Origin of the sequence: Pseudomonas sp. C2B4 (assembly GCF_013359695.1) — a bacterium.
Classification (GTDB): domain Bacteria; phylum Pseudomonadota; class Gammaproteobacteria; order Pseudomonadales; family Pseudomonadaceae; genus Aquipseudomonas.
Window position 1 is genome coordinate 1 of the sequence record NZ_JABFMU010000020.1, and the last position, 95,489, is coordinate 95,489.

General features: G+C 60.3%; 93 protein-coding genes, 4 tRNA genes and 3 pseudogenes. 70 read left to right on the forward strand and 30 right to left on the reverse strand.

Annotation, left to right across the window (positions count from 1 at the left end; translation table 11 throughout):
* A pseudogene (locus HNQ83_RS14855) lies at window positions 1–106 on the reverse strand (two-component sensor histidine kinase); the annotation flags it as partial.
* Complete coding sequence (locus HNQ83_RS14860) at window positions 106–864, reverse strand: response regulator (protein ID WP_175389662.1); 759 nt, start codon at window positions 862–864, stop codon at window positions 106–108. The gene HNQ83_RS14860 and the pseudogene HNQ83_RS14855, both read right to left, overlap by 1 nt.
* 293 nt (window positions 865–1,157) lie before the next feature.
* On the opposite strand from HNQ83_RS14860, the gene pyrF reads away from it, so the two are divergent.
* A complete protein-coding gene (gene pyrF / locus HNQ83_RS14865; RefSeq protein ID WP_175389663.1) occupies window positions 1,158–1,856 on the forward strand; it encodes an orotidine-5'-phosphate decarboxylase in 699 nt (232 codons plus the stop codon).
* Between the two features lie 138 nt (window positions 1,857–1,994).
* Here pyrF and HNQ83_RS14870 read toward each other — a convergent pair whose 3' ends face one another.
* The gene (locus tag HNQ83_RS14870; protein ID WP_175389664.1) at window positions 1,995–2,999 is read right to left on the reverse strand and encodes an NADP-dependent oxidoreductase; all 1,005 of its coding nucleotides are present in this window, start codon (window positions 2,997–2,999) and stop codon (window positions 1,995–1,997) included.
* Window positions 3,000–3,236: 237 nt separating this feature from the next.
* Between HNQ83_RS14870 and HNQ83_RS14875 the strand changes: the two genes are divergently transcribed.
* The 4 genes and pseudogenes from HNQ83_RS14875 (at window position 3,237) to HNQ83_RS31640 (ending at window position 7,656) form a co-directional block, all read left to right on the forward strand.
* Complete coding sequence (locus HNQ83_RS14875) at window positions 3,237–3,998, forward strand: SDR family oxidoreductase (RefSeq protein ID WP_175389665.1); 762 nt, start codon at window positions 3,237–3,239, stop codon at window positions 3,996–3,998.
* 235 nt (window positions 3,999–4,233) lie between these two features.
* Window positions 4,234–5,583, forward strand: a complete 1,350-nt coding sequence (locus HNQ83_RS14880; protein WP_175389666.1) for a PLP-dependent aminotransferase family protein — start codon at window positions 4,234–4,236, stop codon at window positions 5,581–5,583.
* Between the two features lie 987 nt (window positions 5,584–6,570).
* A pseudogene (locus HNQ83_RS31635) lies at window positions 6,571–6,795 on the forward strand (HAMP domain-containing protein); the annotation flags it as partial.
* Window positions 6,793–7,656 (forward strand): methyl-accepting chemotaxis protein, encoded by an 864-nt coding sequence (locus HNQ83_RS31640; protein WP_372241905.1) that lies wholly within the window; start codon window positions 6,793–6,795, stop codon window positions 7,654–7,656. The pseudogene HNQ83_RS31635 and the gene HNQ83_RS31640, both read left to right, overlap by 3 nt.
* A gap of 136 nt (window positions 7,657–7,792) precedes the next feature.
* Here the strand turns inward: HNQ83_RS31640 and HNQ83_RS14890 are convergent, their stop codons facing one another.
* Window positions 7,793–8,551, reverse strand: a complete 759-nt coding sequence (locus tag HNQ83_RS14890; RefSeq protein ID WP_175389668.1) for a hypothetical protein — start codon at window positions 8,549–8,551, stop codon at window positions 7,793–7,795.
* A 386-nt stretch (window positions 8,552–8,937) separates the two neighbouring features.
* Here HNQ83_RS14890 and HNQ83_RS14895 point away from each other — a divergent pair.
* From HNQ83_RS14895 to HNQ83_RS14910, 4 genes are all read left to right on the forward strand, one after another.
* Window positions 8,938–9,013: transfer RNA gene (locus HNQ83_RS14895), tRNA-Glu, on the forward strand.
* A gap of 2 nt (window positions 9,014–9,015) precedes the next feature.
* Window positions 9,016–9,091: transfer RNA gene (locus tag HNQ83_RS14900), tRNA-Gly, on the forward strand.
* A 104-nt stretch (window positions 9,092–9,195) separates the two neighbouring features.
* Window positions 9,196–9,271: transfer RNA gene (locus HNQ83_RS14905), tRNA-Glu, on the forward strand.
* Between the two features lie 3 nt (window positions 9,272–9,274).
* Window positions 9,275–9,350 (forward strand) — tRNA-Gly (locus tag HNQ83_RS14910).
* A 116-nt stretch (window positions 9,351–9,466) separates the two neighbouring features.
* Here HNQ83_RS14910 and HNQ83_RS14915 read toward each other — a convergent pair.
* The 3 genes from HNQ83_RS14915 to HNQ83_RS14925 form a co-directional block, all read right to left on the reverse strand.
* Complete coding sequence (locus tag HNQ83_RS14915) at window positions 9,467–10,108, reverse strand: LysE family translocator (RefSeq protein WP_175389669.1); 642 nt, start codon at window positions 10,106–10,108, stop codon at window positions 9,467–9,469.
* Between the two features lies 1 nt (window position 10,109).
* Window positions 10,110–10,880: a 2OG-Fe(II) oxygenase gene (locus HNQ83_RS14920; RefSeq protein WP_175389670.1), complete on the reverse strand. Its 771-nt coding sequence runs from the start codon at window positions 10,878–10,880 to the stop codon at window positions 10,110–10,112.
* A gap of 93 nt (window positions 10,881–10,973) precedes the next feature.
* Window positions 10,974–11,600: an alanyl-tRNA editing protein gene (locus HNQ83_RS14925; protein WP_175389671.1), complete on the reverse strand. Its 627-nt coding sequence runs from the start codon at window positions 11,598–11,600 to the stop codon at window positions 10,974–10,976.
* Window positions 11,601–11,691: 91 nt separating this feature from the next.
* Here HNQ83_RS14925 and HNQ83_RS14930 point away from each other — a divergent pair, with 91 nt between their 5' ends.
* A complete protein-coding gene (locus tag HNQ83_RS14930) occupies window positions 11,692–12,690 on the forward strand; it encodes a LysR substrate-binding domain-containing protein (protein ID WP_175389672.1) in 999 nt (332 codons plus the stop codon).
* A 57-nt stretch (window positions 12,691–12,747) separates the two neighbouring features.
* On the opposite strand, the gene HNQ83_RS14935 is transcribed toward HNQ83_RS14930, so the two are convergent.
* Complete coding sequence (locus tag HNQ83_RS14935) at window positions 12,748–13,155, reverse strand: PA2817 family protein (RefSeq protein ID WP_077047009.1); 408 nt, start codon at window positions 13,153–13,155, stop codon at window positions 12,748–12,750.
* 83 nt (window positions 13,156–13,238) lie between these two features.
* Complete coding sequence (locus HNQ83_RS14940) at window positions 13,239–15,686, reverse strand: acyl-CoA dehydrogenase (RefSeq protein WP_175389673.1); 2,448 nt, start codon at window positions 15,684–15,686, stop codon at window positions 13,239–13,241.
* 264 nt (window positions 15,687–15,950) lie between these two features.
* Between HNQ83_RS14940 and HNQ83_RS14945 the strand changes: the two genes are divergently transcribed.
* The 4 genes from HNQ83_RS14945 to HNQ83_RS14960 all read left to right on the forward strand — a co-directional run bounded on the left by HNQ83_RS14945 (window position 15,951) and on the right by HNQ83_RS14960 (window position 19,119).
* Window positions 15,951–16,610 (forward strand): transglutaminase family protein, encoded by a 660-nt coding sequence (locus tag HNQ83_RS14945; protein WP_175389674.1) that lies wholly within the window; start codon window positions 15,951–15,953, stop codon window positions 16,608–16,610.
* A 43-nt stretch (window positions 16,611–16,653) separates the two neighbouring features.
* The gene (locus tag HNQ83_RS14950; RefSeq protein WP_175389675.1) at window positions 16,654–17,277 is read left to right on the forward strand and encodes a glutathione S-transferase family protein; all 624 of its coding nucleotides are present in this window, start codon (window positions 16,654–16,656) and stop codon (window positions 17,275–17,277) included.
* A 133-nt stretch (window positions 17,278–17,410) separates the two neighbouring features.
* Window positions 17,411–18,343, forward strand: coding sequence for an ABC transporter ATP-binding protein (locus HNQ83_RS14955; protein ID WP_175389676.1), 933 nt, complete (start codon window positions 17,411–17,413; stop codon window positions 18,341–18,343).
* Window positions 18,340–19,119, forward strand: a complete 780-nt coding sequence (locus HNQ83_RS14960; protein WP_175389677.1) for an ABC transporter permease — start codon at window positions 18,340–18,342, stop codon at window positions 19,117–19,119. Before HNQ83_RS14955 ends, HNQ83_RS14960 begins: the two co-directional genes overlap by 4 nt.
* Window positions 19,120–19,255: 136 nt before the next feature.
* Here HNQ83_RS14960 and HNQ83_RS14965 read toward each other — a convergent pair whose 3' ends face one another.
* On the reverse strand, window positions 19,256–19,771 hold the full coding sequence (locus HNQ83_RS14965) for a DUF2062 domain-containing protein (protein ID WP_175389678.1): 516 nt from the start codon (window positions 19,769–19,771) through the stop codon (window positions 19,256–19,258).
* A gap of 136 nt (window positions 19,772–19,907) precedes the next feature.
* Between HNQ83_RS14965 and HNQ83_RS14970 the strand changes: the two genes are divergently transcribed.
* From HNQ83_RS14970 to HNQ83_RS15025, 12 genes are all read left to right on the forward strand, one after another.
* Complete coding sequence (locus HNQ83_RS14970; RefSeq protein WP_175389679.1) at window positions 19,908–22,130, forward strand: DNA internalization-related competence protein ComEC/Rec2; 2,223 nt, start codon at window positions 19,908–19,910, stop codon at window positions 22,128–22,130.
* Between the two features lie 98 nt (window positions 22,131–22,228).
* Window positions 22,229–22,864: a MotA/TolQ/ExbB proton channel family protein gene (locus tag HNQ83_RS14975; RefSeq protein ID WP_034149975.1), complete on the forward strand. Its 636-nt coding sequence runs from the start codon at window positions 22,229–22,231 to the stop codon at window positions 22,862–22,864.
* Entirely contained in the window at window positions 22,861–23,289 is a 429-nt protein-coding gene (locus HNQ83_RS14980; protein ID WP_175389680.1) for a biopolymer transporter ExbD, read from the forward strand. Before HNQ83_RS14975 ends, HNQ83_RS14980 begins: the two co-directional genes overlap by 4 nt.
* Window positions 23,289–24,299, forward strand: coding sequence for a tetraacyldisaccharide 4'-kinase (gene lpxK / locus HNQ83_RS14985; RefSeq protein ID WP_175389681.1), 1,011 nt, complete (start codon window positions 23,289–23,291; stop codon window positions 24,297–24,299). Before HNQ83_RS14980 ends, lpxK begins: the two co-directional genes overlap by 1 nt.
* A 25-nt stretch (window positions 24,300–24,324) precedes the next feature.
* The gene (locus HNQ83_RS14990; protein WP_003179363.1) at window positions 24,325–24,510 is read left to right on the forward strand and encodes a Trm112 family protein; all 186 of its coding nucleotides are present in this window, start codon (window positions 24,325–24,327) and stop codon (window positions 24,508–24,510) included.
* Window positions 24,507–25,271, forward strand: a complete 765-nt coding sequence (gene kdsB, locus HNQ83_RS14995; RefSeq protein WP_175389682.1) for a 3-deoxy-manno-octulosonate cytidylyltransferase — start codon at window positions 24,507–24,509, stop codon at window positions 25,269–25,271. Before HNQ83_RS14990 ends, kdsB begins: the two co-directional genes overlap by 4 nt.
* Window positions 25,271–25,735, forward strand: coding sequence for a low molecular weight protein-tyrosine-phosphatase (locus HNQ83_RS15000; protein WP_175389683.1), 465 nt, complete (start codon window positions 25,271–25,273; stop codon window positions 25,733–25,735). Before kdsB ends, HNQ83_RS15000 begins: the two co-directional genes overlap by 1 nt.
* Complete coding sequence (gene murB / locus HNQ83_RS15005) at window positions 25,732–26,751, forward strand: UDP-N-acetylmuramate dehydrogenase (RefSeq protein WP_175389684.1); 1,020 nt, start codon at window positions 25,732–25,734, stop codon at window positions 26,749–26,751. The genes HNQ83_RS15000 and murB overlap by 4 nt, the downstream gene beginning before the upstream one ends.
* Before the next feature lie 243 nt (window positions 26,752–26,994).
* On the forward strand, window positions 26,995–27,465 hold the full coding sequence (locus HNQ83_RS15010; RefSeq protein ID WP_175389685.1) for a (2Fe-2S)-binding protein: 471 nt from the start codon (window positions 26,995–26,997) through the stop codon (window positions 27,463–27,465).
* Entirely contained in the window at window positions 27,462–29,783 is a 2,322-nt protein-coding gene (locus HNQ83_RS15015) for a xanthine dehydrogenase family protein molybdopterin-binding subunit (protein WP_175389686.1), read from the forward strand. Before HNQ83_RS15010 ends, HNQ83_RS15015 begins: the two co-directional genes overlap by 4 nt.
* The gene (locus tag HNQ83_RS15020) at window positions 29,783–30,766 is read left to right on the forward strand and encodes an XdhC family protein (protein WP_175389687.1); all 984 of its coding nucleotides are present in this window, start codon (window positions 29,783–29,785) and stop codon (window positions 30,764–30,766) included. Before HNQ83_RS15015 ends, HNQ83_RS15020 begins: the two co-directional genes overlap by 1 nt.
* Window positions 30,763–31,359: an NTP transferase domain-containing protein gene (locus HNQ83_RS15025; protein WP_175389688.1), complete on the forward strand. Its 597-nt coding sequence runs from the start codon at window positions 30,763–30,765 to the stop codon at window positions 31,357–31,359. The genes HNQ83_RS15020 and HNQ83_RS15025 overlap by 4 nt, the downstream gene beginning before the upstream one ends.
* A gap of 176 nt (window positions 31,360–31,535) precedes the next feature.
* Here HNQ83_RS15025 and rne read toward each other — a convergent pair whose 3' ends face one another.
* Window positions 31,536–34,721 carry a ribonuclease E gene (gene rne / locus HNQ83_RS15030; protein WP_175389689.1) on the reverse strand — a complete coding sequence of 1,062 codons (3,186 nt, stop codon included), beginning with the start codon at window positions 34,719–34,721 and terminating at the stop codon, window positions 31,536–31,538.
* Window positions 34,722–35,422: 701 nt separating this feature from the next.
* Here rne and rluC point away from each other — a divergent pair.
* The 3 genes from rluC to HNQ83_RS15045 are packed head-to-tail and all read left to right on the forward strand — an operon-like array spanning window position 35,423 to window position 38,049.
* Complete coding sequence (gene rluC / locus HNQ83_RS15035; protein WP_175389690.1) at window positions 35,423–36,385, forward strand: 23S rRNA pseudouridine(955/2504/2580) synthase RluC; 963 nt, start codon at window positions 35,423–35,425, stop codon at window positions 36,383–36,385.
* Window positions 36,372–37,034 carry an HAD-IA family hydrolase gene (locus HNQ83_RS15040; protein WP_175389691.1) on the forward strand — a complete coding sequence of 221 codons (663 nt, stop codon included), beginning with the start codon at window positions 36,372–36,374 and terminating at the stop codon, window positions 37,032–37,034. Before rluC ends, HNQ83_RS15040 begins: the two co-directional genes overlap by 14 nt.
* A gap of 25 nt (window positions 37,035–37,059) precedes the next feature.
* Window positions 37,060–38,049 carry a S49 family peptidase gene (locus HNQ83_RS15045; protein ID WP_175389692.1) on the forward strand — a complete coding sequence of 330 codons (990 nt, stop codon included), beginning with the start codon at window positions 37,060–37,062 and terminating at the stop codon, window positions 38,047–38,049.
* A gap of 50 nt (window positions 38,050–38,099) precedes the next feature.
* Here HNQ83_RS15045 and HNQ83_RS15050 read toward each other — a convergent pair whose 3' ends face one another.
* Entirely contained in the window at window positions 38,100–38,678 is a 579-nt protein-coding gene (locus tag HNQ83_RS15050; protein ID WP_175389693.1) for a nucleoside triphosphate pyrophosphatase, read from the reverse strand.
* A 106-nt stretch (window positions 38,679–38,784) separates the two neighbouring features.
* Between HNQ83_RS15050 and HNQ83_RS15055 the strand changes: the two genes are divergently transcribed.
* The 27 genes from HNQ83_RS15055 to HNQ83_RS15185 all read left to right on the forward strand — a co-directional run bounded on the left by HNQ83_RS15055 (window position 38,785) and on the right by HNQ83_RS15185 (window position 64,040).
* Window positions 38,785–39,312 carry a YceD family protein gene (locus HNQ83_RS15055; RefSeq protein WP_007942001.1) on the forward strand — a complete coding sequence of 176 codons (528 nt, stop codon included), beginning with the start codon at window positions 38,785–38,787 and terminating at the stop codon, window positions 39,310–39,312.
* Between the two features lie 13 nt (window positions 39,313–39,325).
* The gene (rpmF, locus tag HNQ83_RS15060) at window positions 39,326–39,508 is read left to right on the forward strand and encodes a 50S ribosomal protein L32 (protein WP_003179396.1); all 183 of its coding nucleotides are present in this window, start codon (window positions 39,326–39,328) and stop codon (window positions 39,506–39,508) included.
* Between the two features lie 4 nt (window positions 39,509–39,512).
* Window positions 39,513–40,523 (forward strand): phosphate acyltransferase PlsX, encoded by a 1,011-nt coding sequence (plsX, locus tag HNQ83_RS15065; RefSeq protein ID WP_175389694.1) that lies wholly within the window; start codon window positions 39,513–39,515, stop codon window positions 40,521–40,523.
* A gap of 126 nt (window positions 40,524–40,649) precedes the next feature.
* A complete protein-coding gene (fabD, locus tag HNQ83_RS15070) occupies window positions 40,650–41,588 on the forward strand; it encodes an ACP S-malonyltransferase (RefSeq protein WP_175389695.1) in 939 nt (312 codons plus the stop codon).
* Between the two features lie 16 nt (window positions 41,589–41,604).
* The gene (fabG, locus tag HNQ83_RS15075) at window positions 41,605–42,345 is read left to right on the forward strand and encodes a 3-oxoacyl-ACP reductase FabG (protein WP_175389696.1); all 741 of its coding nucleotides are present in this window, start codon (window positions 41,605–41,607) and stop codon (window positions 42,343–42,345) included.
* Window positions 42,346–42,541: 196 nt separating this feature from the next.
* Window positions 42,542–42,778, forward strand: a complete 237-nt coding sequence (gene acpP, locus HNQ83_RS15080; RefSeq protein ID WP_003175607.1) for an acyl carrier protein — start codon at window positions 42,542–42,544, stop codon at window positions 42,776–42,778.
* Window positions 42,779–42,886: 108 nt separating this feature from the next.
* Entirely contained in the window at window positions 42,887–44,131 is a 1,245-nt protein-coding gene (gene fabF / locus HNQ83_RS15085) for a beta-ketoacyl-ACP synthase II (RefSeq protein WP_175389697.1), read from the forward strand.
* Window positions 44,131–44,946 (forward strand): aminodeoxychorismate lyase, encoded by an 816-nt coding sequence (gene pabC / locus HNQ83_RS15090; protein ID WP_175389698.1) that lies wholly within the window; start codon window positions 44,131–44,133, stop codon window positions 44,944–44,946. The genes fabF and pabC overlap by 1 nt, the downstream gene beginning before the upstream one ends.
* A gap of 3 nt (window positions 44,947–44,949) precedes the next feature.
* Complete coding sequence (gene mltG, locus HNQ83_RS15095) at window positions 44,950–46,230, forward strand: endolytic transglycosylase MltG (protein ID WP_175389699.1); 1,281 nt, start codon at window positions 44,950–44,952, stop codon at window positions 46,228–46,230.
* Between the two features lie 19 nt (window positions 46,231–46,249).
* Window positions 46,250–46,882: a dTMP kinase gene (gene tmk / locus HNQ83_RS15100; RefSeq protein ID WP_175389700.1), complete on the forward strand. Its 633-nt coding sequence runs from the start codon at window positions 46,250–46,252 to the stop codon at window positions 46,880–46,882.
* Window positions 46,875–47,861, forward strand: a complete 987-nt coding sequence (locus HNQ83_RS15105) for a DNA polymerase III subunit delta' (RefSeq protein ID WP_175389701.1) — start codon at window positions 46,875–46,877, stop codon at window positions 47,859–47,861. The genes tmk and HNQ83_RS15105 overlap by 8 nt, the downstream gene beginning before the upstream one ends.
* A gap of 42 nt (window positions 47,862–47,903) precedes the next feature.
* Window positions 47,904–48,260 carry a PilZ domain-containing protein gene (locus tag HNQ83_RS15110; RefSeq protein ID WP_175389702.1) on the forward strand — a complete coding sequence of 119 codons (357 nt, stop codon included), beginning with the start codon at window positions 47,904–47,906 and terminating at the stop codon, window positions 48,258–48,260.
* Between the two features lie 14 nt (window positions 48,261–48,274).
* Window positions 48,275–49,060 carry a TatD family hydrolase gene (locus HNQ83_RS15115; protein WP_175389703.1) on the forward strand — a complete coding sequence of 262 codons (786 nt, stop codon included), beginning with the start codon at window positions 48,275–48,277 and terminating at the stop codon, window positions 49,058–49,060.
* A gap of 342 nt (window positions 49,061–49,402) precedes the next feature.
* Entirely contained in the window at window positions 49,403–50,041 is a 639-nt protein-coding gene (locus tag HNQ83_RS15120; RefSeq protein WP_034149949.1) for a TetR/AcrR family transcriptional regulator, read from the forward strand.
* Between the two features lie 138 nt (window positions 50,042–50,179).
* Window positions 50,180–51,148 carry a GTP 3',8-cyclase MoaA gene (locus HNQ83_RS15125; RefSeq protein ID WP_175389704.1) on the forward strand — a complete coding sequence of 323 codons (969 nt, stop codon included), beginning with the start codon at window positions 50,180–50,182 and terminating at the stop codon, window positions 51,146–51,148.
* Window positions 51,149–51,330: 182 nt separating this feature from the next.
* Window positions 51,331–51,939, forward strand: a complete 609-nt coding sequence (locus HNQ83_RS15130; protein WP_175389705.1) for a DUF4823 domain-containing protein — start codon at window positions 51,331–51,333, stop codon at window positions 51,937–51,939.
* A 15-nt stretch (window positions 51,940–51,954) separates the two neighbouring features.
* On the forward strand, window positions 51,955–52,515 hold the full coding sequence (locus HNQ83_RS15135; protein WP_175389706.1) for a DUF1285 domain-containing protein: 561 nt from the start codon (window positions 51,955–51,957) through the stop codon (window positions 52,513–52,515).
* 191 nt (window positions 52,516–52,706) lie between these two features.
* Window positions 52,707–53,423 (forward strand): FadR/GntR family transcriptional regulator, encoded by a 717-nt coding sequence (locus HNQ83_RS15140; protein WP_175389707.1) that lies wholly within the window; start codon window positions 52,707–52,709, stop codon window positions 53,421–53,423.
* Between the two features lie 132 nt (window positions 53,424–53,555).
* A complete protein-coding gene (locus tag HNQ83_RS15145; RefSeq protein WP_175389708.1) occupies window positions 53,556–54,431 on the forward strand; it encodes an SMP-30/gluconolactonase/LRE family protein in 876 nt (291 codons plus the stop codon).
* A gap of 283 nt (window positions 54,432–54,714) precedes the next feature.
* Window positions 54,715–55,533, forward strand: a complete 819-nt coding sequence (locus tag HNQ83_RS15150; RefSeq protein ID WP_175389709.1) for an SDR family oxidoreductase — start codon at window positions 54,715–54,717, stop codon at window positions 55,531–55,533.
* 132 nt (window positions 55,534–55,665) lie between these two features.
* Window positions 55,666–56,670 (forward strand): substrate-binding domain-containing protein, encoded by a 1,005-nt coding sequence (locus HNQ83_RS15155; protein WP_175389710.1) that lies wholly within the window; start codon window positions 55,666–55,668, stop codon window positions 56,668–56,670.
* Window positions 56,671–56,734: 64 nt separating this feature from the next.
* Window positions 56,735–58,294 carry an L-arabinose ABC transporter ATP-binding protein AraG gene (araG, locus tag HNQ83_RS15160; RefSeq protein WP_175389711.1) on the forward strand — a complete coding sequence of 520 codons (1,560 nt, stop codon included), beginning with the start codon at window positions 56,735–56,737 and terminating at the stop codon, window positions 58,292–58,294.
* A gap of 12 nt (window positions 58,295–58,306) precedes the next feature.
* The gene (araH, locus tag HNQ83_RS15165; RefSeq protein ID WP_175389741.1) at window positions 58,307–59,275 is read left to right on the forward strand and encodes an L-arabinose ABC transporter permease AraH; all 969 of its coding nucleotides are present in this window, start codon (window positions 58,307–58,309) and stop codon (window positions 59,273–59,275) included.
* A gap of 453 nt (window positions 59,276–59,728) precedes the next feature.
* Complete coding sequence (locus tag HNQ83_RS15170; RefSeq protein ID WP_175389712.1) at window positions 59,729–60,442, forward strand: GntR family transcriptional regulator; 714 nt, start codon at window positions 59,729–59,731, stop codon at window positions 60,440–60,442.
* On the forward strand, window positions 60,439–61,437 hold the full coding sequence (locus HNQ83_RS15175) for an ADP-ribosylglycohydrolase family protein (RefSeq protein ID WP_175389713.1): 999 nt from the start codon (window positions 60,439–60,441) through the stop codon (window positions 61,435–61,437). Before HNQ83_RS15170 ends, HNQ83_RS15175 begins: the two co-directional genes overlap by 4 nt.
* A 214-nt stretch (window positions 61,438–61,651) precedes the next feature.
* Window positions 61,652–63,118, forward strand: a complete 1,467-nt coding sequence (locus HNQ83_RS15180; RefSeq protein ID WP_175389714.1) for a cytosine permease — start codon at window positions 61,652–61,654, stop codon at window positions 63,116–63,118.
* Window positions 63,111–64,040, forward strand: coding sequence for a PfkB family carbohydrate kinase (locus tag HNQ83_RS15185; protein ID WP_175389715.1), 930 nt, complete (start codon window positions 63,111–63,113; stop codon window positions 64,038–64,040). Before HNQ83_RS15180 ends, HNQ83_RS15185 begins: the two co-directional genes overlap by 8 nt.
* 132 nt (window positions 64,041–64,172) lie before the next feature.
* On the opposite strand, the gene HNQ83_RS15190 is transcribed toward HNQ83_RS15185, so the two are convergent.
* From HNQ83_RS15190 to HNQ83_RS15200, 3 genes are all read right to left on the reverse strand, one after another.
* Window positions 64,173–64,427 (reverse strand): hypothetical protein, encoded by a 255-nt coding sequence (locus HNQ83_RS15190; RefSeq protein WP_175389716.1) that lies wholly within the window; start codon window positions 64,425–64,427, stop codon window positions 64,173–64,175.
* 39 nt (window positions 64,428–64,466) lie between these two features.
* Entirely contained in the window at window positions 64,467–64,805 is a 339-nt protein-coding gene (locus tag HNQ83_RS15195) for a hypothetical protein (protein ID WP_175389717.1), read from the reverse strand.
* An 84-nt stretch (window positions 64,806–64,889) separates the two neighbouring features.
* Window positions 64,890–66,095 (reverse strand): MFS transporter, encoded by a 1,206-nt coding sequence (locus tag HNQ83_RS15200; protein ID WP_175389718.1) that lies wholly within the window; start codon window positions 66,093–66,095, stop codon window positions 64,890–64,892.
* 293 nt (window positions 66,096–66,388) lie between these two features.
* On the opposite strand from HNQ83_RS15200, the gene HNQ83_RS15205 reads away from it, so the two are divergent.
* The 6 genes from HNQ83_RS15205 to HNQ83_RS15230 all read left to right on the forward strand — a co-directional run bounded on the left by HNQ83_RS15205 (window position 66,389) and on the right by HNQ83_RS15230 (window position 72,242).
* Entirely contained in the window at window positions 66,389–66,871 is a 483-nt protein-coding gene (locus HNQ83_RS15205; RefSeq protein WP_175389719.1) for a GNAT family N-acetyltransferase, read from the forward strand.
* Between the two features lie 193 nt (window positions 66,872–67,064).
* Window positions 67,065–68,063, forward strand: a complete 999-nt coding sequence (locus HNQ83_RS15210) for a 2-dehydro-3-deoxygalactonokinase (RefSeq protein ID WP_175389720.1) — start codon at window positions 67,065–67,067, stop codon at window positions 68,061–68,063.
* A 13-nt stretch (window positions 68,064–68,076) separates the two neighbouring features.
* Window positions 68,077–68,697: a 2-dehydro-3-deoxy-6-phosphogalactonate aldolase gene (locus HNQ83_RS15215; protein ID WP_175389721.1), complete on the forward strand. Its 621-nt coding sequence runs from the start codon at window positions 68,077–68,079 to the stop codon at window positions 68,695–68,697.
* Window positions 68,698–68,744: 47 nt separating this feature from the next.
* Window positions 68,745–69,893, forward strand: a complete 1,149-nt coding sequence (gene dgoD, locus HNQ83_RS15220; protein ID WP_007908327.1) for a galactonate dehydratase — start codon at window positions 68,745–68,747, stop codon at window positions 69,891–69,893.
* Window positions 69,894–70,067: 174 nt separating this feature from the next.
* Entirely contained in the window at window positions 70,068–71,378 is a 1,311-nt protein-coding gene (locus HNQ83_RS15225) for an MFS transporter (RefSeq protein WP_175389722.1), read from the forward strand.
* Between the two features lie 60 nt (window positions 71,379–71,438).
* A complete protein-coding gene (locus HNQ83_RS15230; protein WP_175389723.1) occupies window positions 71,439–72,242 on the forward strand; it encodes an IclR family transcriptional regulator in 804 nt (267 codons plus the stop codon).
* Window positions 72,243–72,328: 86 nt separating this feature from the next.
* Here the strand turns inward: HNQ83_RS15230 and HNQ83_RS15235 are convergent, their stop codons facing one another.
* A complete protein-coding gene (locus tag HNQ83_RS15235; protein WP_175389724.1) occupies window positions 72,329–72,604 on the reverse strand; it encodes a hypothetical protein in 276 nt (91 codons plus the stop codon).
* Window positions 72,605–72,835: 231 nt separating this feature from the next.
* On the reverse strand, window positions 72,836–73,570 hold the full coding sequence (locus HNQ83_RS15240; RefSeq protein WP_175389725.1) for a thioredoxin family protein: 735 nt from the start codon (window positions 73,568–73,570) through the stop codon (window positions 72,836–72,838).
* Between the two features lie 179 nt (window positions 73,571–73,749).
* Between HNQ83_RS15240 and HNQ83_RS15245 the strand changes: the two genes are divergently transcribed.
* Complete coding sequence (locus HNQ83_RS15245; protein ID WP_175389726.1) at window positions 73,750–74,139, forward strand: transcriptional regulator; 390 nt, start codon at window positions 73,750–73,752, stop codon at window positions 74,137–74,139.
* Between the two features lie 125 nt (window positions 74,140–74,264).
* Here the strand turns inward: HNQ83_RS15245 and HNQ83_RS15250 are convergent, their stop codons facing one another.
* Window positions 74,265–75,134: a DUF6279 family lipoprotein gene (locus tag HNQ83_RS15250; protein ID WP_175389727.1), complete on the reverse strand. Its 870-nt coding sequence runs from the start codon at window positions 75,132–75,134 to the stop codon at window positions 74,265–74,267.
* 247 nt (window positions 75,135–75,381) lie between these two features.
* Window positions 75,382–75,570, reverse strand: a complete 189-nt coding sequence (locus tag HNQ83_RS15255; RefSeq protein WP_015096330.1) for a hypothetical protein — start codon at window positions 75,568–75,570, stop codon at window positions 75,382–75,384.
* Between the two features lie 349 nt (window positions 75,571–75,919).
* Between HNQ83_RS15255 and HNQ83_RS15260 the strand changes: the two genes are divergently transcribed.
* Window positions 75,920–76,756: a S1 RNA-binding domain-containing protein gene (locus HNQ83_RS15260; protein ID WP_175389728.1), complete on the forward strand. Its 837-nt coding sequence runs from the start codon at window positions 75,920–75,922 to the stop codon at window positions 76,754–76,756.
* A gap of 126 nt (window positions 76,757–76,882) precedes the next feature.
* Window positions 76,883–77,815: an EamA family transporter gene (locus HNQ83_RS15265; protein ID WP_175389729.1), complete on the forward strand. Its 933-nt coding sequence runs from the start codon at window positions 76,883–76,885 to the stop codon at window positions 77,813–77,815.
* On the opposite strand, the gene HNQ83_RS15270 is transcribed toward HNQ83_RS15265, so the two are convergent.
* Complete coding sequence (locus HNQ83_RS15270) at window positions 77,760–78,941, reverse strand: MFS transporter (RefSeq protein WP_175389730.1); 1,182 nt, start codon at window positions 78,939–78,941, stop codon at window positions 77,760–77,762. The genes HNQ83_RS15265 and HNQ83_RS15270 overlap by 56 nt on opposite strands.
* Before the next feature lie 103 nt (window positions 78,942–79,044).
* Here HNQ83_RS15270 and HNQ83_RS15275 point away from each other — a divergent pair, with 103 nt between their 5' ends.
* Complete coding sequence (locus tag HNQ83_RS15275; protein WP_175389731.1) at window positions 79,045–79,938, forward strand: LysR substrate-binding domain-containing protein; 894 nt, start codon at window positions 79,045–79,047, stop codon at window positions 79,936–79,938.
* A gap of 139 nt (window positions 79,939–80,077) precedes the next feature.
* Entirely contained in the window at window positions 80,078–80,206 is a 129-nt protein-coding gene (locus HNQ83_RS31205) for a PA1414 family protein (RefSeq protein ID WP_007914492.1), read from the forward strand.
* Between the two features lie 223 nt (window positions 80,207–80,429).
* Here the strand turns inward: HNQ83_RS31205 and HNQ83_RS15280 are convergent, their stop codons facing one another.
* The 6 genes from HNQ83_RS15280 to speB all read right to left on the reverse strand — a co-directional run bounded on the left by HNQ83_RS15280 (window position 80,430) and on the right by speB (window position 86,067).
* Window positions 80,430–80,681 (reverse strand): acyl carrier protein, encoded by a 252-nt coding sequence (locus tag HNQ83_RS15280; RefSeq protein ID WP_175389732.1) that lies wholly within the window; start codon window positions 80,679–80,681, stop codon window positions 80,430–80,432.
* A 55-nt stretch (window positions 80,682–80,736) separates the two neighbouring features.
* Window positions 80,737–81,462 (reverse strand): MBL fold metallo-hydrolase, encoded by a 726-nt coding sequence (locus tag HNQ83_RS15285; protein ID WP_175389733.1) that lies wholly within the window; start codon window positions 81,460–81,462, stop codon window positions 80,737–80,739.
* A gap of 85 nt (window positions 81,463–81,547) precedes the next feature.
* Window positions 81,548–82,927, reverse strand: a complete 1,380-nt coding sequence (locus HNQ83_RS15290) for a sodium:solute symporter (RefSeq protein WP_175389734.1) — start codon at window positions 82,925–82,927, stop codon at window positions 81,548–81,550.
* Between the two features lie 190 nt (window positions 82,928–83,117).
* Window positions 83,118–84,629, reverse strand: coding sequence for a cytosine permease (locus HNQ83_RS15295; protein WP_175389735.1), 1,512 nt, complete (start codon window positions 84,627–84,629; stop codon window positions 83,118–83,120).
* A 55-nt stretch (window positions 84,630–84,684) separates the two neighbouring features.
* Entirely contained in the window at window positions 84,685–85,107 is a 423-nt protein-coding gene (locus tag HNQ83_RS15300) for a nuclear transport factor 2 family protein (protein WP_096512884.1), read from the reverse strand.
* A gap of 9 nt (window positions 85,108–85,116) precedes the next feature.
* Entirely contained in the window at window positions 85,117–86,067 is a 951-nt protein-coding gene (gene speB, locus HNQ83_RS15305) for an agmatinase (RefSeq protein WP_150770002.1), read from the reverse strand.
* Window positions 86,068–86,453: 386 nt separating this feature from the next.
* Between speB and HNQ83_RS15310 the strand changes: the two genes are divergently transcribed.
* Window positions 86,454–87,347 (forward strand): LysR family transcriptional regulator, encoded by an 894-nt coding sequence (locus HNQ83_RS15310; protein ID WP_150770003.1) that lies wholly within the window; start codon window positions 86,454–86,456, stop codon window positions 87,345–87,347.
* A 4-nt stretch (window positions 87,348–87,351) separates the two neighbouring features.
* A complete protein-coding gene (locus HNQ83_RS15315) occupies window positions 87,352–87,948 on the forward strand; it encodes a tRNA-uridine aminocarboxypropyltransferase (protein ID WP_175389736.1) in 597 nt (198 codons plus the stop codon).
* A gap of 138 nt (window positions 87,949–88,086) precedes the next feature.
* On the opposite strand, the gene HNQ83_RS15320 is transcribed toward HNQ83_RS15315, so the two are convergent.
* The 4 genes and pseudogenes from HNQ83_RS15320 to HNQ83_RS15330 form a co-directional block, all read right to left on the reverse strand.
* The gene (locus HNQ83_RS15320) at window positions 88,087–89,454 is read right to left on the reverse strand and encodes an HlyD family type I secretion periplasmic adaptor subunit (RefSeq protein WP_175389737.1); all 1,368 of its coding nucleotides are present in this window, start codon (window positions 89,452–89,454) and stop codon (window positions 88,087–88,089) included.
* Between the two features lie 9 nt (window positions 89,455–89,463).
* Entirely contained in the window at window positions 89,464–91,623 is a 2,160-nt protein-coding gene (locus HNQ83_RS15325; RefSeq protein ID WP_175389738.1) for a type I secretion system permease/ATPase, read from the reverse strand.
* Between the two features lie 20 nt (window positions 91,624–91,643).
* Window positions 91,644–91,733 (reverse strand): annotated as a pseudogene (locus HNQ83_RS31210) (outer membrane lipoprotein carrier protein LolA); the annotation flags it as partial.
* Between the two features lie 20 nt (window positions 91,734–91,753).
* A complete protein-coding gene (locus HNQ83_RS15330) occupies window positions 91,754–93,112 on the reverse strand; it encodes a TolC family outer membrane protein (protein WP_175389739.1) in 1,359 nt (452 codons plus the stop codon).
* A gap of 597 nt (window positions 93,113–93,709) precedes the next feature.
* On the opposite strand from HNQ83_RS15330, the gene HNQ83_RS15335 reads away from it, so the two are divergent.
* A partial coding sequence (locus HNQ83_RS15335; protein WP_175389740.1) for a retention module-containing protein occupies window positions 93,710–95,489 on the forward strand: 1,780 nt, incomplete at its 3' end.

Genomic DNA, 95,489 nt, shown 5'->3' on the forward strand with positions numbered 1-95,489 from the left:
GGCCGTAATAGTGAAACCAGGCAAAGGCCAGCAGGTGCGCCAGGATAATCGCGATCAGCAACACGCCAAACAGGCGGCCGAACAGCGTATCGAAGCGCCCGTGCATCAGCCGATGTCCCGGGCGTCGAACAGGTAGCCTTCACCGCGCACGGTTTTGATCAGCTGCGGTGCTTTCGGGTCATCGCCGAGTTTCTGCCGAAGGCGCGATACCAACAGGTCGATGCTGCGATCAAAGGCTTCGATCGAGCGACCTCGGGCGGCGTCCAGCAATTGCTCTCGGCTCAGCACCCGGCGCGGACGTTCGATGAACACCCAGAGCAGGCGGAATTCGGCGTTGGACAACGGCACCACCAGGCCATCGGCGGCGATCAACTGGCGCAGCACGCTGTTCAGTCGCCAGTTGTCGAAGCGAATGTTTGCCCGCTGTTCGGTGCGGTCGTCGCGCACCCGGCGCAGGATGGTCTGGATGCGGGCCACCAGCTCACGGGGTTCGAACGGCTTGGCCATGTAATCGTCGGCGCCCAGTTCCAGGCCAATGATCCGGTCGGTGGGTTCGCAGCGGGCGGTGAGCATCAGGATCGGGATGTCCGACTCGGCGCGCAGCCAGCGGCACAGCGACAAACCGTCTTCGCCGGGCAGCATCAGGTCCAGCACCACCACGTCGAAATGCTCTGCCTGCATGGCCTGGCGCATGGCGGTGCCATCGGTGACGCCGCTGGCGTGGATGTTGAACCGGGCCAGGTAATCGATCATCAATTCGCGGATCGGGACGTCATCGTCGACGATCAGGGCGCGTATGCTCCAGCGTTTGTCGTCGCCGGACGCTTTTTGATCGTCGTTCACAGGTGCGTGGGTCGTGTGCATGCGTGGGTTCATCTGCCAGGTAGGCTGCCAACCACAAAGTTAGGCGGCGAGGTTGTGGCTTCAGCATAGGCGTCCGGCCCGGAGGCGGGAAGTGCTGTAAGGACGTGTTGCGGCAGGCGAGGGTAGGGGACACGGGTGTTGGGGTCGTGTCAGGTATGTACCGAACTCGACACAATAGCCACAAAGACTAGTCTTGCCTGAGCGTTCTCGACGATTTACCGATCATCGGGTCCCGCAGCGGCGCTGGTTCCGCTACAATGCGCGCCGATTTCGTCCTGCCTGAGAGCCCACTCATGTCCGCCTGCCAGACTCCTATCATCGTCGCCCTGGATTTCCCCACCCGTGACGCCGCACTGAAGCTGGCCGATCAGTTGGACCCGAAACTGTGCCGGGTCAAAGTCGGCAAGGAATTGTTCACCAGCTGCGCGTCGGAAATCGTCGGCACCCTGCGTGACAAAGGGTTCGAAGTGTTCCTGGACCTCAAGTTCCACGATATCCCCAATACCACTGCCATGGCTGTTAAAGCCGCCGCGGAAATGGGCGTGTGGATGGTCAACGTGCACTGCTCCGGTGGCCTGCGCATGATGGCGGCGTGCCGTGAGGTGCTGGACAAGCGCAGCGGTCCGCAGCCGCTGCTGATTGGCGTGACCGTGCTGACCAGCATGGAGCGTGAGGATCTGGCCGGTATTGGTCTGGACATCGAGCCGCAGGAACAAGTGCTGCGCCTGGCTGCCCTGGCGGAAAAAGCCGGGATGGACGGCCTGGTGTGCTCGGCCCTGGAAGCCCAGGCCCTGAAGTCCGCACACCCGTCGCTGCAACTGGTGACCCCGGGGATTCGTCCGGCGGGCAGCGCCCAGGACGACCAGCGCCGCATTCTGACCCCGCGTCAGGCCCTGGAGGCCGGTTCCGATTATCTGGTGATCGGCCGTCCGATCAGCCAGGCGGCAGATCCGGCCAAAGCATTGGCCGATGTAGTGGCCGAGCTCGCCTGACCAAACACCGACGATCAAATGTGGGAGCGAGCCTGCTCGCGAAGAGGGTGTGTCAGCCGACATCAATGTTGGCTGATAGACCGCTTTCGCGAGCAGGCTCGCTCCCACAGTTGTTTTATGGTGAGTTTGGGATCCGGGTTAAACCTTCAGAACCAACTTCCCGAAATTCTCCCCGCTGAACAACTTCATCAGCGTCTCCGGGAATGTCTCCAGTCCTTCGACAATGTCTTCCTTGCTCTTGAGCTGCCCCTTGGCCATCCAGCCCGCCATTTCCTGCCCGGCGGCGGCGAACTGCGCGGCGTAGTCCATTACCACAAAGCCTTCCATCCGGGCGCGGTTGACCAGCAGTGACAGGTAGTTGGCCGGACCCTTGACCGCTTCCTTGTTGTTGTACTGGCTGATGGCGCCGCAGATCACCACCCGTGCCTTCATGTTCAGGCGGTTCAGCACCGCGTCGAGAATGTCGCCGCCAACGTTATCGAAATACACGTCGACGCCTTTCGGGCATTCACGCTTGAGGCCGGCGATGACGTCTTCGTTCTTGTAGTCGATCACGCCGTCAAAGCCCAGTTCATCGATGAGGAATTTGCACTTGTCCGCGCCGCCGGCGATGCCGACCACCCGGCATCCTTTGATCTTGGCGATCTGCCCGGCAATGCTGCCTACCGCACCGGCGGCGCCCGACAACACCACGGTCTCGCCCGCCTTGGGTGCACCGACGTCGAGCAGGGCAAAATAAGCCGTCATGCCGGTCATGCCCAGCGCAGACAAGTAACGTGGCAACGGTGCGAGTTTTGGGTCGACCTTGTAGAAACCCCGCGGCTCGCCCAGGAAATAATCCTGCACGCCCAGCGCCCCGTTGACGTAGTCCCCAACCGCAAACCCGGGGTTGTTCGAAGCCACGACCTGGCCGACACCCAGGGCTCGCATCACTTCACCAAGCCCCACTGGAGGAATGTAGGACTTGCCCTCGTTCATCCAGCCACGCATGGCCGGGTCCAGGGAAAGGTATTCGTTCTTGACCAGGATCTGACCCGCAGCCGGCTCGCCGACCGGTACTTCTTGATAGGTGAATGTCTCGCGGGTTGCCGCGCCGACAGGACGTTTGGCGAGCAGGAACTGGCGATTGGTCTGGGTAGTCATGACAGGCACTCAAGATGAATGAAGTCTTGTTGATAGACCTTCATGCACGATGCCGCAAGTTTGGCTGATGCGGCGAATGCAGGCTGATCCAGTGCAGTGATAGTTGGTACGGCAGTTCCATCACTGCAACTCATGGAGGCTTAACCGGGCTTCTGATAGTGCTGCCGCGTGAGGCGACGCTGTGGCTAGACTGGAAAAAACGCGATCCCCCGCAATCGACTCTTCGAGGACATAACAATGAGCATGACGTTTTCCGGCCAGGTTGCCGTAGTCACGGGCGCCGCCAACGGTATTGGTCGCGCGACGGCCCTGGCATTCGCCGCCGAGGGCTTGAAGGTGGTGGTGGCCGACATGGATACGGCGGGCGGCGAGGGGACAGTGGCGCTGATTCGTACGGCCGGGGGCGAAGCGACCTTCGTGCGCTGCAACGTCACCGTGGAAAGCGATGTAAAAAATCTGATGGATGAAGTGGTGAAGACCTACGGACGTCTCGACTATGCCTTCAACAATGCCGGCATCGAGATCGAGAAGGGCAAGCTGGCCGAAGGCACCGTCGACGAGTTCGACGCGATCATGGGCGTCAACGTCAAAGGCGTCTGGTTGTGCATGAAGTACCAGTTGCCGTTGTTGCTGGCCCAGGGTGGCGGCGCCATCGTCAACACGGCTTCGGTGGCCGGTCTCGGTGCTGCGCCGAAGATGAGCATCTACGCCGCCTCCAAGCACGCGGTGATCGGCCTGACCAAATCGGCGGCCATCGAATACGCCAAGAAAAAGATCCGGGTCAATGCGGTGTGCCCGGCAGTGATCGACACCGATATGTTCCGTCGCGCTTATGAAGCCGACCCGAAGAAAGGCGAGTTTGCCAACGCCATGCATCCGGTGGGCCGCATCGGCAAGGTCGAGGAAATCGCCAGCGCGGTGCTGTACCTGTGCAGCGACGGCGCCGCGTTTACCACTGGGCATTCGCTGGCGGTGGATGGTGGCGTTACAGCGTTCTAATACCCGCTGATGGGTAGTCAACCCTGAACCTGTGGGAGCGAGCCCGCTCGCGAAGAGGGAGTGTCAGGCGACATTTATGTTGCTGATATACCTCTTTCGCGAGCAGGCTCGCTCCCACAGGTTTTTTGTATGTTGCAAAGGGTTAAAAGCAAAGGATTTAGCGGCGTTGTCGCACATCCCGGCGAACACTCCTGTGATTAACTGGTTTTCGCAAACCAACAGGAGTTGCTTGCTCATGGAGTTGAGAATCGATCGACGGGCCCTGGTGCCGGTCGTGCAGCAAATCGTCGACGCGTTAACCTGCTGGATCCGTTGCCACGACCCAGCCCCAGGCACGCGTTTGCTTTCTGTGCGAAAAATCGCGCACATCAATTTGCTCAGTCAGTCCTGTGTCTTCGAAGCCTGTGAGCGCCTGGTCGCGCAAGGGGTGCTGGCGTCGCGTCATGCCGGCGGTTACGTCGTGGCTACGCCGGCGTCGAACTCTGCGGAACAACAGGACGCTTCCTTTTGCCAGTTGCCATTGGGCGGTGGTGGCTTACCCGAAAGCTGGCGCGAGTCGGACGATCTGGCGTATGCGATCCGGGAGGTCAGTCGCACCGACATGGCGGGGCTGTTCAACTACAGTTCGCCCTTGGGTTTGCCCGCCCTGCGCCAGCAGATTCTGAAGGGCCTGAAGCCGCTGGACATCAACGTCGAGGACAGTCAGATCCTGACAACCGCAGGAGCCAGTCAGGGGTTGGACCTGATTGTCCGCACGTTGCTCAAGCCGGGCGATTGCGTGGTCGTTGAGAGTCCCGGTTATCCGATGTTGTTCGATCTGCTCAGATTGCACGGTGTCAGCATGCTCGAGGTTGCTCGCACCCCGAGCGGGCCGGACATCGCAGCGCTGGAAGCGTTGCTGCGCAGATGGCGGCCTCGAGGAATGTTCATCAATAGTTTCCATCACAACCCGACCGGCTCCAGCCTGGCGCCGGCGGTGGCGCAGCGGGTGCTGCAACTGGCCAGGGAGCATGGCGTGCAGGTGATCGAAGACGACGTCTACGCGGACTTGAACTGCGGCCCTGGCAAGCGCCTCGCTGCACTGGATGACAGCGTGATCTACGTCGGCAGTTACTCCAAGACCCTCAGCAGTTCCTTGCGGATCGGCTTTGTGGCAGCCAGTTCCGAGGTGATTGCGAGACTGGCCAGGGTCAAGATGATATGCAGTATGGGCACGTCAGGATTCTGCGAGTCGGTGCTGGCCCGTTTGTTGGCCAATGGAGCCTATCGCAAGTTGGTGCAGCGTCAGCAACAACGCTTGAACCGCGATCGGCAGGCGGTTTTGCAGCTGCTTGAAGACGCCGATTGGGAGGTGTTCGCCAAGCCTGCCAGCGGTTTGTTTATCTGGGCGCGATCGCGAGTGGCGGACTATGACCAAGTGCACAGGCAGGCCCGGCGCTTCGGTGTTTTGCTGTCATCAACCACGGCCTTCGGTCCTTCTGGTCCTGTCGATGAATGGCAGCGCATCAATGTGGCTTGTGCCTGCGATCCGCGAGCCCGGGCGTTTTTTCAGGCCACCGCTCCGGATCGACCTCAAGCGTTCTGAAAACGACGCAGGCGTAGCTTTTTGCCATTATTCCGACGCCAGAGACTTGTGTTGCCACAGGCCCGTTGCGAATCTGCGTCTACAGATAATGGCAGGGGACTGAGTGCAATGATTTCGGGCGTGCAAGGACGTTTTGCCAACCTCGGTATGGCAAAAAAACTGGGTATCGGGTTTGTGCTGGTGCTGTTGTTGACCGCCCTGGTGGCGGCCATCGGCGTCTGGTCCCTGCAAACCATCAGCCATCGCTTCGACGGGCTCAAGCAGATGTCATCGCTCAACAGCGGGTTGCTGAAGGTCCGCCTGCTGGAGCAGGAATATGCCTTGCACGGCAACCCGAAAACCGCCGATGCCCTGCACGAAGGCGTAGAGGGTTTGATCACCCTGGCCAACCAACTCAAGACTGAGTCGGCAGCCAACGTGCCGGTCATGAATGATGTCGAGCAGTCTCTGGGTGCCTATCGCAAGGCGTTCGACGAGTTCGTCTCGCTCAGCCAGGCCAAGGATCTGGCGCTGGAGATGGCCAGTTGGTCGGTCTCCAGCGTGGCCAACAACCTCGACGTGCTGCAGTCCGGGCTTGCCGATGACGGCACCTACACGCTGAAGGATTCCGAAGGCAAGGACGGCGCGCAATTCATCGAGCAGGCTAATCAGGTCAGCCAGGTTTCGCGGTTGATGTTGCAGGCCATGAACGAAGCGCGCGTGCGCCTGGACCAGAGTCGCAAGGGCGACGACAGTGCGGGGCAAGGCAAGATCGAACAGGCCAGCCAGGCATTGACCCAGGCCGAACAGCTGAAAACCACGGTCAAGGATGAGGGTTACCAGACCGTTCTCAATGAAGTGATCGGCCATATCGCCAGTTTCAGCGAAAAACTTGCCGAGTACACCGGTCTGCTGGAACAGGAGAAGACGGTCTATCAGCAACTGCATCAACGCGCGGCCCAGGTGATGGAACGGGTAGACCAGGCCTATGTCGCCGAAGACCAGTCGATGCAGGTCGAGCTGAAAAAGAATTCGCTGCTGATCATTGGTTCGTCCGCACTGGCGTTGCTGGTCGGGTTGATTGCTGCCTGGGTGATTACCCGGTTGATCGTGGGGCCGCTGCGCAGTGTGATTCGCGTGGCGCAACAGATTGCTTCGGGGGATTTGAGCGGGACGGTCGAAGTGACCCGCAGGGATGAGATTGGACAGTTGATGCAAGCCATGCAACAGATGGGGGCGGGGCTGAGCCATATCGTCAGCGGTTTGCAGGCGGGTATCGAGCAACTGGCGACTTCAGCGCAATCGCTGTCTGCGGTGACTGAGCAGACCAACCTTGAGGTCAGCAGTCAGAAGGAGGAAACCGAGCAGGTCGCCACGGCGATGAACCAGATGACCGCCACTGTGCACGATGTCGCGCGAAACGCGGAAGAGGCCGCCGTGGCAGCGCAAACGGCGGACGGCAAGGTTGAAAGCGGTCAGCTCGTGGTGCGTCAAAGCATGGCGCGGATCGAGCAACTGGCGGATTCGGCGACGTCGGCCAGTTCGAGCATCGAGAGCCTGAGCGCGGAAATCCAGAACATCGGCACAGTGCTCAGTGTCATTAAGAGCGTGGCCGAACAGACCAACCTGCTGGCGCTCAATGCGGCCATTGAAGCCGCACGGGCTGGCGAGCAGGGCAGGGGCTTTGCGGTGGTCGCCGATGAGGTGCGTGCACTGGCCAAGCGGACCCAGCAGTCGACCGAGGAGATCGAACGGCTGGTCAGCGCCTTGCGTTCGGCGGCGCAGACATCGGTGCAGCAGATTCAGAGCAGCGGCGACCTGGTGAAACTGGCGGTCAGCGATGCACTGCAAACCGAAAGTGCCCTGGGGAGCATCGCGGCGGCGGTGTCGTTGATACAGCAGATGAACCAGCAGATCGCTGCCGCTGCCGAGGAACAGAGTTCAGTGGCCGAGGAGATCAATCGCAGTGTCACGAGCATTCGTGCCAGCGCCGATCAGTCTTCACTGGCGATGCAGGGGAACGCGGCGTCGAGCATCGAGCTGGCGCAGTTGGGCGTTGAGTTGAAGGGGATGGTGGGGCATTTCAGGCTTTGAACCTTGCACCGCGTAACCTGTGGGAGCGAGCCTGCTCGCGAAGGCGGCCTGACAGTCGCCCGGGGTTTGCGGGTACAGCCGGTCTCCAGTAGGGCAAAAAAAAGCCACCTCTCGGTGGCTTTTCTGTCTTCGATGATCAGTCGTAAATCACTTTCTTCTTCCAGTCCGCATCAGCCTCGACGTCTTTGAGGCCTTCGGTCAGCTGGTTGACTTCGCCTTCTACCGGGGCGATGCGGTCCATGACCTGTGCGTTGGCGCGGGCCAGGAGTTTTTCCAGGTATTCCAGCTGTTCTGCATAGACCTGTGGTTCCTGCTGCTTGCGCAGGTATTGCACGCCGCGTTCGAACGCCAGGCGCGCCTGGCCGGGCTGGTTCTGTTGCAGGGAATGCTGACCGAGATTGTTGAAGAACTCGATGTGCAGCAGCACCAGAATATGCCGGACTTCGCGGATCCAGCGCTTGGCTTCGTTGGGCGGCAGGAAGCCGTCCTGTGCGGCGCGGGTGATCTGTCCATGCATGGCTTCGAGCAGGAAGCGCACGTCCTTGGCCTTGGCTTCGGTCTGGATCGGCGCCGGAGGGTTGTTGACCGGGATCGATTCGCCTTGGGCAACCAGGGTTTCCAGCTCGGCGATCCGCGCCTTGAGATTGCTGCTGGTTTTTTCCAGGTTCAGCAGGCGCTGGCAGACGTTCAACTCCAGGCGAGTCAGCAGCAGCTTGAGCGCCGGTGTCATCAATTGGCCGGGGAAGGTCTCGGTGATTTCTCCGCAGCGACGCAGGCGATCGTTGAGTTCAACCTTGGTTCGGGCCCTTTCCAGCTTATTGTTTTCCACCACATGGTTGATGTAGCCAATGGCGATCAATAATGCGATCCCGGCTACGACGAGCAGGGTGATCATGAGTGGTGTCACCGGTAAGACCTCTTATAAAGGGTTCGCGTGCGAGTGTAGTGGCTCGTTATTTAAGCGCCTAGCGCCGCTCGACGAGTTGGTTCGACAAGGCACAACCTATATCGGCCACAGCCCTGCTTTATAAATGCTGGCACCAATAAAGCAAATCGCCATCATTTAAGATATGGACTATAGCGTTTTGAGGGGTGTCAGAATATAGGCGTCAAACACCGGGCGGCGGAAAATCCGGATGGGGGCGAAAAGCGGGGCCAAGTCATTGATTTAAAAAAATTTATAACAGGGGGTTGACGACCTCTCAAACCATCCATAGAATGCGCGCCACTTGCAGCGTAAAGCACACAGCGAAACGAAGCAGGGAGTGAATGTTGTAGCGTGTCCCCTTCGTCTAGTGGCCTAGGACACCGCCCTTTCACGGCGGTAACAGGGGTTCGAGTCCCCTAGGGGACGCCAATGCGGGAATAGCTCAGTTGGTAGAGCACGACCTTGCCAAGGTCGGGGTCGCGAGTTCGAGTCTCGTTTCCCGCTCCAATTTTAAACAGCGTTGCTTTCGGGCAGGGCTGAGTGAAACCAGAACCAAGTCTTCGGATGCGGATCTGGACACCGAAACACACACCATGTGTTCCGGGTAGCGTGTCCCCTTCGTCTAGTGGCCTAGGACACCGCCCTTTCACGGCGGTAACAGGGGTTCGAGTCCCCTAGGGGACGCCATTTGCGGGAATAGCTCAGTTGGTAGAGCACGACCTTGCCAAGGTCGGGGTCGCGAGTTCGAGTCTCGTTTCCCGCTCCATATTTAACGAAAACGCCGCTCAATCGAGCGGCGTTTTTGTTTGCGTGTGATTTGTACTCGATGTAAAAAAAAAGGCCCGCCAGACTTGCTGAGCGGGCCTTTTTGCGTGGGTTGTTTTACATCGACAGCATCAATCGGCCGGCAAACAGAATCAGGATCACGCCCATGGTGCGTTCGAACCAGTGCCCCATGTGCAGGAACAGCAAACGCACTTTATTGCTAGAAAAGAAGAGTGCCACGATCACAAACCACAGGGCGTTCACGCCGCACATCCACACGCCGTACAGCGCCTGTATCTCGAGAGGTGTGGTGGCGCTGATGAGCGTGGTGAAAATCGCCAGAAAGAACAGGGTGGCCTTGGGGTTGGTGGCGTTGGTCAGAAAACCTGTGGTGAACGCCTTCAGCAAGGTTTGTTCCTCACTCGATTCGTCCACATCCTTTTCGCCTTCAAGCACTGACTTGGGTTTGCTGCGCAATAGACTGATGCCGAGATACAGAATGTAGGCACCACCGATCACCTTGGCCACGGTCAGTAGCCAAGGCGTTGTATGCATCAGCGCACCGACGCCGAGCAGGGTGTACAGCACATGTACGGAAATCCCGGCGCCGATGCCCAGCGCCGTACAGATGCCCACCCACCGGCCAAAGCGAACGCTCTGGCGGATTGTCACGGCAAAGTCTGGTCCAGGGGCGACCACGGCTAGAGAATGGATCGTCGCCAGCGCCAGGAACTCGCCCAGATAATTGGAAAATTGCATTTCAACTCCAGAACGTCAGGGGGGCCGCGTTGCCGCGATAGCCGACAAAAAATGAAAGACTCAAGCGTGGGTCGGACACACCCGGTGTCACTGCGTGCATTCGGCGTGAATTGAACATGATGAAGTCGCCCGGTTCCGGGCGAACCTCCAGGCTTGGCGTGCCGAGCAGGGCTGGATCGATGCCGTAGCTGTCACCGCGCATTTCATCGAACCGTTCCGGGGAAATATCGTGGTCCCACATCTGCAATGCACCGCCTTCGCTGGGCATGTTCAGGTAAACATTGCAGGCAAATTGCGCTTCCAGACTTCGGGCCTGAAAACTGTCCGGGGCATCCTTGGCGAATATGTCGTGATGGGCGAGAAAACACACACCGGGTTTCACCACCCGGGAAAGCCCGACATACATCTTGCGACCGTAGAGGGTTTCCAGGTGCGCGCCTGCCGGCCAGGACTCGTCGAGCATGCAGCGCAAGGTGTCGACCGGGGACGAGTAGGGCGCGCAGCGGTTGCGCAATTCGGCGATGTTGCGAGTGGCGCGTGCGAAATAGTCCTCGATCAGCAGTGGCTGGTTTTCCGCTTCGTAAAACGCCATGCCGATGCGACCGATGCTCGGCGCGTTGATATAGCCTTCAAAACCTGGTTCGAGGATCTTTTCGCCAATCTTCATCGCCAATGGCGGGGCTAGCCAGCCCTTGATGCGGATGGCGAGAACTTCTTCATTGGCCAGCTTTTTTATGCACGTCTCATCGAGACATTCGACGTCAAGCATCATGTCCTGGGTCCATCCGACAAAGTGTCAACGAAGCCTGCGAACGCAGGCTCATCCGGTGTCAGGCGATGCCGGCAAATGGCATCGTCCTGCAACTCAGTCCACGTGATAGTGGACGGACAGGATCCCTTTCTTCTGCGAAAGGGATTCGATCGTGACCGTGCCCAAATCCTTCAGGCTACGTACGTGGGTGCCGCCGCAACCGTAGGCGGGCAGCTCGCCGAAACCGATTTCCCGGGTGCCTTCACGCGACGAGGTCAGGCGTGGCAGGTCATGGGCGATCCACTGTGCGAGGCCGTCCTGCAGCGTCTGCACATCAACGTCCTGTGCGCAGTCCGCCGGTTTGAACTGCACTTTTGCTTCGCCCGGCCAGTGATGAGCCTTGATCGGCATCCAGCCCATGGCCTGGACGAAGTGGCCGATCAGGTGGCCGGCGGAATGCATGCGTGTATTAAATCGACGACGTTGCTCATCGACCTGGATTCGGGTCATACCGGGATTTACCGGTTGGTCGACGAAATGAATGATCCGGTCAGGATCCTGCACCACGCGCAGCACCTGGCTTTCACCGATCCATCCCGTGTCACAAGGTTGTCCGCCGCCTTGGGGGTGAAACAGTGTTGCGCGCAGCACCACGGCAAATTCGTTCTCGTGGGGCACACATTCCAGGACTTCCACGTTGGCCTTGAGGTCATCACTATGGAAAAAGAGGCGAAGCGTCATATCCCTTGCTCGTATGAATGTTTCCATTTTTCATTATATGGAGCGTGCAATTGCGTGATAATCCGTTCAAACATCAAAGGACTGTTGCGTTGTGAGCATAAATCTTCCGCTGCCCCTGCTGGGTGAAATGGCGATATTCGTCAAGGTTGTCGAGACCGGCAGTTTCTCCGAGGCGGCCCGCCAGTTGGGCTCTTCACCCTCGGCAGTGAGTCGCAGCATTTCGCGGCTCGAGAAAGCCCTCGCGATACGTTTGCTGCAACGGACTACCCGTAAGTTGCGTTTGAGTGACGGTGGCGAGGAGGTGTTCAAGCGTTGTCAGGACATGGTCAGTGCTGCCCGGTCGGTGATGGAAATCAGTGGGCAATTCACCGAGGAACCCGAGGGAGTGGTGCGTATCAGCGTTCCGAAAGCGGTTGGCCGAATCGTAATTCACCCGCATATGCCGGAGTTTCTGCGCCGCTACCCCAAAGTGGATGTGGAGCTGTTGCTGGAGGATCGTCAGGTGGATCTGATAGACGATCACGTCGACCTGGCGATTCGTATCACCGATCGGCCGCCAGCGGGGTTGGTGGGACGACAATTGCTCACCATTGACCATTTGCTCTGCGCGACACCGCAGTATCTGGCCGAGCACGGAACGCCGACACATCCTCATGACTTGCTCAACCACAGCTGCATCTACCTGGGTGAAACGCCGAGCGATGCGCGCTGGAAGTTCAAGAAAGGCAGCAAATCTGTCACTGTTGGTGTGCGTGGGCGATATGCCGCCAATCATACGGGCGTACGTTTCGGTGCCGTATTGCAGCACATCGGCATTGGCAGCCTGCCGTATTTCACGGCGCGCCGTGCCTTGGAGAAGGGGTTGATGGTGCAAGTGCTACCGGACTGGACCTTTCTGGCGTCCTACCACGGAGGCGCCTGGTTGCTGCATTCGCCAACTCGCTACCTGCCACCCAAGCTTCGGGTGTTGATCGATTACCTGGTGGAGTGTCTGGAGAAGGAGCCGACATTGGGCCGGCCAGGCAAGTCGAGTCCTTCGAATATTGCCGTTTCGGAGTATGAGTTGCCCGAGAGCGACGGCTTGTTTTGAGGCAAAAAAAGGCCCGCATGGATAACCGTGCGGGCCTTTTGTCTTTCTGATCGTGGATCAGTGCTTGCTGTCCTGATTCGACAGCGCCAGCAACTGCTTTTCCTGGTTCCAGTCGAACGGTTCGTCGTTCTGTTCGGCTTCGAAGCGACGCTCTTCCAGTGCCTGGTACAGGTCGATTTCATCATCGGGCATGTAGTGCAGGCAGTCACCGGCGAAGTACCACAGCAAGTCACGCGGGACCAGGTGGGCGATTTGCGGGTAGCGGGTGATCACCTGGCACAGAATGTCCTGGCCCAGGTATTGGCTTTCGATCGGATCGACCGGCAGCAGGGCACGCAGTTCGTCAAAGCGCTCCAGGAACAAGGCATGGCTTTCTTCGGGAACCTGGTCGGCCTCACCTACGGCGACCAGGATGCTGCGCAGGTGGTCGAGCAAAACGAGATGATCGGCAACGATGTTGGACACGAGATAAGTCCTCAAGAGCAAAACGGGCGCGGGAGTATAAAGCTCCTGCGCCCTTTTTTACATGCTACACAGGATTAGCTGGATCAGCGGACCTGCCCATCGGTCAGTGCTATCTCGTCCTTGGCGAAGTCATCGACATCGATCACCTTGCGCCGCGCCGCTTCGGCCTCACGCAGGGTTTGTGCTTCCACAGGCTGCAACACGCCGGCTTCCAGGGCGGCATCGATGACATGTTCGCCAGCGACCGGTTTGACCTGACCGCTCTTGAGCGCCACATGAAGCTTTTTCTGTAGCGGTTGCGCTGTGCTCAAGAGGTCACAGGCGTGCTGCAGGACACCCACCGGATCCTCGTTCGATTGCGGCCGGTAGCAGCCCTGGAGCAATTCTTCGAGGGCAGGATCACCCTTGGCGCGACCGATCACCGCCGCGACCGCGGCACCGAGCTTGTCCGACGGCCCTTTGTGGCGACGGCCGAACGGGAACACGATCACCCGCAACACGCACGCCAGCACTTTGTTCGGGAAATTGTTGAGCAGTTCATCCATGGCCCGCTCAGCCTGCCCGAGGCTTTCCTCCATGGCCCAGGCCAACAGCGGTTCCATGTACTGCGGTGCATCGAGGTCGTTGTAACGTTTAAGCGCGGCGCTGGCCAGGTACATGTTGCTCAACACATCGCCCAACCTCGCCGACAGGCGTTCGCGGCGTTTCAGTTCCCCGCCCAGCAACATCATGCTGAGGTCGGCCAGCAGTGCGAACGCGGCAGCCTGACGGTTAAGCGCGCGGAAATACCCCTGACTGAGTTTGTCGCCCGGCACGTGTTCCAGATGACCGAAGCCGAGATTCAACACCAGCGTGCTGGCCGCGTTGCCCACGGCAAAACCGATGTGCTTGAGCAACAGGCCGTCGAACTCGGTCAGTGCCTGATCCTTGTCCTCACGGGTGGCCAGCGCCATTTCCTTGAGCACGAAGGGATGGCAGCGAATCGCGCCCTGTCCGAAGATCATCAGGTTGCGCGAGAGTATGTTCGCGCCTTCCACGGTGATGCAGATAGGCGCGCCTTGCCACATGCGTCCGAGATAGTTTTTCGGGCCCATGATGATCGCCTTGCCGCCATGCACATCCATCGCATGGCTGATGCACTCGCGGCCGCGTTCGGTGAGCTGATACTTGAGAATGGCCGACAGCACCGACGGTTTCTCGCCCAGGTCCACCGCGTTGGCGGTGAGCATCCGCGCGGCGTCCATCATCCAGGCGTTGCCGCCGATACGGGCCATGGCTTCCTGAATGCCTTCGAAAGCCCCAATTGGCACATTGAACTGCTCGCGGATCTGCGCGTACTGGCCAGTCACCAGGCTGGTGAACTTGGCCATGCCGGTGCCCACCGCGGGCAGGGAGATCGAGCGACCGACCGACAGGCAATTCATCAGCATCATCCAGCCCTTGCCGAGCATGTCCTGTCCGCCGATCAAGAACTCCAGCGGTATGAACACATCCTTGCCGGAGTTCGGGCCGTTCATGAAAGCCGCACCCAAAGGCAGGTGGCGGCGACCGATTTCCACGCCGGCGGTGTCGGTTGGAACCAGTGCCAGGCTGATGCCCAGGTCTTCTTTCTCACCCAGCAGGTGGTCCGGGTCATAGGCCTTGAATGCCAGTCCGAGCAATGTGGCTACCGGACCCAGGGTGATGTAGCGCTTTTCCCAGTTCAGGCGCAGGCCGAGGGTTTCCTTGCCTTCCCATTCACCTTTGCAGATCACCCCGGTGTCGGGCATGCCGCCGGCGTCGGAGCCGGCCAGTGGCCCGGTCAGGGCGAAACACGGAACATCGTCGCCGCGCGCCAGGCGGGGCAGGTAATGATTGCGTTGTTCGTCGGTGCCGTAATGCAGCAGCAGTTCGGCCGGGCCGAGGGAGTTGGGCACCATCACGGTGGAGGCGAGGTCGCCGCTGTGGCTCGCCAGTTTCATCGCCACTTGTGAGTGGGCGTAGGCCGAAAAACCCTTGCCGCCATATTCCTTGGGAATGATCAGGGCGAAGAAACCGTTGTCCTTGATGAACGTCCAGGCCTTGGCCGGCAGATCCATGGTTTGCCCCAGCTGCCAGTCGCTGACCATGGCGCAGAGCTCTTCGGTCGGGCCGTCGATGAATGCCCGCTCTTCTTCGTTCAATTGCGCGATGGGATAGGACAGCAGTTTGTTCCAGTCCGGACGACCGCTGAACAGTTCGCCGTCCCACCATACGGTGCCGGCTTCTATGGCGTCGCGTTCGGTTTGCGACATGGGTGGCAGGGTTTTCTGGAACCAGTTGAACATGGGCGCGCTGAAGAATTTGCGACGCAGATCAGGCAATAGCAGCGGTGCCGCCACGGCGGCGACCAACACCCAGAAGATCAGCAGCAACCAACCCGGTGCGCGACTGAAGGCGCCCATTGCCAGCAGGTAGACAGCCACAATGCCCAGGGCGGGCAGTGGCGCGATGCGACGGTGGGCTAAATAAGCTATCCCGACAACCAGAACCAGTATCCACAACAGCAGCATATTTAATCCTCCGTGAAACCAGGGCGAACCAACCCACAGAGCTTAGACGGCATCCGCGAAACAGGGTGGTCACAGCGAGGTGATTGAAAACGTGGGAAACCCTGGATGATTTTGTAGGCCCCGCAAACGAGAGACCCGTGAAAAATCGTTCATTGAGCGGGCGACAAAGCGTCCATGTTTGGCCGAAACGTCGTTATCTCTGTGCTGAACCTCTCGCTAGACTCGAGGCTTGCCCTGGACGTTACCAGCATGGAGATCGCCCGTATGCACGAGTACCTAAGCGCCGGCCGCTTCATCGATAGTGACCACCCCTCGGTGGTGGAGTTCGCTGAAAAGCATCGTGGCAGCCGTCGCGAGCCGATCGAGCAGGCGATCCACCTTTATTACGCCGTTCGTGAGGCGGTGCGCTACAACCCCTACACCTTCAGCCTCGATCCGCAGACCCTGCGCGGCAGTTATGCGCTGGCTGCCGGGGAGAGCTATTGCGTCCCTAAATCCACGCTGTTGGCCGGGGCGGCACGGCATTGCGGGATCCCTGCGCGGATCGGCCTGGCGGACGTGCGCAATCATTTGTCGACGCCGCGCTTGCTTGAATTGCTCAAAAGCGATGTGTTCGCCATGCACGGTTATACCGAACTGTATCTGAACGATCGCTGGGTGAAGGCCACGCCGGCGTTCAATCAAGGCTTGTGCGATTTGTTCAATGTCGCGCCGCTGGAGTTCGACGGGATCAGCGACAGTGTTTTCCATCCTTTCAATCGCGACGGCGAGAAACTGATGGAGTACCTGGTCGATCACGGTCAGTTCACCGATGTGCCGGAAGCGTTCTTCTTCGAGCATCTGCACAAGTGCTACCCGCACCTGTTCGGTGAGCAACTGCAACCGTTGCTGGGGGACATGCAGAGCGATTTGAGTCGCGCCTGATCCGGCGTATGCTGCCTGCGCATTCATCAATCGAGAGGCGGTCATGCTGAAGATCTGGGGTCGGAAGAATTCATCGAATGTCAGGAAACCGTTGTGGGCCGCCGAGGAACTCGGCCTGGCCTATGAAGCCATCGATGCGGGCGGTGCTTTTGGTGTGGTCGACACGCCCGAGTACCGCGCCATGAACCCCAATGGCCGTGTTCCGGTGATCGAAGACGACGGTTTCGTGTTGTGGGAATCCAACGCGATTGTCCGTTACCTGCTGGCCAAACATGCTGCGAATACGGCGTGGTATCCGTCGGATCTGCAGGCGCGGGCCATCGCTGACAAGTGGATGGACTGGGCCACCTCCAGTTTCGCAGGGCCGTTCCGCACCGTGTTCTGGGGCGTTTTGCGCACCCCGGCAGAGCAACAGGACTGGCCCGCCATCAAGGCTGCGATCAAGGAGTGCGACGCGCTGCTGGCAATGGCCGATCAGGCGTTGGCGACCAGGCCGTATCTGTCGGGTGAGCAGATCGGCATGGGCGACATTCCCCTGGGCAGTTTTATTTATGCCTGGTTCGAGATGCCGATCGAGCGCGCGCCACAGCCGCATCTTGAGGCCTGGTACGCGCGGTTGAAGCAGCGTCCGGCGTATCGCAAGGCGGTCATGACTGCGTTGACTTAATACTCACTATCGACACACTTGACTGTACTTGTGTGGCGGCGACAAGCACCATTGTGCCAATGCGCCGCGATTGCATAGATCGCCGCCCGCGCTTACTGATCCCTTTCTTTCCTTCTTGGTGCGTAAATCCGATATGAGTTCCGCTCTGTCCATCCGGCAGCTAACCAAAACCTACGGCAACGGTTTCCAGGCCCTGAGTGGTATCGATCTGGACGTTGCCGAAGGTGACTTCTTCGCCTTGCTCGGCCCGAATGGCGCCGGCAAATCCACGACCATCGGCATTCTCTCGACCCTGGTGAACAAGACCAGCGGCACGGTGAATATCTTCGGTCACGACCTGGACAAGAACCCGGCGGCGCTCAAGCGCTCCATCGGCGTGGTGCCCCAGGAGTTCAACTTCAATCAGTTTGAAAAGACCTTCGATATCGTCGTGACCCAGGCCGGCTACTACGGCATCCCGGCGAAAATCGCCAAGGAGCGCGCCGAGCAATACCTGACCCAGCTCGGTCTGTGGGACAAGCGCGATGTACCTTCACGTTCGCTGTCCGGCGGCATGAAGCGCCGGCTGATGATCGCCCGTGCACTGGTTCACGAGCCGCGCCTGTTGATCCTCGACGAACCGACTGCCGGTGTGGACATCGAACTGCGTCGCTCGATGTGGACCTTCCTCACCGAGCTGAACAAGAAAGGCATCACCATCATCCTCACCACGCACTATCTGGAAGAGGCTGAGCAGCTGTGCCGCAACATTGGCATCATCGACCACGGCACCATCGTCGAAAACACCAGCATGAAACAGTTGCTCGGTCAGTTGCATGTCGAGACCTTCCTGCTGGATTTGAAGAACAGTCTGAGCGCGCCACCGCAACTGATCGGCTATCCATCACGGTTGCTCGATGCTCACACCCTGGAAGTCCAGGTGGACAAAAGCATGGGCATCACCGCGCTCTTCACCCAGTTGGCGCAACAAAGCATCGAAGTGCTGAGCCTGCGTAACAAAACCAATCGCCTTGAGGAGTTGTTCGTGTCCCTGGTGGAGAAAAATCTGTCGAAGGTGGCGGTATGAGTTCCGAGCTGCGCCCAAACCTCGTTGCCCTCAATACCATCGTTTACCGTGAAGTCCGGCGCTTTACCCGGATCTGGCCGCAGACCCTGCTGCCGCCGGCCATCACCATGGTTCTGTACTTCGTGATCTTCGGTAATCTGATCGGCCGGCAGATTGGCGATATGGGTGGCTTCACCTATATGGAGTACATCGTGCCGGGGCTGATCATGATGTCGGTCATCACCAACTCCTATGGCAACGTGGTGTCGAGTTTCTTCGGCAGCAAGTTTCAGCGTTCCATTGAAGAACTGATGGTGTCGCCGGTCTCGCCGCACACCATCCTGATCGGTTACACCCTGGGCGGCGTGCTGCGCGGGTTGATGGTCGGAATCATCGTCACGCTGCTGTCGCTGTTCTTCACCCATTTGCAGGTGCACCACCTGGGCGTGACCATTCTGGTCGTGGTCCTGACGGCAACGATCTTCTCGCTGTTGGGTTTCATCAACGCAGTCTTTGCACGCAACTTCGATGACATCTCGATCATCCCGACCTTCGTGCTGACGCCGCTGACGTACCTGGGCGGGGTGTTCTACTCGATCTCGCTGCTGCCGCCGTTCTGGCAGACAGTGTCTCTAGCCAACCCAGTGCTGCATATGGTCAACGCGTTCCGTTACGGGATCCTGGGGGTTTCGGATATCCGCATCAGCATTGCGATTACGTTCATGCTGGTGGCGACGGTGGTGCTGTACATCGGTTGTGCGCGTTTGCTGGTGAGTGGGCGGGGGATGCGTACCTAAGTAGTACTGTGTTGCCTTCTTCGCGGGTAAGCCTCGCTCCTACAGGCATCCGTGTGTGGGAGCGAGCCTGCTCGCGAAGGCGTCATTCCAGACACCACAAAAAAACGGCCTCCCATTCGGAGGCCGTTTTGCCATCTCACATCCTGCTCTGCTTGCGCCGCCTCCACTGCCGCGCAACCCACCAGCGCCAATACATCATCACCAGGCAATACGCCACGGCTCCCAGCACCAGCCCAGTCACCACCGAACCCAGCAAGAAAGGCTGCCACAGGGTCGAGAGCTCACCGCTGATCCATTCCCAGGTCAATGCATCCGGCAGCTGACGAGCGGGAACGTCCATCAGCCAGGCGCCAGTCTGATAGGTGCAGAAGAAGACGGCGGGCATGGTGATCGGGTTGGTCAGCCAGACCAGGCTGACGGCAATCGGCATGTTGCCGCGCACGACAATGGCGAGGACGGCGGCGACCAGCATCTGCAACGGAATCGGCAAAAACGCCGCGAACAGGCCGACGGCCATGGCCCGGGCGACGGAGTGACGGTTGAGGTGCCAGAGGTTTGGGTCATGCAGCAGGGTGCCGAGAAAGCGTAAGGATTTGTGTTCCCTGATGCTGGTCGGATCTGGCATGTAACGTTTGAATAAGCGCCGGGGCATAAGGCTTCTCGGTCGGTTAAGGCGGCAAGTATGTCTGGATTCTATGAACCGCCCATTCAGACTTTGTGACAATTGATAACGGTGGTCGTGCATTTAACTGGCTATGCCTAGGGACGGGACTCTCAAGGACGGGCGTATGCGCACAGGGATGGTGGCGTTGGCGCTGGGTTTGCTGGCCCTGCGTTTTTTACCGGCATTGCCGTCGGTCGGGTTGTTGCTGTTGATGCCGGTGGTGGGTTTGATGTTGCTGCCGTTCAGGACGTACCCCGTTGCGTTTTTCCTGTTCGGTTTGAGTTGGTCTTGCGTGCAGGCGCAGTGGGCGCTGGATGATCGGTTGGCACCGAAACTGGATGGCGAAACACGCTGGATCGAAGGGCGGGTAGCGGGACTGCCCCAACACGGCGAAGGCGTCGTACGATTCGAACTGGTCGACACCCGGTCACGGCACGGAAAAATGCCGCGGCTCATGCGTCTGGCCTGGTATGACGGACCGCCGGTTAACAGTGGCGAGCGCTGGCGACTGGCGGTCAAGTTGAAGCGCCCCGCAGGATTGCTCAATCCCCATGCTTTCGATTACGAGGCCTGGTTACTGGCGCGTGGTATCGGCGCTACCGGGACGGTCAAGGACGGTGAACGACTCGTCGAGGCGCGAGGGGCCTGGCGTGACGGCATTCGTCAGAAGTTACAGTCAGTGGACGCACAGGGTCGATCGGGTGCACTGGCGGCGCTGGTGCTCGGGGACGGTGCCGGGCTCAGTCGCGAAGACTGGAAGGTGTTGCAGGACACCAGCACCGTGCATTTGTTGGTGATTTCCGGACAGCACATCGGATTACTGGCGGGGTTGGTGTATCTGCTGATCGCCGGCCTTGCCCGATATGGTTTCTGGCCAAACCGTCTGCCGTGGCTGCCCTGGGCCTGCGGTCTGGCATTCGCCGCCGCCCTTGGTTACGGGCTGTTGGCCGGTTTCGAGGTTCCGGTGAGGCGCGCCTGCCTGATGATCGGCCTGGTGCTGCTATGGCGCCTGCGATTTCGCCACCTCGGCGGCTGGTGGCCGCTGCTGTTGGCGCTCAATGGCGTTCTAATACTGGACCCGCTGGCCAGCCTGCAACCCGGGTTTTGGTTGTCGTTTGGTGCGGTAGCGGTGCTGATCTTTACCTTCGGGGGGCGCCTGGGTCCCTGGCGATGGTGGCAAACCTGGACTCGTGCGCAATGGTTGATCGCCATAGGCCTGGGACCGTTATTGCTGGTATTGGGGCTGCCGATCAGTCTCAGCGGGCCGTTGGTCAATCTGCTGGCGGTGCCCTGGATCAGTATGCTGGTGCTGCCACTTGCCTTGCTCGGGACCCTGCTGCTGCCCGTGCCCTATGTGGGGGAGGGCTTGCTGTGGCTGGCGGGTGGCCTGGTCGACGGGCTTTTCAAGGGCCTGGCGTTCATGGCCGGGCAGATTCCCGCCTGGATACCTGAGGCGGTTCCCTGGTGGGCATGGTGCATGGGGGCACTCGGTGCATTCCTGCTCTTGTTACCACGAGGCGTACCGCTGCGGCCATTGGGTTGGCCTTTGCTGCTGTTGCTGGTTTTTCCGCCCCGACCCACCGTGCCTGAAGGCATGGCCGAAATCTGGCAGCTGGATGTGGGGCAGGGGCTGGCCATCCTGGTGCGTACCCGTCATCACGCGCTGCTCTATGACGCCGGACCGCGCTTCGGCGATAACGACCTGGGCGAGCGCGTCGTTCTGCCGACATTGCGCAAACTGGGCGTGGACGGCCTTGACCTGATGCTGATCAGTCACGCCCACGTCGACCATGCCGGCGGGGCGCGGGCAGTTGCGAAGGGGCTGTCGGTCAAGCGCGTGATCAGTGGCGAACCCGGGGTGTTGCCGGAGCAACTGCTGGCCGGAGAATGCGAGAACGGTCGGCAATGGACCTGGGACGGCGTGAACTTTGAGCTGTGGCAATGGGCGGATGCCCGGGAAAGCAACCCAAAATCCTGTGTGCTGCAGGTTGAGGCCAATGGCGAACGAATACTGCTGACCGGTGATATCGACATGGCGGCCGAACGGGCCCTGCTCGACAGTCCCCTGGCGGTGACGACCGATTGGCTGCAGGCGCCGCACCACGGCAGCCGCAGTTCGTCTTCGATGGCGCTGCTTGCCGCGTTGCAACCCAAGGCAGCGCTGATCTCCCGAGGCCAGGGCAACTCCTTCGGCCATCCCCATCCCTCCGTCATTGCGCGTTATCGGGCCCGGGGCGTGACGATCCATGACAGCGCCGAACAGGGCGCCATCCGTCTGCAACTGGGGCACTTCAAACCGCCGTGGTCGATGCGCCAGCAACCGCGATTCTGGCGCTCCGCGCAATGACCGCAGATCATGAAAGCCCGACCGGATGTGACATCACGGTCTTCGGTGCGCCCACCCCCTATGTTAGAGTGGCGCACTTTTTCGAGGGGACATTCACTGTGTGGGAATTGGTCAAATCCGGCGGCTGGATGATGCTGCCGATCATTCTGAGTTCCATCGCGGCCATGGCGATCGTCGCCGAGCGCCTGTGGACCCTGCGAGCCAGCCGCGTGACCCCGGAGCACTTGCTCGGGCAGGTCTGGGTCTGGATCAAGGACAAGCAACTCAATAAAGAAAAGCTCAAGGAACTGCGCGCCAATTCGCCACTGGGCGAGATCCTGGCGGCGGGCCTGGCCAACTCCAAACATGGTCGCGAGATCATGAAGGAGTGCATCGAAGAGGCCGCAGCCAGGGTCATCCACGAACTGGAACGCTACATCAACGCCCTCGGCACCATCGCCGCGATGGCGCCTTTGCTGGGTCTGCTGGGTACGGTGCTGGGCATGATCGACATTTTCAGCGCGTTCATGGGCTCGGGCATGACCACCAACGCCGCCGTGCTGGCCGGTGGTATCTCCAAGGCGCTGATCACCACAGCTGCGGGCCTGATGGTCGGTATTCCGTCGGTCTTCTTCCACCGTTTCCTGCAACGTCGGATCGATGAACTGGTCGTGGGCATGGAGCAGGAAGCCATCAAGCTGGTCGAAGTCGTTCAGGGCGATCGAGACGTGGACCTGGCTGGGGGCAAAGCGTGAAATTTCGCCGCAAGCAACGGGAGAACGTGGACATCAACCTCGCGTCGCTGATCGACGTGGTGTTTATCCTGCTGTTGTTTTTCGTGGTGACCACCACCTTTACCCGTGAAACGCAGCTACGGGTCGACCTGCCGGAAGCGGTCAGCGGTTCACCTGCCGAGGACCAGTCCAAACAGCTGGATATCGCGATCAGTGCCGACGGCGTGTTCTCTGTGAACAACCAGATTCTGCCGAAAAGCGATCTGACAACGCTGATGGAAGCGCTGCAGAAAGAATCCAATGGCGACACCAATCGACCGCTGTCCATCAGTGCCGATGGCAAGTCCCAGCACCAGTCGGTGATCACCGCCATGGACGCCGCCGGCAAGCTTGGCTTCAGCCACTTGCGCATGACGACCGTCGAGGCGGCGCCGACCGCGCCCTGATGACCATGTCCGATCGCCTGCTCGCCGCGTGGTACCAAGGTCATCCAGCGCTGAAGTTGTTGCAGCCGCTGGAGTGGTTGTACCGGCGCGTGGTCAACAACAAGCGCAAGCGCTTTCTGGCGGGCGAGGGTGACATCTATCAGCCCCCCGTGCCGCTGATCGTCGTTGGAAACATTACGGTCGGCGGCACCGGCAAGACGCCGTTGATCCTGTGGATGATCCAGCATTGCCAGCGCAGCGGTTTGCGGGTCGGTGTGGTCAGCCGTGGTTACGGCGCCAAGCCGCCGCATTTGCCGTGGCGGGTCGAGGCGGATCAGAACGCCGACATCGCCGGCGACGAACCGCTGTTGATCGTCCAGCGCACGGGTGTGCCGTTAATGATCGACCCCGATCGCAGCCGCGCCGTCAAAGCCTTGCTGGCGAGCGAGCCGCTGGACCTGATCCTGTCCGATGACGGCATGCAGCACTACCGGTTGGCCCGCGACCTGGAACTGGTGCTGATCGACAATGCCCGTGGCCTGGGCAATCGCCGTTGCTTGCCGGCCGGTCCGTTGCGCGAGCCGGTCGAGCGTCTGCAAAGCGTTGATGCGGTGCTCTACAACGGCGCCGAAGCTGATCGCGACGGTGGCTTTGCCTTCCAGTTGCAACCCACCGCCTTGATCAATTTGCGCAGCGGCCAACGGTGTTCCCTCGAGCACTTCGCCCCTGGTCAGGCGCTGCACGCCGTGGCTGGCATCGGCAATCCGCAGCGTTTCTTCAAGACCCTCGAAACGCTACACTGGCAGCCAGTCCCGCACGCATTCGCCGACCACGCCGAATACAGCGTGCAGGCTTTGAATTTTACCCCGTCATTGCCATTGGTAATGACCGAAAAGGACGCGGTGAAGTGCCGTGCCTTCGCCGCTGCCGATTGGTGGTACCTGGCGGTCGATGCTGTGCCGTCGCCGGCTTTCGTGGCCTGGTTCGACACGCAGTTGATGCGCCTGTTGCCGGCACGTCTGTTGCCATAAATCCGTTTTTATCCAGGGAATGCTCATGGACACCAAATTGCTCGATATCCTCGCTTGCCCGGTCTGCAAAGGCCCGCTCAAGCTCAGCGCCGACAAGACCGAGCTGATCAGCAAGGGCGCCGGTCTGGCGTACCCGATTCGCGACGGTATCCCGGTGATGCTTGAATCCGAAGCCCGTACCCTGACCACCGACGAGCGTCTGGATAAATGACCACCGCCTTTACCGTTGTCATTCCATCGCGCTACGCCTCCACCCGTTTGCCGGGCAAACCGCTGCTGCTGATCGCCGGCAAGCCAATGATTCAGCACGTCTGGGAACAGGCGAGCAAAAGCAGCGCCCAGCGCGTCGTGGTCGCGACTGACGATAAGCGCATCCGTGAGGCCTGCATCGAGTTTGGCGCCGAAGTGGTGATGACCCGCGAGGATCACAACTCCGGCACCGATCGCCTGGCGGAAGTCGCGACGAAACTGGGCCTGGCGCCAGACGCCATCGTGGTGAACGTCCAGGGTGACGAACCGTTGATCCCGCCGAGCGTGATCGATCAGGTCGCCGCCAACCTGGCAGCCCACACCGAAGCCCGCATGGCCACCCTGGGCGAGCCGATCGAAGACGTGCAAAGCCTGTTCAACCCCAACGTGGTCAAGGTCGTCAGCGACATCAATGGCCTGGCACTGACTTTCAGTCGCGCCACGCTGCCTTGGGCGCGAGATGCCTTTGCCCAGAATCGCGATCAGCTTCCGGAAGGCGTGCCCTATCGTCGCCACATTGGCATCTATGCCTATCGCGCCGGTTTCCTGCATGACTTCGTCAGCTGGGGCCCGTGCTGGCTGGAAAACACCGAATGCCTGGAGCAGCTGCGGGCGCTTTGGCACGGCGTGCGGATTCACGTCGCCGACGCGCTGATCGCCCCACCGGCCGGTGTCGATACGGTTGAAGACCTTGAGCGCGTTCGTCGCCTGCTGGAGGCCTGATGCGGGTTTTGTTTGTCTGCCTGGGCAACATCTGCCGTTCACCCACGGCCGAAGGCGTATTGCGGCACAAACTGCGGGAGGCGGGGTTGGCCGACCAAGTCGAAGTCGCCTCCGCCGGTACCGGGGACTGGCACGTCGGCAAGGCGCCGGACAAGCGCAGCCAGGCCGCGGCAAAGTCGCGCGGATATGACCTGTCCGCCCAGCGCGCCCAGCAAGTCACCCGCGCCGACTTCGCCACGTACGACCTGATCCTGGCGATGGACAACAGCAACCTGCGCAACCTGAAGGCCTTGCAACCGGCCAAGGGCAAGGCTGAGCTGGATCTGTTCCTGCGCCGCTATGAGTCTGAAGTCGATGAGGTCCCGGACCCGTATTACGACGGGGATCAGGGTTTCGAGCAGGTGCTGGACTTGATCGAGCGTGCCAGCGATCGGCTGGTGGTCGAACTGAAGGGACGCTTATGAGTTTGCAGGTTCGATCACAGGTTTCGCTCAAGCCGTACAACAGTTTTGGCGTGGACGTTCAGGCCCGCCTGTTTGCCGAAGCCCACAGCGACGCCGATGTGCGAGAAGCCCTGGCTTATGCGCAGGCGCACGATGTGCCGTTGCTGGTGATTGGCGGCGGCAGCAACTTGCTGCTCACGGCTGATATCCCGGCACTGGTGCTGCGCATGGCCACACGCGGGATTCGCGTGGTGAGCGATGACGGCAGCAAAGTGATGATCGAAGCCGAGGCGGGCGAGCCGTGGCACCCGTTTGTGCAACACACGCTGGTGCACGGACTGTCGGGTCTGGAAAACCTCAGCCTGATTCCCGGCACCGTGGGTGCGGCCCCGATGCAGAACATTGGCGCCTATGGCGTGGAGATCAAGGACGTGTTTGCCGGCCTGACCGCACTCGATCGCCAAAGTGGCGAATTGCGTGAGTTCACTCTGGACGAATGCGACTTCGCCTACCGTGACAGCCTGTTCAAACAGCAGCCGGGGCGCTGGTTGATCCTGCGCGTGCGATTCACCCTCGACCGTACCGCGCATTTGCATCTGGAATACGGTCCGGTGCGTCAGCGCCTGACGGAGCAAGGTATCGAGCATCCGACCGCCACCGATGTCAGCCAGGCCATTTGCAACATTCGCAACGAAAAACTCCCGGACCCAGCGGTGCTCGGCAATGCCGGAAGTTTCTTCAAGAACCCTTTGGTGTCGGCAGCGCTGGTCACGCAACTCAAGGGCGAATACCCGGATCTGGTGGCCTATGCGCAACCCGACGGTCAGATGAAACTGGCCGCCGGCTGGTTGATTGAGCGGGCCGGCTGGAAAGGTTTCCGCGAGGCGGATGCGGGCGTGCATAAATTGCAGGCGCTGGTGCTGGTCAACTACGGCAGCGCGACCGGCCTGCAGTTGCTCGACCTGGCACAGCGTATCCAGAAAGACATTTCAGAACGTTTCCATGTCGACCTGGAAATGGAGCCGAACCGGTATTGAAGCTAAGCTTTCAAGGTTCAAATCCAAAGCCCTGCACTGATGAAAGTGCAGGGCTTTTTTGTTAATGCTGCGTTAACTTAGCGAGCTAACGATGCAATGCGTTTGTTTCATCAAAGGCCCGGTGCAGACGTCTCCGTCGGCATAAGAGAGCCTCATTAGCCTGAGCCGATCTGCGTGTGCCAACCGCCGATTTCCGGCGGCAGATTGCTCGACCCCATAACCCAATACTATGCGGGCGTGCCCATGATTACCTTGAAGCTCAATGGTCAAGACCATCAACTCGACGTCACCGAAGATATGCCGCTGCTCTGGGCAATCCGTGACGTGGCCGGTTACAACGGCACCAAATTCGGCTGTGGCATGGGCCTGTGCGGTGCCTGCACCATTCATATCGGGGGTGCCCCGGCGCGGAGCTGCATCACGCCGATCGGTTCGGTTGTCGGGCAAAACATCACCACCATCGACAACCTGCACGCCGACCCGGTCGGCAAAGTCGTGCAGCAGGCCTGGCTCGATACCGCGGTGGCCCAATGCGGTTACTGCCAGGGCGGGCAAATCATGTCCGCCACCGCGCTGCTCAAGACTAATCCCAACCCCAGCGACGAACAGATTGAAGAAGCGATGGTCGGCAACATCTGCCGTTGCGGCACCTACAACCGCATCAAGACCGCTATTCGCACGGCATCCACTCACCTGAAGGAGGCCAAGGCATGAGCCGGTTACCGAATGATTTCGCCCTGAGCAACCTCAGTCGGCGTGGTTTTCTCAAGGGGGTGGGGGCCACCGGAGCGCTGGTGGTGGCCGCGAGCTGGGGTTGGCAAGACGTTTTTGCCGAAGAGAAAGAGAAGAAGTTCGGCGCCGACGGCATGCCCCATGGCTGGGTCGACGATCCCAAGGTGTATGTCAGCATCGCCACTGACGGCACGGTGACAGTAGTTTGCAACCGTTCGGAAATGGGCCAGGGCGTACGCACCAGCCTGACCATGGTGGTGGCCGATGAGCTGGAAGCGGACTGGGCGCGAGTCAGAGTGAAGCAGGCGCCCGGTGACGAAGTACGCTTCGGCAACCAGGACACCGACGGTTCACGCAGCATGCGCCACTGGTACGAGCCGATGCGCCGTTGTGGTGCCGCTGCGCGGACCATGCTGGAACAGGCCGCTGCCGACCAGTGGAAGGTTCCGGTCGGTGAATGCCACGCGCAATTGCACAAAGTCATCCACAAGCCGTCCGGTCGCGAGCTGGAATATGGCGCCCTGGCCGCTGCTGCCGGCGCTCTGGCCGTACCGGCGCGTGACAGCCTGCGGCTCAAGCAGCCGTCGGAATTCCGCTATATCGGCAAGGAAGGCACCAAGGCCATCGACGGTGAAGACATCGTCAACGGTCGTGCCGTGTATGGCGCCGACGTGCATTTCGACGGCATGCTGTTCGCAACCATCGCCCGGCCGGCGGTGTATGGCGGCAAGGTCAAGAGTTTCGATGGCGCGGCGGCCATGAAAGTCCCCGGCGTGGTCAAGGTTGTGCAGATTGAAAGCCGGCCATTGCCATCGGAGTTTCAACCGTTGGGCGGCATTGCCGTGGTGGCGAACAATACCTGGGCGGCGATCAAGGGCCGCGAGGCGCTGAAAATCGAATGGGATGACGGGCCCAACGCCAGTTACGACTCGATCGCTTACCGCAAGGAACTGGAAGCCGCTTCCCTTAAGCCCGGCAAAGTCGTGCGCAACACCGGCAATATCGACGAAGCCATGAAAAGCGCTGACAGCACGCTGGAAGCGTCCTACTACCTGCCGCACTTGTCGCAGTCACCGATGGAGCCCATGGTCGCCATCGCCCGCTTCAAGGATGGCTTGTGCGAAGCCTGGGGCCCGAGCCAGGCGCCACAGGTTACCCGCGAGCGGATTGGCGAGCGCCTGGGCGTGCCGTTCGACAACGTCACCTTCAATGTCACCTTGCTCGGCGGCGGTTTCGGTCGCAAGTCCAAGCCTGACTTCATCATCGAAGCAGCCATCCTGGCCAAGGAATTCCCCGGCAAAGCGGTGCGGGTGCAATGGACCCGTGAAGACGACATTCATTGCTCCTATTTCCACACGGTGTCGGTCGAACACCTCAAGGCCAGCCTCAACAAGGATGGCCTACCGTCCGGCTGGTTGCACCGTACAGTGGCACCGAGCATCACCGCACTGTTTGCGCCGGGGATGAACCACGAGGCGGCTTTCGAGTTGGGCATGGGCTTTACCAACATGGCCTACGCCATTCCCAACATCCGCCTGGAAAACCCCGAAGCCACTGTTCACACCCGCGTGGGCTGGTACCGCTCGGTGTCGAACATCCCCCACGGCTTTGCGATTCAAAGTTTCATCGACGAGTTGGCGCACAAGGCCAAGGAGGATCCGCTCAAGTACCAGATCAAACTGCTTGGCCCGGACCGGCAGATCGATCCGCGCACGTTGAGTGAAGAGTGGAACTACGGCGAATCACCCGAGCGTTATCCCATCGACACCGCGCGATTGCGCACGGTGCTGGAAACCGCTGCCAAGGCCGCCGGATGGGGGCGCGAGTTGCCGAAGGGCCGAGGTTTGGGGCTGGCGGTGCACTACAGTTTCGTGACCTATGTGGCATCGGTGATTGAGGTCGAGGTCAAAGAGGATGGCACCTTGATCGTGCACAAGGCTGACATCGCTGTGGACTGTGGTCCGCAGATCAACCCTGAGCGGATTCGCGCGCAGTTCGAAGGCGCATGCGTCATGGGCCTGGGCAATGCCGTGCTGGGTGAAATCAGCTTCAAGGATGGCAAGGTGCAGCAGGACAACTTCCACATGTACGAAGTGGCACGCATGTCACTGGCGCCGAAGGAAGTTGCCGTACATCTGGTCACGCCACCAGGCACTGTGCCGCTGGGTGGCGTCGGTGAACCGGGTGTACCGCCCATCGCCCCGGCGCTGTGCAACGCCATCTTCGCCGCCACCGGCAAGCGTATCCGCGACCTGCCGGTCCGTTACCAGCTGCAGGGCTGGAATAAGGTGGGGGCCTGATGGACAGCGCCGATCTGAACGTCCTGCGCACTGTGCTGGAGTGGCATCGCGCAGGCCGGGGGGTGGTGTTGTACAGCGTGGTCCAGACCTGGGGCACCGCGCCCCGGGCGCCGGGTGCGATGCTCGCGTTGCGCGAAGACGGTGTGGTGATTGGCTCGGTGTCTGGCGGCTGCGTCGAGGATGACCTGATTGCGCGGTTGCATGACGGTCGTATCCCGGCGGATGGGCCGCCAGTGCAACTCATCACCTACGGCGTGACCCGTGAGGAGGCGGCGCGTTTCGGTTTGCCGTGCGGCGGCACCTTGCGTTTGACCGAGGAGCGTATTCGTCATGCTGATTGGGTTGCACAATTGCTGGCTCATTGTGAAGCGCATGAAATCATCGCGCGCGAGCTGAATCTTGAAACCGGTGAGGTGACGTTGACGCCGGCCAGCAAGTCGGACGTGTTGACGTTTGATGGGCTGACGTTGCGCGCGATCTACGGTCCAAGGTGGCGTTTGTTGCTGATTGGAGCGGGGCAACTGTCCCGTTATGTTGCCGAGATGGCCCGGCTGCTGGATTTCGAAGTGCTGATCTGCGATCCGCGCAGCGAGTTCGTCTACGGCTGGGAGGAGCAACATGGTCGATTTGTCTCGGGTATGCCCGACGAGGCAGTGCTGGATATCCAGGCCGATGAACGTACGGCCATCGTCGCCCTGACGCACGATCCGCGTCTGGATGACATGGCCTTGCTCACGGCGCTTGATTCCAGGGCTTTCTATGTCGGTGCGCTGGGTTCGCGGGTCAACAGTCAGAAGCGTCGGGACAATCTGGCTCAACTGGGCTTGTCACAGCAGGCCATCGACCGGTTGCACGGCCCGATCGGCTTGCACATCGGCAGCCATAACCCGGCGGAAATTGCCTTGTCACTGATGGCGGAAATTGTGGCGATCAAGAATGGCGTGGAGCTGAAACAGAAAAAGCCACTGCGGGAGGGTGTATGAGTGAGCCTATCGGTGTCGTCATTCTGGCGGCGGGGCAGGGCAGTCGGTTTCGGCAAGTTGCGGGTGAAGAAAAGGACAAATTGCTGGCGGACTGTGCCGGGCGTGATGGCGCTGTCCGTTCGGTGATCGAACAGGTGCTGGTGAATGTGCCGGCCGAACTGAGCAAACGCGTCCTTGTGACCACTGCGGATCGTCCACAAGTCATCCGCATGGCCAAGGCTTATGGCTGCGAGATCGTGTTGGTCGAGTCGACGGGAATGGGTGACAGCATTGCGGCGGGGGTGGCGGCGTGTTCGCAACTCAGTGGTTGGCTGATGGTGCTGGGGGATATGCCGTTTACCCTGCCGTCGAGCATTGAACAAGTCATGGCGCAGGTGGCGGATGATTGCATCAGTGTGCCGGTTCAGAAAGGCGAATTCGGACATCCAGTGGGGTTCGGTCGCAGCTTTGGTCCGGGATTGATGGCGTTGTTCGGTGACCGCGGGGCCAAGGTGTTGTTTGCGCAGGGGATAGTGGTTGAAGTGGCTGTGGATGATCCTGGTGTGTTGTGGGATGTGGATGTGCCGGAAAAGCTGGTCTTCAAGTCGGCATAAAGCCCTGTGGGAGCGAGCCTGCTCGCGAAAGCGGTTGATCAGTCGATACATTTGTTGAATGTGAGGCCGATTTCGCGAGCAGGCTCGCTCCCACAAGGGGGCCAATTGTTTAGCCTGTAGGCATAAAAAAGCCCCGCCTGGGTTCACCAGGCGGGGCTTTTTAGTGGCCGACGGAATCAGACGAGAGGTTTAGGCTCGTGCTCTTTTTCCTGGGCCTGTTCATGTTGCTCTACCGCATCCTGAACGGAGCGTGGTGCTTCGTGGATTACGGATTCAGCGGGTTCGGCAGCGACTTCAGCAATCGGGGCAGGTGCTGCCTCAACGACATCAGCGACAACCGCTTCAGCTGGAGCAGCAGCGGCAGCCAATTCGGCCTCCTTCTGCAGACGCTCGGCTTCACGCTTGCGACGACGCACTTCACGCGGGTCGTTCGGCGCACGGCCGCTTGGTGTCAGGGCGCTGACAGGGGCAGTTTCCACCACCGGAGCAGGCGCTTGATCAACAACCGGTGCTTCGACCACTGGTACCGGTTCAGCAGCGACAACCACTGGCTCGGAGACCATTGCTTCAGCCACTTCGGTTTCAGCGACGGGGGCCGGTGTTTCAACAACGGCTGGCTCCGCAACCCAGTTGAAAGCGGTTTGCTCCTCGCGAACTTCACGAACGGCTTCCGTCACGGCTTCCACCACCGGCTCTGCAACCTCGGCAGGCGCTTCGGCGACGATGGCTGGCTCGGCGGCAGCTTCAACCACAGGCTGTGCCTCAGGCGCTGGAGCCAGTTCGATTTCCGGCGAAGCGGAGACTTCGACCGGAGTCGTCGCTTCAACGACTGGCGCTTCGACTGGAGCGGTTTCCAGGGTGGCGGCAGTGGCGCGTTCGGCTTGCTCGTTGGCCTGTGCTTCGGCCGGAGCGCTGATCACGGAGCTGGCAACGGCTGCAGTCACAGCCAGGCCTGCGGCCAGATCAGCAGCGCTTGGCGCTTCGCTGCCTTCACCAGACTCGGACTCTTCCGAGCCTTCGATCACGTTGCCATTGGCATCACGTTGACGCTCACGACGGTTGCTGCGACGACGCTGGCCACGGGAGCGGCGGCGTGGGCGATCGCCTTCGACGCCGTCCTGACCTTCTTCCTGCAGTTGCTCTTCGTTGGTTGGCAGTTCTTCTTCGGCAACGGCAGCAGCGGCTTGCTCGGCACGTGGTTGACGTTCTTCACGCGGTGGGCGTGGAGCACGTTCTTCGCGTGGTTGACGAGCTGGACGTTCTTCGGTGGTAGCTGCGGCGGCCGGAGCGGCATCAAGAGGCTCACGCAATTCACGTACACGTTCCTCACGCTCGCCACGTGGCTTGCGATCTTCACGTGGCGCGCGCGGAGCGCGTTCTTCACGCGGAGCACGTGGCGCGCGCTCTTCGCGAGCTACCGCTGGCGTTTCCTCGCGGACTTCGCGGACTTCGCGTGGCTGACGTTCTTCGCGTGGTTCACGTGGTGCGCGCTCTTCACGCGGTGCACGTTCCTCGCGAGGCTTGCGATCTTCATCGCGGCGACCGTTACGGTTGCGGCTCTGTTGACGACCGCTGCGGCGCTCTTCATTACGGGCCGGACGCTCGGCAGCCGGTTTTTCAACCACGACCGGAGCAGCAGGCTCTTCCTTGGAGGCGAACAGGCTGACCAGCGATTTCACCAGGCCTTTGAACAGGCTTGGCTCTGGCGCGGCGACCGGTGCGGCAACCGGAGCGACCACTTCGGTCGGAACCGGAGCATTGGCGCGGGCCGGTGCTGTCTTGACCGCGGCTTCCTGGCGAACCAGGGTGCGGGTCGCAGCGGCTGGCTGGACTTCTTCCACTTCGGCAGCGGCAGCAGCGATTTCGTAGCTGGACTGGTTGGTGGCAGCTTCCGGGCTGTCATCGCGCAGGCGCTGAACTTCGAAGTGCGGCGTTTCGAGGTGATCGTTCGGCAGAATGACGATGCGGGCACGGGTGCGCAGTTCGATCTTGGTGATCGAGTTGCGTTTTTCGTTGAGCAGGAACGCCGCCACCGGGATCGGCACCTGGGCGCGAACTTCGGCAGTGCGGTCTTTCAGGGCTTCTTCTTCGATCAGGCGCAGGATCGCCAGCGACAGCGATTCAACATCACGGATGATGCCGGTGCCGCTGCAGCGTGGGCAAACGATGCCGCTGCTTTCACCCAGGGATGGGCGCAGACGCTGACGGGACATCTCCAGCAGGCCGAAGCGCGAGATGCGACCGACTTGCACGCGAGCACGGTCGGCTTCCAGGCATTCGCGGACTTTTTCTTCCACGGCGCGCTGGTTCTTGGCAGGGGTCATGTCGATGAAGTCGATGACGATCAGGCCGCCGATGTCGCGCAGGCGCAACTGACGGGCGATTTCTTCGGCGGCTTCAAGGTTGGTCTGCAGGGCGGTTTCTTCGATGTCGCTGCCTTTGGTGGCGCGCGCCGAGTTGATGTCGATGGACACCAGGGCTTCGGTCGGATCGATCACGATGGAGCCGCCGGAAGGCAGTTCGACAACGCGCTGGAAGGCGGTTTCGATCTGGCTTTCGATCTGGAAACGGTTGAACAGCGGCACGCTGTCTTCGTACAGCTTGATCTTGCTGGCGTACTGCGGCATCACCTGGCGGATGAAGGTCAGGGCTTCGTCCTGGGCTTCAACGCTGTCGATCAGCACTTCGCCGATGTCCTGGCGCAGGTAATCGCGGATGGCGCGGATGATCACGTTGCTTTCCTGGTAGATCAGGAAAGGCGCGGAGCGATCCAGCGAGGCTTCTTTGATGGCGGTCCAGAGTTGCAGCAGGTAATCGAGGTCCCACTGCATTTCTTCGCTGCTGCGGCCCAGGCCGGCAGTGCGCACGATCAGGCCCATGTCGGCCGGTGCAACCAGGCCGTTCAGCGCTTCACGCAGTTCATTGCGCTCTTCGCCTTCGATGCGACGGGAGATACCGCCGGCACGCGGGTTGTTCGGCATCAGGACCAGGTAACGACCGGCCAGGCTGATGAAGGTGGTCAGGGCTGCGCCCTTGTTGCCACGTTCTTCTTTTTCGACCTGAACGATGACTTCCTGGCCTTCGCTCAGGACGTCCTTGATGTTGACGCGGCCTTCGGGGGCTTTCTTGAAGTATTCGCGGGAGATTTCTTTGAGTGGCAGGAAGCCGTGGCGCTCAGAGCCGAAATCGACAAAGGCAGCTTCGAGGCTTGGTTCGATGCGAGTGATCCGGCCTTTATAGATATTGGCTTTCTTCTGCTCGCGTGCACCGGATTCGATGTCCAGGTCGTAGAGGCGCTGGCCATCTACCAGTGCAACACGCAACTCTTCGGGTTGAGTTGCGTTAATCAGCATTCTTTTCATGTAGTACCGTCGGTTTCCGGGCTGCCGGAAACGGCGTTCGGCACACACGACTTCTCACGGTCGGTGTCAGGTGCGTCGGGAGTGGTTGGCCATTCCCGTGTCCAGCGATGTCCGGCCAATGTGGGCCTGCATCGCGACGTACGCGTCCTGCTTGCTGTGGCTACTTAAGCACTCAGTCAGGAGGAGGAATCAACCGGCGGCTGTGGACGAGATGAAGCGTCTTGATAAAGCCTATTGCTACACAGTCCAGCGGTTGTGCATCTCCACCCTACACGTATCCCTGATAATTCGGGTGCTGCCGCGCGCAGAATCCGCAGCGGGTTGGCATTTACCGTGAGCTCCGAAAGGGGAGGTCACGCATCATGGCTAATTTAGGCGTTGTTTCCGAAGTGTTCGCTCGGGGTCATTCGCAGCTGACTGCACTTTGTGAACTGGCCGTGAATATGGGCTCGCGTGGCGAGTGAAAACTCTGCTTTGCGGCGTGATTCAGGCCTCATGTCACCTGCGCTCGTTACACCTGCAAACTCCACCGTTACGTAGCGAAAGCCCCGTAGGACGGCCTCGCGTCCTGGTGAATTGCGTTGGTCAGGGCCGGTTTTCAACCGTTGGTCCGCTGTCCAGGCCGCTTTTGGCGGCGTTCGCGACTATAGCAGTAATGATTAAGTGCTTCAATTCCATAAAAAATTGATATCATCCGCGCCATGACGACTACTGCCCCCCCGACCCCAGGCGTACAACTGCTTGAGGTCTCGCCGGAATATGCCGGCCAACGTATTGATAACTTCCTTCTCGCTCGGCTCAAAGGCGTGCCCAAGACCTTGATTTACCGCATTTTGCGCAAAGGCGAAGTGCGGGTGAACAAAGGTCGGATCAAGCCCGAATACAAGCTGCAGGCGGGCGATATCGTGCGCGTACCGCCGGTTCGCGTGCCTGAGCGTGACGAGCCGGTGCCACTTGCCCAAGGACTGCTGCAACGCCTCGAAGCCGCGATTGTCTACGAGGACAAGGCGCTAATCGTGGTCAACAAGCCTTGCGGGATTGCCGTACACGGCGGCAGTGGCTTGAGTTTCGGGGTGATCGAAGCTTTTCGCCAGTTGCGCCCGGATTGCAAGGAACTTGAGCTGGTTCACCGTCTCGATCGTGACACCTCCGGCCTGCTGATGATTGCCAAAAAACGTAGCATGCTGCGTCACTTGCATACCGCGCTGCGCGGCGATGGTGTCGACAAGCGCTACATGGCGCTGGTTCGCGGTAATTGGGCGTCTTCGATCAAGCAGGTCCGTGCGCCGCTGGGCAAGAGCAATCTGCGCTCCGGTGAGCGTATGGTCGAGGTCGACGAGGATGAGGGCAAGGAGTCCGTGACCGTGTTCAAGGTCCTGCGTCGCTTCGGTGACTTTGCCACCATGATCGAGGCAAAACCGATCACCGGTCGAACCCACCAGATTCGCGTCCATACACTGCATGCCGGGCATTGCATCGCCGGCGACACCAAGTACGGCGATGACGATTTCAGCAAGGAAATCCGTGATTTGGGCGGCAAGCGTCTGTTCCTGCACGCCTACATGCTGACCGTGCCGCTGCCCGATGGTGGCGAGCTGAAGCTTCAGGCGCCTGTCGATGAGATGTGGGCCAAGACTGTGGAGCGCCTGAGTGCACCCCTCTGATTACAAGCTGCTGATTTTCGATTGGGATGGCACGTTGGCCGATTCCATTGGTCGGATTGTCGAAGCGATGCATGTGGCATCCGAGCGGTCCGGTTTTGCGCTGCGCGATGATGTCGCCGTAAAGGGCATCATCGGCCTGGGGCTGCCGGAGGCGATCCGCACGCTGTATCCCGACATCGGTGATGCCGAGCTGGTGGCATTTCGTCAGCACTATGCGGATCACTACATCGCTTCGGAGGCTGTGCCTTCGCCGTTGTTCGAGGGGGTGGTCGAATCGCTCGAGGCGTTTCGGGCCGAGGGTTATCACCTGGCTGTCGCGACCGGCAAGGCGCGCCGCGGGTTGGATCGGGTGCTGAAATCCCATGGTTGGGAAGGTTACTTTGATATCACGCGGGCGGCCGACGAAACCGCCAGCAAGCCGCATCCGTTGATGCTTGAACAGATTCTCGCCCACTGCGAAGTTCGTCCGGAGCAGGCGCTGATGGTCGGCGACTCCTCCTTTGACTTGCAGATGGCGCGCAACGCGGGCATGGAATCGGTGGCTGTCAGCTATGGTGCCCAGTCGATCGAGGCGTTGAAGCTGTTTGAGCCGCGCCTGGCCATTGATCGCTTTTCAGAATTGCATGCCTGGCTGAGTCAGCAGGCTTAATACGTTTTTTGCTGGGGTATGTGGCATGGCCGACGAATGGAAAGCGCCCGCCAAGGCGAGCGCGGAGAGCGGTGACGAAAAAAGCTGGAAGCTGCTGGAAAAGACGCTTTTGGCGAGTGTGCAGGAGCAGCGCCGGTCCCGTCGCTGGGGGATTTTCTTCAAGCTGCTGACTTTCGTGTATCTGTTTATTGCGCTGGCGCTGTTCTCGCCGCTGATGGATATGGAAAAAGCGGCTACCCGCAGTGGCAACTACACGGCTCTGATCGATGTGAACGGGATGATCGCCGACAAGGAGCCGGCCAGTGCCGACAACATCGTCGGCAGCCTGCGTGCCGCTTTTGATGACGATAAGGTCAAGGGCGTTATCCTGCGCATCAATAGTCCGGGCGGCAGTCCGGTGCAGTCGGGATATGTCTATGACGAAATCCGCCGTCTGCGTGGGCTTCACCCGGATACCAAGCTGTACGCAGTGATTTCCGATCTCGGTGCTTCGGGCGCCTATTACATCGCCAGTGCTGCCGATCAGATCTACGCCGACAAGGCGAGCCTGGTGGGGTCTATCGGCGTGACCGCGGCCGGCTATGGCTTTGTGGGTACCATGGAGAAGCTGGGTGTTGAGCGTCGCACCTACAACTCGGGTGAGCACAAATCGTTCCTGGATCCGTTCCAGCCGCAGAAACCCGAGGAAACCGCTTTCTGGCAGGGTGTGCTCGACACCACGCACAAGCAGTTCATCAATAGCGTCAAGCAAGGTCGTGGCGATCGCCTGAAGGACAAGGAGCATCCGGAGTTGTTCTCCGGGTTGGTCTGGTCTGGTGAGCAGGCGCTGCCGCTGGGGCTTATCGATGGTCTGGGCAATGCCAGTTACGTGGCTCGGGATGTGATCGGCGAAAAAGAGCTGGTGGACTTTACCGTTCAGGAGTCGCCGTTCGATCGCTTCTCGAAAAAGCTTGGCGCCAGCGTGGCTGAGCACTTGGCGATGTGGATGGGCTTCCAGGGGCCGTCGTTGCGATAAGTGCCATCGCTGCAAACAAAAAACCGGCCTGTTGGCCGGTTTTTGTTTATTCAGGGGATTTGCACGCCTTCGGCCATCAGCATGTCCACCAGGCGAATCAGCGGCAAGCCGACGAGGCTGGTGGCGTCAGGGCCTTCGGTGCCCTGAAACAGGCTGACGCCCAGGCCTTCGGCCTTGAAGCTGCCGGCGCAATCGTAGGGTTGTTCTGCATGCAGGTAGCGTTCGATACGAGCGGTGTCGAGCGTGCGCATGTGTACGGTGAAGGGTACCCAGTCGACCTGGCAATGGCCGGTTTGGCTATTGAGCAGGGCCAGGCCGGTGAGGAAGGTCACGCTGGCGCCGCTCGCGGCCAGCAGTTGTTCACGGGCCTTTTCGAAGGTATGGGGCTTGCCGATGATTCTGTCACCGAGCACGGCGACCTGGTCGGAGCCGATGATCAAGTGCGCGCCATGGCTGCCGGCCAGTGCCCGTGCTTTTTCCTCGGCGAGGCGCTTGACCAGATCAACGGCAGGCTCGTCAGGACGATGGCTTTCGTCGATGTCGGGTGAGCTGCAGGTGAACGGCAGCCGCAGGCGGGCCAGCAATTCCCGGCGATAGACCGAGCCGGAAGCGAGTAATAAAGGCAGCATGTGCATCTCCAGAAGGCAGGTGCCGATTCTAGCGGAGGCTTGCAAGTGACGGACAGGGCTGAATTTCCTTTGACATGGGCGGGTGCATCCCTATAATGCTGCGCCTATGTTGAATGACCCGATTCCACCTCACGTTGACCCGCGCAAATTGGCTGACCGTGGCACCACCCTTCAAGGTGAAATGCTGCTGGCCGATTTGGAGAGACTCTGCGACCCGCTTTCCGACAATGTCGGTACGGTGCAGGCTAAATTCGTTTTTGAACGAGATGAACGTAAATCTGTGGTAATCCACAGCTTTATCGACACTGAAGTCAAAATGGTTTGCCAGCGTTGTCTTGAGCTGGTCACCCTGCCGATCCATAGCGAATGCAGTTATGCTGTGGTGAAGGAGGGTGCGAATACCCAGTCGTTGCCGAAAGGTTATGACGTGCTGGAACTGGGCGAAGATCCTTTGGATCTGCAGTCACTGATCGAGGAGGAGCTTCTGCTCGCCTTGCCCATTGTGCCTGCTCATCATCCGGAAGAATGCCAGCAGCCGGCGGGAGCAGATGAGCCCGAACCGAGCGAGGACGAGGTAACGCGGTCCAACCCGTTCAGTGTATTGGCGCAGTTAAAGCGTGACCCAAACGTTTAGGAGTTAATCAATTATGGCTGTTCAGCAGAACAAAAAATCCCGCTCTGCCCGTGACATGCGCCGTTCGCACGACGCTCTCGAGGCTAGCACCCTGTCTGTAGAAAAAACCACTGGTGAAGTTCACCTGCGTCACCACGTATCGCCAGAAGGCGTATACCGTGGCCGTAAAGTGATCGACAAGGGCGCTGACGAGTAATCACTTGTCCGCTCAAGTCATCGCGATTGACGCAATGGGCGGGGACTTCGGTCCCCGCAGCATTGTTCAGGCCAGCCTTGCTTGCCTGTCTGCAACCCCCTCGCTGCACCTGACCCTCGTTGGTCAACCCTCCCTCCTTGAAGAATTGATCGCTGGCCAGTCGGCTGTGGATCGCGCACGCCTGTCGATTGCTCCGGCGTCCGAAGTCATCACCATGGATGAAAAGCCTGCCCAGGCCCTGCGCGGCAAGCCTGATTCGTCGATGCGCGTGGCACTTGAGTTGTTGCGCGATGGCAAGGTCCAGGCGTGTGTCAGTGCCGGTAATACCGGTGCGCTGATGGCGTTGTCGCGATTCGTGCTCAAGACCTTACCAGGTATCGATCGGCCGGCCATGGTCGCGGCGATCCCCACGCAGAAGGGCTATTGCCAGTTGCTGGATTTGGGCGCCAATGTCGATTGCAGTGCCGAGCATCTGTTGCAGTTTGCAGTGATGGGGTCGGTGGCAGCTGAAACCCTGGGCATCGTTCGTCCGCGGGTGGCCTTGCTGAACATCGGCACCGAAGACATCAAGGGCAACCAGCAGGTTAAGCTGGCCGCCACCCTGTTGCAGGGCGCTCGAGGTATCAACTACATCGGTTTTGTCGAGGGTGACGGCTTGTACCGCGGCGAGGCGGATGTAGTGGTGTGTGACGGTTTTGTCGGCAACATTCTGCTCAAGTCTAGCGAGGGGCTGGCGACCATGATTGCCGGGCGCATCGAAGCGCTGTTCAAGAAAAGCCTGCCATCGCGCATGGTCGGTGCGTTGGCCCTGCCGTTGATGAAGCGTCTGCAAGCCGATCTGGCGCCGGCGCGGCACAACGGAGCGAGCTTTCTTGGTCTGCAGGGCATTGTGGTGAAAAGTCACGGTTCTGCCGGAGTGCAGGGGTTTCAGAGTGCAATTTCGCGTGCCCTGATCGAGATTCAGGAAAACCTGCCGGAACGGATTCACGGTCGTCTGGAGGATTTGTTGCTTTAGGCGTTTTCGTCGGACAATGCTTAAATGTGACCGCTCAGTTCATTTGGCCATCCAACTGTCAGTTTCTTGCGTCCCCCAAAGCGGGACGTCAATTCTCCGACGACAAGATCATTAGGGGCTTGTTACATGTCTGCTTCCCTCGCATTCGTCTTTCCGGGACAAGGTTCGCAGTCCCTCGGCATGCTGGCCGAGTTGGGCGCGCAACATCCGGTTGTCCTCGAAACATTCAAAGAAGCTTCCGATGCTTTGGGCTATGACCTGTGGGCACTGACCCAGCAAGGGCCGGAAGAGCAACTCAATCAAACCGATAAAACCCAACCGGCCATCCTGACCGCCTCGATCGCTTTGTGGCGCCTGTGGCTGGCGGAAGGTGGCGCGCGTCCGGCTTATGTTGCCGGTCACAGCCTGGGTGAATACAGCGCGTTGGTCGCGGCAGGCGGCCTGAGCCTGGGCGATGCGGTGAAACTCGTTGAGCGTCGCGGTCAGCTGATGCAGGAAGCTGTTCCAGCCGGGCAGGGCGGCATGGCCGCCATCCTGGGCCTGGACGATGCCGACGTGCTGGCAGCCTGTGCCGAAGCGGCGCAAGGTGACGTGGTCAGTGCCGTCAACTTCAACTCCCCGGGTCAGGTGGTGATCGCCGGTGCCAAGGCGGCGGTCGAGCGCGCCATCGAAGGCTGCAAGGCTCGCGGCGCCAAGCGCGCGATGCCGTTGCCGGTCAGCGTGCCGTCCCACTGCGAACTGATGCGTCCGGCCGCCGAGCGTTTTGCCGAATCGATCGCTGCGATCGACTGGCAGGCGCCGCAGATTCCTGTGGTGCAGAACGTCAGTGCCGATGTGCCTGCCGATCTCGAAACCCTCAAGCGCGATCTGCTTGAGCAGCTTTACAAGCCTGTACGCTGGGTCGAATCGGTCCAGGCGCTGGCAGCCAAGGGCGCGACCAATCTGGTCGAGTGCGGCCCTGGCAAAGTGCTGGCCGGTCTGAACAAACGCTGCGCCGATGGCGTATCGACTTCCAACCTCAATACCCCAGATGCTTTCGCTGCCGCCCGTGCAGCGTTGGCTTGAATCAGGAGAAGCTTGCATGAGTCTGCAAGGTAAAGTTGCACTGGTTACCGGTGCGAGCCGCGGTATCGGCCAGGCTATCGCCCTGGAACTGGGTCGTCAGGGCGCCATCGTTGTTGGCACCGCGACCTCCGCCTCTGGGGCCGAGCGCATCGCCGCCACCCTGAAGGAAAACGGCATTCAAGGCACTGGCCTTGAGCTCAATGTCACCAGCGACGAGTCCGTATCGGCCGTGCTGGCGAGCATTCAGGAGCAGTTCGGAGCCCCGACGATCCTGGTGAATAATGCCGGCATCACCCGGGATAACCTGATGATGCGCATGAAAGACGACGAGTGGTATGACGTTGTCGATACCAATCTGAACAGTCTGTATCGCCTGTCCAAGGGCGTTTTGCGCGGTATGACCAAGGCCCGTTGGGGACGAATTATCAGTATTGGCTCGGTTGTGGGTGCCATGGGCAACGCAGGCCAAGTAAACTATGCCGCCGCCAAGGCCGGTCTGGAAGGTTTCAGCCGCGCGCTGGCGCGTGAAGTCGGTTCGCGTTCGATTACGGTCAACTCGGTGACCCCAGGGTTCATCGACACCGATATGACCCGCGAATTGCCGGAAGCGCAGCGTGAAGCCTTGCAGACGCAGATTCCGCTGGGTCGTCTGGGGCAAGCTCAAGAGATCGCGTCCGTGGTCGCTTTTCTTGCGTCCGACGGTGCAGCCTACGTGACCGGGGCTACAATCCCGGTGAACGGCGGGATGTACATGTAAGTTAAATGTGACGGATTGCTTCAAAAAAATGTCATACGAGCTGTCTAAAATCCGTTATAAAGCTGCAATCTATTTATAGGCAGAGGGTCGCCGGGTTTGAGGAGTGAAGCTTTCAGTTGAAAAGCTGAAAAGTCTTTCTATACACTTACCCACCGGCCAGCTGCCTGAATTTGTCCATTAGGAGTGAAAACAAGGTATGAGCACCATCGAAGAGCGCGTCAAGAAAATCGTTGCCGAGCAACTGGGCGTTAAAGAAGAAGAAGTGGTCAACACTGCTTCCTTCGTTGAAGACCTGGGTGCTGACTCCCTTGACACCGTTGAGCTGGTGATGGCTCTGGAAGAGGAATTCGAGACCGAAATCCCTGACGAAGAAGCTGAGAAGATCACTACTGTACAAGCTGCTATCGATTACGTTACTAGCCACCAGGCGTAACAGTTTGTAATCGTTGCTCGCTGTCATGGAAAAACCGCACTGCCGCATGGCGTGCGGTTTTTTCTTTAGGCCTGATGCAAAGTCGTCATTTGAAAAAAGGAGAGTGCTGTGTCGCGTAGACGCGTCGTAGTCACCGGTATGGGTATGTTGTCGCCACTGGGCACGGATGTGCCAAGCAGCTGGCAGGGCATTCTGGCTGGCCGCAGTGGCATTGGTCTGATCGAACACACCGACCTTTCTGCCTATTCCACCCGTTTTGGCGGCTCGGTAAAGGGCTTCAATGTCGAGGAGTACCTGTCGGTCAAGGAAGCCCGCAAACTCGACCTGTTCATTCAGTACGGCCTGGCCGCAGGCTTTCAGGCAGTGCGCAACGCCGGTCTGGAAGTCACCGACGCCAACCGTGAGCGCATCGGTGTTGCCATGGGCTCGGGTATTGGCGGTCTGACCAATATCGAAGAAACCAGTCGCACCCTGCATGAGACCGGCCCGCGTCGGATTTCTCCGTTTTTCGTGCCAGGCTCGATCATCAATATGATTTCCGGTTTCCTGTCCATCCATCTGGGGGCACAGGGACCTAACTACGCTATCGCCACGGCATGTACCACCGGTACGCACTGCATCGGCATGGCGGCTCGCAATATCATGTACGACGAAGCCGACGTGATGATTGCCGGCGGTGCCGAGATGGCGGCCTGCGGTCTGGGCATGGGCGGCTTCGGTGCTTCCCGCGCGCTGTCGACCCGCAACGACGAGCCGACTCGCGCGAGCCGTCCATGGGACAAGGGCCGTGATGGCTTCGTGCTTTCCGACGGTGCCGGTGCGCTGGTGCTCGAAGAGCTGGAGCACGCCAAGGCCCGCGGCGCGACCATCTATGCCGAGCTGATCGGTTTCGGCACCAGTGGCGACGCCTACCACATGACGTCGCCGCCAGCCGATGGCGCGGGCGCTGCCCGTTGCATCACCAACGCCTTGCGCGATGCGAAGATCAACGGCGATCAGGTGAATTACATCAACGCCCACGGCACTTCGACCCCGGCCGGTGACCTCGCTGAGGCCCAGGCGATCAAGACCGTGTTCGGCGATCATGCCTACAAGCTGGCCGTCAGTTCGACCAAGTCCATGACCGGTCACCTGCTGGGTGCGGCGGGCGCGGTCGAGGCAATCTTCAGCGTGCTGGCAATCAACAGTCAGGTAGCGCCACCGACCATCAACCTCGATGAGCCGGATGAAGGCTGCGACCTCGATTTCGTGCCGCACACCGCGCGCAACATGGATATTGACGTGGTTCTGTCCAACTCCTTCGGTTTTGGTGGTACCAACGGATCGCTGGTGTTCCGCCGGTTCGCAGGTTGATGGACACCTGGGTCGATGGTCAGCCGGCTGACGCACTGTCGCTGAAAGATCGCGGCCTGGCGTACGGCGATGGGCTGTTCGAGACCATTGCCGTGCATGATGGCTTCCCAGTTCTGCTGGATCGTCATCTGGTGCGGCTGGCCAAAGGCTGCCGGCGCCTGGCAATCAATCTGGATCAGGCTGCCGTGGTCGCGGAATTGCTGACCTATGCCGAGCAATTGAAAGAAGGTGTACTCAAGCTGATCGTTACCCGTGGCGACGGCCAGCGGGGGTACGCTTTCGATCCTTCGGCCCAGGCCCGTCGAATCCTGTCGGGTAATTCTCCAGCGGTTTACCCGGCCGCCCATGCGGAGCAGGGCATTCGGCTGTTCCCGTGCACCACACGACTTTCCCTTCAGCCCCTTCTCGCAGGTCTCAAGCACTTGAACCGTCTTGAGCAGGTGATGGCGCGCGCCGAATGGCAGGACGCCGAACATGCCGAAGGCTTGATGCTCGATCAGGCCGGTCGCGTGATCGAGGGTGTGTTCAGCAACCTGTTCCTGGTGCGTGACGGTGTGTTGATCACAGCGGATTTGAGCTACTGCGGCGTAGAAGGTGTGATGCGTGCCGAGTTATTGTCTCAGGCCGAAGCTTTGGCCATCCCGATCCAAATCACCGATATCACGCTTGAGCAGCTGCAAGGCGCTGACGAAGTCTTTGTCTGCAACAGCGTATATGGCGTTTGGCCGGTGCGTGCCTATGCCGCTCTGAGCTGGCCGGTTGGGCCGCTCACCCGTAAACTCCAAACCATTGCCCGCGCGCTACTGGATGCTTGATACGTGAGACGTAAATTCTTGCTGCTGCTGGAAACCGGACTGGTTCTGGCGGGGCTGATGTTGGGCGCTTCCGCCTGGAAAATTCATTCGGCGCTGGTGCAGCCGTTGAATATCACTCAGGAAGAACTGCTGGAGGTGCCCAAAGGCACCACACCGAACCGCACCTTCCTGCGACTTGAAGCCGATGGCCTCATCAAGGACGCGTTCTGGTTGCGCGTGTATTGGCGCTTCAATTTGCCTAAACAACCGCTGCACAGTGGCGAATACCGCATGCTTCCCGGCATGACCGTCGAAGGTCTGATCGATCTGTGGAAGCGTGGGGAAATGGTGCAGTACAGCGTGACACTGGTCGAAGGCTGGAACTTCCATCAGGTCCGAGCGGCGTTGGCCAAGGAAGAGAAACTTGAGCATACCCTGGAGGGTTTGAGCGACAGCCAGGTCATGGACAAGCTCGGCCATTCGGGGATTTTCCCTGAAGGGCGATTCTTCCCCGACACTTATCGCTTCGTGCGCGGCATGACCGACACCGAGCTGTTGAAAACAGCCTACGACCGCCTCGACGAGGTGTTGGCCAAGGAATGGAACCAGCGCTCGGCCGACGTGCCGTACACTGAACCCTATCAAGCCCTGATCATGGCCTCGCTGGTGGAGAAAGAGACCGGCGTGCCGCAGGAGCGTGGGCAGATTGCCGGCGTGTTCGTGCGACGCATGGCGATCGGCATGTTGCTGCAGACGGACCCGACAGTGATCTATGGTTTGGGTGATCGCTACAGTGGCAAATTGACACGCGCCCATCTCAAGGAACCGACGCCTTACAACACCTATGTGATTGCAGGACTGCCGCCTACCCCGATTGCGATGGTTGGCCGTGAAGCGATCCATGCGGCACTGAATCCTGTAGCGGGCAGCAGCCTTTATTTCGTGGCGCGCGGTGATGGCAGCCATGTGTTCTCCGATGACCTGGACGCCCATAACAATGCCGTGCGGGAGTTCCAGCTCAAGCGCCGCGCTGACTATCGTTCCAGCCCGGCGCCGGTCGGCGCGTCCGAGACAACGCAAGCCCCGGTAGAGGAAACTCAGGCGGCGGAGGCTCCGCCATCTCAAACCGCGGAAGCTCCAGCTTCCGAGTCTCAGGCTCAGCAGGACCAGGCACCGATCCCGGCCTCTTCACCCAATACCGTGCCCGAGGTTCTGCCACCGGTACAGCCGCAAGAGCCCGCGCCTGAATCCACACCGGCGCCAGCCCCCGAGCCGGCGGTAACTGCACCGCAAGGCCCGCAATGAATCTGACTAAGGACTGCCTGTGACTGGCTTGTTTATTACGCTGGAAGGCCCGGAAGGGGCCGGCAAAAGCACCAATCGCGAATACCTGGCCGAGCGCCTCCGCGCCGCCGGTATCGAAGTGGTGCTGACCCGCGAACCGGGTGGCACGCCACTGGCCGAGCGCATCCGTGAGGTGCTGTTGGCGCCGGTCGATGAAGTGATGAATCCGGACACGGAGTTGCTGCTGGTGTTCGCTGCGCGCGCCCAGCACCTGGCCGAGGTCATTCGCCCGGCATTGGCCCGTGGTGCAGTGGTGTTGTGTGATCGATTTACCGATTCGACCTATGCCTACCAGGGCGGCGGTCGCGGCTTGTCGCTGGAACGTATCGCCACGCTGGAAACCTTTGTGCAGGGCGATCTGCGTCCCGACCTGACGCTGATTTTCGACTTGCCGGTTGAAGTGGGTCTGGCCCGCGCCAGCGCCCGTGGACGGCTGGATCGCTTCGAACTCGAAGGCCGGACCTTTTTCGATGCCGTGCGCAGTGCCTTCCTCAAGCGCGCTGCAGCGGAGCCAGCGCGCTACGTGTTGATCGATGCCGCGCAACCGCTGGCGCAGGTTCAGCAATCCCTGGACGCCTTGTTGCCGCGCCTGCTGGAGTTGAGCCGTGGCTGAAGCCTACCCCTGGCAGGACAGTCTCTGGCAGCAGTTGGCCGGCCGTACGCAGCACGCTCACGCGTATTTGTTGCATGGTCCGGCCGGCATCGGCAAGCGGGCGCTGGCCGAGCGCTTGATGGCCAGCCTGTTGTGCCAGCGCCCGACGGCTCAGGGGGCCTGTGGCGAATGCAAGTCCTGCCTGCTGCTCAAGGCTGGCAGCCACCCGGATAACTACATTCTGGAGCCGGAAGAAGCCGACAAGGCGATCAAGGTCGATCAGGTCCGGGATCTGGTGAGTTTCGTGGTCCAGACCGCACAGCTGGGCGGGCGTAAAGTGGTGTTGATCGAGCCGGTCGAGTCGATGAATATCAACGCCGCCAACGCCCTGCTCAAAAGCCTTGAAGAGCCTTCTGGCGACACAGTCTTGCTGCTGGTCAGCCATCAGCCCAGTCGTCTGTTGCCCACCATCAAGAGTCGCTGCGTGCAGCAGGCGTGTCCGCTGCCGAGTGAAGCCATGAGTCTGGCGTGGCTGGCCAAGGCTCTCCCGGACTGTTCCGAAGAAGAGCGCATCGAGTTGCTGACCCTCGCGGCCGGCTCGCCATTGGCCGGCGTCAATCTGCACGCCCAGGGTGTGCGCGAACAGCGCGCGCAGGTGGTCGATGGGGTGAAGAAGCTGCTCAAGCAGCAACAATCGCCGACACAACTGGCCGAAGGCTGGAATGCGATTCCGTTGCTGCTGTTGTTCGACTGGTTCTGCGACTGGTCGAGCCTGATCCTTCGCTATCAGCTGACCCAGGATGAAGAGGGGCTCGGGCTACCGGATATGCGCAAGGTGATTCAATACCTGGCGCAAAAAACCGGGCAGGACAAGGTCTTGAATATTCAGGACTGGATCCTCGCCCAGCGCCAGAAAGTATTGAGCAAGGCCAACCTCAATCGAGTGTTGCTGCTGGAGGCGCTGCTGGTGCAATGGGCGACGTTGCCTACCCAAAGGTAATAGTCTGTGCCTAGACTCTGATCGTCAGCAGTGGAGGTCAGCATGAATGAAACTGTCAGTCCGGGGCCACGCAACGGTATCTTGTCCCTGACCATCAAGGACAAGTCCGTGCTTTATGCGGCCTACATGCCATTCATCAAGAACGGCGGCCTGTTTATCCCGACCAACAAAAGCTACAAGTTGGGCGATGAGGTATTCATGTTGCTGCATTTGTTCGATGAACCGGAAAAGATCCCGGTAGCCGGCAAAGTCACGTGGGTCACCCCAAAAGGCGCCCAGGGTAATCGCGCCGCCGGGGTTGGCGTACAGTTCAACGAAGGCGACAACACCGCGCGCAGTCGAATCGAAACTCATCTGGCCGGAGCCCTGAAGTCCGACCGTCCCACCCATACGATGTAAGTTGCAGTCCTTTTATGCTCGTAGATTCCCATTGTCACCTTGACCGCCTCGACCTTGCCGCTCATGACGGCTCCCTGGATGCCGCCCTCGATGCGGCCCGCCAGCGCGGGGTAGGGCACTTTCTCTGTATCGGTGTCAGCGCCGACAACGCCGCCGACGTCAAAGCCCTGGCCGAACGCTATGAGGATGTCGACTGTTCGGTTGGCGTGCATCCTTTGGACGTGCAACCGGGTGCGGCGCCTGCGCTGGATTGGCTGTTACAGGAGCTCAATCACCCGCGCGTGGTGGCCATTGGCGAAACGGGCCTGGATTACCACTACGAGCCGGAAGCGGCAGCGTTGCAGCAAGAATCCTTCAGATTGCATTTGCAGGCCGCGCAGCAGACCGGCAAACCGGTGATCATTCACACCCGTGGCGCCCGCGCCGATACCTTGAACCTGTTGCGTGAAGCGGCACTTTCCCAGGCAGGCGTGTTGCATTGCTTCACCGAGGACTGGGACATGGCCAAGGCGGCGCTGGACATGGGCTACTACATCTCCCTCTCCGGAATCGTCACGTTCCGTAATGCCGATGCGTTGCGCGATGTGGCCAGCAAGGTGCCGGCCGACCGATTGCTGGTGGAAACCGACTCACCGTACCTGGCGCCGATCCCGTATCGCGGCAAGCCGAACTTGCCGCAGTATGTGCGGGAAGTGGCAGAGTTTCTGGCCATGTTGCGTGGTGAATCCTACGAGCGGTTTGCCGAACAGACGACGGATAACTTCAAGCGTCTGTTCCCGCTGGCCCATGTGAAAGGTTAAATCGCAGGCAAAAAAAACCCGGGTTCTGGGGGGTGAATCCGGGTTAAGACCATTAGGAGTAAAACAATGGTACGCGGTCCGTTGGTACCAATATCGGCGTGACACTTGGGGGAGATGCCCCGCCGACAGTTCAAGTATTGATCAGTATTTCACCCAGTCCAGTTTGTCGGCTGCGGTTTTTAAACAAATTTGGAATACGGGCGCTTCAGAAGAGTTCTCATCAGCTTGGGGCCTTGCGGGAAATACTCAAGAAACACAGATATGGTCGGATGATCCGTGCATTTTTGCGTAATTTAGGCATAATACGCGGCTTCGAATTTTGACCCCTACAGACCTTTTCTTATGCATAAAGAACCTCGTAAGGTCCGTGAGTTTCGTCGCCGCGAGCAAGAAATTCTCGATACCGCGCTCAAGCTGTTCCTCGAACAAGGTGAAGACAGTGTCACCGTCGAGATGATTGCTGATGCCGTCGGTATCGGCAAAGGCACGATCTACAAGCACTTCAAGTCCAAGGCCGAGATCTACCTGCGCCTGATGCTCGACTACGAGCGCGATTTGAACGAGCTGCTGCACTCCGCCGACGTCGACAAGGACAAGGAAGCCCTGTCCCGCGCCTATTTCGAATTCCGCATGCGCGATCCGCAACGTTATCGCTTGTTCGATCGACTGGAAGAAAAGGTGGTCAAGGGTAATCAGGTGCCGGAGATGATCGAGGAGCTGCACAAGATCCGCGCCTCGAACTTCGAGCGGCTGACCCTGTTGATCAAGGGCCGAATCAGCGAAGGCAAGCTCGAAGACGTGCCGCCTTACTTCCATTACTGCGCGTCCTGGGCGCTGGTGCACGGTGCCGTGGCGCTGTATCACTCGCCGTTCTGGAGCAATGTGCTGGAAGATCAGGAAGGCTTCTTCCAGTTCCTGATGGACATCGGCGTGCGCATGGGCAACAAGCGCAAGCGCGACACCGACACCCCGAGCAGCTGAACCATTCAGCAGCCTGATTGCGCCATTATTTCGCTACATGGCGCAGTACCGCAGGAATATACTCAGGCATGGGACTTGCTAAAACTTGATTTGTGAGTCAAGTTTTAGCGGTCCGAATATTCTTTCGCCGGAGTGACCATGATCGTTGACCGTCAAGGCAGGCGTTTTCGCAATTTGCGAGTCAGCCTGACCTCCGCCTGCAATTACGCCTGTACCTATTGCGTGCCCAATGGCAAGCGGCTGGTGGCTGCGCAGGATGAGTTGTCGGCCGAAGCCATGGCGCGCGGTGTGGCCTATCTGATCGAAGCGGCGGGCATCGAGCGCTTGCGTATCACCGGGGGCGAACCCCTGGTCAGCCCCAAACTCGAAACCTTCATGACCGCGGTCGGGCGGATGGGCCTGGAAGACATCAGCCTGACCACCAACGGTCAATTGCTGGCGAAAAAACTGCCGCTGCTGGTGGACGCCGGCATTCGGCGCATCAACGTTTCCCTCGATACCCTGGACGCCAGCGCATTCCGCAGTATTGCCCGTGGCGGCGATCTGGCCACCGTGCTTGGCGGTATGGAGCAGGCGCGCGCGGCTGGCATGAAGATCAAGGTCAACATGGTGCCTCTGCGCGGTCAGAACCTCGATCAGGTGATGCCGTTGCTTGATTACTGCCTGGAGCGCGGCTATGAGCTGCGCTTTATCGAGCTGATGCGCATGGGACACCTGGCCAGTGACTCCAACGCCTTCCTGCAACAATTCGTCAGCCTCCAGCAGTTACTGAGCCTGATCGGCGAGCATTATGAGTATCTGCAGGCTGATGCGCCGGTGGATGCCACGGCGGTGCGCTACGAAATTCCGGGGCAGGGGTATTTCGGTGTGATCGCCAACGAAAGCGTTCCTTTCTGCCGAACCTGTTCACGGCTGCGTCTTTCTTCCACGGGATGGCTGCATGGCTGTCTCTCGTCGAGTAATCGCCACTATGTCGGCGACTTGCTGGACAAGCCGCGTCATCAGGCATTGCCTGCCTTGCAGCGCCTGCTGGTGAAAGCCTTGGGCGACAAGCAGGAAGTAGCGTTCTCTGGTGGCGCGACGGTCATGAAAATTATTGGCGGCTAATCGGCTGTGGCGAGGGGATTTATCCCCGTTGGACTGCGCAGCAGTCCCTTTTTTGGGGCCGCTTCGCAGCCCAACGGGGATAAATCCCCTCGCCACAAATGTTCGCGCTCCTAAAGACTGGCGCAAAATCTGCATCCTTCGGCCATTCGCCGGTTTTCCGTCACCGGCCTCTGGAGGATAGGATGCGTAGCCTGGTTTTGCTGCTGGCCGTTTTGGCGCTTGGCGGCTGCATGAATGTCAGCGATATGGCCGAAGGGGCTCGCTACCATATGAGCGACGCCGGCTTTCTGGACCACAGCGACAGCCGCCGTGTGAACAACTTGCGCATTCAGCCGGACTCGTTCGTCTACATTGCCCAGGGCGCCTTTGCGCCGCCCGGCAGTGCCGTTTACCCGCGCCCCAACGTGATCGCCGAAGTGGCCTTCGATGGTTTTGTGGAGTATTTCCCGATGGTCCGCCGCGCGCGTGCGCCGGAAGGTCTCGACCAGGCCATGAGCGAAGCCCGCGCTGTCGGTGCCCACTACTTGCTCTATACCCGTTTCGCCAAATCCGATGACCGCATCGGCAACTCGGATGAGTGGCTGGATCAGGAAGCCGTGGATCGCCTGGGCATCGACACCGGCGTGATTCAGATCATGTTGATCGAGACCAGCACCCAGTATTTGATTGATACTGCACGGATCAAGAGTCGTGGCGGTTTGCTGACGTTCCACGACGAAAAACCAGAAGACCTGATGGGCCCGCCGCTTGAGCAGTATGCTCGCAGCCTGTTGGGGCTCAGCGACCAGTAATCCAAGGAGATCGCCATGAGTGGCCCGCAAAAAGCCAACGACTTGTTGGGGCAAATTCCCAAAACCAAAGGCTTGCCACCGGTCCACTTGTGGAACCCCGACTTCTGCGGCGACATCGACATGCGTATCGCCCGCGATGGCACCTGGTATTACCTGGGCACGCCGATCGGACGCAAGCCGATGGTCAAGCTGTTCTCCACCATCATTCGCCGTGACGGTGATGATTATTTCCTCATCACGCCGGTCGAGAAGGTCGGCATCAAGGTCGACGACGCACCCTTTGTGGCCGTTGCGCTGGAAGTGGAAGGCGAGGGTGAGGCTCAGGTGCTGCGCTTCACCACCAATGTGGATGAGACCGCCGACGCGGGTACCGAACACCCGATTCGCGTGGTGATCGATCCCGACACGCAAGAGCCGTCCCCTTATGTGCATGTGCGCACAAACCTCGAAGCGCTGATCCATCGCAACGTGTTCTATCAATTGGTGGAACTGGCCGTTACCCGCGAGATTGATGGGCAACGTTGGCTCGGTGTGTGGAGCGCAGGCGAGTTCTTCCGAATCGGTCTTGAACCCTGACATAAAACTCTGTGGGAGCGAGCCTGCTCGCGAAAGCGGTGGATCTGACATGCAGATGTTGGATATGCAGACGCCTTCGCGACCAGGCTCGCTCCCACATTGGATCTTCGCAGTTTCCCGAAAAATCAATTTGACACCCAATCGTATGATGATTAGCGTGGGCCTCCATAGCAACCGGCTTTGAGGTGTCCATGTCCAGCAGTTTTCACGCATCGACGGTCGATTGGCTGGGCTGCTGGATCGCCACCGGGCAGGTCAAGCCGGGCGAGACACTCAAGGTCGAGGCCGACCTCGGCGAACAGCTTGGCGTCAGCCGCACGGTCATTCGCGAAGCCATCAAAACCCTGGTCGCCAAGGGCCTGCTCGAAGTCGGGCCGAAAGTCGGCACGCGGGTGTTGCCGGTGCGGCGCTGGAACCTCTTCGATCCGCAAGTCGTGGGCTGGTTGTCGCGCAGCGGCTTGCCGGAAAACTTTGTAGATGACCTGCTCGACCTGCGCCGCACCATCGAACCCATGGCGGTGCGCTGGGCGTGCGAGCGCGCGACCGCCCCACAAGTGGACGCCATTCTGTTGGCCTACAACGCGTTGGAACGAGCGGTGGACAGTGGCGTCGATTACAACCGTGCCGACCAGCTCTTCCATGAGTGCATTCTCGCGGCCAGCCACAATCAATTCATCGAACAAATGATCCCGGCCCTCGGCGCTTTGCTGGCGGTGTGTTTCGAGGTGTCTGCCGCCGACCCCGACGAACTGCGCCGCACCTTGCCGATACACAAGGACATGGCCGACGCAATTGCCGCCCGGGACAGCGCGCGGGGCGTCTGGGCGTGCATGACCCTGATCGACAACGCCGACCTGGCTATCAAGCGTTTTTATCCGCAGGTCATGACTGACAGGAAGGCCAGCTAACAATGATGAGCCCCTGTGGGAGCGAGCCCGCTCGCGAATACGGTGTGTCAGGTAGTAGGGACGTTGAATCCAACGACGCCTTCGCGAGCAGGCTCGCTCCCACATAAAAGCCATAAGAATGCAGGAGGTTTCATGGAGTGGACCGCAGTCACCGAACACCGCGCCCGACTCGGCGAAGGCCCGTTCTGGGACGCGCCGACCCAGGCGCTGTATTGGGTGGACATCGCCGGCAAGCAAGCGCTGCGTCTGAAGGGCGCCAACGTGCAGATCTGGCAGATGCCGGAGCATGTATCGGCGTTCATCCCCTGCGCCAGCGGCGACGCACTGGTGACGCTGAGCAGTGGCGTGTATCGGCTCGATCTGGATTCACCCGGGCTTGAACCGCGCCTGACCTTGTTCTGCGTCGCCGACCCGCAACCGGGCAATCGCGCCAATGAGGCCCGCTGCGATGCCTTCGGCCGGCTCTGGCTCGGCACCATGCAAAACAATATCGGTGAGCAGGGCGAAGACTTGCCCATTGAGCGACGCAGCGGCGGATTGTTCCGGATTGACCGCGACGCCCGGGTGACCCCATTGCTGCTTGGCCTGGGCATTCCCAATACGTTGCTGTGGAGTGATGACGCCACCACCCTGTATTTCAGCGACAGCCTCGACGGCACGCTGTATCGGCATTTCATTCGCACTGACGGCAGTCTGGAGCCCGCGCAGCCCTGGTTCGGTCCCCACCGGCGCGGTGGTCCGGACGGATCGGCGATGGATGCCGAAGGCTTCATCTGGAATGCCCGATGGGATGGCAGTTGCCTGCTCAGGCTGACGCCGGATGGCGAGGTCGATCGGGTGATCGAGTTACCCGTGAGCCGCCCGACCAGTTGCGTATTCGGCGATGCCGACTTGAAAACCCTGTACATCACCAGTGCCGCCAGTCCACTTGGGCATCCACTGGATGGGGCGTTATTAGCCATTCGCGTCGATGTGCCCGGAAAGCTCTGTAGTCGATTTTCCGGATAAATCCCTAAATATGGGATGCAAAATTATATATTGAGATTTTATTGTGGCCGGGTTTATAGTCGGCACCATCGTTCCACGCTCAGTTACACGCACTCACACTTAAAAAAACAAAACAGGTGAAGTGATGCAGCGATATTTCCCCGCACTCTCCAGCGGAGTCAGCGTTTCAGACCGTCCTGATGCTGAAACGTTTTCGCGCCTGCCTGTTTCTTTCCCAAAGCTAATGACCGGACATCGCCAGGTGTCCGGTTTTCGTCGTGCTTTCGAACAGGAGTCTTGATCCATGGCAGAACCTCTAACCTTGCCACCGGTGCCAGAACCGCCCAAGGGCGAGCGCCTGAAAAACAAGGTCGTGCTGCTGACCGGCGCCGCCCAAGGCATCGGCGAGGCAATTGTTGCCACCTTCGCCTCCCAGCAAGCCAAGCTGATCATCAGTGATATCCAGGCCGAGAAGGTCGAAAAGGTTGCCGCGCATTGGCGGGATAAAGGCGCCGATGTCGTGGCAATCAAGGCCGACGTCTCGCGTCAGCAGGATCTGCACGCCATGGCCAAATTGGCGGTCGAGCGTCACGGCCGGATCGACGTGCTGGTCAACTGCGCCGGGGTCAACGTGTTCCGCGATCCGCTGGAAATGACCGAGGAAGACTGGCGGCGCTGCTTCGCCATCGACCTCGACGGCGCCTGGTACGGCTGCAAGGCGGTATTGCCGCAGATGATCGAGCAGGGCATCGGCAGCATCATCAACATTGCGTCCACTCATTCCACCCACATCATTCCGGGCTGCTTTCCGTACCCGGTGGCCAAGCACGGCCTGCTCGGTCTGACCCGCGCGTTGGGCATCGAATATGCGCCCAAGGGCATTCGCGTCAACGCTATCGCGCCGGGCTATATCGAGACCCAATTGAACGTCGACTACTGGAACGGGTTTGCCGACCCTCACGCCGAACGTCAGCGAGCATTCGACCTGCACCCACCGCGTCGCATCGGGCAGCCGATCGAGGTGGCGATGACTGCGGTGTTCCTGGCCAGCGATGAAGCGCCGTTCATCAATGCTTCGTGCATCACCATCGATGGTGGGCGCTCGGTGATGTACCACGACTGAATGTCCGGGATTTCAGGCGCACAACTACGCCTGAAATCCATTCATCATACGATATGACTATTGGTAGCAGGGTTTCACCGCCTCAAAGAACGCTTTCAAAGAATGCTCACAAAAATAACAAGGAGTCAGCTTATGAATCGTCGTCAAGCCATCCGTTCCCTGGCCTGTGCCGCTCTGGCGGTCAGCGCGGTCAGCCTCAGCAGCACGCTGCTGGCGGCTGAAGAAGTGAAAATCGGTTTCCTGGTCAAACAGGCGGAGGAGCCCTGGTTCCAGACTGAATGGGCGTTTGCGGAAAAGGCCGGGAAGGAGAAGGGTTTTACCCTGATCAAGATCGCTGTGCCGGACGGGGAGAAAACCCTCTCGGCCATCGACAGCCTGGCGGCCAACGGTGCCAAGGGCTTCGTGATCTGCCCGCCGGATGTGTCCCTCGGCCCTGCGATCATGGCCAAGGCCAAGCTCAATGGTTTGAAAGTGATCGCCGTGGATGACCGCTTCGTCGACGCCAGCGGCAAGTTCATGGAAGACGTTCCGTACCTGGGCATGGCTGCTTTCGAAGTCGGCCAGAAGCAGGGCAGCGCCATGGCCGCCGAAGCGAAAAAACGCGGTTGGGACTGGAAAGACACCTACGCGGTCATCAATACCTACAACGAACTCGACACCGGCAAGAAGCGCACCGACGGCTCGGTCAAGGCGCTGGAAGATGCCGGCATGCCAAAGGATCACATCCTGTTCTCGGCCCTTAAAACCCTCGACGTGCCGGGCAGCATGGACGCCACCAACTCGGCGCTGGTGAAACTGCCGGGTGCGGCGAAGAACCTGATCATCGGCGGCATGAACGACAACACCGTGCTGGGCGGCGTGCGCGCCACCGAGAGCGCCGGATTCGCCGCCGCGAACGTGATCGGCATCGGCATCAACGGCACCGACGCCATCGGCGAGCTGAAGAAACCCGACAGCGGCTTCCACGGTTCGATGCTGCCGAGCCCGCACATCGAGGGCTACAACACCGCCAGCATGATGTACGAGTGGGTCACCACCGGCAAAGAACCGGCGAAATACACGGCCATGGATGATGTGACGCTGATCACCCGCGATAACTTCAAGCAGGAACTGGAAAAGATCGGCCTGTGGAACTGAAGGCCGGTTGATTTCATCGGCGGCCCTGGCAACGGGGCTGCCTGATCTGTGTGATGAGGTGGTTATGCAGGCACAAACACAAGTACTACAACAGCCCGGCAATTTTTTCAGTGGCAGTGGCAGCTTGCGCTTCAACGGGATCGGCAAGACCTTTCCCGGTGTGAAGGCGCTGGACAACATTAATTTCGTCGCACATCCAGGGCAGGTTCATGCCTTGATGGGCGAAAACGGCGCCGGCAAGTCTACGCTGCTGAAAATCCTCGGGGGGGCTTATATCCCGAGCAGCGGCACGTTGCAGATCGGCGAGCAAACGATGGACTTCAAGTCCACGGCCGACAGCATCGGCAGCGGCGTGGCGGTGATCCACCAGGAGCTGCACCTGGTGCCGGAAATGACCGTGGCGGAAAACCTGTTTCTCGGCCACCTGCCAGCGAGCTTCGGCCTGATCAATCGCCGCCTCTTGCGTCAGCAAGCGCTGGCCTGCCTCAAGGGCCTGGCCGACGAAATCGACCCGCAGGAGAAAGTCGGGCGCCTGTCCCTCGGGCAACGGCAACTGGTGGAGATTGCCAAGGCCCTGTCCCGTGGCGCCCACGTGATTGCCTTCGACGAACCCACCAGCAGCCTCTCGGCGCGAGAGATCGATCGCTTGATGGCAATCATCGGTCGCTTGCGGGACGAGGGCAAAGTGGTGCTGTACGTCTCCCATCGCATGGAGGAAGTGTTCCGCATCTGCAACGCCGTGACGGTGTTCAAGGACGGCCGCTACGTGCGCACCTTCGAGGACATGAGCGAGCTGACCCACGATCAACTGGTCACCTGCATGGTCGGTCGCGACATTCAGGACATCTACGATTACCGGCCTCGCCCGCGTGGCGCGGTGGCCTTGAAGGTCGATGGCCTGCTGGGACCTGGCTTGCGCGAACCGGTGAGTTTCCAGGCGCACAAAGGCGAGATTCTCGGGCTGTTCGGTCTGGTCGGCGCCGGGCGCACGGAATTGTTTCGCCTGCTCAGCGGCCTGGAGCGCAACAGCGCCGGACGCCTGGAACTGCGCGGCCATGAGCTGAAATTGCGCTCGCCCCGCGATGCCATTGCCGCCGGGATTTTGCTGTGTCCAGAGGACCGCAAGAAAGAGGGCATCATTCCGCTGGCCAGCGTCGCCGAGAACATCAACATCAGCGCCCGCAAGGCCCACTCCGGTCTTGGCTGCCTGATTCGCGGACTCTGGGAAAAGGACAACGCCGACAAACAGATCAAGGCGCTGAAGGTGAAGACGCCCCACGCCGGGCAGCAGATCAAGTTCCTGTCCGGCGGCAACCAGCAGAAAGCCATTCTCGGTCGCTGGCTGTCGATGCCGATGAAGGTCCTGCTGCTCGACGAGCCCACCCGTGGCATCGACATCGGCGCCAAGGCCGAGATCTACCAAATCATCCACAACCTGGCTGCCAGCGGCATCGCGGTGATCGTGGTGTCCAGCGACCTGATGGAAGTGATGGGCATCTCCGACCGCATCCTGGTGCTGTGCGAAGGCGCGATGCGCGGCGAACTGAGCCGCGAACAGGCCAATGAATCCAACCTGCTGCAACTGGCTTTGCCGCGCCAACGCGCTGACGGCGTGGCGAACTGAGAGGTGACTATGATGACAACCCAAAACGAAACCCTGCCGACTGCGCGCAAACCCTTGGACCTGCGGCGCTTTCTCGATGACTGGGTAATGTTGCTGGCGGCCGTGGGGATCTTCGTGCTCTGCACCTTGTTGATCGACAACTTCCTTTCACCGCTGAACATGCGCGGCCTGGGCCTGGCGATTTCCACCACCGGAATCGCCGCGTGCACCATGCTGTATTGCCTGGCGTCCGGGCATTTCGATTTATCGGTGGGGTCGGTGATTGCCTGTGCAGGCGTGGTTGCCGCAGTGGTGATGCGCGACACCGACAGCGTGTTCCTCGGGGTCAGCGCGGCGCTGGTGATGGGGCTGATTGTCGGGCTGATCAACGGCATCGTGATCGCCAAGCTGCGGGTCAATGCGTTGATCACCACCCTGGCGACCATGCAGATCGTGCGCGGTCTGGCTTACATCTTCGCCAATGGCAAAGCGGTAGGCGTGTCCCAGGAATCGTTCTTCGTGTTCGGCAATGGCCAGTTGTTCGGCGTACCGGTACCGATCCTGATCACCATCGTCTGTTTCCTGTTCTTCGGCTGGCTGCTCAACTACACCACCTACGGGCGCAACACCATGGCCATCGGCGGCAACCAGGAAGCGGCGTTACTGGCGGGGGTCAATGTTGACCGGACCAAGATCATCATCTTCGCCGTGCACGGGGTGATTGGCGCGCTGGCCGGGGTGATCCTGGCATCGCGCATGACCTCGGGCCAGCCGATGATCGGCCAGGGGTTCGAGCTGACGGTGATTTCGGCGTGCGTGTTGGGCGGGGTGTCCTTGAGCGGCGGGATCGGCATGATCCGGCATGTGATTGCCGGGGTGTTGATTCTGGCGATCATCGAGAACGCGATGAACCTGAAGAATATCGATACGTTTTATCAGTATGTGATTCGTGGTTCGATTCTGCTGTTGGCTGTCGTGATAGATCGCCTGAAACAACGCTAATCACTATCCCCTGTGGGAGCTTGCCTGCTCGCGAAAGCGGAGTGTCAGACACATGGATGTTCGATGTGCCGACCCCTTCGCGAGCAGGCTCGCTCCCACAGTTGACCGGTGTTGTTCGAAAGTCTTGTGCTCGCCACATATCCTTTGTGAGAGTGAGCCTGCTCGCGAAAGCGGAGTGTCAGACACATGGATGCTGGGTATGCCGGCGTTCGCGAGCAGGCTCGCTCCCACAGTTGACCGGGGTCGTTCGAGAGTTTTGTGTTCGCCGCACATCCTTTGTGGGAGCGAGCCTGCTCGCGAAAGCGGTGGGTCTGACACATGGATGCTGGGTATGCCGGCGTCTTTGCGAGCAGGCTCGCTCCCACATTGCTTACTACCCAAACACTACTCCTTCCGTCACTTCCCCCAAATATCCCTTGCCCGTCACAACCGGTTTCGGGTATCAATTTGTACATGATTAGACAGGTACGATTCGACAAGAAACAACGGGTGGTCGACGAGCTCATCCGGCGCATTGAAAGCGGTCTCATGGAGGACGGTTTTCATCTGCCGGGCGAGCATCAGTTGGCTCAAGAATTCAAAGTCAGCCGAGGTACTTTGCGTGAAGCCCTGGCCGAATTGAAACGGCGCAACTACATCGCGACGCAAAGCGGGGTGGGCTCCATCGTCACGTTCGACGGTGTGGCGCTCGACCAGCGCAGCGGCTGGGCCCAGGCCCTGGCCGACAGCGGCGCGCTGGTCAATACCGAAGTGCTGCGGCTGGAGGCGGTCACCCGTCCTGACCTGCTGCCCCGTTTCGGCACCGACCAATTCATCACCCTCGACCGTCGCCGCCGTTCCAACGACGGTACGCTGGTCTCCCTCGAACGCTCACTGATGCCCGCCACCGGAGGCCTGGAAGGCCTGCCGCGGGTCGGTTTGATCGACAACTCCCTGACCATCACCCTGGCCGCCTACGGCTATATCGGTGAGCGCGGCGATCAATGGATCGGCGCCGAGCCGTTGAACGCCGAAGATGCCGAACTGCTCGGGCGTCCGGTCGGCACGGTATTTCTCAAGGCCTTGCGCACCACCTACGACCGGCAAAACCGCTTCATGGAGCAGGTCGAAAGCCTGCTCGATCCCGTGCATTTCCGCATGCACCTGCAATTTGGAACGATGAAATGACGGCGCTCAACCGTGCCCTGGGCGCGTTCTACGGTCTGGCCCTGGGCGATGCCTTGGGGATGCCGACTCAATCCCTTAGCCGTGTTCAGATCAAGGCACGCTTTGGCGAGATCATCGACTTGCAAGACGCCGGCCCCCTTCAGCCGATTGCCGCCAACATGCCCAGGGGTTCGATCACCGATGATACTGAGCAGGCCGTCCTGGTCGGTCAGTTGTTGCTAGACGGCAAAGGCCGGATTGAGCCGGCGCTGCTCGCCCAACGGCTGATCGAATGGGAAGCCGAGATGCAGGCCAAGGGCTCGCAGGATCTGCTCGGGCCTTCGACCAAGCGCGCCATCGAGATGATCCTCGCCGGTCATTCGCCGGAGGAGGCCGGGCGCTACGGCACCACCAATGGCGCGGCAATGCGCATCACTCCGGTGGGGATTGCTGCGAACGTTGCTGACCCCGAGCGTTTCATCGACGCCGTGGTGCAGGCGTGCCAGGTCACCCACAACACCACGCTGGGCATTTCCAGCGCGGCGGCGGTGGCGGCGGTGGTCTCGGCCGGGATCAACGGCCAGGACCTGGGCGAGGCGTTGAACCTCGGCCAGCAGATCGCCCAGCAAGCGGAAAGTCATGGCCACTGGGTGGCCGGTGGACGAATCGCTTCGCGCATCAGTTGGGCAAGAACCATCAGCGTCGACAACGACAAGGCGATGCTCGCCGATTTGCTGTACGACGTGATCGGCACCTCGGTGGCTTCCCAGGAGTCGGTGGTGGTGTCGTTTGCCCTGGCCCAGCAAGTGGCCGTCGGCGAAATGACCGCCTTCGAAGCGCTGTGCATGGCGGCGAGCCTGGGGGGCGACACCGATACCATCGCGGCGATTCTCGGTGCGATGCTTGGCGCTTGCCTGGGGCTGGAGAGTTGGCCGGTTGAAATGATCGACATGGTCAAGGCCGTCAATGATCTGGAGCTGGAGCCGTTGGTGCAGGGGCTTTTAGCTTTGCGCTGACTGGACTGGCCTCTTCGCGAGCAGGCTCGCTCCCACAGGGAATCTGTGTCGTTCACGAATCCAGTGTGGGAGTGAGCCTGCTCGCGAAGGGCGCGCCGCCGATTCAATTTGATAACCCGCAACGGAATGCACAAACACGGCCAGGACCGCCGGGATGTTGTGTCGACTTCCCTAATTGCCCACAACCACAAGAATGGCAACAGGAGCATTTTTCATGAGTTCATCGAACGCCGGGCAGAACGCCGGGCAACTGGAAACCCGTGGCATCGAACCGGTGCCGGAGGCCGAGTGCAATGGTCATCCGTTGCAACTGTTCTGGGTCTGGTTCGCCGCCAACATTTCCATCCTCGGCCTGCCGCTGGGCGCGACCCTCGTGGCCTTTCGCGGGTTGGCGATCTGGCAGGCGATCATCGTCGCGATCCTCGGTGCCGCCGGTTCTTTCGCGGTGGTCGGGATCATCTCCATCGCCGGTCGCCGTGGTCGTGCACCGAGCCTGACCCTGTCACGCGCCATCTTCGGCGTGCGCGGCAATATCGGCCCGACCCTGGTGTCGCTGATGTCGCGCCTGGGCTGGGAAACCGTCAACACCACCACGGCGGCATTCGTGCTGCTGTCGCTGTGCTCGATCCTGTTCGGCTCGCCGGTGGAAGCGAAAAGCGCGCCTGTGCTGACACTGGTGTTCATCGCCATTTTCGTGCTGTTGACCTTGTCGGTGTCCGGCCTCGGTCACGCCACACTGCTGGTGATCCAGAAGTGGGCAACCTACGTGTTCGGCGCGCTGAACATCCTGGTGGGCGGCTTCCTCTGCGCCACCATCGACTGGAGCGCGGTGTTCAACGCCACGCCGGCGCCGATGAGCGCGATGATCATCGGCATCGGCACCATGGCCGCCGGCACCGGGATCGGTTGGGCCAACGCCGGCGCGGACATGTCGCGCTATCAGCACCGCAGCGTCAAGGCTGTGCGTCTGGTGGCGTCAGCGGCGTTCGGCGCGGGGATTCCGCTGGTGCTGCTGATCACTCTCGGCGGCCTGTTGTCGGTGGGCAACAATGACCTGGCCCAGGCTACGGACCCGATCATCGCCATCCGTGACATGCTGCCGACCTGGATGGCCGTGCCGTACCTGATCACCGCGTTCGGCGGCCTGCTGCTGTCGAACAACCTATCGGTGTACTCCGCCGGCCTGACCACCCTGACCCTGGGACTCAAGGTCAAGCGCGTCTATGCAGTGGTGGTGGACATCGTCGCGATCTTCGCCGGCTCCATTTACTTCATGCTGATCGCCGACAGTTTCTACGGCCCGTTCATCACCTTCATTTCCCTGCTGGCAGTGCCGATCACCGCCTGGGTCGGGATTTTCGTGGTCGATCTGATTCACCGTCACTACTACAGCCCCAAGGATCTGCTGGACGTCAGCCCAAGCAGCGCCTACTGGTATCACGGTGGCGTCGAGTGGCGAGCGTTCAGTGCCTGGGCGGTGGCGATCGTGCTGGGTTTCAGCTTCACCACCATCGGCACCACGGCAGAAAATGTCTGGTTCAAGGGTGTCCTGTCCGACTCGTGGCTGGGGCATAACGGCCTGGGCTGGATCGTGACTTTCGTGGTGGCCGGCGGGGTTTACTTTGTACTGGGCGGGGCCAGGGATCGTCGTGCCGCACTGAACGAGAATGCTCATGCCTAATATGCTGCACACCGGCCAGGTCATCATCGACCTGGTCATGGCCGTGGATCAATTGCCGCAAGCGGGCGGCGATGTGTTGGCGCAGTCCGCCAGCTTCGAAGCCGGCGGCGGTTTCAACGTGATGGCCGCGGCGGCGCGCAATGGCTTGCCGGTGGTCTACCTGGGGCGCCACGGCACCGGGCGTTTCGGCGACCTGGCCCGTGAGGCGATGGCGGCCGAAGGCATCCGCATCGGCCTTGCGGATCGCGCCGAACGGGATACCGGATTGTGCGTGGCGATCACCGACGCTTCAGCCGAGCGTAGTTTCGTTTCCTACATCGGCGCCGAAGGCGATCTGACGGCCGAGGACCTGGCGGGAGTGACCGTTGAGGCGGGTGATTTCGTGTACGTCAGCGGCTACAGCTTGCTGCTGGCAGGCAAGGGCCAGGCTCTGCTGGATTGGGTGCGAACCTTGCCGACCGAGGTCAAGGTGGTGTTCGATCCAGGTCCCCTGGTGGATTCGCCGGATGCGCCGCTGATGCAAGCCTTGCTGGCGCGCATCGACCTGTGGACCAGCAACAGCGTCGAGGCGCTGCGGTTTACCGGGGCGTCGGATATCGGCGAAGCGCTGGATCGCCTGGCTGAGATGCTTCCGGCGAAAGTCTTGAAGGTGGTGCGTGACGGGCCCCAGGGGTGCTGGATCAACCAGGGTTCCGAGCGTCGGCATGTACCGGGTTTCAAGGTTGAAGCGGTGGACAGCAATGGCGCGGGCGATGCCCATGCCGGGGTGTTTGTGGCGGGGTTGGCGCAGGGGTTGTCGGCGCTGGATGCGGCGCGACGGGCCAATGCGGCGGCGGCTTTGGCAGTGACTCGGTGGGGGCCGGCGACATCGCCGGGGACTGCTGAGGTGGATGTGTTCATCAGCAAATCATTTAGCGACTGATCCATCGCTTTCGCGAGCAGGCTCGCTCCCACAGGGGAATTTGTGTCGTTCACAAATCCAGTGTGGGAGCGAGCCTGCTCGCGAAGGGGCCCTCAAACTCAACCACAGATTCAGGCTTAACCCGCCTGGCAGTCACACATCCAGCTTGCGTGCCGCCTCGACGCCGGCTGCACTGAGTTTGATCGGCAGGTTCAGCGAATGCTCGCCCGCTTCGTTGCACAGCACATTGCCGTGTTGGATCAGCCCGCGTTCCTGCAGCGTGGCGAGGGTACTGGCCACGACTTTCTCCCCCCGATAATTGTCCAGGACTTCCTTGCCCAAACCACTCGGATGGGCGTGCAACAGGCGGGTCAGGACTTCTTTTTCCAGGTTTTTATCGACGTTCATGGTTACCTCTTCGTGGCGATGGGTAGGTGTTGCGCAAAGCTACTGGCTGACACCACCCTCGGAACCCGAACCACCGGTGGTGGTTTTTGAACCCATGCCGGAGCCCGCGTTATCAGGCGTTCGGGTATCCGGCAGGTTCAAGCCGCCCTGGCGCCCCATATCATTGCCTTGAGTTCTCGGGTCGGTGCCGGTAGAGGGCGGCAGGCTGCTGTCGACGCCCGTGCCGTTGGTGTTCATGCCGGGGGCGCTCTGGATGGCGGGGGCCTTGGGGCTTTCGACCGGATTGGTCGGCCCGGTGCCGGACGCAGTCGTCGCGGCAATGGCGAGGGGGGACAGCAAGGCAGCAAGGGCGAGGGCGGTCAGCCTGGATGGGATCATGGGGGTGTCTCCATTGATTCAGAGTCCTTACCTGACGTTGGTCCGCCCCCGTTTCCAATTGGTGCCTGATGAACGACGAACGGTTCAGGCCTGTTGCAGTGCTTTGGCGGTCACGACTCGACGCCATATCAACCGGCCCACGGTGATCAGCCAGTTGAGCGAGGCGACCGCGAGCACCGTGAGCAGCAGCGTTGCCATCCCTTGCTCGACGATGATTTTCCCGGCGAGCAACGGAAAGCCAAACACACCAATGAAGTACGAGAGGCTGAACAGCAACAGGGATTGCGCCGTGGTGCCGATTGGCGCCTCGTTGGCCGCCAGGCCGTTGATCACCGAGTACGTCAGCCCGTAACCAACCCCGAGCATCACTGCGGCGAGCACATAGCTGAAGCCGTCGTCGACCACGAAGCCGAACATCAGGATCGAGCCCATCATCACGCCCGACAGCAGACACGATGCACGCAACGGATCGCGCTTGACCACGATGCCGGCGATCAGCATGCGACTGCTGATTGCGGCGCTCATGAATCCGAGAAAGAACAATGAATAGTCGAGCGAGTGTGCTGCGGCGTAGCTGGTCTGGAAACTTGACAGACCACCGAACACACAACCGCCGAGGCCGACCATGATGATCGGAAATACCGCCCGGGACGACAGCACCTGTGAGGCGGCCCGCCAGGAAATCCGCGACACCGCCGTCGATTGCACCGAGGCGCTGTTCAGTTGTCGATTCAGTCGCCAGAACAGCAGAACTCCGATCAGGCTGGCCGCTGCGGCGAGGTAAAACGCCGCCGTCACCGGATAGCCCAAAGCGCTCGCAGCGCGCCCCAACAAGGGACCGCTGCCGATCCCGGTCATCATGCTGCCCGACAGCAGGGCAAAGTATTTCGCGCGCTGCGCAGGTGTGACCAGGCTCGCCACGATGATCGGCCCCAAGGTGTAGAACACCCCCCAGCCCAATCCCAGCAGCAGACCGAAAAACAGCAGCAGATGACCGAAGCCCGGTGTCATCGCAAAGCCCAGGCTGGCGGCCACCAGCAAGAGGCCGAACAGCGCCACCGAACGGGCTGCGCCGAGCAGGTCGGACAGGTGTCCGGAGACAATCACCGCGACAAAAGTGCTGAGCATCGCTGCTGAAATCACGCTGCCGGCATCGTGCTCGTTCCCCCCGCGCGAACCGATCAGCAGCGACAGCAAAAAGGTCGAACCATAGGACAGCGAGAGCAAGTAGCTGGCCAGGCAAAACAGGCCGAACAACTTGCCGGAGACGGGGGATGTTGCGGTAGACATGACGCGGTTCCTTGACCTGATAAATGCGCAGGTCATCTATCTATCACGTCAGGCGTTTATGTTAGGTCCGAGCTTCGCGATTTCAGGGTTAGCGCAGGCCGGAGTAAAGCCGAATCGACCCTGTAGGAGCGAGCCTGCTCGCGATCGTCGTCAACGATAACGCGGGCATTCAGAATGAACGCAGTGGCCTGAGGTTCATCGCGAGCAGGCTCGCTCCTACAGGGGCAATGCCTCTCGCCACAAGCCCTGCGCCGACTTAGTATGGCGTTTTCCACTTCTGACAAGGCACGTCCATGACCGTCGAAATCCGCCCGGCGACCCCCAGTGATGCCCCGCAAATTCTCGCGTTCATCACAGAACTGGCCGACTACGAACGTGCTCGCCACGAAGTCATCGCCAGCGTGGCCGACATCGAGCGCAGCCTGTTCAGTGAAGGTGCCACTGCCCACGGCTTGATCTGCCTGCGCGATGGCGTGGCGATCGGATTTGCCGTGTTCTTCTTCAGTTACTCCACGTGGCTTGGCAGCAACTGCCTGTACCTCGAAGACCTCTACATCACCCCCGAACAGCGCGGTGGCGGGGCGGGCAAGACCTTGCTGCGGCATCTGGCCAAGATCGCCTGCGCTAATGACTGCGGGCGCTTCGAGTGGAGCGTGCTGGAGTGGAACACGCCGGCCATCGAATTCTACAAATCCCTGGGGGCGCAGCCGCAGGAAGAGTGGGTTCGCTATCGAATGGATGGCAAGGTGTTGCGCGAGTTCGCCGAGGGTAATTAACCGGCCCCAAAAAAGATCGCAGCCTTCGGCAGCTCCTACAGGGGAAAAGTACCTCTGCAAGAGCTGCCAAAGACTGCGATCTTTTTTTGTCTTTGTCCCAATATATGGGAGCGATATTTATATATTGAGATTTTCCTTCGTCCAGGTTTATAGTCCGCCTCACTCACTGCCAAAAAACAGAACAGGTGAAGCGATGCTGGCGCAATTGATCGCGCTCGATTGGGGGACAACCTCATTACGTGCTTACAAACTTGCCGCGGGTGGCCAGGTACTCGAACAGCGTTCGCTGTCGTCGGGGATCATGCAGCTGCCCAAGGTGCCGCGAATCATCGCCGGTCGCGAATGCGCCGACGGTTTTGAACTGGCCTTCGATGAGGCCTGCGGTGACTGGCTCGACGCCCAGCCCGATTTGCCGGTGATTGCCTGCGGCATGGTCGGCAGTGCCCAGGGCTGGCGCGAAGCGACCTACCGCGATACCCCGGCGAACGTCGCCAGTCTCGGAACCTCCCTGCAAACCGTGCGCAGCCTTCGCGGCGTCGACGTGCACATCGTGCCGGGGGTGATTCAACGTTCACGCCTGCCCAATGTGATGCGCGGCGAAGAAACCCAAGTGCTCGGCGTGTTGCAAACCCTGTCGGAAGAGGCGGGCGCGGATCTGCTGATCGGCCTGCCGGGCAGCCATTCGAAATGGGTGGAGGTGGCCTACGGCTGCATCGTCCACTTCGATACCTTCATGACCGGCGAAATCTTCGCCGTGCTCAGCGAACACAGCATTTTGGGGCGCACTCAGCAGCGCGGCGGTTCGTTCGATAGCGATGCCTTCGATCGCGGCGTGCAGGTCGCACTATCGACGGCCGGTGAAATCGGCGTGCTGTCGACCCTGTTCAGTTCCCGCAGCCTGGGGTTGACCGGCGAACTGAGCGCGACGGCGCAGGCGGATTACCTGTCCGGCCTGTTGATCGGCCATGAACTGGCGGCGCTGGCCAATGTGCAGCGACGCCGACGCAACAGCGCGAACCTGCCTTCGATCGTCCTGATCGGCAACGCCCAACTGTGCAACCGCTACAGCCGGGCGCTCGACGCCTGCGGATTTGCCCGGGTGACCCTGGCCGAGCAGGCCACCGAACGCGGGTTGTGGCAATTGGCGGTCGCCGCCGGACTGATCACTGAAACCTCGTCCCATTCATCCTGACTGGAGTCCTGACATGCTCAAACAAGCACTGGCGCAAAACGGCCTGATCGCGATCCTGCGCGGCCTGCGTCCGCAAGAGGCAGCCGCCATCGGAGAAGTCCTGTACTCCGCCGGATTTCGCGTCATCGAGGTGCCGCTCAATTCCCCCGAGCCGTACGAAAGCATCCGCATCATGCGCAGCACCTTGCCCGCCGATTGCCTGATCGGTGCGGGCACGGTGTTGACACCTGAACAGGTCGAGCAGGTGAAGGCCGCCGGTGGTCAGGTGATCGTCATGCCCCACAGCGATCCCAAAGTTTTGCGCGCGGCGAAAGCGGCCGGCCTGTACCTGTCACCCGGTGTCGCCACGCCAACCGAGGCCTTCGCGGCACTGGCCGAGGGCGCCGATGTGCTGAAGATGTTCCCCGCCGAGCAGATGGGCCCGGCGGTCGTCAAAGCCTGGCTCGCGGTGTTGCCGGCGGGAACGATTCTGGCGCCGGTCGGCGGCATCACACCGGACAACATGCAGGTGTTCATCGATGCTGGCGTCAAGGGTTTCGGCCTCGGCTCCGGCCTGTTCAAACCGGGCATGACGCCTGAGCAAGTGGCGGCCAATGCCAGGGCCTACGTGGCTGCCTGGAAAGCCCTTCGCTAAGACTTTTTGGCGCTGCGAGCGCTGCATCCAACAAGAGAGACAAGAAGATGAAAATCACCAAACTGACCACCTTCATCGTTCCGCCGCGCTGGTGCTTCCTCAAGGTCGAAACCGACGAAGGCGTCACCGGTTGGGGCGAGCCTGTGGTCGAAGGCCGCGCCCACACTGTGGCCGCCGCCGTTGAGGAATTGTCCGACTACCTGATCGGCAAAGACCCACGCAACATCGAAGACATCTGGACCGTGCTTTACCGGGGCGGCTTCTATCGTGGCGGTGCGATCCACATGAGCGCCCTGGCCGGTATCGACCAGGCGTTGTGGGACATCAAGGGCAAGGCGTTGGGTGTGTCGGTCAGCGATCTGCTGGGCGGTCAGGTGCGGGACAAAATTCGCGTGTATTCCTGGATCGGCGGCGACCGCCCGGCTGACACCGCACGGGCGGCAAAGGAAGCGGTCAGCCGGGGTTTCACCGCAGTGAAGATGAACGGCACCGAAGAATTGCAGTTCCTCGATACCTTCGAAAAAGTCGACCTGGCCCTGGCCAACGTTGCCGCCGTGCGTGACGCGGTGGGCCCGAACGTCGGCATCGGCGTGGACTTCCATGGCCGGGTGCACAAGCCGATGGCCAAGGTGCTGATGAAGGAACTCGACCCCTACAAGCTGATGTTCATCGAAGAGCCGGTGCTCAGCGAAAACTACGAAGCGCTGAAGGAACTGGCACCGCTGACCAGCACGCCGATTGCCCTCGGTGAGCGCCTGTTCTCGCGCTGGGATTTCAAGCGCGTGCTCAGCGAAGGCTACGTCGACATCATCCAGCCTGATGCCTCCCACGCCGGCGGCATCACCGAAACCCGCAAGATCGCCAACATGGCCGAAGCCTATGACGTGGCGCTGGCCCTGCATTGCCCGCTGGGTCCGATTGCCCTGGCGGCGTGCCTGCAACTGGACGCGGCCTGCTACAACGCGTTCATCCAGGAGCAGAGCCTGGGCATCCACTACAACGAGAGCAACGACCTGCTCGACTACGTGAAAGACCCTCGAGTGTTCGACTACGACAAGGGCTTCGTGAAGATCCCGAATGGCCCGGGCCTGGGCATCGAGATCAACGAGGAATACGTCATCGAGCGCGCCGCCGTCGGCCACCGCTGGCGCAACCCGATCTGGCGCCATGCCGATGGCAGTTTTGCCGAGTGGTGATCACTCCCTGATTCAACACTGAACCCCTGTGGGAGCGAGCCTGCTCGCGAAGAGGGCATCACATTCAACATGGATGTCGCCTGATACACCGCCTTCGCGAGCAGGCTCGCTCCCACAAAGGGCCAGTCCCCGTCTTTAGACCGACCTCAATAAACATAACAAGAGGCACCCCCCATGCAACCGCAAACCCTCACCGGGCAGGCGTCTTTGGTGACGCCCAGCCGCAAGCGGTTTTTCATCATGGTCCTGCTGTTCATCACCGTGGTGATCAACTACCTGGACCGCAGCAACCTGTCGATTGCCGCCCCGGCGCTGACCAGCGACCTGGGCATCGACCCGATTCACGTTGGCCTGATCTTTTCCGCGTTCGGCTGGACCTACGCCGCCATGCAGATTCCCGGTGGCTGGCTGGTGGACCGGGTGCCGCCGCGCATCCTGTACACCGCTGCACTGCTGCTGTGGTCGATCGCCACGGTGATGCTCGGCTTCGCCGCCAGTTTCATCGCGCTGTTCGTGCTGCGCATGGCGGTCGGTGCCCTGGAAGCCCCGGCGTATCCGATCAACAGCCGTGTGGTGACCACCTGGTTCCCCGAGCGCGAACGTGCCACGGCCATCGGTTTCTACACCTCCGGGCAGTTTGTCGGCCTGGCGTTCCTGACGCCGGTCCTGGCCTGGTTGCAGCATCAATACGGCTGGCACATGGTGTTCGTCAGCACCGGTGCGGTGGGCATTCTCTGGGCCGTGATCTGGTACGCGGTGTATCGCGAACCCCGGGACTTCAAAGGTGCCAACGACGCCGAAATCGAGCTGATCCGCGAAGGCGGCGGACTGGTGGACATCCAGTCGGAACAAGCCAAGGTCAAAGCCAAATTCAGCTGGAGCGACCTCGGGATAGTCCTGACCAAGCGCAAGCTCTGGGGCATCTACCTCGGCCAGTTCTGCCTCAACTCGACGCTGTGGTTTTTCCTGACATGGTTCCCGACCTACCTGGTGAAATATCGCGGCATGGACTTCATCAAATCCGGGTTGCTGGCATCACTGCCGTTTCTGGCTGCCTTCGTGGGTGTGCTCTGCTCAGGGTTCTTCTCGGACTTTTTGATCCGTCGTGGCTACACGGTAGGTTTCGCCCGCAAGTTGCCGATCATCAGTGGCCTGCTGATTTCCACGTCGATCATCGGCGCCAACTTCGTTGAGTCGACGCCGCTGGTGATTGCCTTCCTCGCGCTGGCCTTCTTCGGCAATGGCCTGGCGTCGATCACCTGGTCGCTGGTGTCAACCCTGGCGCCGGCGCGCTTGCTGGGTCTGACCGGCGGGGTGTTCAACTTCATCGGCAACCTGTCGGCCATCGCCACGCCCATCGTCATCGGCTTCCTCGCCACGGGTGATTCCTTTGCTCCGGCGATCACCTATATCTCGGTTCTGGCGTTGATCGGCGCGCTTTCCTACATCCTGTTGGTGGGCAAGGTCGAGCGGATCAAGTTGTAGTCGTGGCACACGGGCGACCATAATGCCGCCCGTTCACTCGCTCAACGGTAAAGGCTGGATATGCAGGAAGACGCCCCAAAAATCGCCAAGGACGCCGCGCCGACCGGCACCCAGACACTGCTTCGCGGGCTGGGTGTGGTTCAAGCCGTGGCCAGTGGCGCCCGCGATCTCAAGGAAATCGCCCGGCTGATCGGCACCACGCGCAGCACCACCCATCGTCTGGCCAGTTGCCTGGTGGATGAGCGTTATCTGCGGGTGGTGCCGCAAGTCGGTTACCTGTTGGGGCCGAAGCTGATCGAGCTGGGGTTTCAGGCGCGCGAAGAGTTGCCGCTGGTGACGCTGGCCGGGCCGTATCTGGATGAACTGTCGGCGTTGACCGGCGACACCATCCACCTGGCGATCCGCGAGGGCGACGAAGTGCTGTACCTGCACAAGAATCCGGGGCGCAACGGTCCGGAAATGCGCTCGCGGGTCGGCCATCGCATGCCGTTGGCGCGCACCGGGATTGGCAAGGCGCTGATGCTCGACGACACGCCGCAGGAGTGGCAACGGCTGTACGAAATCAGCCTGCCTGCCGGTGGGAAAAATCAGTTCTGGCCCCAACACCCGGAGCAATCCTGGGAACAGTTCCAGCAGCGCATGCTGGAATACGTGGCCGGTGGCTACGCCTTCGACCTGGAAGACAATGAGCCGTCGATCCGTTGCGTGGCGGCGCCGATCCGCGATGCCAGCAAACGTATCGTCGCCGGTATCAGCATTGCCAGTACCGTACCGTACATGCCACTGGAAAAAATGGCCGAGCTGATTCCCCTGATCAAAGGGGTTACGACCCGGTTGTCGGCGGAGTTGGGTTTGAAGGTATAAGACGCGAAGGTTTGATCAGGCGCTAATGCGTCTTCCATTACACCGCTTTCGCGAGCAGGCTCGCTCCCACTAGGGAGCAAGGCCTATCAGGTTTCGGCCTTCTTCTCAGCCACACCCAGCTCTTTCAGGCGCTGATCGATCAACTGGCATTTATCCGGCAGATCCTTGGAAGCCGTCCCCAAGTCCATCTTCTGCAGCTCGTCGTTGATTTCCTTGGCCTTGGCCGGGTTCTGCTCGGTGAGCCGGGTGACTTCCTTGGCCAACTGTTCACGTTTGACGGTGGCTTCCTCAGGCGTACAGGCCCAGGCGGGCAGGGCGCAGGCGAGGGTGGTAGCGAGGGTGAGCTTCAGCAGGGTTTTCATCGGTCAGGCCTCGGTTCCGGTTAAGGCGGGTTAATCGGTTGAGGGCCCAAGGGCTGAAAAAGTTCAGACAGATAAATTGGCCTGGGCTGAAGCTATGTCTCAAAAACGCCGCCAACCTACGGTGGGAGCGAGCCTGCTCGCGAAAGCGATCTGCCAGTCAACATCATACTGACTGAGCCACCGCCTTCGCGAGCAGGCTCGCTCCCACAAAGGGCCTGCGGTGCGCCCAGGTCAACCGCCATGACAGCAACTGGATTTCACCGCGTCCTCATACTTGTCGTGATGCCTTACCCACTCCATGATTTCCTCTTCATTGCGTCCTTTGGGCGTCAGGTCGAGGTAGTTGTAGGCGCCAACCAGCAGATCCAGGCCACGAGCATAAGTGGAGTACGTGTGGAAAATCTCACCAGCTTCATCGCGATAAAACACACTGAGCCCCGGGAGTTCTTCTTCTGATCCGTCGGTCTTTTCGTAGTTGTAGGTGGCCTTGCCAGCGGCGACGTCTTCGGCTCGGGCCGTGACGCCGAAGTCGTAGTTGAAATCGCAGCCCTCGGATGACACCCAATCGAATGTCCAGCCCATGCGCCGTTTGAAGGCCTGGAATTCGGCGAACGGTGCGTGGGAAACCGCCACAACAGCCACGTCGTGATGGGCAAGATGCTGATTGGCACCGTCGATATGGTCGGACAGGAACGAGCAACCGGGGCAGCCTTCGTCCCAGCCTTCGGCAAACATGAAGTGGTAGATGACCAGTTGGCTGCGGCCGCGGAAGAGGTCGGCGAGTTTCAGCTCGCCTGTCGGCCCCTGGAAATGGTAGTCCTTGTCGATTTTCACCCAGGGCAGGGCGCGGCGTTCGGCGCTGAGTTTGTCCCGTTCCCGAGTGAACGCTTTTTCGTGGGCCAGATGTTGTTTACGGGCGGCGAGCCATTCTTCCCGGGATACGACGGGATGATTCTGAAGGTTCATAGTGATTTCTCCTGCGTAGGGCTGGGAGGTGACTTTCACAGCCTAGTCGTTTGGCCCCTGCGCAATTCGACATGCCGCCGGTCGGTAGCGATAAAGAAAACGAGCTGAACGGCTACCGACCGTGCAGGTCACAACTTGAGAAGGCCTTCCCAATCACGGGCACCGGAGGTTGAATCAGGATGACGACTTACAACTGGGATTTGATTGAACACTTGTTGCACGAAGTGCAGAACGGTGCAGCCCACTTCACGCCACGCCCTTTTGCGGAACAATACGCGGCGCAGAAAGCGGCACAAGGCGAGGAAACTGAAAACCTCGACCATCTGAAAACAGTGGCCGGTGAGTACGAAAAGTTACTGTTGCTGCGTGGCTATATCGAGCCTCGGCCCGAAGAGCAGGGCGGCACGGGTGCAAACTATATTCTGACCCTGCGAGGTTCGAGGTTGTTGAGCCTGATCGACAGCAGTATTCCCGGTAATGACCATCCGCGTCAGGTGCTGGATGAGCAGGACGATGCACTGGAGGAGCTGACGTTTGATGAGGTGGCCTCGAAGGCGCAGATTGCTTGAGTTATCCACGCCTCCCTTTGTGGGAGCGAGCCTGCTCGCGAATACGGTTTCTCAGCCAATGCATCTCTCGACTGACCCACCGCATTAGCGAGCAGGCTCGCTCCCACAAAGTATGCGCATTGCCATCAACTTTGTTTTGCTGTCTTCAGGCATTTCAAATCACTGAAATCCTTTCTCACACCCTCGATTTTCGTCAGCAACTGCTCACGTTGCTGCGGCGTGCTTTGCGCCATCAAATCCACAAACAGCGAGCGCGCCTGGGCTTCGGTCCTGGCGAAGGCCTGACGATAAGCCGGTGTCCATAGACTCTCGCGCTTGACCAGAAGTATTTCGATTCGCTGTGGAAATTGCGGGCTATGGCGTTGCGCCACGGCCGCGCTGAACTGCTTCTGCCAGTGGATGCGGTTGGCGATCCACTGTGTATTTTGGTCGCCCAGCGCATTGGACCAGGCGACGACACGCTGTTGCTGTGTGGTGCTCAGTGGCCCGAGCCAGGCATCCAGGCGTTTTTCCATGCGCTCGCTGCGTTGCTTGATCTGTTGGTCGAGGGACGGTGTGAGGTATTTCTCCCGGCGTTTACGCTGGTCCTTGGCGAAGGCTTCGTTCATTTCAGCGACCTGGTTATCGTCCAGCCCTTGCAGCAGCTCGATGGCCGACGGGGTGATTTCCTGGGCGGTCTCGGCGATGGCCTGTTCGGCCTCTTCGGTGCGGGCTTGCAGTGCGGCATCTGTGACCTGGTTGGTCGCGATCATGGTTTGCAAGCGGTCCAGCCAGTCGAGGTAGCCCGGCATTTGCGTGGTGCAATGCCAGCTCAGGTGTTCTTTCAGGCGCTCGTTGAACCAGCCTTTTTGCTCGCCGTTCATGTCCAGGTAATCGCTGAGGGTCCAGGGGATGATCACGTCGAGGTTGCGATAGGCCAGGCCCATGCGGTTGCACGCGCCAAGGGCGAGGGCGAAGGTGAGCACGAAGGCGATGCGTTGCAACCAGCGCGACATGGGCGAATCCTTGCGAAAGCCTGGCTTCGGGGTCTGATTCTCATGTGAACGCAGGATGAGCCCGGCAGTTCAGCCGATCAATAGAAGGTGTGCGACAAGATGCCTGCGGACTTTATAAGCGATGGTGTTTTACTGGAGGGAGCGGGGGTGTTGCGGGGGAGGGTTCCAGTCCAAGCGCTTCGAAGCTCAAAGCGCTTGTGGACCAGGTGAGGCAAGCTTTTACTTCTTGGCTCTTACTTCTTGGCTCTTATTTCTTGCCCAGGGTGATCTGCTTGGACGGGCCGAACGTCTGGCCGCTGACGCCTTTGGCAATTTGCTGGATTTCACCGCCGGATTTGAGGAACGCAGCGATCTGGCTGTTGATCGATTCGCTGGTTTCGACGGCTGGAGCTGGCTTTGCTTTGCTGGTGGATGCTTTTACGCGCATGGCGGCCATTAACCTGTAGAAAATTAACTTGGCCAGGCATCGTACAGGAATTGCCTGCAATTTGCTTGGCAAATATCCCACGGATAATCAGGGCGGGTGCGCGATAAAAGGCGGTTTATTATTTTTGGATTTTCTCTAAGTCGCTGTTTTAAATAAAAACGTGGCTTGGAAAAATAGCGATTTGTGCCTGGCGGGCAGCGACGAAAATCATGGGCGTGGTCTGACGAGCGGCCGACCGCGGTCGCGAAACCGAGGAAAATCGAGGCCTTCGCAGGATTTTCTCTCGGCAACGGACCGGCCGCCGAACGCGGCCCGCAAAACCGGGTAGAATGCCGCCCACGTAATGAGGGTATTGGACATGGCTTTAGTCGGGCGTTACAACAGTTTGCAAGTGGTTAAACACACTAACTTCGGTTTATATCTGGACGGTGGCGCGGACGGCGAGATTCTTTTGCCTAATCGTTACATCCCAAAAGATATTCCCAGCGAAGATGAAGACTGGTTAAACGTTTTTGTTTATCTGGATAGCGATGACAAACTTATCGCAACTACCGAGAAGCCGAAAGTTCAAGTTGGTGAGTTCGCCAGTTTGAAAGTCGTTGAAGTCAACAGCATCGGCGTGTTCCTCGATTGGGGCTTGCCGAAAGACCTGTTGCTGCCGTTTTCGGAAGAAAAGCGCCAGATGACGGCCGGTGAATATGTCGTGGTGCATGTCTACCTCGACAAACACACCCGCCGCATCACCGCGACGGCACGCCTGGACCGCTACCTGGACAAGACCCCGGCCAACTACACCCCGGGCCAGGAAGTTGACTTGCTGGTTGCCGAAGCCACCGACATGGGCTTCAAGGCGATCATCAACAACAAGCACTGGGGCCTGATTCACAAGAACGAAATCTTCAAGTTCATGCGCGCCGGCAAAGAAGAAAAGGGCTTCATCAAGGAAGTGCGTGCCGATGGCAAGATCAGCCTGAGCCTGCAACCGGTTGGCCAGGAAGCGGCCACCAGCCTGAACTCGAAGATCCTCGCCAAGTTGCGCGAGAACAATGGCACCCTGCCGGTCAGCGACAAGAGCGACCCGACGCTGATCAGCAGTATGTTCGGCGTCAGCAAAGGCAACTTCAAGAAAGCCATCGGGGCGTTGTACAAGAACGGCCAGATCGTCATTCATGCCGATCGCATTGAATTGAGCTGATACCGAGGCGGCAATTTCTGCCTGACTGGTTAATAATCGCCAGCATCATTTTTGCCCCGGCCATGTGCCGGGGTTTTGCTTTTAATTTCGAGTCACTGCCATGGATTGTATTGTCGAGGTCTTCCGGTGAGCGCCACCCGGCGTAGCGCCGATGGGTTTGCCCTGCAGGTGATGCTGGGGTTGTGCCTGGTCTGGGGTGTTCAACAGGTCATGATCAAGTGGGCGGCGCCCGACATCGCGCCGGTCATGCAGGCGGCCGGGCGTTCGGGCATGTCGGCGTTGCTGGTGGGGTTGTTGATCTGCTGGAAGGGCGGTTGGGATCAGGTGGGCAGCACCTGGCGCGGTGGCCTGTTGGCGGGTGCCTTGTTCGGTCTGGAGTTTTTCTTCATTTCCGAAGGGCTGCAATTGACCACGGCCGCGCATATGTCGGTATTCCTCTACACCGCACCGATTTTCACCGCGCTGGGCGTGCATTGGCTCTTGCCGAGCGAACGTTTGCGGCCAGTGCAGTGGCTGGGGATCTTTCTCGCTTTCATCGGTATTGCCATCGCATTTGCCGGTGGCATGTCCTGGGACAACCTCGATTACCGCATGTTGATGGGCGATGCGCTGGGCGTACTGGCCGGTGCGGCCTGGGGCGCGACCACGGTCGTGGTGCGCGCTTCGCGGTTGTCGGAGGCGCCTGTGACCCTGACGCTGTTCTATCAGTTGATCGTTGGCTTTGTCGGCTTGCTGCTGATCGCACTCCTGAGCGGTCAGATCACCCATGTCAGCCTGACCACCGTGGCGGTGGCCAGTGTGCTGTTTCAAGGTGTGGTGGTGTCGTTCTTCAGCTACCTGATCTGGTTCTGGCTCTTGCGTCGTTATCTTGCCGCGAACCTGGCGGTGTTTTCATTCATGACGCCGCTATTCGGCGTCACGTTCGGCGTGGTGTTGCTGGGTGAGAAACTGACCCTGAACTTCATCATCGGCGCGGTGTTGGTGCTGCTGGGCATCACATTTGTCAGCGCCGAACAGTGGGTGCGCCGCCGTTTGCGCAGAGCCCTTGGGCAGCATTGAGCGGGGCGACCAGCAAACTGCCGGCGATCAGCAGGCCCACGCCGGCGATCAGCAGCGCGGGTTGCAAGCCGCCGCTGAAATGGCTGCTCAACGAGGCCAGCAACGGGCCACTGAGCTGTCCCACGGCGAAGCACGCGGTCAGTAGTCCGGCGTTGCGCTGGCTGGCATGGGGCGCAATCTCCCGGGAGCGTTGCATCACCAGTTGCATGCAGGCCAGGAACGGCGTGCCACACAGTATCACTCCCAAGGCCAGTCCTGCCGCATTGCCCAACAGGCAAGCGAAGACCCCGGCGGCTTGCATCCACAAGGTCGCCGTCAACCATTGACGGGTCGTGTCGGCGCCTTGCCGGCGCAAACTCACCAATACCACGCCGGTCGCTGCCGCCAGACCGAAGCACGGCCAGAACAGATCGGCTTGCCATTGGCCATGGAACTGCGTGTTGGCCATCTGCGACAGGAACGTCGCCGGGATGATGTAACCCACGCCATATAACGCATAGACCACACTCAAGCGGCCGACGCCTTGGTTGGCTGAAGCGGCGAGGCTGGCTGCAGCCGCCACGGTCACGGGCGGTTGCGGCAGAATGCGCACGATTCCCAGCAGCATCATCAGGGCGACCGCGGCATACACCAGCCACAAAGTAGCGGACGTCTGACCCCGCAGATTCGAGCCCAAGGCCAACAATCCTGTCAGAAAAATCCCCAGGCCCGGTCCGGCAAAAACCAGCGCACCGAGTCGTGGACGTCCCACAGCGGTGGCCAACGGCTGGCTCAGCGCAGTGATCATGACCAGCACCCAGGCGCTGGCCACGCCCGTTCCGAAGCGCAGGATCAGGTGCGACCAGAAACCGTGGGCCCAGAACGAGGCGAGCGTCAGCAACACGCACAGCCACAATCCGCCCAACAGACGGCGTCGGACTTGCGTGGGACGACGGGAAAACATCGCATCCACGGCACCGATGAAATAACCGAGGTAATTGGCGGCAGCAATCAGGCCGGCGGCGGTGAGATCAATCTGACCCTCACTGATCAGATGCGGCAATTGTGGCGTCAGGGCGAAACGGCCGATGCCCATGGCCATCATCAGGGCGATAAAACTGGCGAACAAGCGAATCAAGGGAGACATGGTCCGGGCTCCAAAAGAGGCTCAATGACCGTCAGGCTAAGATCGATTGACTTTCTTTAAAAATGAATAATATTGAGAAACTTGTTCTTATTAGGAGAATGTCGTGGAGTTCAGCCAGTTGCGGATCTTCCAGGCTGTTGCCCAGGAAGAGTCCATCACCCGTGCCGCCGAGCGCCTGCATCGGGTGCCGTCCAATCTGTCGACCCGGCTCAAGCAGCTTGAAGAGCAGTTGGGCGTCGAACTGTTCGTTCGCGAGCGTCAGCGTTTGCAGTTGTCACCTGCGGGAAAGGTCCTGATGGACTACACCGCCAAGTTGTTCGCCCTGCATGACGAAGCCCATGCCGCTGTACAGGGCGGGCAACCCGCCGGCGACTTCGTGCTCGGCACCATGTACAGCACGGCTGCCATTCACCTGCCGGCCCTGTTGGCGCGTTATCACCGGCGTTACCCGGCCGTGAACCTGCAAGTGCAGTCCGGGCCCAGCGGCGAGCTGCTCGAGGGACTGATCACCGGCCGGCTCGATGCGGCGCTGGTGGATGGCCCGCCGGAACTGGCGGTGCTCGATGGCGTTTTGTTGTGTGAAGAACGGTTGGTGCTGATCAGCGAGGCCGAACATCCGCCGGTGTTGAGCGCAAGGGATGTAGAAGGTCGTTCGGTGTTCACGTTTCGCCAGGGCTGTTCCTATCGCATGCGTCTCGAATCCTGGTTTTCCCACGATCACGCGGCCATGGGCCGGGCGATCGAGATCGAGTCCTATCCAGGGATGCTCGCCTGTGTGATTGCCGGCTCCGGCGTGGCGCTGATGTCGGAGTCGATGCTGGCCAGCCTGCCGGGCCGTGAAAGCGTGGCGGTGCACCCGTTGCCGGAACCCTTTGCCACGGCGACGACCTGGCTGATGTGGCGCAAGGGCATGATGGGCGCCAACCTGAACGCGTGGATCGAGGAGCAACAGGCGCTCTTTCCGTCGGCGCAACGCCAGGCCCGGGCGATTGCGTGATTTAATGCCGTCGGATTGTGATCGATTCAGTAACAGATCATTGCCACTTTCGGCGAGCATTGCTCAGGACTTCGGACTATTATCAGTTCGAAGCGGCTACAGAATTCCGGTCGCTCGGCACTACCCTGAAGGGGGCATCATGAAAGAGAAAATCCAAAACTGGCTGCATGACCTGGGTGTCGCGCTCGGTTTGATCGAACCGCCTCTGCAACCTGTGCCCATTCGTACCGACGACGAACAACGCCGACGCCAGCAGCGTCGCCGGTAAGCACGAAGCGCTTAGCGAAAGGGTTTTGTGGTGAGGGGTTTCTGTGGCGAGGGGATTTATCCCCGTTGGGCTGCGGAGCAGCCCCCAACACATTAACCAGGTTGTATCTGGCGGACTGCGTCAAGCGACTCAGGGCTGCTCCGCAGTCCAAACGGGGATAAATCCCCTCGCCACAGGCTGTGTGTTCGCCACATCAGTTCTTGTTGCCATCTGACAACCCGTCTCAATGCCGCCCGATCTCCATCAAAAACCGGCTCAAGTCATTCGCAGTCCTGGCTGTCTTGAGCATCCGGTCTTCCTCGGCGGTAAACGCCGTCAATCCGAGTTCGTCTTCCAGATGGAAGATCAGCTCTTCGATATCCGTTTTATCCAATCCCAACTGCACCAGGCTGGCGTTGTCGTCGAAGTCATCCTGACCTTCCAGCAAGCGACTGATGTAGCGATGCACGGCGGCGCGGATGGCGGCTTTTTTCATGAGGGTTCTTCAAGGGCTTTATTGTTGTTGGCCCTGGCGTTGAGTACAGCAGGCTTCAGTCGTGCGAGCGCTGCCACTCGTCAATCATGTGGCGCAGATGCTCTCCGGAAAAACTGCCGAAATGGCCGCCATGCACCGTGCGGATCGGCAGGGCGCGCAAGCGCTGCAGGCTGCGGGCGTAGTCTTCGAGGTTGGAGTGGTAGGCGTCTTCGATCAGAGGGCCGTCGTAGATGATGTCGCCACTGAACAGGGTCTCGGTCGCCGCTTCATACAGGCTGATACCGCCCGGCGAATGTCCCGGCGTATGCAGTACTTGCAGCACACGATTGCCCAGGTCCAGCACATCACCTTCTTCGATCATGCCCGTCGCTGGTGCGGCCTTGACCCGGTATTCGGCGTAGCACAATGGACAATCGGGGTGTGCCTCGAACATGTCGTCGCCGACAAACGCCCGACTCAAATCGTTTTCGCCGTCCGGTGCGGCAAGGATCTGCGCTTCGGCCGGGTGCACCAGGCGCTCGGCGAATTCGTGGTGCCCGGCGATGTGGTCGAAATGGCAATGGCTGGCCACCGCCACCAGGGGCCGCTCGGTGATCCAGGGCAATTGCTCGCGCAGGCTGACCAGCCCGGATCCGCTGTCCAGCAACAGGTCTTTGTCACGCCCCTGTATATGCCAGAGGTTGCAGCGATAAAAGGGGCGGATGTAGGGCTCGTGAATCAGGCGGATGCCGTCGCTGAGTTGTTTGACCTCGAACCACTGATCGCGAGAAACAATCTTCATCAGGGGTTTTCTCCAGACGAAAAAAAACGGGTGTGGCAACCGACGCCACACCCGTCGAAGAAAGCATCAAGTCGTTATATTCAGCTTAGATGGCGTTCGCCACCGCAGCCGGGCGACGGGACATCAGACTGACCACCACGAAGCTCACCAGACTGGCTACCAGGCTGTAGTAGATCGGGGTGTTGGCATCCAGACCGTCCTTGACCATGAACAGCAGGGCGGTGGCAAAGCCCAGGCCCATGCTGGCGATGGCGCCGGCGGTGGTTGCGCGTTTCCAGAAGATCGCACCGATCAGCGGAACCAGCATGCCGCCAACCAACAGGTTGTAGGCCAGGGTCAGGGCGCTGATCACATCGTTCACCACCAGGGCGATACCCAGTACGACAATACCGGTCAGCAGGGTCACCAGACGGTTGAGGCCCAGGCTCGACTCTTTACCGCCACGCAGTTTCGGCAGCAAGTCTTCGCTCAGGGTGGTAGCGGCAGCCAACAGGCCGGCGCTGGCGGTGGACATCATGGCGGCCAGTGCGGCAGCGATGACCAGGCCACGGATACCGTCCGGCAGGGACAGTTTCACGATCGCGGCGAACGCGTTGTTGACGTTGTCCAGATCCGGGATCAGGACGTGAGCCGCCATGCCGATCAGGGCGCAGGCCAGACCGTAGATGATGCAGTAGATACCGGCAGCGGTACCGGCGTATTGCGCGACTTTGGCGGTCTTGACGGTGAACACCCGTTGCCAGATGTCCTGACCGATCAGGATGCCGAAGAAGTAGATCACGAAGTAGGTGATGATGGTATCCATGCCGATGGTGGTGAAGCTGAAGCTCGACGCCGGCAGTTTGGTCACCAGCTCATCCCAGCCGCCGACGCGGTACAGGCAGATTGGCAACAGGATGAACATCAGGCCCACGGTCTTGATCACGAACTGGACGATGTCGGTCAGGGTCAGGGACCACATGCCGCCGATCGCCGAATAAATCACCACCACGCCACCGCCGACCAATACCGACAGCCAGAACGGCAGGTCGAACAGCACTTGCAGTACGGTGCCGATTGCCAGGATCGAAACCACGCCGATCATAAGTGCATACGCCAGCATGATCACCGCGCTCGCCGAGCGGGCCATCGGGTTGTAGCGTTTTTCCAGCACCTGGGTGACGGTGTAGATCTTCAGTTTCAACAGCGGCTTGGCGAGGAACAGGTTCAGCGCGACGATCCCGCAACCCAGCGCGGCGCAGAGCCAGAAGCCGGAGATGCCGTGCACGTAGCCCAGGCGTACGGTGCCCACGGTGGACGCGCCACCCAGGACGGTGGCCGCCATGGTGCCCATGTACAGGGTCGGACCGAGGTTACGACCGGCAACCAAAAACTCTTCGTTGGTCTTGGCCTTGCGCATGCCGTAATAGCCGAGTATCAGCATCGCGGCGGCGTAGATGAGTACGACGAATAAATCCAAAGCCATGATGGCGTGTCTCCGATTGTCTTTTTTATGTTGAAACTAAAAATCAATTCCCGAGGAAACTTCAATCCCTGTGGGAGCGTGGCTTGCCCGCGAAAAGGGCACCGCGCTCCGTCAGGCAGACCGCGTCATCGTTCTTCGCGGGCAAGCCTCGCTCCCACAGGTCATGCGTTGACCACAGGTAATGCGTTTATCAGGCGACTTGTCGCATCGCCGGTTTAGCGAGCGAATCCGTGCTCTTGCTGCGTGGATCATTCGGGCCGAACACCGCAGTCGATTCCGGGAACAGGCTCAGCAATACCAGGTACACCACCGAGGCCAGGCCCAGTGTCACCGGCAGGCTGATATCGATACCGCCCGCCATTTCGCCCAGTGGACCGACAAACTGCCCAGGCAGGTTCACGAAGCACAGGCCGACGGCCGCGCTCGGGATCCAGGCGCCCAGGCCACGCCAGTTCCAGCCATGGGTGAACCAGTAACGGCCACCTTTTTCGCCACGGGTGAACACTTGCAGGTCATCCGGGCAGTAGAAACCGCGACGGACCAGCAGGCCGATGATCATGATCACCATCCACGGAGTGGTGCAGGTGATGATCAGTACGGCGAAGGTCGACACGCTCTGCACCAGGTTGGCCGCGAAGCGCCCGATGAAGATGAAGGCAATCGACATCACGCCGATCAGCAGTGTGGCCTTGACTCGCGACAGGACCCGTGGAAACACGCTGGACATGTCCAGCCCGGTGCCATACAGCGAGGTGGTGCCGGTGGACATGCCGCCGATCACCGCAATCAGGCACACCGGCAGGAAGAACCAGCTCGGCGAAACGGCCAGCAAGCCGCCCACATAGTTGTTGGCCGCGATGTAGTCCGGGGCCTTGACCGCTACGATGGTGGCGGTGATCAGGCCGAACAGGAACGGAATCAGCGTGGCCAGTTGCGCGGCGATCACTGACGCCATGATCCGGCCCTTTGGCGTTTCGCGCGGAATGTAGCGCGACCAGTCGCCGAGGAACGCCCCGAAGGAAATAGGGTTGCTCATGGCCACCAGTGCCGCACCGATAAACGCCGCCCAGAAACCGGCCTGACCCATGGCTACGGTACCGGCGTACTGGCTGTCGAATGCAGGAGCGAAGGCGAAAACGCCCAGCAGGAACAACAGGCTGGCCGCCCATACCGCAATGCGGTTGACCCACAGCATGAAGCGGAAACCGTAGATGCACACCGTCAATACCAGCAACGCGAACAAACCGTAGGCCAAGCCCAGGGTCAGGTCGGTTTCCGGCAGGTTGATCAGGCGTTTGGCGCCGCCCACCAGTGCGTCGCCCGAACTCCAGACGGAGAGCGAAAAGAACGCAATGGCGGTCAAAAGCGACAGGAACGAACCCACGATCCGCCCGTGCACGCCGAAGTGTGCACCGGAAGATACAGCGTTGTTGGTACCGTTGATCGGCCCGAACAGACCCATCGGTGCCAGGATCAGTGCACCGAGCACCACGCCCAGCACAATCGCCCAGACGCCCGCCTGGAAAGACAGGCCGAACAGTACCGGGAAACTGCCGAGAACGGCGGTGGCAAAGGTGTTGGCGCCGCCGAAGATCAGGCGAAACAGGTCGCTTGGCCGGGCGTCGCGCTCATTGTCCGGGATCTGTTCGACCCCGTTTGTTTCGATGCTGCTAAGGCTTTTCTCGTTGTTTTTGTTATTCATGATCTGCTCCGATCATAAAGGCGCGCTCATCGTGCGTAAGCGTCACCTGTGTTGGCTAAGGGGTTGGCAGCCCTTCCGGCATGGCGGACAAATGTTCGTGACAGGCCAGCCATAGGCCTTGTTGTTCTTGGCCAGACGCTTGTTTCTTGAAAACAATCGTCTCGCGCTCCTGGCTGAAGTGTTGCTCCCCTTGCATGCGCAGCTCGGTGGCCACGTCATGGATGAAAATCGCCACGTCACCCTGCAGGCTGACGAAGGCGTTGCTCGACGTGCACGACAGCACTTCGAAGCCATCCTCGGCGCGCCAGCTGTCCCACAACGCCTGATAGGCATCGCGCGACAGCAGGGGCTGTTCGAGGGTGTAGAAAACAAAGCTCGCATCGGCGCTGAACGCGCCGAAGTAGGCTTCGCGATCGTTACGGGCGAAGGCGGACACCAGATCGGCAGCCGCTTTCAAAACCTGATCACGTTCGGTCATGACCAACCCTCAGCGGTGGACTACGCCAGGCAGTACGCAGAGCATTTCGTACAGCAGGTTGGCGGCCAGCAGCGAGGTGTTGCCGGTGGTGTCGTAAGCGGGCGAGACTTCTACCAGATCGCAACCGACCAGGTCGAGGCCTTGGCAGCCGCGAACGATTTCAATCGCCTGAATGGTCGTCAGACCACCGATTTCCGGGGTGCCGGTGCCTGGTGCCCACGCCGGGTCGATGCCGTCGATGTCGAAACTCAGGTAAACCGGGCCGCCGCCGACTTTCTCGCGAACTTCGGCCATCAGCGGTGCCAGGGATTTGTGCCAGCACTCTTCAGCCTGCACCACGCGGAAGCCCTGGTTGCGGCTCCAGTTGAAGTCGTCAGCGGTGTAGCCCTGGGCGCGCAGGCCGATTTGCACAACGCGGTCCGGGTCGATCAGGCCTTCTTCGACGGCGCGACGGAAGGTGGTGCCGTGGGCGATTTTCTCGCCGAACATGTGATCGTTCACATCGGCGTGGGCGTCGATGTGCACCAGGCCGACCTTGCCGTGCTTCTTATGGATGGCACGCAGGATAGGCAGGGTGATGGTGTGGTCGCCGCCCAGGGTCAGGGGGATCACATCGTGTTCGAGAATATTGTCGTAGGACTCTTCGATGATCCGTACGGCATCCAGCAGGTTGAAGGTGTTGATCGCCACGTCGCCGATGTCGGCAACCGACAGCGAGTCGAACGGAGCAGCGCCGGTGGCCATGTTGTACGGGCGGATCATCACCGATTCAGCGCGGATGTCGCGTGGCCCGAAACGGGTGCCAGGACGCAGCGAGGTACCGATGTCCAGGGGCACGCCTACGAAGGCAGCGTCCAGACCGGCAGCGGTAGGTACATGGGGGAGTCGCAGCATGGTGGCGATGCCGCCGAAGCGCGGCATTTCGTTGCCGCCCAGTGGTTGGTGAAGAATCTTGTCCACGGGTAGGGCCTCATCATCATTGTTTTATTTATGCAGGCAGCCGTTCACGGAAGGCTCAGGCACTGCTTTGGGCCGATTCTGCGAAATGTAGTGGCCGGGAAGAATCGCTACGCGCAAATACTTAGTTCAGATTTTTCTAAACTAATGGCCGGCGGGAAGATAGACTTGCGGCCATGTGCCGCACTCTGTGGCCAACAGCACCTGTGGCAGGGGATTTACCTGTGGCGAGGGGATTTATCCCCGTTCGGCTGCGTAGCAGCCGTAAATACAGCGCACGCAGTGCATCTGACACACCGATGTGCAGATCCGGGGCGGCTTCGCCACCCAGCGGGGATAAATCCCCTCGCCACAACAGCAAGATGCATGACCGTGCAATTGGAGCCCCCATGGCCAACGCTTTACCCGACCTGAAACTATTGCGCATTTTCGTCAGCGTGGTGCGTCATCAGGGATTCGCCAACGCCCAGCAGGAGCTCAACCTCTCGACGTCGGCCATCAGCACTTACATGAGCCAGCTCGAGTCGGCGCTGGGCCTGGTGCTGTGCCATCGCGGTCGTGGCGGGTTCAGCCTGACCAGCAAGGGCGAGTTGTTCCATCAGGAAACCCTGCGCCTGCTCGGCGAGCTGGAAGGTTTCGAACAATACGCCGCCGCGCTCAAGGGCGAATTGCGCGGCACACTGAACCTGGGCGTGATCGACTCCACGGTCAGCGACAAAGCCTTGCCGTTCGCCGAAGCCATCGGCGCCTACAGCCAGGAACACCCGGCGGTGCATTTGCATTTGTCGGTGATGAGCCCCTATGAGCTGCAACTGGGTGTGCAGGACAACCGTCTCGACCTGGCCATCGGTGCGTTTTCCACGCGCATGAGCGGTCTGGTGTACATGCCGCTGTACCGCGAACAGCACTGGTTGTATTGCAGCACGCGGCATCCGCTGTTCAACGAGCGGCGCATTCCCGAACAGGTCATCACCCAGCAGCGCATGGTCGGTCGCGGCTACTGGAGCCAGGCCGAACTGGCTCGGCATGGCTTCAAGCACAGCGCCGCGACGGTGGAGAGTATGGAGGCGCAGCTGATCCTGGTGCTGTCCGGCGCCTACATCGGTTACTTGCCGGAGCACTATGCCCAGGCCTGGGCCGACAAGGGCGATCTGCGTGTGCTGTTGCCGGCCACCTTCGGTTACCAGGCGCCATTCTCGATGATCGTGCGCCGGGGACGCAGCCGCGAACCGCTGATCCAAACGTTCCGCGATCTGCTCAAAGCGCAGCTCAATCAGGTTTAAGACGATGTCCAGAATCCAGTGCCCGCGTTGCCTGCGTCCGCAAACCCACTGCCTGTGCCCACTGATCCCCAGCCTCGACAGTCGCACCCGAGTCTTGCTCTTGCAGCATCCCAGCGAAGTGAATCATGCGTTGAACACCGCGCGGTTGGCAGCGTTGGGCTTGAACAATGCCGAATTGATCGTCGGTGAGGTATTCGAAGACCTGCCGACGCTGTTGAATCAGCCGGGGTATCAGGCGCGGTTGTTGTTTCCCGGCGACGATGCGCAGCCGATGCAGACGTATACCGAATCCGATGAGCCGTTGCTGCTGGTGGTACCGGACGGCACCTGGCGCAAGGCGCGCAAGATGTTGCACCTGAACCCGCTGCTGGCGGCGTTGCCCAGGGTCACCCTGGCCGGGGGGGGCGTGTCCCGTTATCGGCTGCGCAAGGCGCCGGGGCCGGGAGCGTTGTCGACGGTGGAGGCGATCGTGCAGGCGCTTCAGGTGCTGGAAGCCCCGGCTTCATTTGAACCTTTGTTGAAGCCGTTCGAGGCGTTGATCGAGGGACAGATTGCGGCGATGGGGGAGGAGACTTTCCTGCGTAATCATGGGGCGAAATAGTCGGTGATGATGCGGGCCTCTTCGCGAGCAGGCTCGCTCCCACAGTGATCGGGTTCTTCCGGAAGAAATGCGATTCCCTGTGGGAGCGAGCCTGCTCGCGAAAGCGATAGAACAATCCCCCAAAATATCTGATCGAGATTACCTTTCCCGCATCGCCTCAGTCCGCGCTTTCAGCACTGGCTTGAGCAGGTAATCCAGCACCGTCTTCTCCCCGGTAATAATGTCCACCGTCGCCACCATCCCCGGAATGATCAGCAAGGGTTTCACGTCCCCGCCCAAATGGTTTTTATCGGTGCGCACCTGGATCAGGTAGAAGCTGTTGCCCTTGTCATCGGTGATGGTGTCGGCGCCGATCAACTCCAGTTTCGCGCTCAGGCCGCCATAGATGGTGTAGTCGTAGGCGGTGAACTTGACCATGGCTTTTTGCCCCGGATGCAGGAACGCCACGTCCTGTGGCCGTACTTTGGCCTCGATCAGCAGGTTGTCTTCCAGGGGCACGATTTCCACCATGTCGCTGCCCGGTTGCACCACGCCGCCAATGGTATTGACCTTCAGCACCTTGATGATGCCCTTGACCGGCGAAGTCACGGTGGTGCGGGTCACGCGGTCGTCGATGGCAATGCTCGACGCCGTGATTTTCGACAGGTCGGTGCGTTTTTCATTCAGCTCCTTGGCCGCTTCCGAGCGGAAGCTTTGTTCCGACTCGTCGATCTTGCTCTTGATCTCGGCCATCGCCGATTCCGCCCGGGGAATTGCCAGGGTGGTGGCGTTCAACGAGCCGCGGATTTCCACGGCGCTGCGCTTGAGCCGCAGGATCTCTACCGGCGACACGGCACCGGTCTTGACCAGTGGTTCGGACATGGCCATCTCTTGATTGACCAGCGCCAGGCTTGAACTGTATTGCCCGGCTTTCGAGCGAAATTCCGCCAGTTCCTGGGTTTTTTGCCGAAGTTGTTCACTCAGCGTGCGCTGTTCGCTGGCCAGTCGCCGTTGCCGTTGTTCGTACAGCGAGCGTTCGTCTTCGGCCACTTGCGGTGCCTTGGCGATCACTTCGTCCGAGAGTTTGAATGGCCGGCCTTCGGCTTCCGCCGACAGCCGCTCGACCTGCGCGGTCAGTGCATAACGATCGGCCTCGCTTTCGCCCTTGTTCGACAGGTAGCGCGTGTCATCCAGGCGCAACAGGGTGTCGCCCTTGTTCACCATTTGCCCTTCACGCACGAAGATCTCGGTGACGATGCCGCCTTCAAGGTTCTGGATCACTTGCACCTTGCTCGACGGAATCGCCTTGCCTTCGCCCATGGTCACTTCCTGCAACACGGCGAACTTGGCCCAGACCAGTGCGCTGATCAGCAGCGCCGCCGCCAGCCACACGGTGATCCGCGACCAGCGCGGCGAATCCTGTAGCGAGGCACCGGCGGTTTCCGGCATGAATTCGACTTCGGCGCTCTTTGAAAAGCTGTTGAAGTACCCACGTTCATTCGATTTCACAAGCGGGGAATCAGGCATGGGCAGCTCCTAGACCGCGGCAGAGCCGACGCGGCCCTTGCGCAGTGCATCGATGACCGCTTCTTTTGGGCCGTCGGCGACGATCCGCCCGTTATCCAGCACGATCAGCCGATCCACCAGACTGAGCATCGAGGTACGGTGGGTGACCAGCAGCACGGTTTTGCCCTGGACCCAGCCGTGGAGTTTTTGTCGCAGTACGTCTTCGCTGCTGTTGTCCATGGCACTGGTGGGCTCGTCGAGCAGCATGATCGGCGGGTCCAGCAACAAGGCCCGGGCCAGCAACACAGCCTGGCGTTGACCGCCAGAGAGCAATTGACCGCGCTCGCCCACGGGCCGGTCGAAGCCCTGCGGGTGTTGCCGGGCCAGCTCGGTGACACCAGTCAATTCCGCCACTTCCAGCATGCGTGCATCGCTGATGTAGCGTGCGCCAAGGGTCAGGTTGTCGCGCAGGCTGCCGGCCAGCAGCGGCAGGTCGTGGGCGACGTAGCCGATCTGATGGCGCAGGTCGGCGACGTCCAGTTGTCGCAGGTCCAGGCCATCGAGCAACAACTGGCCTTCCGCAGGCTCATAGAAACCCATCACCAGCCGCGCCAGGGTACTTTTGCCCGAGCCACTGCGACCGATGATGCCGATCCGTTCACCGGGTTTCACGCTGAAGCTGACATTGGCCAGCGCCGGGGCATTCTGGCCGTTGTAGTGGAAGGTCACGCCGGTCACATCCAGCGCGCCTTGCAATTGCGTGCGTTCCAGCGGCCGTTGCCGGGCGTCCCGCTCCTGGGGCAGCGACATCAGCGCATCGGTGCTTTTCATGGTCAGTTGCGCTTGCTGGTAGCGGGTGATCAGCCCGGCGATTTGCCCCAGTGGCGACAACACCCGGCTGCCGAGCATGTAAGTGGCCACCAGCGCACCGACGCTCAGGTTGCCGGCGATGATGCTGTAGACCCCGGCGACGATGGTCGCCATGCCGGAAAACTGTTGGATGAACAGCGTGCCGTTGGTGGCCAGCGCTGCCAGGTTGCGGGCGTGGCTGTCGAGGCGGGTGAGGGCGCCGTGGGTGCTTTCCCATTTGTGCTGGCGCTCGCTTTCGGCGCTGCAGGCCTTGAGGGTTTCCAGGCCGCCGAGGGTTTCGATCAGCAGGGCCTGGCGTTCGGCCCCCAGGGTCAGGCTCTTTTGCACGGTGTCGCGCAGGCGGGCCTGAATCACCATGGCAAAAATGATGGTGATCGGAAATGCCAGGATCGGGATCACCACCAGCCAGCCGCCGAGCAGGCCGATCACCAGCAGCATCAGCAGGGCAAAGGGCAGATCGATCAGGCTGGTGAGCGTGACGGCGGTGAGAAACTCCCGCAGACCCTGGAAATCATGAATGCTCTGGGCAAACCCACCGATGGTCGCCGGACGCGCTTTCATCGCCATGCCGGTGATGCGTTCGAACAGGGTCGCGGACAGAATCACGTCGGTTTTTTTTCCGGCGGAGTCGAGTAAGTGCGCCCGCACCACGCGCAGCACCAATTCGAAAGCGGTACCGATCAGCAAACCGATGGACAGCACCCACAGGGTCGAGGTGGCCTGGTTTGGCACCACGCGATCGTAGGTCTGCATGACGAACAGAGGGACCATCAGGCCCAGCAGGTTGATCAGGAAACTTGCCAGGATGGCGTCGCTGTATAGCCATTTTGACAGCTTCAGGGTGTCGCGAAACCAGGCCTGCACCCGCGGCACCAGTGGCGAACGCAGGTCTTCGAGTTCATGCCGTGGCCGGGCGAACAGGGCCTGGCCAGCGTAATGCTCTGCAAGATCTTCGGGGCTGATCCATTGTTCGCCGCCGTCGGCTTCGCTGGGCAGGATCAGCACCCGGCCGCCATCGCCGATGCGTCGCATAACGGCCGTGCGGCCATTGTTCAGCAACAGCAGCACGGGCAGGTTGAGCGGGGAAATATCCTTGAGGTCGCGGCGCAGCAAGCGCGCCTGCAAACCGGCCCGGGCCGCTGCGCGGGGCAGCAGGTCCAGGCTCAAGCGTTGGTGTGCCATTGGCAGCCCGGCACTGAGGCTGGCGCGACTGACCGTCGCGCCGTGGAGTTTGCAGAGGATCAACAGACCGTCCAGAAGCGGGTCATCGAAACTCAGGCGCGGATCGACACCAGTATTTCCGGGTTCCATGCTGGTCACATTGATCGCTCCCTTATTTTTACTGTAGGAGCGAGCTTGCTCGCGATGAACCTAAGAGCGCCGCGGGGTGTGAGGCTTCCCGCGCCATCATTGGCGATCATCGCGAGCATGCTCGCTCCTACAGGGGACCTTATTTGAGTTCAGGCAGACGAGCTTCACTTTTGACTTCGGCCTGGGCGATCGCATCGGCGGGCAGCACCACCCGCTGTTTGCTCAACAACTGGCCCATGTTCGCCAATACACGGTACATCGAAAACTCCTCGGTGTAGCGTACTTCGGTGTAGCGGCGGTTGGCGTTGTAGAGTTCGTTTTCACTGTCCAGCAGGTCGAGCAGGGTACGTTGACCCAGACCGAACTGATCCTGATAGGCCATGCGCACGCGCTTGCTGGTTTCGGCGTATTCACGGGCGGTCGGGGTTTGTTTCTTGGCATTGACCATGGCGTTCCAGGCCAGGTGGATGTTTTCGTTGAGCTGGCGCAGGGCATTGTTGCGGATGTCCATTGCCTGATTGATCTTGTGCGCGTCGGACTGCAGGCGCGCCTTGTCACTGCCGCCACGGAACAGGTTGTAGTTCATCACCACGCCGACCCGCCATTCGTTGTCATGGCCCTCTTCGCCGGCAATGTTGTTGTTCGCGCCCACCGCCGCTTCGGCGTCCAGGCGTGGGTAGAACGGCGACTTGGCGACTTCGTACTGGCTCTCGGCCGATTGCACGTCGGCCTGGGCGGATTTCAGGTAGGGGTTGTTGTCCACCATGCTTTGCTGGGCTTCCTGCAAGGTGGCCGGCAGTTCACCGCGGGTCGAGGGCGGCGCTTCCAGTTCATCGGGCAGGCGCCCGACGACGGCGTAGAAATTCGACTCGGCGTCGGCCAGGTCCACTTCGGCGGTGTCGAGGTTGTTCTCTGCCAGTGCCCGACGAGCGGTGGACTGATCGGCGTCGGCATTACTGCCGACACCGCGCTGGGTACGCAGGCCGATCTGGTCGTTGACCCGCAGGTGCGCCTGCAGGTTGTTCTTGGCCAGCGTCACCAGTTCGCGGCGCTTGAGCACATCGAGGTAAACCTCGATGGTGCGCAGGGCCAGGTCCTGGGCGGTACCCTGGGCGTAATAGGCCCGGGAGTTGACCACGCCTTTGGTGCGCTCGACCTCGTTGGCGGTATTGAAGCCATCGAAGAGCATCTGCCGCAGGCGCAGTTCCGATTGGGTGTAGTTGAGGATTTCCGTGTGGTGATTACCGAACGCCCGGGTATTGGTGTTATCGCTGTACCCGCGCCCGTAGGCGGCGTTCAAATCAACGGAAGGATAAAAGCCCCCCTTGGCGACCTTTACGTCTTCATCAGCCGACAGACGGCTGTCCACCCGCGACGCCAGCTCCGGGTGGGTCGCGATGGTGCTCTGGATCGCTTCGGTCAGAGACATGGCTTGGGCTTGAGATGTGCAGGCCATGGCCAATAGAACCGCACTGCAAAGGGGGGTTAAAAGGCGCATGGTGAATCTCCCTGAGTCCTGATGGTTCTTTATTCGTCGCCAATTATTTGACGACTTTTATGGGTAAACCGTTTCACCCTCTTAACAACAGAGCTAAGAACATTCTGGAGAGAAGCTAAGAAATATTTCTCATAAGGCTTATGCCAAAAAAAACTTATGCGCTTCGCTAAATCCAGCACATTGTTCATCTCGAAAGCCCTTGATTTATGAGCTTTAGGGCGCTCATCAGGGCAGCTGAAAAGTTCCGATCCACTTATCGACATAGGGCGGAGAAGTGCTGGAGGGGAGGGACGCGTAACGGAATACTGGTGACAGAATTTTGTCACTCTGGTGATTCAGGACTGTTACGCATCGCTCGCAGGGCAAGTTGTCTCGGAAGTGGAACTCGATGCCCTTGATCGCAAAGGGTTTTGTTCCCGCCGTAGACGACGCCCGTGAGCAACACGCTGGGCGAGGATGTCGCCGGGGCAGCGGCTTACTCAAGTAAGGCCGCTGACCGGCAGGCGATCCGCCGGGTAACCCGTTTGAGCCATCCATAAGCATGCTCTCCGCAACAAAAAAAGGTGCCGACAGCGGTTGGCAGCGGAGGAAATGCACATGGCTACGCTCATCGGTATCGTCAGTAAAGTCATCGGTCAGGTGTTCGCAGTGGGGGGCGACGGCACCCGTCGCGTGCTGATCGAGGGCGACCGATTGTTCGCCGGTGATCAACTCAATACCGGGGCCGAAGGCGCCGTGGCAGTGCAACTGCAAAATGGCCAGGAGCTGACCCTCGGACGCGGCAGCAGCCTGCAAATGAATGCTCAGTTGCTGGCGAATCAATCGCCTCACCTGGATACGGGTGAGGCGGTGACACCGAGCCAGGCGCAACTGAGCGATGTCGAGCAACTGCAAAAAGCCATTGCTGCCGGTGACGACCCGACGCAGACCGCTGAAGCCACGGCGGCCGGACCGGGCTCGACCGGGCCTGGCGGTGCCGCAGGCGGGGGCCACAGTTTTGTATTGCTTGAAGAAGTAGGCGGCCGGGTCGATCCGACCATTGGCTTCCCCACCGCCGGATTCAATGGCATTCCCGAGCTTCCAGAAGAACGGCACGATGGCGATGCCAACATCGACGCGGCCAGCGATACGCCGGTGATCACCCCCGTCGTGAACAACCCCGTCACGCTGACCGGTCTGTCGGTGCAGGGTGGCGAACTGACCCTCAACGAAGCCAACCTGCCCGACGGTTCGGCGCGCAATCCCGGTGCGCTGACCCAGAACGGCACGTTCACCGTCTCGGCACCAGACGGGCTGACCAGCCTGAGCATCGGCGGGATCAACATCATCACCGGCGGTGTCGCCGTGGGCTTTCCGCAGTCGATCACCACCGCGCTGGGCAGCACCCTGACCATCACCGGCTACAACCCGGCCACTGGCGTGGTGAGCTACAGCTACACCCTCAACGGCAGCGAAACCCATTCGTCCGGCAACGGCACTACCCTCAGCGAACACTTCACCGTGGTGGCCGGCGACAGCAATGGCGACACCGCGACGGGTTCTCTGGACGTCAACATCACCGACGACGTGCCTAAAGCAATCGACGACAAAAACGGCACGGCGTCGGAAAACCAGCTTGTCCTCAATGGCAACGTACTGACCAATGACGTGCAGGGTGCGGACCGTGTCGCGGTGGGGGAAAACGCCGGCCCGATCACCCCCGGCACTTTCGTCGGTAAATACGGCACCCTGGTGCTCAATGCCAATGGCACTTACACCTACACCCTGAACACCAACGATGCAGACTTCAAAGCCCTGCACGGCGGTGGCAATGGCACCGAGTCCTTCACCTACACGCTCACCGATGCCGACGGCGATACCAGCACCGCCAACCTGGTGCTGAACATCCACAACGACGACGATGGGGTGACCCTCAACGGCCTGAACGTCGAAGGCGGCGAACTGACCGTTTACGAGAAAAACCTCAGCGACGGCACCAGCCCCAATGCCTCCGCGCTGACCCAAAGCGGCACCTTCACCGTCTCCGCGCTGGATGGCCTGCAAACCCTGACCGTGGGTGGAATCACGGTCGTCAGTGGTGGTGTGGCCGCCGGCTTCCCGCAGTCGATCACCACCCCGCTGGGCAGCACCCTGACCATCACCGGCTACAACCCGGCCACCGGCGTAGTCAGCTACAGCTACACCCTGGTGGACAACGAAGCCCATCCGACCGCCAACGGAGCCAACAGCATCACCGAGAATTTCAATGTCGTCGCGACCGATACCGATGGCAGTACCGCCTCGGGGCAGATCAACGTCAACATCGTCGATGACTTGCCGACCGCCAAGGCGGACCACGATTCGGTCCAGGAGGGCGGCACTGTCAGTGGCAACGTGC

What these genes read in the sequence shown, in the direction of transcription:
- HNQ83_RS15230 (WP_175389723.1), top strand. Translation starts at nt 71,439, where the DNA reads ATGCAGGAAGACGCCCCAAAAATCGCCAAGGACGCCGCGCCGACCGGC.
- HNQ83_RS15140 (WP_175389707.1), top strand. Translation starts at nt 52,707, where the DNA reads ATGTCCAGCAGTTTTCACGCATCGACGGTCGATTGGCTGGGCTGCTGG.
- HNQ83_RS14970 (WP_175389679.1), top strand. Translation starts at nt 19,908, where the DNA reads ATGCGCACAGGGATGGTGGCGTTGGCGCTGGGTTTGCTGGCCCTGCGT.
- HNQ83_RS31640 (WP_372241905.1), top strand. Translation starts at nt 6,793, where the DNA reads ATGGGGGCGGGGCTGAGCCATATCGTCAGCGGTTTGCAGGCGGGTATC.
- HNQ83_RS15155 (WP_175389710.1), top strand. Translation starts at nt 55,666, where the DNA reads ATGAATCGTCGTCAAGCCATCCGTTCCCTGGCCTGTGCCGCTCTGGCG.
- pyrF (WP_175389663.1), top strand. Translation starts at nt 1,158, where the DNA reads ATGTCCGCCTGCCAGACTCCTATCATCGTCGCCCTGGATTTCCCCACC.
- HNQ83_RS15225 (WP_175389722.1), top strand. Translation starts at nt 70,068, where the DNA reads ATGCAACCGCAAACCCTCACCGGGCAGGCGTCTTTGGTGACGCCCAGC.
- HNQ83_RS15330 (WP_175389739.1), bottom strand. Translation starts at nt 93,112, where the DNA reads ATGCGCCTTTTAACCCCCCTTTGCAGTGCGGTTCTATTGGCCATGGCC.
- HNQ83_RS15150 (WP_175389709.1), top strand. Translation starts at nt 54,715, where the DNA reads ATGGCAGAACCTCTAACCTTGCCACCGGTGCCAGAACCGCCCAAGGGC.
- araG (WP_175389711.1), top strand. Translation starts at nt 56,735, where the DNA reads ATGCAGGCACAAACACAAGTACTACAACAGCCCGGCAATTTTTTCAGT.
- HNQ83_RS15025 (WP_175389688.1), top strand. Translation starts at nt 30,763, where the DNA reads ATGAGTGAGCCTATCGGTGTCGTCATTCTGGCGGCGGGGCAGGGCAGT.
- HNQ83_RS14860 (WP_175389662.1), bottom strand. Translation starts at nt 864, where the DNA reads ATGCACACGACCCACGCACCTGTGAACGACGATCAAAAAGCGTCCGGC.
- kdsB (WP_175389682.1), top strand. Translation starts at nt 24,507, where the DNA reads ATGACCACCGCCTTTACCGTTGTCATTCCATCGCGCTACGCCTCCACC.
- HNQ83_RS15310 (WP_150770003.1), top strand. Translation starts at nt 86,454, where the DNA reads ATGGCCAACGCTTTACCCGACCTGAAACTATTGCGCATTTTCGTCAGC.
- HNQ83_RS15270 (WP_175389730.1), bottom strand. Translation starts at nt 78,941, where the DNA reads ATGTCTCCCTTGATTCGCTTGTTCGCCAGTTTTATCGCCCTGATGATG.
- HNQ83_RS15190 (WP_175389716.1), bottom strand. Translation starts at nt 64,427, where the DNA reads ATGAACGTCGATAAAAACCTGGAAAAAGAAGTCCTGACCCGCCTGTTG.
- HNQ83_RS15280 (WP_175389732.1), bottom strand. Translation starts at nt 80,681, where the DNA reads ATGAAAAAAGCCGCCATCCGCGCCGCCGTGCATCGCTACATCAGTCGC.
- HNQ83_RS15015 (WP_175389686.1), top strand. Translation starts at nt 27,462, where the DNA reads ATGAGCCGGTTACCGAATGATTTCGCCCTGAGCAACCTCAGTCGGCGT.
- HNQ83_RS14925 (WP_175389671.1), bottom strand. Translation starts at nt 11,600, where the DNA reads ATGACGCTTCGCCTCTTTTTCCATAGTGATGACCTCAAGGCCAACGTG.
- HNQ83_RS15195 (WP_175389717.1), bottom strand. Translation starts at nt 64,805, where the DNA reads ATGATCCCATCCAGGCTGACCGCCCTCGCCCTTGCTGCCTTGCTGTCC.
- HNQ83_RS15285 (WP_175389733.1), bottom strand. Translation starts at nt 81,462, where the DNA reads ATGAAGATTGTTTCTCGCGATCAGTGGTTCGAGGTCAAACAACTCAGC.
- HNQ83_RS14915 (WP_175389669.1), bottom strand. Translation starts at nt 10,108, where the DNA reads ATGCAATTTTCCAATTATCTGGGCGAGTTCCTGGCGCTGGCGACGATC.
- HNQ83_RS15260 (WP_175389728.1), top strand. Translation starts at nt 75,920, where the DNA reads ATGGCTTTAGTCGGGCGTTACAACAGTTTGCAAGTGGTTAAACACACT.
- dgoD (WP_007908327.1), top strand. Translation starts at nt 68,745, where the DNA reads ATGAAAATCACCAAACTGACCACCTTCATCGTTCCGCCGCGCTGGTGC.
- HNQ83_RS14875 (WP_175389665.1), top strand. Translation starts at nt 3,237, where the DNA reads ATGAGCATGACGTTTTCCGGCCAGGTTGCCGTAGTCACGGGCGCCGCC.
- HNQ83_RS14955 (WP_175389676.1), top strand. Translation starts at nt 17,411, where the DNA reads ATGAGTTCCGCTCTGTCCATCCGGCAGCTAACCAAAACCTACGGCAAC.
- HNQ83_RS15145 (WP_175389708.1), top strand. Translation starts at nt 53,556, where the DNA reads ATGGAGTGGACCGCAGTCACCGAACACCGCGCCCGACTCGGCGAAGGC.
- fabG (WP_175389696.1), top strand. Translation starts at nt 41,605, where the DNA reads ATGAGTCTGCAAGGTAAAGTTGCACTGGTTACCGGTGCGAGCCGCGGT.
- HNQ83_RS14890 (WP_175389668.1), bottom strand. Translation starts at nt 8,551, where the DNA reads ATGATCACCCTGCTCGTCGTAGCCGGGATCGCATTATTGATCGCCATT.
- rne (WP_175389689.1), bottom strand. Translation starts at nt 34,721, where the DNA reads ATGAAAAGAATGCTGATTAACGCAACTCAACCCGAAGAGTTGCGTGTT.
- HNQ83_RS15290 (WP_175389734.1), bottom strand. Translation starts at nt 82,927, where the DNA reads ATGGCTTTGGATTTATTCGTCGTACTCATCTACGCCGCCGCGATGCTG.
- HNQ83_RS14990 (WP_003179363.1), top strand. Translation starts at nt 24,325, where the DNA reads ATGGACACCAAATTGCTCGATATCCTCGCTTGCCCGGTCTGCAAAGGC.
- HNQ83_RS15045 (WP_175389692.1), top strand. Translation starts at nt 37,060, where the DNA reads ATGGCCGACGAATGGAAAGCGCCCGCCAAGGCGAGCGCGGAGAGCGGT.
- HNQ83_RS15125 (WP_175389704.1), top strand. Translation starts at nt 50,180, where the DNA reads ATGATCGTTGACCGTCAAGGCAGGCGTTTTCGCAATTTGCGAGTCAGC.
- HNQ83_RS15130 (WP_175389705.1), top strand. Translation starts at nt 51,331, where the DNA reads ATGCGTAGCCTGGTTTTGCTGCTGGCCGTTTTGGCGCTTGGCGGCTGC.
- rpmF (WP_003179396.1), top strand. Translation starts at nt 39,326, where the DNA reads ATGGCTGTTCAGCAGAACAAAAAATCCCGCTCTGCCCGTGACATGCGC.
- HNQ83_RS15315 (WP_175389736.1), top strand. Translation starts at nt 87,352, where the DNA reads ATGTCCAGAATCCAGTGCCCGCGTTGCCTGCGTCCGCAAACCCACTGC.
- murB (WP_175389684.1), top strand. Translation starts at nt 25,732, where the DNA reads ATGAGTTTGCAGGTTCGATCACAGGTTTCGCTCAAGCCGTACAACAGT.
- HNQ83_RS15300 (WP_096512884.1), bottom strand. Translation starts at nt 85,107, where the DNA reads ATGACCGAACGTGATCAGGTTTTGAAAGCGGCTGCCGATCTGGTGTCC.
- acpP (WP_003175607.1), top strand. Translation starts at nt 42,542, where the DNA reads ATGAGCACCATCGAAGAGCGCGTCAAGAAAATCGTTGCCGAGCAACTG.
- HNQ83_RS15215 (WP_175389721.1), top strand. Translation starts at nt 68,077, where the DNA reads ATGCTCAAACAAGCACTGGCGCAAAACGGCCTGATCGCGATCCTGCGC.
- HNQ83_RS14880 (WP_175389666.1), top strand. Translation starts at nt 4,234, where the DNA reads ATGGAGTTGAGAATCGATCGACGGGCCCTGGTGCCGGTCGTGCAGCAA.
- pabC (WP_175389698.1), top strand. Translation starts at nt 44,131, where the DNA reads ATGGACACCTGGGTCGATGGTCAGCCGGCTGACGCACTGTCGCTGAAA.
- HNQ83_RS15120 (WP_034149949.1), top strand. Translation starts at nt 49,403, where the DNA reads ATGCATAAAGAACCTCGTAAGGTCCGTGAGTTTCGTCGCCGCGAGCAA.
- HNQ83_RS15210 (WP_175389720.1), top strand. Translation starts at nt 67,065, where the DNA reads ATGCTGGCGCAATTGATCGCGCTCGATTGGGGGACAACCTCATTACGT.
- HNQ83_RS15115 (WP_175389703.1), top strand. Translation starts at nt 48,275, where the DNA reads ATGCTCGTAGATTCCCATTGTCACCTTGACCGCCTCGACCTTGCCGCT.
- HNQ83_RS15240 (WP_175389725.1), bottom strand. Translation starts at nt 73,570, where the DNA reads ATGAACCTTCAGAATCATCCCGTCGTATCCCGGGAAGAATGGCTCGCC.
- HNQ83_RS14960 (WP_175389677.1), top strand. Translation starts at nt 18,340, where the DNA reads ATGAGTTCCGAGCTGCGCCCAAACCTCGTTGCCCTCAATACCATCGTT.
- HNQ83_RS15000 (WP_175389683.1), top strand. Translation starts at nt 25,271, where the DNA reads ATGCGGGTTTTGTTTGTCTGCCTGGGCAACATCTGCCGTTCACCCACG.
- HNQ83_RS15020 (WP_175389687.1), top strand. Translation starts at nt 29,783, where the DNA reads ATGGACAGCGCCGATCTGAACGTCCTGCGCACTGTGCTGGAGTGGCAT.
- HNQ83_RS15110 (WP_175389702.1), top strand. Translation starts at nt 47,904, where the DNA reads ATGAATGAAACTGTCAGTCCGGGGCCACGCAACGGTATCTTGTCCCTG.
- HNQ83_RS14870 (WP_175389664.1), bottom strand. Translation starts at nt 2,999, where the DNA reads ATGACTACCCAGACCAATCGCCAGTTCCTGCTCGCCAAACGTCCTGTC.
- HNQ83_RS14950 (WP_175389675.1), top strand. Translation starts at nt 16,654, where the DNA reads ATGCTGAAGATCTGGGGTCGGAAGAATTCATCGAATGTCAGGAAACCG.
- HNQ83_RS15320 (WP_175389737.1), bottom strand. Translation starts at nt 89,454, where the DNA reads ATGCCTGATTCCCCGCTTGTGAAATCGAATGAACGTGGGTACTTCAAC.
- HNQ83_RS15255 (WP_015096330.1), bottom strand. Translation starts at nt 75,570, where the DNA reads ATGGCCGCCATGCGCGTAAAAGCATCCACCAGCAAAGCAAAGCCAGCT.
- HNQ83_RS15205 (WP_175389719.1), top strand. Translation starts at nt 66,389, where the DNA reads ATGACCGTCGAAATCCGCCCGGCGACCCCCAGTGATGCCCCGCAAATT.
- HNQ83_RS15250 (WP_175389727.1), bottom strand. Translation starts at nt 75,134, where the DNA reads ATGTCGCGCTGGTTGCAACGCATCGCCTTCGTGCTCACCTTCGCCCTC.
- HNQ83_RS15185 (WP_175389715.1), top strand. Translation starts at nt 63,111, where the DNA reads ATGCCTAATATGCTGCACACCGGCCAGGTCATCATCGACCTGGTCATG.
- rluC (WP_175389690.1), top strand. Translation starts at nt 35,423, where the DNA reads ATGACGACTACTGCCCCCCCGACCCCAGGCGTACAACTGCTTGAGGTC.
- HNQ83_RS15135 (WP_175389706.1), top strand. Translation starts at nt 51,955, where the DNA reads ATGAGTGGCCCGCAAAAAGCCAACGACTTGTTGGGGCAAATTCCCAAA.
- HNQ83_RS15010 (WP_175389685.1), top strand. Translation starts at nt 26,995, where the DNA reads ATGATTACCTTGAAGCTCAATGGTCAAGACCATCAACTCGACGTCACC.
- HNQ83_RS15050 (WP_175389693.1), bottom strand. Translation starts at nt 38,678, where the DNA reads ATGCTGCCTTTATTACTCGCTTCCGGCTCGGTCTATCGCCGGGAATTG.
- HNQ83_RS15200 (WP_175389718.1), bottom strand. Translation starts at nt 66,095, where the DNA reads ATGTCTACCGCAACATCCCCCGTCTCCGGCAAGTTGTTCGGCCTGTTT.
- HNQ83_RS15175 (WP_175389713.1), top strand. Translation starts at nt 60,439, where the DNA reads ATGACGGCGCTCAACCGTGCCCTGGGCGCGTTCTACGGTCTGGCCCTG.
- HNQ83_RS15180 (WP_175389714.1), top strand. Translation starts at nt 61,652, where the DNA reads ATGAGTTCATCGAACGCCGGGCAGAACGCCGGGCAACTGGAAACCCGT.
- lpxK (WP_175389681.1), top strand. Translation starts at nt 23,289, where the DNA reads ATGACCATGTCCGATCGCCTGCTCGCCGCGTGGTACCAAGGTCATCCA.
- HNQ83_RS15170 (WP_175389712.1), top strand. Translation starts at nt 59,729, where the DNA reads ATGATTAGACAGGTACGATTCGACAAGAAACAACGGGTGGTCGACGAG.
- HNQ83_RS14965 (WP_175389678.1), bottom strand. Translation starts at nt 19,771, where the DNA reads ATGCCCCGGCGCTTATTCAAACGTTACATGCCAGATCCGACCAGCATC.
- HNQ83_RS14920 (WP_175389670.1), bottom strand. Translation starts at nt 10,880, where the DNA reads ATGATGCTTGACGTCGAATGTCTCGATGAGACGTGCATAAAAAAGCTG.
- HNQ83_RS14940 (WP_175389673.1), bottom strand. Translation starts at nt 15,686, where the DNA reads ATGCTGCTGTTGTGGATACTGGTTCTGGTTGTCGGGATAGCTTATTTA.
- HNQ83_RS15295 (WP_175389735.1), bottom strand. Translation starts at nt 84,629, where the DNA reads ATGAATAACAAAAACAACGAGAAAAGCCTTAGCAGCATCGAAACAAAC.
- HNQ83_RS15235 (WP_175389724.1), bottom strand. Translation starts at nt 72,604, where the DNA reads ATGAAAACCCTGCTGAAGCTCACCCTCGCTACCACCCTCGCCTGCGCC.
- HNQ83_RS15245 (WP_175389726.1), top strand. Translation starts at nt 73,750, where the DNA reads ATGACGACTTACAACTGGGATTTGATTGAACACTTGTTGCACGAAGTG.
- HNQ83_RS15055 (WP_007942001.1), top strand. Translation starts at nt 38,785, where the DNA reads ATGTTGAATGACCCGATTCCACCTCACGTTGACCCGCGCAAATTGGCT.
- araH (WP_175389741.1), top strand. Translation starts at nt 58,307, where the DNA reads ATGACAACCCAAAACGAAACCCTGCCGACTGCGCGCAAACCCTTGGAC.
- HNQ83_RS31205 (WP_007914492.1), top strand. Translation starts at nt 80,078, where the DNA reads ATGAAAGAGAAAATCCAAAACTGGCTGCATGACCTGGGTGTCGCGCTC.
- HNQ83_RS14945 (WP_175389674.1), top strand. Translation starts at nt 15,951, where the DNA reads ATGCACGAGTACCTAAGCGCCGGCCGCTTCATCGATAGTGACCACCCC.
- fabD (WP_175389695.1), top strand. Translation starts at nt 40,650, where the DNA reads ATGTCTGCTTCCCTCGCATTCGTCTTTCCGGGACAAGGTTCGCAGTCC.